Origin of the sequence: Actinoplanes sp. CA-051413 (genome assembly GCF_050955795.1) — a bacterium.
In the GTDB taxonomy this organism is placed as follows: domain Bacteria; phylum Actinomycetota; class Actinomycetes; order Mycobacteriales; family Micromonosporaceae; genus Actinoplanes.
Genome location: NZ_CP192100.1, coordinates 8643527 through 8753624 on the forward strand (window position 1 = coordinate 8643527; position 110098 = coordinate 8753624).

Below are 110098 nucleotides of genomic sequence, written 5' to 3' on the forward strand. Positions count from 1 at the left end.
GAACTACCTGATCTATCCGAACGTGATGCGCCGGTCGGTGAAGGTCAGCGACGTGGCCGCGGTGACGGCCGCCCTGCTGGGCGTGGGGCTCTTCGGGGTGATCGGCGCGCTGATCGCCATCCCGATGGTCGCCGCGATCCAGTTGATCGTCCGCGAGGTGGTCAATCCCAGCATGGAGGACAAGTAGGCAATCAGTCGGCCAGCGGCTTGGGGACGGGCACGTCGGCGAAGGCGGCCACCGTCCGGTCGGCGTACGCGTTCATGTCGCCCGACTCGATGGGCCCGTCCCAGGTCCGCGGCAGCGGCACCGGCACGTCCGGGGCGACCCGCCGCACGATCTCGTCCAGCACCTTCTCGGCGTCGCCGACCCACAGGTGCTTGGCGCCGGGCACCCCGACGACCTCGGCCTGCGGGATCGCCGCGAAGCGGGACTGGGCCTCGGCCGGCCGCAGGTAGTCGTCGAACTCGGGCACGAGTGCGGTCAAGGGCTTGCCACCGGCGGCCCAGGCGGCGAGGTGCTCCGGCTGGGAGAAACGCAGCGGCGGGGAGAGCAGGATCGCGCCCGTTATGGCCGGGTCCAGCCCGTGCATCAGGGTCAGGTCGGTGCCGAAGGACCAGCCGATCAGCCAGATGTTCGGCAGGTCGTGGAACTCCGCGTACTCGATCGCGGCGGCGACGTCGAAGCGCTCGTCGACGCCCGAGGAGAACTCGCCCTCGCTGGTGCCGCGGACGCTGGACGTGCCCCGGGTGTTGAACCGCAGCACCGCCACCCCGGCCAGCGCGGGCAACCGCCAGGCCGCCTTGCGGAAGACGTGGCTGTCCATCATCCCGCCGTGGGTGGGCAGCGGGTGCAGGCAGATCAGCGTGGCCACGGGCTCGCCGGACTCCGGCCGGGCCAGCTCGCCGACCAGGGTGAGGCCGTCGGCGGTGTGCAGGGTGATGTCCTCGCGCCGGGCGGGCAAGACGGAGTTGGCACGGATCTGATTGGTCACGACTTCATCCTCGTCCATAGCGGGGGGCGTTGCGCGAGCGCTCCACACCGGGGCTGCGCCGGTCCCGGGCCCGCCAGCAGCCGGTGTGCCAGTGCCGCCGGTCGCTCTCGTCGCCCCGCTCGTCGGCCGGCCAGGCCACGATGTGCGCGACGCCCGGGCGGATCTCCTGCATGCAGCCGGGGCAGCGGTACGTCTTGGTGGCCGCGCCGCCGAAGATCGACCGGACCAGCCACTCGCCGTCCTGGTACTGCTGGACGCCCTCGATGCCCTTGCGGGTGCGCTCGTCGCCCAGCGGGGTGGGCGCGGTGTCGCGTCGGGGGCGGTTACGGCGAGGACTCACGATAATCAAGCGTACGTGTGAGGTGCGGCACGCCGAATGCGACTTAGACTCACGTTCATGACGGCTACCCGTACTCCCGGCATGCCCGTGGTCGAGGACGGTTTCCTCGTCTCGACCAACCCTGCGACCGGCGCCGAGGCGGGCCGTGTCCCGATCTCGGACGACAAGGCGGTCGGGGCCGCCGTGGAGCGGGCCCGCACCGCCGGCTCCTGGTGGGCCGGCCTCAACTTCGACGGCCGCCGGACCCGGCTGCTGCGCTGGCGGGCCCTGCTCGCCGAGCGCATCGAGGAGCTGGCCGCGCTCACCCACGCTGAGACGGGCAAGCCGCTCGCCGACGCCATCGTCGAGGCCACCGCGGCGATCGAGCACATCGACTGGGCCGCCCGCAACGCCAAGCGCGTGCTGGGCCCCCGCCGGATGCGGACCCGGCTGCTGGTCGCCGAGCACTCCGGCCACCTGGAGTACCAGCCGTTCGGCGTGGTCGGCGTGATCGGACCGTGGAACTATCCGATCCTCACGCCGCTGGGCCCGATCAGCGGCGCGCTGGCCGCCGGGAACGCGGTCGTGCTCAAGCCCAGCGAGTACACGCCCGCGGTGGGCCAGTGGCTCGCCGACTCGTTCGCCGAGATCGTCCCCGAGGAGCCGGTGTTCCAGGTCGTGCACGGCCTCGGTGACGTCGGCGCCGCGCTGTGCCGGTCCGGGGTCGGCAAGATCGCCTTCACCGGTTCCACCGCCACCGCCAAGAAGGTCATGGCCACCTGCGCCGAGACGCTCACCCCGGTGGTGCTGGAGGCCGGCGGCAAGGACGCCCTGATCGTCGACGCCGACGCGGACGTGAACGCCGCGGCCGAGGCCGCCGTCTGGGGTTCGATGACCAACGCCGGGCAGACCTGCATCGGCATCGAGCGGGTCTACGCGGTCGCCCCGGTCTACGACGCCTTCGTCGCGGCCGTCGTCGAGAAGGCCGGCAAGCTGCGCCTCGGCGAGGAGATCGGGCCGATCACCATGCCGGGCCAGGTGGACGTCATCCGCCGGCACATCGACGACGCGCTGGCCGGTGGCGGCCGGGCGCTGCTCGGTGGCGCCGGTGCGGTGCAGCCGCCCAACGTCGCCCCGACCGTGCTGGTCGACGTGCCGGAGGACTCGGCCGCGATCCGCGAGGAGACCTTCGGTCCCACGGTGACGATCACCAAGGTGGCCGACACCGAGGAGGCGATCAGCCGGGCCAACGCGCTGCCGTACGGGCTGGGCGGGGCGGTCTTCGGCAAGGCGCACGGGATCCGGATCGCCCGGCGCCTGCACACCGGCATGGTCGCGGTGAACTCCACGCTGAGCTTCGTCGGGATGGCCACGTTGCCGTTCGGCGGGGTCGGCGACTCCGGCTTCGGGCGCATCCACGGCGAGGACGGGCTGCGCGAGTTCGGCCGGGCCAAGTCGATCACCGTACGGCGGGGACCGTCGCTCCTGCCCGCGATGACCTTCGAGCGCACTCCGGCCCAGGTCGCCCGAATCGTCAAGGCGGTCAAGCTCCTGTACGGCCGCCGCCCGTAACCCCATTTGCTAGCGTCACCCGGTGGATCATTCCGCGATCGAGGTCCGCGACCTGTCGGTGAGCTACGGCTCCACGCCCGTGCTGGTGGACGTCCAGCTCACCGTGCCGGTCGGCGCCGGTGTCTGCGTGATCGGTGAGAACGGCATCGGCAAGTCGACGCTGCTGCGCTGCGTGGCGAGCCTGCAACGCGCCGACGCGGGTGAGATCGAGATCTTCGGCGCCCCGCCCGGGTCCACACCGGAGTTCTGGCGGGCCGTGGTCACCACCGTGGAGCCGCCGACCTGGTATCCGGGCCTGACCGCGCGGGAGCACGCCGAACTGGTCTGCCGGGCGCACGGCCTGGACCCGGCGGCGGCCGGGATGGACGAGGCGCTGGACCGCTTCGGCATCGCCTCGCACGCCGACGCCATCCCGCCGTCGATGTCGTCGGGGCAGAAGCAGCGCCTCACGCTGGCGCTGGCGTTGCTGCGGCCGAGCCGGCTGCTGATCCTGGACGAGCCGGAGCAACGCCTCGACCCCGAGGGCCGGGCGCTGGTGGCGGGCCTGCTGCACGACTATCTCGCCGACGGCGGCACGGTGCTGATGGCCAGCCACGACGACGCGTTCGCGGCCGCGGCCGGCACCAGCACGGTGAGCATGGCGGACCTGCACTCCGCCGACGCCCGGTGACCGCCTCAGTGACCGCCCCGGTCAGCGTCCGGGGCCTGCGCCGCTGGGTGCGCCGCACGCAGTCCGCGCATCGGGAACGCGGCGAGACCCTGGGCAACTACTACTTCGCCGTACTGTTCGTGCTCATCGTCGGCGGCATCGTGCACAAGCAGATCGCCGCCGTGGTCTGGCCGGCCGAGCCGAACGCCTCCGAGCTGGCCGGCGACTCGCTGATGCTGGTCGTCGGCGGCGGCCTCTACCTGGCCCTGCGCCGCCTCGGCCCGCTCGCGCTGAGCCGCCCGGCCGCGTCCTGGCTGCTCACCGCCCCGGTCAGCCGACGTCGTCTGCTGCTGCCGTCGCTGTGGGTGGCGCTGATCGGCGCTGCCGCCGCGGGTGCCGTCGCCGGGCTGGCCGTGCTCGGCCACGTGGCGGCCCGTCCGGTGCCGGGAGCCGATGCGCTGCTGCCCCTGGTCGGGTCGCTGCTCGGCGGCGTGCTGCTGCTGGTCGCGCTGGCCGCGCAGGCCGACCGCTGGTGGTCGTCCTGGGCCGACCGCGCGGCGTACCTGGTGGTGGCGGGGGGCCTGGCCGGGCTGGTCGTCGACTCGGCCGTCGGGGCGCCGCGCGCGGGCCCGGGATGGCCCGCGGCGCCGGTCGTCACCGCGCTGGGCGGTGCGCTCGCGCTGGTCGTGGCCGTGCTCCTCGTGCTGGCGGTACGGCGGCTCGCCACGACCCCGAACGAGCGGATCCTGGAGGCGTCCAAGACGGCCGGCACGCTCTTCGACTCGGCGTACGGCATGGAACCGTCCTTCGTGACCGAGATGGTCGAGCGGCGCTACTGGGCCCACCGCATGCTCAAGTCCCGGCGGCTCTGGCCGCGGGTGCCCATCCTGGTCGCCCAGGACCTCCTGCTGCTGCGCCGCCGTCCCCGCCGGGTGCTGTGGGTGGCCGGTGCGGTCACGCTGCCCGCTCTGCTGACCCACCTGCCCGCCTGGATCCTCGGCGTCGCCGTGCTGGTCGGCGGCCTGATCGCCGGTGGCGTGACGGCCGGGACGATCCGCACCGACGCCGGCAACCCGGTCATGCTGCGCCTGCTGGGCCTCAGCTCGCGCCGGGCGATCGGCCAGCGGCTCTGGGTGCCCGGGGTGCTCTCCGGGCTCTGGTACGCCGCCGCGCTGAGTCTGCTGTGGGCGCTCGGCGACCTGCCGGCCGGACCGTGGTGGGCGCTGGGCCTGACGCTGGGCCCGGTCGGCGCGGCGGCGACGATGCGCAAGGCCCGGGTGGGCTTCGTCGACAACGGACTGATGCCGCTGGACACCCCGATGGGCTCGGTGTCGACCGGGCCTGTGCTCAACGCCGTCGCCGGGCTGGACGTGCTGCTGCTGGGCCTGCCCACGGTCGTGCAGATCGCCCAGGGCGGCCCGCTGAGCTGGACCGGCGTGGTCGTGCAGGCCGCGGTCGCAGTGATCGGCATGCGCGCCTACCTGAACGCGACGACCGAGAACGACCGGGTCGAGCTCAGCGGCCGTTAGAACAGAGTCAGCTCGTTGCGCTCCATGCCGCGCAGCTTGTCGTAGTCGACCACCACGCAGCGGATGCCGCGGTCGGTGGCGAGCACCCGGGCCTGCGGCTTGATCTCCTGCGCGGCGAAGACACCCTGGACCGGCGCGAGCAGCGGGTCGCGGTTCATCAGCTCGAGATAGCGGGTGAGCTGCTCCACGCCGTCGATCTCGCCGCGGCGCTTGATCTCCACGGCCACCGCGCCCCCGGCGGCGTCGCGGCAGAGCAGGTCGACCGGGCCGATCGCCGTCATGTACTCGCGGCGGACCAGGGTCCAGCCCTCACCGAAGGTCGCCGGATGGGCCGCGAGCAGCTCCTGCAGGTGCGCCTCGACGCCGTCCTTGACCAGGCCGGGATCAACGCCCAGTTCGTACGAGGTGTCCTGGAAGATCTCCTCGAGGGTGATCCGCAGCTCCTCGCCGGCCTTGTTGACGACCTTCCACACGCCCGGGGCCTCCTGCAGCTTGCAGGGCGGGCTCATCCAGTTGAGCGGCTTGTAGGCACGGTCGTCGGCGTGGATGGACACCGAGCCGTCGGCCTTGACCATCAGGAGCCGGGTCGCCAACGGCAGGTGGGCGGAGAGACGGCCGACATAGTCCACGGAGCATTTCGCAATGACCAGGCGCACCCGACGAGGGTAGCCTCCGTGCCCTGCCGGGCGAGCGCGGCGGTGCCATGCTGATGGTGTGCTCGAAGCGCTCACCGGTACCGGCCTGGCGGCATCCGCCGGGCTGAATGCGTACATCCCCCTGCTCACCATGGGTCTGCTGGCCCGCTACACCGACGCCATCAACCTGCCCAGCGGCTGGCAGTGGCTCTCCAACGGCTGGGTCGTCGCCATCCTCGCCCTGCTGCTGGCGGTCGAGGTGGTCGCCGACAAGATCCCGGTGGTGGACCACGTCAACGACATCGTGCAGACCGTGGTCCGGCCGACCGCCGGCGGGCTGGCGTTCGGCGCCGGGTCGTCGTCCGAGACGGTCACCGTGTCGGACCCGGGCGCGTTCTTCGGCTCCCACCAGTGGGTGCCGGTGGCCGCCGGCGTCGTGATCGCGCTCTGCGTGCACGGCGTGAAGGCCGCCTCCCGGCCGGTGGTGAACGCCACCACGGCCGGTGTCGGCGCGCCCGTGGCCAGCACCGCCGAGGATTTCGGCAGCGTTGTGCTGTCCCTGCTGGCGATCCTGCTGCCGGTGCTGGTCCTGCTCGGACTCGCGCTGCTGGTGCTCGGCGGCTGGTGGGTGATCAGGCGGCGCCGGCGGCGCAAGCGGGAACAGCGCCCGGTTGAGGGTGTCGGGACCGGGCGTCTGTTTGGTTGACTGCTGCGGTGGCCGCGATCGCCGTACCAGCCTTCGCTCTGACCTGGTGGCTCGGTTGCTATCTGGTGGGGCGTGATCCCACCCGCGCCGTGCTGTGGCGTGCGGCGGGGGCGCTGGTGGCGTACGCGGTCGCGGTGGCCGCCTGGACGGTGCAGCCGGGCTCCGGGCTCGCCCAGGTGCTGCTCTGCGTGCCGGCCCTGTGCTGGGCCGGGGTCGCGGTGGGGCTGCTGCCACCGAGCGCGCCCGAGCATCGGCAGGTCAACCGCGGCTGGCCGATCGCCGCGCTGGTGTTCCTGGTCCTGGCGGCCGCGCTGCCGGACGTGGGCAAGCTGGTCGCCCTGGCCCCGCTGGCCGGCGGCATCGTGCTGCTGCTGCGCTACCGCGAGCGGGTACGCCCGGCCTCGCTACCCACCGCGCTGACCGCCGCCGCGATCCTCTACAGCCTCGGGCTCATCGTGGTGCTGGGCCCGATCGAGGTGGGCCCGCCCGCACTGGTGATCGCCGCGATCGGGCTGGACCTGCTGGTGATGGGCTACCTGGTGGCGGTGGCCGACGCCGTGGAGGCGGGTGAGCGCCTCCTGCCCGACCTGCGCCGGTCCCTGCTGGCCGCGACGCTCGCCGTGCTGCTCTGCGGTGGTCCGGCGGCGCTGACCATGCTGGCCGCGCCGAGCCTCGACACAGTGGCCGTGCTGCAGTTCGTGCTGGTGGCGATGGTGCTGAGCGCGGTCGGGCTGGCCGGGGAGCTGCGCGCGGGGCTGGACCGGATCGCCTTCCTCACCGACGACCGGCTGCGGCTCACCCGCGGCCCGCTGTACCGGGCCGCCGAGGCGCTGCCCCGGCGCCGGGAGCGGCACCAGATGCTCGCCCTGGACGCCGACGAGTTCCGCCGGCTGACCCGCCGCGCGCTGGAGGACTTCGGCGATGTGGGCCGGCTGCTGCGCAACCCCCTGGTCGAGCTGCCCACGGTGGACCGCCGGCTGGCCGCGCGGGGGCCCGGGGTGGCCGATCAGCCGCTGGTCCGGGCGGCCGAGCTGCAGGCGGTGCTGAGTGAGCACGTGGCCCGGCTCAAGCCGGCCGGGGTGTTCGGCACGACCGAGGAGTGGCGGTTCTTCAACGCGCTGCACTACTGCACCGTCATGGGGCTGCGGCCGTACCAGCGGGGTCCGCAGCCGGAGGGCCTGGACCGGGACGCCCGGCGGGCCGTGGACTGGTTCCGCCGGTACGTGCCCCGGCGCTCGCTGCGCCGGTGGCAGGCCGAGGGGGCCGCCATGGTCTCCGCGCAGCTCTGGCGGGACCTGGTGAGCACTGATCCGCGCTGGTTGACCGGGGCGGGAGCGGGCGCGCGCCGGCAACCCGTGCGGTGACGGTTCGATGGCGACACGCGCCGCCTCAAGCAGACAAGCACCCCAAACTGGTTAAAATCCCCCATCTTGGAATCCGGGGGGTGCAGTGGGAAGCCACCGCAACGCACTGGTCGCCGTCGTCCGGCAGGAGCTGGCCGAAGCGCGCGGCACCGCCCGGGCCGTGCTGGCCGCCGCCGAGTCGGCCCGCAGTGAGGCGCTGCGCCGCAAACAGCTGATCCGGGACGCGTACTCCACCTGCCTGGCCCAGCTGGCCGAGGCGCGGGAGGCGGCCCGGGAGGACATCCTGCGCCGGACCCGCAGCGAGGCCGGCTCGCTGACCCGCAACGTCGAATCACTGGCCGCCCTGTACGCCTCCGGCGCGGCCGGCACAGCGTGGCGCTACTGGACGCCCACCGAGCCGGACCGGGTCACCCGCCCCGGGCTGCTGCGGATCGGCACCATCGGCTACGACCCGGGCGACGGTGAACGACGCCTGCCCGCCCTGGTGCCGCTGCTCGACCACGCCCACCTCAACCTGGCCGGCGACCGGGAGGCCGTGGACGGCGTCATCTCGGGCCTGCTGCTGCGCGCGCTCGGCACCACCCGGCCCGGCGACGTCCGGCTCACCGTCTACGACCCCGAGCAGCTCGGGGGGACGCTGGCCGCGTTCGCGCCGCTGGGCAACGCCGGCCTGCTGTCCTTCATCGGTCCCGGCGGGCTCGGCGCGGTGCTCGACGACCTGGTGGAACAGATCTGCCGGGTCAACGAGACCGTCCTGGCCGGCGAGTACGCCTCCCTGGCCGAGCTCATCGCTGCCACGACCGGCCCGCGCCCGGAACCGTGGCGGATCATCGTGCTGCTCGCGGACGCCGAGCTGAGCCCCGACCAGCGGGCCCAGCTGGACCGGATCGCCCGTACCGGGGTGGCCTGCGGCGTGCACCTGGTCGTCCGGGGCCTGGAGCTGGCGCCGCATCCCACGGTGGAACGCATCGAGGTGCACGGCGAGACCGCCACCTGCGACACCATCGGCGACCTCACCGTACGGCTCGACGCGGCGCCGCCCCCTGAGCGGATCGCCGGCTTCTGCCGGGCCACGGCCGAGAAGCTGCGCCAGGGCCCGCCACCCGCCCGCTTCGCCGACCTGGAACCGGAGAAGCTCTGGCTGGAGTCGTCCGCGCACGGCTTGAGCGCACCGATCGGGGACAGCACGGACGGCTCGCTGATCTCGGTGCCGCTCGGCGACGATCCGCCGCACGCGCTGATCGGTGGCCCGTCCGGCTCCGGCAAGACCAACCTGATCTACGCCTGGATCGGCTCGCTGGCCGCCCGGTACGGCCCCGAGGAACTCGCCTTCTACCTGCTCGATTTCAAGGAGGGCGTGTCGTTCGCCCGGTTCGCCCCGGGCCCGCGCGACCCCAGCTGGCTGCCCCAGGTGCGCCTGGCCGGCATCAACGTCAACGGCGACCGGGAGTTCGGCCTGGCCCTGCTGCGCCACCTCGGCGAGGAGCTGCGGGCCCGGGCCCAGGCGGCCAAGCGCCACGAGGCCTCGAAGCTGGCCGAGCTGCGCGCCGAGGACCCGGCCGGGCACTGGCCGCGGATCGTCGCCGTCATCGACGAGTTCCAGGTGCTGCTGGCCGGGCGCGACGCGGTCGCCGAGGAGGCCGTGACCCTGCTGGAGGACCTGGCCCGGCGTGGCCGCTCGCAGGGCATCCACCTCGTGCTGGCCAGCCAGGACGTCTCCGGCATCGAGGCGCTGTGGGGCCGCTCCGGCCTGATCGGACAGTTCACGCTGCGCATCGCGCTGCCCAAGGCCCGGCGGATCCTGGCGGACACCAACCTGGCCGCGGCCGTCATCCCCCGCTTCCACGCGGTCGTCAACGCCGACTCCGGTGCGGCCGGGGCCAACCACATCGTCCGGTTGCCCGACGCCGGCGACCGGCAGACGTGGCGCACGCTGCAGCGCAAGCTCTGGCACCGGCGGCCGGACAGCTGCGTGCCGCCCCGGCTCTTCGACGGGGACGCGGTGCCACGGTTGCCGCAGGCGTACCGGCCCACCGGGCGGGTGGTGCACTCCGGCGGCGACATCGGCTCGTCCCCGGGGGCTGTGCTGGGCGAGCGGATCGACGTGGCTGCCCGCCCCGCGCGGCTGCGGCTCGGCCGGATGCCCGGGCGCAACCTGGCTGTGCTCGGCACCCGTACCGATGAGGCCTGTGACGTGCTCGCCGCGGCCGCGCTCTCGCTGGCCGCGCAGGGGCCCGCCCGCTTCAGCGTCGTCTGCCTGGAACCCGGCGCGGAACGCCCGGCCGCCCGGCTCGTCGCCGAACTGCCCCAGGCCGACTGGTACGGCAGCGGCGACCTCGACCAGTTCTTCGACGTCCTGGCGCCGGACGGCATCCCGCACTACGTCCTCGGCTACGCCCTGGACGCCGCCGGAGCGTCCTACCGCGACCGCTGGCGGGCCCTGCTGACCGACGGGCCCGAGCAGCGCATCCACGTGCTGGGCTGGTGGCGGTCCGTGCCCCGGCTGCGCGACGACCTCGGCGGCCCCGGCGCCCGGCTGGACACCATCGGCGCGTGGGTGGCGCTCGACGTGCAGGGCCCCGAGCTCAGCCCGCTCTCACCCCAGCCCGGCGGCCCGGTCTGGTATCCGCGCGCCCGCCGGGCGCTGTTCTTCGACCGCTCGGTGCACCGCCATCCGGAAGTGATCATCCCGTACGAGGTGAACAGTGACCACACGTGACCGCGACTACCAGTTGATGATGAGCGCGCTCGCCGACGTCGCCCGGCGGCGGGACGCGGCTCTGGCGGACGCCGAGCAGGCGTACCAGACCAGTGCCGCGCAGGCCGCCGGGGAACTCGCCCGGGCCGAGGGCGACGCCATCTCGGCCGATCGCTGGGCGGGTGCCGCGGCGGCCCAGGTGCTCGACGTGGACCGGGAGGCGGCCCGGCTGTGGGAGCAGCTGCGGCGGGCGCCGGGCCTGCGGGTACGGGCGCTGGGTGAGGTGCCCGAGCCGGTGTCCATCGAGGCGCTGCCGCGTACCGCGCTGGAGAGCGGGCCGGACTCCGGTTCGACCCTGCCGGCGCCGCGGCAGTCGGCCCGGACGCTGCTCGCCCGGGCGGCCGAGCGGATCGACGTGACCGTGCGCCCGCCGCTGCGCCGGTCGCTGCCGCGCTGGTCGCTGCCGCTGCTGCCGCTGCTGGGCGCGCTGGTGGCCGGGATGTGCGGGCTGGTCGCGGCCGGGCTGGTGACCTTCGGGGGTACGGGGATCCCGGGCGGCGCCGTGCTGCGCGGGCTGGGCTGGCTGGCGTTCGTGGTCGCGCCGTCCGCGGGCGTACCGGTGGCCGCCGCACTCGCCCACCGCAAGCTGCGGGCCCGGCTCGACATCGGCGGGATCGGGTTGACGCTGATCGGCGGGATGCTCGCCGCGACTGTCCTCTCGGTGACCTTCGCGTCCTCCCGCTGACCTGCCACCGTATGGTCTCTGCCTATGGAAGAGACCACGATCGAGGTCAATGGCCTGCGCAAGCTCTACGGTGACACCGCCGCCGTGGACGGCCTCGATCTGACGGTCCGGCGCGGCGAGATCTTCGCGCTGCTCGGCCCGAACGGCGCGGGCAAGACGACCACGGTGGAGATCCTCGAGGGCTACCGCCGGCGCGACGGCGGACAGGTGAGTGTGCTCGGCGTGGACCCGGCCACGGTGCACGGCCGGGCCACCCGCACGGATCCGGCCGTCCGGCGCTGGCGGGAGCGGGTCGGCATCGTGCTGCAGGGCACCGGCGAGTTCGACGAACTGACCGTGGGCGAGGTCGTCACCCACTTCGCCCGCTTCTACCCCGCCCCGGACGACCCGGCCGCGGTGATCGACCGCGTCGGCCTGTCCACCAAGGCCCGGGCCCGCACGCACACCCTCTCCGGCGGGCAGAAGCGCCGCCTCGACGTGGCCCTGGGCATCATCGGCCGGCCCGAGCTGCTCTTCCTGGACGAGCCCACCACCGGCTTCGACCCGCAGGCCCGGCGGGAGTTCTGGGCGTTGATCCGGGATCTGGCCGGGGCCGGGACCACGATCGTGCTGACCACGCACTACCTGGAGGAGGCGGAGACCCTGGCCGACCGGGTCGGGGTCATCACGGCCGGCCGGCTCATCGCGGTGGACACGCCCCGCGAGCTCGGCAACCGGGCCTCCGCCCTGGCCACCGTCTCGTGGCGTACCCCCGAAGGGGTCTGGGAACGCGCGGAGAGTGCGACGCCGACGGCGCTGGTGGCCGACCTGGCCGCGCGCTTCGACGGCGAGGTGCCGGGCCTGACCGTGACCCGGCCGACCCTCGAGGACATCTATCTGACGATGATCGGAGCGAAGGCATGAACCTGGGCCTCAGGCAGGGTGTGCTGGAGATCCGGCAGTTCCTGCGCAGCCGCGAGCAGGTGATGTTTACGCTGGCCTTCCCGGCGATCCTCATCCTGGTCTTCGGCTCGATCTTCTCCGGCGACATCGGCAACGGCGTCAAGTTCACCCAGTACTTCGTCACCGGCATGATCGCCACCGGACTGATGACGGCCGGCTTCCAGGCGCTGGCCATCCAGATCCCGCAGGAACGCGACCGGGGCGTGCTCAAGCGGCTGCTCGGCACGCCGATGCCGCGCTGGGTCTACTTCGCCGGCAAGGTGCTGATGGTGGCGTTCATCGCGGTGCTGGAGACCGTCATCCTGCTGACCGTGGCGACGCTGCTGTTCGACCTGAACCTGCCGGACACCGGGGCCAAGTGGCTGACGTTCCTGTGGGTGTCGGCGCTGGGCATCACCGCGTGCACGCTCTGCGGGGTGGCGTTCTCGTCGCTGGCGCGGACCGGTCGCAGCGCGCCCGCCGTGGTCACCCCGGTCGCGCTGATCCTGCAGTTCATCTCCGGGGTGTTCTTCGTCTTCACCAGCCTGCCGGGCTGGATGCAGAACGTCGCGTCGATCTTCCCGCTGAAGTGGATGTGCCAGGGCCTGCGCTCGGTCTTCCTGCCGGAGTCGTTCGGCGCGCGCGAACCCGGCGGCTCCTACGACCTGCCGATGGTCGCCCTGGTGCTGGGAGTGTGGTGCCTGGTGGCCCTCGTCCTGTGTCTGACCACGTTCCGATGGACCACCAAGCGCGACGGCTAATAGGTGTAGAAACCCTTACCGGTCTTGCGACCGAGATCGCCGGCAGTGACCATTCGCTGCAGCAGTTCGGGCGGGAAGAACTTCTCGTCCGCGGTGTCGTGATAGATGTTCGACGTCGCGTTCAGCATGACGTCCAGGCCGGTCAGGTCGACGGTGGCCAGCGGACCCATGGCGTGCCCGAAGCCGAGCTTCATCACCGTGTCCAGGTCGGCCGCCGACACCACGCCGGTCTCGACCAGCTTGATCGCCTCGACCAGCAGCGCGGAGAAGAGCCGGTTGGAGACGAAGCCGGCCACGTCCCGCTTCACCTCGACGCAGGTCTTGCCGACCTCCTCGGCGAAGTTGCGCGCACTGGACATCGTCTCGTCCGAGGTCTGGTAGCCGCGGACCAGCTCGACCAGCTTCATCATCGGCACCGGCGAGAAGAAGTGGATGCCCACGACCGACTCCGGCCGCGAGGTGACCGCCGCGATCTGGGTGATCGGGATGGCCGAGGTGTTGGTGCCGAGCACCGCGCCGGGCTTGCAGATCTTGTCGAGCGCGCGGAAGACCTCGTGCTTGGCCTCCAGCTTCTCGAAGATCGCCTCGACCACCACGTCCGCGTCGGCCATCGCGTCGAGCTCGGTCGTGGTGGTGATCCGGGCGACCGCCGCCTCGGCGTCCTCCGCCGAGATCTTGCCCTTGGTCGCGAAACGGCCCAGGGACTCCCGGATCGCCGCCACGCCCCGGGCCAGCGAGGCCTCGTCCAGGTCCCGCAGGGTGACCTGCCAACCGGCCTGGGCCGCCACCTGGGCGATGCCCGAACCCATCAGACCGGAGCCGATGACCGCGAGTCGACCCGCCATGTGTGCTCTCCTTCTCCACGTTGAGGTAACGCCGACAGCCTAGCCGCCGTGCTTAACGAACGCTCAGGGCCTCGATCGGGGCAAATCCCGGGAAATCCCCCGTCGCCGGTGCCAGACTGTGCCCATGCCACCAAGCGACGGCTGGTACCTCCTCGGGCCGTTCATCGCCGTCGCCCTCGTCGGTTTCCTCGGCGCGATCTTCTGGCGGATGGGACTGCAGTGGACGCAGGCCCGCGAGGACCCGCTCCGCGAGCTGTACGCGGGCCTGGCCATCTTCGGCGAGGCCGAGGACTACGGGCTGCTCTGCCCGGCCGCGGCGACCGACGACCCGGACATCGCCGAGGAGATCCGCACCCTGCTGGCGGCCGCGGGCATCCGCTCGACCTCGGCGGTACGCCCGGACGGCCGGCTGCTGGTGCTGGTCTTCCCGGAAGAAGTGGACGAAGCCCGCCGGCTCGTCGGCGGCTCCCCGGCGCTCTGAGGGACCTGACGACATCCGCACCGAAGAGGTCATGGACCGAGCAGGCTCAGAGGGACGACAGCAACTCCGTCCGCGCGGCGATAAGCCTCAAGTCCGGTCGTGATGACGACCGCGTCGAGCAGATCATCGCCGAGCTGTCGGCGTAGCCAGCTCAAGTGCGCGACATCATCGTCACTCACGGACGGCGCCAGCTTGACCTCGAAGGCCACGACCCGCTGATCGGCGCGCTGAACGATGAGGTCGACCTCGTGTCGACTGTCCCAGGTCCGAAGGTGATGGATCGTCGCTTCAGCAGCCTGCGCGTACACCCGTACGCTGAGCGTGACCAGCGACTCGAACAAGGCGCCCAGCAATGGCCCGGGCCGCCGCGTCGTTGATCCCGGTGCCGAATCGTCCAGGAGAGCGGGCACGTCCACGCCCAGCAGCCGGGCGGCGAGCGCCGGGTCGGCCAGGTGATGTTTCGGGGCTGCACCCAGCCTGCTGAAGGCGCTGCGACTCGGCAACCAACCGGGGACGGGATCGAGCAGCCACAACTGCGACAGCACGTCGCGATAGGCGGTCGTCGTGGGGTTGGCGGGCTTGTTGCTCTCGCCCGGCGTGGCTGCGTCCAGGATGGCGTTGTATGAGGTGGTGGTCGCCGAGGCGGCAGCATACGCGGCCAGCCAGCCAGCCGCGCAGCGTATCGGGTCGACGTACCAGGTGACCCTGTTCGGGGAAGTCTCGTTCGACGATACGGGCAAGGTAGCCGTCGAGTTGCGCACGCCGGGCGCGCGGCGGCAGTTGACGGACGGCAGGAAACCCGGAACGGACTATCTCTTCGGCGTAGTCCACCACGCTGAGAGCAGAACTCCCGCCTATCTGCGGTCGCCGCCCGCTGAGCAGATCACCGAGCCCCACCGTCGGTGTGGCCAGGGCTCGCTCGGCGATGCTCATCGGCCGCATCCGGAGCTGAACGATACGTCCGGCTCCCGAGTGGGTCGGTGCCGACGTGGGCGTCGCACTGCCGGTCAGGAGGAACCGAGCCGGCGAGGGATTGCGGTCAACGCTGCGCCGTACGGCGTCCCAGACTGCCGGCTCCCGCTGCCACTCATCGACGAGTACCAGACCGGACGCGCGGTCGAGTCGCTGCGGATCCGCCCTGAAAAGTTCACGCTGAGCGGCGTCATCCAGAGCCAGGACAGTCGTGGCGCGCCGCTGCGCTGTGGCGGTCTTTCCTACGCCCTTCGGCCCCTCGAGGCTGATGGCAGGCAGGCCGACGAGCACTACCTCGCACTCGCTTCCTGCACTACCTCTCACACATAATTCGGCCTACCGTTCGCACAGTGAATCGGCGAGTCAGAAGTCGAACGTCGGCTCGGTGACCACCGCGCGCTCGACGTCCACGCCTAGATTGGCCAGGTCCGACACGAAGTCCGGGTAGCCGCGGTCGATGTGGTGCACCTCGCCGACCTCGGTGATGCCGTCCGCGCACAGGCCGGCGATGACCAGCCCCGCGCCCGCCCGGATGTCGGTGGCCCGGACCGGCGCGCCGGAGAGGCGCTCGCGGCCGTTGACCACCGCGTGGTGGCCGTCGGTGCGGATGTCGGCGCCCAGCCGGACCATCTCGTTCACGAACATGAACCGGCCGTCGAAGATGTTCTCGGTGATCAGCGAGGAACCCGCACTCACCGCGGCCAGCCCGATCGCCATCGGCAGCAGGTCCGTGGCGAAGCCCGGGTACGGCAGCGTCACGATGTCGACGGCCTTGGGGCGGTCGTCCATGCGTACCCGGAACTGGTTGTCGCCCGGCTCGACCACCGCGCCCGCCGAGACCAGCTTGTCCAGGGCGATCGCCAGGTATTCCGGCCGGACGCCGTGCACGGTGACGTCGCCGCGGGTCATGGCCGCGCCGAACGCCCAGGTGCCGCCGACGATCCGGTCGCCCACCGTGGTGTGCCGCACCGGCTTGAGCGCGTCGACGCCCTCGACGGTCAGGGTCGAGGTGCCGGCGCCGTCGATCTGCGCGCCCATCGCGGTCAGCATGTCGCAGATGTCGACGATCTCCGGCTCTCGGGCCGCGTTGTCGATCTCCGTGACGCCCTTGGCCAGGACCGCGGCCATCAGCAGGTTCTCGGTCGCGCCGACGCTGGGGAAGTCCAGCCAGATCTTGCCGCCGTGCAGGCCGCCCGGCGCCGAGGCGATCACGAAGCCGTGCTCGCCGGAGATCTCCGCGCCCATCCGGGCCAGGCCGGCGACGTGCATGTCCAGCCCGCGGGAGCCGATCGCGTCGCCGCCCGGGTGCGCGACCCGCACGTAGCCGCGGCGGGCCAGCAGCGGGCCCAGCACGCAGATGGACGCGCGCAGCCGGCGCACCAGGTCGTAGTCGGTCTCGCTGCCGGGCTCGGCGGGCACGTCGATGGTCGCCTCACCGTTGGCCAGCGACACGTCGCAGCCCAGCCGGCGCAGCACCTCGGCCATGATCGCCACGTCGGTGATGCGCGGGACGTTGGCCACCACACTGCGGCCCTCGGCGAGCAGGGCGACCGCCATGAGCTTGAGCGCGGAGTTCTTCGCGCCGCCGACTGTGACGTCGCCGGACAGACGGGCGCCACCCTTGACTCTGATCACATCCACGCGGGCCATCGTATGGGTCGCGCCCACCCGCCTCCGTAGGGTGGGGGGCATGGCCGTGCATCTCACCCGCATTTACACCCGCACCGGCGACGCCGGTTCGACCCGCCTGGGCAACAACGAGGTGGCCGCGAAGACCGATCCCCGGGTCGTCGCGTACGCGGACGCCGACGAGTGCAACGCCGCGATCGGGGTGGCGCTCGCGCTGGGCGCGCTCGCCCCGGACGTGAAGAGCGTGCTCACGGCGGTGCAGAACGATCTGTTCGATGTGGGCGCCGACCTGTGCAACCCGCTGGCGGAGGACCCGCCGTACCCGCCGCTGCGGATCACCGAGGCGTACGTAACCCGGCTCGAGGGCTGGTGCGACGAATACAACGAGCAGCTGCCGGAGCTCGACTCGTTCGTGCTGCCGGGCGGAACGCCGGGGGCGGCGCTGCTGCACGTGGCGCGCACGGTCGCCCGCCGCGCGGAACGCTCGGCTTGGGCGCTCTACGAGGCCGACAAGGAGCGCACGTCGCTGCTGCCGGCGAAATACCTGAACCGGCTCTCCGACCTGCTGTTCATCCTGGGCCGCACAGCCAACCCGGGCGGCGACGTGAAGTGGGTGCCGGGCGGGGTCTCCTGACCCTGCACCACGTCGAACTGTGGGAACCACCTGGCGTTCACGGTGGCCGGTGAGGCCGAGGTGGACCGGCTCACCGAGGTGGCACCGGCGCGCGGCTGGTCGCTGATGTTCGCCGACCGGCATCCGCACGCAGGCGGGATGTCTTGAATTCCGAGATTCACGGCTACGCGTCTCGGGGTGCCCAACCGCATCACCGGGGCTGACGTCCCCGCAGCTTTCAGGCCCGTGCCGGGTCAAGGCCGTGGGATCCGCTGCCGGGCGGTCCGGTCGTTCCGCCGAGGGGTCGGCGGGCCGACGTGCGACATGCCGGCGGGCCAGCGTGCAGCGGGCCAGCGTGCAGCGGGCCGACGTGCCAGCGCGCGACATGCCGGCGGGCCAGCGTGCGGCGGGCCGGCGTGCGGCAGGCTGGCAGGCCTCGGCCGCCGGCGGGCTTCAGCCCCGGGCAAGCCAGCTAGCCGGCCTGGCGAAACGACAGCAGCGCGCACGCCGCCGCCCGGCCGAAGCCGTCGCGCTTGCAGTTTCTCCTGTTCGCCGCCGGCAGCGCCGAGCTGCGCAGACGCGCGCGGACTGTCGGGGAGGGGCGAACCGCCCGGCGGCGGATCCCTCGGCTTGGACCGGCCGCGGCCTCAAACGCTGCGACACTCGAGTCGGTGTTTGCGGTTGGTCGCGGCGAGACGCGTACCGGAAAAGGGACCCGAAGTTGGTCAGGGCGTCAGCGTTCGGCGGGGCGGGGGGTGATTGTCGGGCGGGGGGCCACCGATCCGGGTTGGCCCGGGGGGCCCGCTTCCAGCCAGGAGAGGAAGCCGGTCACCGTGGACTCGGCCATGGCGATCTCGAGCTCGTTGCTGCCCGTTGTGCAGAGCAGGATGACCCAGTGGCCCGGCATGGTCAGGCGTTCCGGGCCGGCCGGTAGGCGGCGGCAGCCGACGGAGAGGGTGCGGCGGTTCAGCACGCGTTTCGGGCGGATGCCGAAGCTGAACATGCGGTGGAAGCGGAGTTCGTCATCGACGAACTGACCGATCCCCGAGGACCAGCCGCGGCCCGGCACCATCGTGCTGACCCGGACCTGGAGCCGGATGGTGCCGCCGCCGGCCATGAGCAGCCGGCGGCGGAGGAAGATCGCGAGCAGGACGACGAGCAGCGCGACGACGCAGATTCCGATGACCTCCAGAACCCGCATCGTCGGCGTCAGTGCGCGTCGGGAGTGGCGGGGGTGGCGCTCTCGGCGAGGACGGTCACGCCGTTCGCGTCGACGGAGAGGAAGCCGCCCGCTACGTCGTAGGTCAGCTGCTCGCCGCCGGCGAGCTTGACTCGCACCTGGGAGGGCTCCTTGAGCAGGCCCAGCAGCGGGGAGTGACCGGGCAGGACGCCGAGTTCGCCTTCGGTGGTGCGGGCGACGACCATCTCAGCGTCGCCGGACCAGACCTTCTCCTCGACGGCGACGACCTGAACGTGCAGCTGGTTGGCCACGCTGTCTCCTTCAAAAGCCGGCGGAACCGATTGAGGTGAAGTCTAAACGGCTGGGTGACCTGCCGGTGCCTGGGGTGGCGACCGCCACTGCGGACGGGCCCCCGGCCGGCGGGTCAGAGTTTCTGCAGGAAGTCCGGGTGGTCGATCAGGAACGTGGAGATCGTGTCGCTCTGCACCGAGGCGAAGAAGTCCTCGGCGCTGGAGTCGAGCGCCTCGCCCTGATATCTGCCGTTCGTGATCAGGCTGCGGCCGGGCAGCTTCACCAGCGTCATGTCGTCGGCGCGCAGGCTCTTGAGGGCGAGACCCCAGTCGACGACCGAGTGGCCGTTGCCGTCGAAGATCAGCGCGTCGCCGGCTGCCTTGAGCACCTTGTCGAGCTTGACCGGGTTGGTCACCACGTTCTTGCTCAGGGCCTGCGAGGCCATCGCCTTGATGAACTGCTGCTGGTGCCGCTGGCGGTCGTAGTCGCTGCGGGGCAGGCCGTAGCGCTGCCGGACGTAGTCCAGCGCCTCCCAGCCCTCCAGGTGGTACGTGCCCTTCTTGTACTGCTTCTGCGGGCCGATGTACGGGTGCTCGCAGTTGTTGCTGGCACACTCCGGACGGCGCGGCCGCGGCTTGCCGTTCGGCTGGAGGTGCTCCGACTTCACGTTCTGGTCGATGGTCATCGTGACGCCGTCCATCGCGTCGACGATGTCCTTGAAGCCGTTGAAGTTGATGATCGCGCCGGCGTCGAACTTCTTGATGCCGGTCAGCTTGCTCACCGTCTTGGCCAGCAGGTCGAAGCCCTGGGCCACGTCGTGCTTGCCGCCGCCGATCGAGCTGCCGTACGACATCGCGGCGTTGATCTTTGCCGTGCCGCCACCGAACTTGGTCTTGGCGAACGGCGGGATCTCGACGCGCAGGTCCCGCGGGATCGAGTAGAGGTACGCCGTCTTCAGCCCCTTGGGCACGTGCACGACGATGATCGAGTCGGACAGCGGCGCGGTGGTGTCGTTGCGTGGGTCGATGCCCACGAGCAGGATGTTGAGCGGGCCCTTGATGTCGCTGACCTGCTGCTTGGTCGCACCGGAGGCGGCGTTGCCGAACAGGTCCTTGGTCTGCACCGCGTTCGCGTAGCGGGCGACGAGCACCTGGCTCGTGACCAGCGCGCCGCCGCTGAGGACCATCAGGACACAGCCGAAGATGGCGCACAGCCGCGCCCACAGGGGGGCCCGCCGGCCGCTCTTCGGTTTCGCGCTCTTCGCCACTCGATCCCCAACCATGCCGGTCGATACCAGCCGCGATCAATGGGCTGATCACGGGGCCGCGCCACAAGCAGTGCCAAGAGTATCCGAACAACGGAAGAAAACTTCGCGTCCGCGTACCGTCGCACCCGAGGTCAAACGGACAAAACGGGCACTTGGAAACGGATGAGCCGCGCCGGCAAGTGCCGGCGCGGCCCGAGATGATCCGTCAGGATCAGCCCTTCATCAGCTCGTGTGCGTTCTTCTCGAGGTCCTCGAGGCCACCGCACATGAAGAAGGCCTGCTCAGGGTAGTTGTCGTACTCACCCTCGCTGATCTTCTTGAACGCCTCGATGGTCTCCTTGAGCGGGACCGTCGAGCCGGGAACGCCGGTGAACTGCTCGGCGGCGTACGTGTTCTGGGACAGGAAGCGCTCGATGCGGCGGGCCCGCTGCACCGTGACCTTGTCCTCCTCGGAGAGCTCGTCCATACCGAGGATGGCGATGATGTCCTGCAGGTCCTTGTACTTCTGCAGGATCCGCTGCACCTCACGGGCGACCGCGTAGTGCTCGGCCCCGACGAACTCGGGCGCCAGGATCCGCGAGCTGGAGGCCAGCGGGTCCACGGCGGGGTAGATGCCCTTGTCGGAGATCGACCGCTCGAGGTTGGTCGTCGCGTCCAGGTGGGCGAACGTGGTGGCCGGCGCCGGGTCGGTGTAGTCGTCGGCGGGCACGTAGATCGCCTGCAGCGAGGTGATCGCCTTGCCCCTGACCGAGGTGATCCGCTCCTGCAGCTCGCCCATCTCGTCGGCCAGCGTGGGCTGGTAACCCACGGCGGACGGCATCCGGCCGAGCAGCGTCGACACCTCGGAACCGGCCTGGGTGAACCGGAAGATGTTGTCGATGAAGAGCAGCACCTCCTGGTTCTGGACGTCCCGGAAGTACTCCGCCATGGTCAGCGCGGACAGGGCGACCCGCAGGCGGGTGCCCGGCGGCTCGTCCATCTGGCCGAAGACGAGCGCGGTCTTGTCGAGCACGCCGCCCTCTTCCATCTCCAGGATGAGGTCGTTGCCCTCGCGGGTGCGCTCGCCGACGCCGGCGAACACCGACGTACCACCGAAGTTACGGGCAACGCGGATGATCATCTCCTGGATGAGCACCGTCTTGCCCACGCCCGCGCCGCCGAACAGGCCGATCTTGCCACCGCGCACGTACGGCGCGAGCAGGTCGAGCACCTTGATGCCGGTCTCCAGCATCTCGGTCTTCGGCTCGAGGTCGGCGAACGCCGGCGGCTTGCGGTGGATGCTCCACCGCTCCTGGATGTCCAGGGTGGCCGGGTCGGCGTTGAGGACCTCGCCGAGGGCGTTGAACACGTGGCCCTTGGTCACGTCACCGACGGGCACCGAGATGCCCGAGCCGGTGTCCTTGACCTCGGAGCCGCGGACCAGGCCGTCGGTCGGCTGCATCGAGATCGCCCGGACGATGTTGTCGCCCAGGTGCTGCGCCACCTCGAGGGTCAGCGTCTTGGTGCCCCCGGACAGGGTCACGTCGACGTGCAGCGCGTTGTAGATGTCGGGCATGGCGTCGCGGGGGAACTCGGCGTCGACGACCGGGCCGATGACCCGGACTACGCGGCCGACACCGGCCTGCGTCTTGGTGGGCTCAGCTACAGCAGTCATCATCCATCACTTCCCGCCGCGGCCAGCGCGTTGGCGCCGCCGACGATCTCACTGATTTCCTGGGTGATCGCAGCCTGCCGCGCGGAGTTCATCTCGCGCGTGTACCGCTTGAGCAGGTCGTCCGCGTTGTCCGACGCGCTCTTCATCGCCCGCCGCCGGGACGCCGACTCGCTGGCCGCCGAGCTCAGCAACGCCGCGTAGATCCGCGTGTTGAGGTACTTCGGCAGCAGCGCGTTCAGCAGCTCCTCGGCCTCGGGCTCGAACTCGTAGGCCGGCCGCAGCCCGGGCTCGCGCTCGCGCTCCTCGACCTGCATCGGCGCCAGGAAGCGCGCCTCCGCCGTCTGGGTCATGAGCGACTTGAACTGCGTGCTCACGATGTGGAGCTCGTCGACGCCCTGGATGCCGTCCGGTCCGTAGTGCCCGTCCCCGTCGTCCGCACCCGCGACGAACCCCTCGAGCAGCGCGTCGCCGATGGTGCGGGCGTCGGAGAAGGAGGGCCGCTCCGAGAAGCCGGTCCAGCTCGCCTCGATCGGACGGTTCCGGAAGCGGTAGTACGCGACGCCCTTGCGGCCGACGATGTACAGCGCCACTTCCTTGCCGTCCGCCCGCAGGCGCGCCATCAGCTGCTCCGCGGTGCGGATCGCGTTGGCGTTGTAGGCGCCGGCCAGGCCCCGGTCACTGGTGACCAGCAGGACACCCGCACGCCGCACGCGCTCGCGCGCCTGCAACAGCGGGTTGTCGACCGACGCGTTGGACGCCAGCGCCGTCAGCACCTGGGTGATCGCCTCCGCGTACGGCTTGGAGGCGGTCACCCGCTCCTGAGCCTTGGCGATGCGGCTGGTCGCGACCAGTTCCTGCGCCTTGGCGATCTTCTTCGTGGACTTGACGGTGCGGATGCGCCGCCGAAGTACCTGAACCTGACCGGCCATGGCTTAGCTCTCGTCCGGCTGGGAACGGACCTCGCGGGTGACCGTCTCCCGGCTCTCGCTGCCCTCGGCGAGCGGCTCGGCCTGCGCCTCGTTGCCGACGTTGCTGCCGGTCTCGCCCTGCTTGAACAGCGTCTTGAACTCGTTGACGCCGGTCTGCAGGATCTCGACCTGCTCGTCGGTGAGCTGACCCGTCGACTCGATCGCCGTGAAGGTGTCGCTGCGGTTGCGCTTGACCCAGTCGAGCAGGTCCCGCTCGAAGCGCTGCACGTCGCCGACCGGGATGTCGTCGAGCTGGCCGGTGGTGCCGGCCCAGATGACGATGGTCTGCTCGGCGACCGAGTACGGCGAGTACTGCGGCTGCTTGAGCAGCTCGACCAGGCGGATGCCCTTCTCCAGCTGGGCCCGCGACGCCCGGTCCAGGTCGGAGGCGAAGGCCGAGAAGGCCTCCAGCTCACGGAACTGGGCCAGGTCGAGGCGGAGCCGGCCGGAGACCCGGCGCATGGCCTTGACCTGCGCGGAGCCGCCGACGCGGGACACCGAGGTGCCGACGTTGATGGCGGGGCGCACGCCCGAGGCGAACAGGTCGGCCTCGAGGAAGATCTGGCCGTCGGTGATCGAGATGACGTTGGTCGGGATGTAGGCCGAGATGTCGTTGGCCTTGGTCTCGATCAGCGGCAGACCGGTCATCGAGCCGCCACCGAGCTCGTCGGAGAGCTTGGCGCAGCGCTCGAGCAGACGGCTGTGCAGGTAGAAGACGTCACCCGGGTACGCCTCGCGGCCCGGCGGGCGGCGCAGCAGCAGCGACACGGCGCGGTACGCCTCGGCCTGCTTGGTCAGGTCGTCGAAGACGATCAGGACGTGCTTGCCGTTGTACATCCAGTGCTGCCCGATGGACGAGCCGGTGTACGGGGCGATGTACTTGAAGCCGGCCGGGTCGGAGGCCGGCGAGGCCACGATCGTCGTGTACTCCAGCGCGCCCTGGGCCTCGAGCGTGCCCCGGATGCTGGCGATCGTGGTGGCCTTCTGGCCGATGGCGACGTAGATGCAGCGAACCTGCTTGTCGGGGTCGCCGGACTGCCAGTTGGCCCGCTGGTTGATGATCGTGTCCAGCGCGACCGTGGTCTTGCCGGTCTTGCGGTCACCGATGATCAGCTGGCGCTGGCCGCGGCCGATCGGCGTCATGGCGTCGATCGCCTTGATGCCGGTCTGCAGCGGCTGCTTCACCGGCTGGCGGGACATGACGTTCGGGGCCTGCAGCTCGAGCTCGCGGAAGCCCTCGCTCTCGATCGGGCCACGGTCGTCGATCGGGTTTCCGAGCGCGTCCACGACGCGGCCCAGGTAGGCGTCGCCGACCGGGACCGAGAGGACGCGGCCGGTCCGCTTGACCCGCTGGCCCTCCTCGATGTGGGTGTAGTCACCCAGCACCACGGCGCCGATCTCGCGGACATCGAGGTTCAGGGCGACACCCAGCGTGCCGTCCTCGAATTCGAGCAGTTCGTTCGCCATCGCCGAGGGCAGGCCCTCGACGTGCGCGATGCCGTCGCCCGCATCGGAGACGATGCCGACCTCCTCGCGGGAGACCTCGGGCGAATAGGACGAGACGTAGCGCTCTAGCGCCCCCCGGATCTCGTCCGAGGAGATGGTCAGCTCGGCCATCCTCTGCCTTCTCTAGTCGGCTCGGGGCGTCGCCGCCGCCGAGGGCGTGCTCGGGACGTCGCCGCCACCGAGGGGAAAAACTATTTAGCGAACGCCTGCCGGGCTTCGTTGAGTCGCCGCAGGATCGTGCCGTCGTAGAGGTCGGAGCCGACACGGACGCTGACACCGCCGATGATGCTCGGATCCACATCGACCTTCAGCGACACCTGCCGACCGTAGATGTCGGACAACTTGGCGGCGAGCCGCTGCTCCTCGGCGTCGTCGAGGAGCTTGGCCACCGTCACGTACGCGACCTGACGGTCCCGCTTCGCGGCGGTCAGCTCGACCAGCCGGCTCAGCGAGGCCTCGAAGCTGCGGCCGCCGAAACCCTCGAGGGCCATCTCGATGAGCCGCCCCGTGCCCAGCCGGACCTTGCCTTTCAGCAGGTCCCGGACAAGCTTAACGCGGCGGTCGATCGATGCGCCGGGATCGCTCAGCGTCACGGCCAGCTCGGAGTCACCCGACACGACCTGCCCAAAGCGGAACAGCTCGTCCTCGACCTCGGCGAGTTCGCCCGCCTTCTCGGTGGCCGCCAGCACGGTGTCGACGCCCAGGCGCTCCACCGCGTCGAGCAGCTCGGCCGGCCGGCTGAAGCGGCCGTGGGCCAGGGTCGCCACCGCTTCCACGGCGGTCGTCCCCAGCTTGCCGGCGAGCAGCGAGCGAACCAGCTCGGCCCGGTCGGCCCCGCTGCGCGACGGATCGGTCAGCGCCCGGCGCAGCCGCGGCTGGCCGCGCAGCAGCCGCGCCACCGACAGGATCTCGTCGGCGGCCGTGGCCAGCTGCGCGGCGGTGGCCGTGCGGGTGTCCGTGGTCAGCTTCTCCACGGCCGCGGCGTACGACTCCCGGTTGACGGTCGCCATCAGCGCCGCCCGGTGCCCGTGCCGGCACCCAGCTCGGAGATGAACCGGTCGACCGTGCCCCGGCTGCGCGCCTCGTCGGCGAGCGACTCGCCGACGATCCGGCCGGCCAGGTCAACGGCGAGCGTGCCCACCTCGGAGCGCAGGTCGCGCACGATGCTCTCGCGCTGGGCGGCGAGCTGGTCGCGCCCGGACGCGATGATGCGGTCGGATTCCTCCCGGGCCTTGGCCAGGACGTCCTGACGGATGCCCTCGGCGTCGGCACGGGCCTCGTCACGGATGCGCGCGGCCTCCGTACGAGCCTCCGACAGCTGCGCGCGGTACTGCTCGAGCAGCTCGTTCGCCTCGGCCTGGGCGGCTTCGGCGCGCTTGAGGCCACCCTCGATCGCGTCGACCCGCGCCGCGAACGTCTTCTCCATCATCGGGAAGACGAACTTCATCAGCACGAAGCAGAGCAGGGCGAACGCGACCGTACCGACCACGATCTCTTCCCACGCGGGAATGATCGGGTTGTGTTCAGTTGTCTCGCCGCCCTCGGCGGCCAGGTACGCAAGCATGGGAGCTCCGTTCCGCAAGGGGAGAACTAGCCGACGTTCGGAGCCAGGTTCTGCCAGATGAAGCCGAACGCGATGCCCAGCAGGGCCAGCGCCTCGATGACGGCGAAGCCGATCCAGACGTAAGGCAGGGTCAGGCGCGACGACTCCGGCTGGCGGGCGGTCGACTGGATGTAGGCGGAGAAGACCAGACCGACACCGATGCCAGGACCGATGGCGGCGAGGCCGTAACCGATGGCGGCGGTGCTACCCACAACTTCGGCGAGAATCATTGCTCAGTTCCTCCTGGTATCTCGCGTGACTGTCACGCGGGACGACAACGGGGTGGTACTCGAACAGCTCAGTGCTCGTCGGCGAGCGCACCCTGCACGTAGCTCGCGGTCAGCACCGTGAAGACGTAGGCCTGCAGGATGATCACCAGGAACTCGAGGAAGGTCAGCGCGATCGTCATGATCCACGACACGATCGAGAACGGTGCGTACCACACGTTCTCGGCGAGCATCGCGAAGCCACCGAGCGTGAACACCAGCAGCAGCATGTGGCCGGCGAACATGTTGGCGAAGAGTCGGACCGCCAGCGAGAACGGGCGGACCATGAAGTTCGAGAAGAACTCGATCGGGATCAGCAGCGGCAGGATGAACCACGGCGCCGGCGGGATGAGCGCGGCCTTCATGTACTTGAAGAAGCCGCCGTGGTGCCGGATGCCGACGTAGATGAACATCACGTAGCTGATGACCGCGAGGATCGCCGGGAACGCGATGTGCGAGTTCGGCGAGATCTGGATCAGCGGCACGATGCTGAAGAGGTTGTTCAGCAGGATGAAGCAGAACAGCGTCGTGAGGTACGGCGCGAACGCGACACCCCGCGCCCCGATCATCTCGACGGCGATGTTGTTGCGCACGAATCCGTAGAGGCTCTCGGCGAGCCACTGCTTCTTCGTGGGCACCAGCTGCGGCTTCCGGTACGACACCAGGAAGAAGATGATGATCAGAGCAACGGCCACCCAGACCAACAACGTGATCTTGGTGAACCAGTACGACTCGTGAGCGCCCCACGGCAGGATGCTGGGCAGGTAGAAGTCCTCGACGCTGGGCGGGAACTCCGCTGCGAGGACCGTCGACTGACCGATCACCGTAGCCCTTTCCTGTCAGGCGCCGAGACGGCGCACGATGAGGTAGACACCGCCGGCGATACCAACGACGGCGCCGATTCCGGCGAAGATGCCCTTGGTGCCGACGTAGTGGTCGACCAACCAGCCGATCCCGCCCCAGACCAACATGCCCCCGAGGAGATAACTGACCGCCGTCATCCCCTGGCCCGTGTCGGGCGGGTTCTGACCGTCGTCATCGTGGGGTTTGCTGGGAGGTTCTTGACCGGTCATGACGGCCCGAACGATATCAGCAGGTAACACGAAGCTAAGCGGGACCCCCCGCACAACCGCAGTTGTCCAGGCGTCAGGGGTCTCGCAACTCGGCAACACGCTACTCCCCCTCCGCCAGAACCGGACAACTTTGTCGCGCGTCAGTCACCGGTTCGTGGACGGAGCCCTCCCAAAGCGGCAGTGACCAGCCGAAACGTCGGTGCTGAAGATCACTTGGAGAGGCTGGTCCGCGCCACCCACCAGATCTGCACAGCCGTCCAGCCGAGCACCCCCGCCACGATCCCCCAGCCCATCGCGAGCCGGCCCGGCCACTCCGAGGAGATCACAAACACCATGATCACGCCGAGCAACGCGTACTTGACCACGTACGTCAGCAGCCCCAGCGGCAGCACCAGGGCCGGGCGCACGGTGTCGGCCCAGGCGAACACCAGGGTCGTCATGGTGAAGCTGACGGTCACGACGCCGACGCCGGCCGCGGCGCCCACCGCGGCGTCGCCGCCACCGGCGAAGAAGCCGACCGACGCTGCGCAGATCATCAGCGCGACCGAGAAGGCGGTCAGGAAGGGCAGGTGCTCCACCCGCCAGCGCGGGTCCTCCGGCAGCGGCGGCAGATCCGGCAGCGGACGGTTGTCATCGTCGTAGTCGTTCTGGGCGGGCGTCGGCTGGGCCGGCGTCGGCTGGGCGGGGACCACGCGGTCGGCGGAGTCGTTCACGCCGGCACCCCTGCCCGGTCGTACGCCGGGAAGGCCCGGACCAGCTCGGCCACCTCGTCGGCGACCCCGCGCAGCTGCGTGGCCCCGCCGACCGAGGCCGGGTCCGCGCGCACAGCCACGGCGATCAGCCCGGCGATCTGGCGCATCTCCCCCTCGCGCATGCCCTGCGTGGTGACGCTGGGAGTGCCGACCCGGATGCCCGACGCCGTCATGGGCTGCTCCGGGTCGTACGGGATGGCGTTCTTGTTCAGGGTGATCCGGGCGCGGTCGCAGCGCGCCTCGGCGTCGCGGCCGTTGACGCCGACGTCGCGCAGGTCGACGAGGGCCAGGTGGGTGTCGGTGCCCCCGGAGACCGGGCGCATCCCCTCGGCGGCCAGCCCGGCGGCCAGCGCCTGGCTGTTCTTGACCACCTGGTGCGCGTACGACTGGAAGTCGGGCAGCGCCGCCTCCCGCAGGGCGACGGCCTTCGCGGCGACGGCGTGCATCAGCGGCCCGCCCTGGGTGAACGGGAAGACGGCCTTGTCGATGCGTGCGGCAAGCTCCTCACGACACAGGATCATGCCTCCCCGCGGTCCCCGCAGCACCTTGTGGGTGGTGCAGGTGACGACATCGGCATGCGCTACGGGCGACGGGACGGCCCGGCCGGCGACCAGCCCGATGAAGTGCGCGGCGTCGACCATCAGGTACGCACCCACCTCGTCGGCGATGTCCCGGAAGGCCTTGAAGTCGATCAGCCGGGGATACGCCGTCGCGCCGCAGACGATGAGCTTGGGCCGGTGCGCCTGGGCCAGGTCGCGGACCTCGTCGTAGTCGATCAGCTCGGTGTCGCGGCGCACGGTATAGCCGACCGGGTGGAACCACTTGCCGGAGAAGTTGACCCGGCTGCCGTGGGTGAGGTGGCCGCCGTGCGGCAGCCCCATGGCCAGCACGGTGTCGCCCGGCTGGATCAGCGCCGCGTACGCCGCCATGTTCGCCGACGAGCCCGAGTGCGGCTGGACGTTGGCGTGCTCGGCCCCGAACAGCTCCTTGGCCCGGTCGACCGCCAGCTCCTCGGCCCGGTCGACCTCGGCGCAGCCGCCGTAGTAGCGCCGCCCCGGATACCCCTCGGCGTACTTGTTGGTCAGCGTCGAGCCGAGCGCGGCGAGGACGGCCGGGGAGGTGAAGTTCTCACTGGCGATGAGCTGCAGCCCGCCGCGCTGGCGGGTCAGCTCGCCCAGGATCACCTCGGCGATCTCCGGGTCCTCGTGCTCGAGTGCGCCGAAGTCGGGACCCCAGAAAGTCTCCATGACGCGCTCCCTCACCGTCGGCGACGCTGCCGAGATCGAGCATATGGCTTATGGGGGCCTGCCTGCGGGCACAGTGGTGGTATGCGTTGCCTCGTCACGGGCGCCACCGGATACATCGGTGGCCGCCTGACGCCCCGTCTGCTCGATGCCGGCCACTCCGTCGTCTGCCTGTCCCGCAGTGCCGCCCGGCTCCGCGACGTGCCCTGGGCCGGCCGGGCCGAGGTGGTGGAGGGCGACCTGTCCGACCCCGGCACCCTGCCGGCCGCCTTCGAGGGCGTCGACGTCGCCTACTTCCTCATGCACTCGCTCGGGCAGCCGGACTTCGAGCGCATCGACCGCGAGGCGGCGCACAACTTCGCCACCGCGGCCAAGGCGGCCGGGGTCAGCCGGATCGTCTACCTCGGCGGTCCCGAGCCGCCGCCCGACGAGCACCCCTCGGCCCACCTGCGTTCCCGGGCCGAGGTGGCCAGGATCCTGCTGGACAGCGGGGTGCCGACGGCGGTGCTGCGGGCGCCGGTGATCATCGGCTCGGGCTCGGCGTCGTTCGAGATGCTGCGCTACCTGACCGAGCGGCTGCCGATCATGATCACTCCGCGCTGGGTGCGCAACCGGATCCAGCCGATCGCCGTCCGCGACGTGCTGCGGTACCTGATCGGCGTGGCCACCCTGCCGGCCGAGGTCAACCGGGGCTTCGACATCGGCGGGCGGGACGTGCTGACGTACCTGGAGATGATGCGCCGCTACGCCCGGGTCGCGGGTCTGCGCCGGCGGATCATCCTGCCGTTGCGGCCGCTGAGCCCGTGGCTGTCGGCGCACTGGGTGGGTGCGGTCACGCCCGTGCCCAATGCCATCGCCCGGCCGCTGGTCGGCAGCCTCATCCACGAGGCCTTCGCCCAGGAGCACGACATCGCCGAGTACGTCCCCGATGACGGCCTACTGGGCTTCGACGAGGCAGTGCAGCTGGCCCTGGGCAAGGTCCGCGACGCGAACGTGGAGACCCGCTGGTCGAACGCGGTGGGCCGGGACGCGGCGGCCGAGCCGCTGCCCAGCGATCCGGACTGGTCCGGCGGCAGCGTCTACGTCGACGAGCGCACCCGTACGGTGGCCGCGCCCACCCGGGCGCTGTGGCGGGTGATCGAGGGCGTCGGCGGGGAGAACGGCTGGTACTCGTTCCCACTGGCCTGGTCGGTGCGCGGCTGGATGGACCGGCTCGTCGGCGGCGTCGGCCTGCGCCGCGGCCGGCGCGACCGCAACCACCTGCTGGTCGGCGAGGCACTGGACTGGTGGCGGGTCGAGGAGATCAAGCCGGGCGAGCTGCTGCGGCTGCGCGCCGAGATGAAGGTGCCGGGGCGGGCGTGGCTGGAGATGTCGGCCGAGCCCGGACCGGACGGGACGAGCGTCTACCGGCAGCGGGCCATCTTCGTGCCGCGCGGGCTGGCCGGGCACGCGTACTGGGCGAGCGTGGTGCCGTTCCACGGGGTGATCTTCAGCGGCATGGCCCGCAACATCGCCAACCAGGCCACCCGCTGACCGGCGGCCGCCCGTTCACCGGGCGGCGCGGCTCAGACGGTCGCGGACGGCCAGCCAGTCCTCGGTTTCCGGAGGCCGCTGCACGATGATCGTGCCGACCCCGGCGTCGTCCAGGCGGTGCAGGGCCGCGTAGAGATCCGCCGCGTACTCGCGAGGGTCGGCGCTGAGCACCTCGGCCGCGTCGTAGTCGCCGGCCGTCTCGTAGCTCAGCACGGCGACCGGGGCGGCCAGGCCGCTGCGGTCCACCGTTTTCACGTCGTCGACGAGCAAAACCGTCGCCTTCGGCGCGTAGTGCCGCCGGCTCATGCCCGGCGAGGGCCGGGCCGTGCCGTCGTTGACCACCGCTTCGGGCAATGCGATCGCGCCGGTCACCTCGCGCAACGGGCGCAGCGCCAGGGCACCCGGGCGCAGCAGCGTGGGCGTCGGCGTGGTCAGGTCGAGCACCGTCGACTCGATGCCCCACGAGGCCGGGCCGCCGTCCAGCACCAGCGGCACGTCCGGCAGGCTGCGCAGCACGTGCTCGGCGGTGGTCGGCGAGATGCCCTCCGACCTGTTCGCGCTGGGCGCCGCCAGCGGCAGGTTCGAGGCCTCCAGCAGCTTCAGGGCCACCTCGTGCGCGGGCACCCGGATCGCGATCGTCGGCGTCGGGGCGCCCACCTGCGGCAGGTGCTTCGCCCGCTCGACGACCAGGGTCAGCGGGCCCGGCCAGAACTGCGCGGCCAGGTCGTTCGCGGTGTCGGGCCACTCGTGGGCCAGCGCGCGGGCCGCCGCCACGTTCGCCACGTGCACGATCAGCGGGTTCCAGGACGGACGGTTCTTCAGGCGGTAGACCTCGGCCACGGCCTTGGCCGAGAAGGCGTGGGCGCCCAGGCCGTACACGGTCTCGGTGGGGAACGCGACGACGGACTCGTCCCGCAGCAGCTCCACCGCGCGGCGCAGGCCGCCGGCGTCCGGTTCGACGATCGTCACGCGGGCCTCGGTGCTCCCGGCAGCAGGGCGTCCACGAGCGGGTACAGCGCCTCTTCGATGGTGTCGCCGATGCGCTGGAACGTCTGGTCGCCGCGGCCCCAGGGGTCGTCGAGGTCGTCGCCGGGCTGCGGCTCGGTCTCGGCGCGCAGCCGGGCAGCCGCCGCGACCACGGCGGCGGCCCGGGCGGTGAAGGTCTCCGGGTCGGTGCCGGCCGGCGGGAGCGACCCGGACTCCAGGTCGCGCAGCAGCCGGGCCAGATGCCCGAGGACGAACGTGCGGCCGTCCGCACCCGGCAGCAGGGCGTGCACGTAGTCGCTCTGGTCGGCCGTCGCGGTCAGGATCAGGTCGGCCTCGTCCAGCTGGGCGCTGGTCAGCTTGCGGGCCAGGAAACCGTCGGTGCTGCCTCCGCGCAGGGTGATCTGCCGGGCCGCGGGCGGGTTCATCTCCTCGCCCTCGTGCCAGCCGCCGGTGCCCGCGCTGACACTGCGCAGCAGGTCATCGAGCTCGGCGTCGGGATCGAGCTTGCCGAGGCGCTGGGCGGCGGTCAGGACCAGCAGCCGCTCGGCCATCGGCGACCGGCAGATGTTGCCCATGCACACGTGCAGCACTGTGAACGGCATCGTCAGGACTCCACGGCCAGGATGTCCGGCACGACGTCACGCAGCTTCTCGAACGGCACCGCGCCGTTGCGCAGCACCCGGGGCACGTCGCCGGTGACATCGACGATCGTGCTCGGCGCCGGGTCGGCGGCCACCCCGGCCTCCAGGTAGACGCGGACCGCGTACTCGAGCTGGTCGCGGGCCTCCTCGGCGGTGACCGGCGACGGCTGGCCGATCTTGTTGGCCGTGGTGACGGCCATCGGGCCCACCTCGCGCAGCACCTCCAGCGCGACCGGGTGCAGCGGCATCCGGACCGCGACCACACCGCCGGTGTCGCCCAGGTCCCACTGCAGGCTGGGCGAATGCTCGACCATGATGGTCAGCGCGCCCGGCCAGAACGCGTCGGCCAGCTCACGCGCCGCCCGGGGCAGCGAATAGACCAGGCCGTCCAGGGTGTGCCGGGAACCGACCAGCACCGGCGGGGGCACGCGCCGGTCCGCGCCGCGGGCGTTCTGCAGGGCATTGACGGCATGCGCGGTGAACGCGTCCGCACCCACGCCGTACACGGTGTCGGTGGGCAGCACGACGAGCTCACCGCTCTTGACCGCCTCGACAGCCGCGGCGATGCCGCGATCGCGCTCGGCCACGGCCCGACAGTCGTAGAGCATCACAAGTTGCAGTGTGCCATGGCGCGCACGAAGTGCCCTACACGCGGCGGGCCGTCGCATATCGTGGGCGGCCGGTCAGATCCTGATGGGCGGCGACCTCGGTGAAGCGCCCGTCGGCCCGCAGCAGCTCCGGCACCGCCGCCGCATGCACATCGTCGTGCTCGATTCCGAGCACACCGCCGGGCCGCAGCAGCGCCGCGGCCAGGGCGATCACCGGCCGGATCACGACCAGGCCGTCCGCGCCACCGAAGACGGCCTCCGCCGGGTCGTGGTCGGCCACTTCCGGGGGTACGGCGGTTCCGTCAGGTACGTACGGCGGGTTGCACAGCAGCACGTCCACCATGCCCCGGCAGTCGGCCAGCAGCCCCGGATCCGTCACGTCGCCCGGCACCACCCGCACCACGGGGAACGCCGCGGCATTACGGCGCAGATAGGCGAGCGCCGCCGCGGACCGTTCCACCGCGACGACCCGGCCCGGCGTGGCCTCGTCGGCGACCGAGCAGGCGATGGCGCCCGTACCGCTGCACAGGTCGACCACCGTGGCACCCGGCGCCGTGTGCTCGATCCCCCAGCCGGCCAGCAGCTCGGTCTCCGGCCGCGGCACGAACACCCCCTCGCCCACCGCCAGCTCCAGATGCCGGAAGGCCGCCGTGCCGAGCAGATGCTGCAACGGGATCCGCTGCGCCCGCTGCTCGACCAGTTCGGTGAACCGGCTCGCCTCGTCGCCGCGGACGGTGTCGATCAGCAGCAACCGGCCGCGCCCCACCCCGAGAACGTGCGCGGCGAGCAGTTCGGCATCGACGCGCGGCGACGAAACACCCGCCCCGGCAAGCAGTGCGGTGGCCTTGGCCAGCACCGGGGCCAAGCGCGTCCGTTCCGTTCCGGTCGAGGGGTGTTCGTGCGTCGGCGTCACGGCATAATCATGGAACGTCGTCTCTCGACGGTGACCGGCCGGGTCACTCGGCGATGAACGGCGTCGGCGGGAGGGGCCTGGATGGCCGTGGCGGCACCATGACGTGGCTCGATCAGCTCGGCGACAACGTTGACGACCTGCGTACGGCGGGCAAGCTCCAGCAGGGCGGCCGGTCCGCGGAGGCGTTGACGATCCTCGACAAGGTGCTCGCCCGTACGACCGACCCGCTGACCCGGGCGTATGCGCTCGTCCAGCGGTTCGGCGCCCTGATCAACCTGGGCCGGGTCGCCGAGTTCGCCACCGCGATGACGCTCGCCTCGAACGCGGTCCGGGAGACCTCCGACCCGTATCTGCGCGGTCAGATGCACGCCTTCGCGGCTCTGGGCGCCCATCTGCAGAGCGCCCTGGACCGCGGGGTCACCCACCTCGTGCAGGCGTCGCGGGCGCTGGCGGCGGTGCCGGACGGCGACAGCGAGACGGCGTGGGGCTGGCACGACCTCGCCATGGCGTACAGCTATCTCGGTTTTCACGGCCACGCGCTGACCGCGATCGAGCAGGCCCGGCAGGTCGGCGCCGCGGCCGGCATGGCCAGCGAGGTCTTCGCCGCGCCGGGCATCCGGCTGCGCAACGCGGTCTCGCTGGACCACCAGGGCGACACCGACGGCTGCCTGCGGGTGCTGCGCGACATCGACGCGGAGCTGACCCGGTATGTCGCCACCGGCGCCGACGTGCGGCTGCGCCCGAGCAGCCGGCCGGTCTACGGCTACGCGCTGGCCCGCCGGGCGGCCCTGGGTGAGTCCACCGAGACCGACGTGGCCGCCCTGCTGACCGGCGGCGGCGACAGCGTGCGCTCCCGCGACCTGCGGCACCTGGGCACCGTGTGCCTCGACATCGCCGCCGACAAGGCCGGGAACGCGTTGCGCAAGCTCGACGCCGTACCGGTCTCCCAGGAGATCCTCGGCCCGGCCGAACCGGCCCGGCTGCGCAGCATCTGCCACTCCTCGGCCGGCGATCACGAGGCCGCGCACGCCGCCGACCGGCACGCCTTCCGGCTGGCCGCCCAGCGCATCGACCGGCTCCGCGACGGTTACCTGGACGGGGTCGCGGCCCGCCTCGACGCCGAGGAGACCCACCGCGACATGGGCCGCTACGGCGACGAGAACCTCACCGACCCGCTCACCGGCCTGCCCAACCGCCGCCAGCTCGAACGCTACGTGGCGGCGATGCTGGCCCGCGGCGAACGCGCGGCGATCGGGGTCTGCGACCTGATCGGCTTCACCGCGGTCAACGCCCGGCACGGCCGGCACTGCGGCGATCTGGTGCTGCAGCGCATCGCCGGCGTGCTCAACCGGGTCATGCGCCGCGGCGACTTCGTGGCCCGCTTCGCCGGCGACGAGTTCGTGGTGGTGCTGCCGGGCGCCGGGCCCACCCAGGCGGCCGAGGTCTCCCGGCGGATCAGCGCGGCCGCCGCCGCGGAGAACTGGCAGGTCCTGGTCCCGGGCACGCCGATCGGCCTGGCCGCGGGCTGGTCCGAGGTCGGCACGAACGGCCGTACGCTCAGCGCCGCCCTGGCCGCGGCGGCTTCGCACCGTACCCCCGCGTAGGACGCCGAAGTCCTACGCTCGGGGAATGGCGGTGATCGAGCTCGGCCTCGTCAGTGAGGGGGGCGACGAGCAGGACGCCCGGCCGGACCGGCGCCCGCTCGGCCGGCGGGACCTGCGGTCGTTGCTCGTCGCCGTCGTCGCGGCCGCCAGCGTGCTCACGGTGACCGGGTCGGCCCGGCCCGACCCGAGCGGGCTGACCCAGCTCTGGAGCATTCCGTTCGAGCTGGGCAGCGGCGCCTACATGCTCACCCCCGACAGCGTCTACGTGCTGACCCAGCCCGGGGAGGACCGGCTCAGCGCCTACGACCTGCGGACCAGCGAGCTGCGCTGGTCTCATCCCGCGCCGGACGACAGCAGCTGGCTGAGCGGCATCCGCGCGGGCGCACTGCTGCTACCGGCCGGGCCGGAGACAGCGATGTACGAGGACGCCGACGGCTCCACCGTCACCCGCGAGTTCAACCGGGACACGGCCGCCGTCGACACCGTCACCGGCCGCCTGCTCTGGCGGCAGCCCGGCGAGCTGATCACCGCCGAAGGCGACCGGGCCCTGCTCACCGAGTGGAACAAGGCCGGCGACAAGGTCACCACCTTCCGAGCCGTACGGCTGCGCGACGGCAGCACGATCTGGTCCCGCCCGGCCGGGGACATCGGCTCCTGGACCACCGACACCGCACCCGGCACGACCGCCGAGCGCCTGGTGACCGTCACCGCGCAGGGCCGGGCCGAGGTGCTGAACCTGGACGACGGTTCCGTGGTGGCCACCGGCACGCTCCCCTGGCTGCCACCGACGGCGGCGGAGACCGACTACACGACGCTGATCGTGGACGGCACGCAGCTCTACCTGGAACGCAATGAGGGCGACACGTCCACAGTGACCGCCTACGACACCGACAACCTGCGGCAGCTCTGGCGCATCCAGCAGACGGCGCCGGGCGGCGTCTACGGCTGCGGCCCGGTCGTCTGTCTCAACGGGACGAACGCCACCACCGGCCACGACCGCGCGACCGGCGCGGTGCGCTGGCGGATCGCCGGCGCCGCCAACGGCTTCCCCCTGCTCAACGGTCTGCTGCTGGTCGGCGACGACGAGACCGGCGCACGACACCGCCTGGTCGACACCGCCACCGGACGGCAGCTCGTCGACCTGGGCACGGCGATGCCGGTCTGGGACTACCGGCTGAACGGCACCCGCTACGTGGTCGCCCGCGCCCAGAATTCCAACGACCTGACACTGATCAGCCAGGTGGACCCGGAAGCCGGCGAGGTGCTGCTCCGCGGCACAGTCTCGGCGGTGCTCGACTTCGGCTGCCAGAGCAGCAGCGACCTGATCGTCTGCGAGACCTCCGACAACCGGCTGATCGTCACGGACGTCGGCTGATCTCCGTCCCACCGGCCAGCCGGGCGGCCCGGTCGGCCTCCGCCAGCGCGTCGAGCACCGGATCCAGCTCCCCACCGAGAACCAGATCCAGGTTGTACGCGGTGTAGCCGATCCGGTGGTCGCTGATCCGGTTCTGCGGGAAGTTGTACGTCCGGATCCGCTCCGACCGGTCCACCGTGCGGACCTGCAGCTTGCGGGCGTCGGAGGCGGCCGCGTCGGCCTGCTCCTGGGCCATGGCGAGCAGCCGGGACCGCAGGATGCGCATCGCCGACTCCCGGTTCTGCAGCTGGCTCTTCTCGTTCTGGCAGCTCACCACGGTGCCGGTGGGCAGGTGGGTGATGCGTACGGCCGAGTCGGTGGTGTTGACGGACTGGCCACCGGGACCCGACGACCGGAACACGTCGACCCGGATGTCGCCCGGCTCGATGTGCACGTCGACATCCTCGGCCTCGGGCAGCACCAGCACGCCGGCGGCGCTGGTGTGGATCCGGCCCTGCGACTCGGTGACCGGCACCCGCTGCACGCGGTGCACGCCACCCTCCCACTTGAGCCGCGACCAGACGCCGTGGCCGCCCGCGGGCACACCCTTGGTCTTGACCGCGACCGAGACGTCCTTGACCCCGCCCAGATCCGAATCCTGCGCGTCGATGACCTCGACCACCCAGCCGTGCTTCTCCGCGTACCGGGTGTACATCCGCAGCAGGTCGCCGGCGAACAACGCCGACTCCTGACCACCCTCACCGGCCTTGATCTCGACGATCACGTCCTTGGCGTCGTGCGGGTCGCGCGGGATGAGCATCTCGCCGAGCTTCTCCTCCAGCGGCGCCAGCACGGCGGCGACCGCCTCGACCTCGGAGGCGAACGAGGGATCCTCGGCGGCGAGCTCCTTGGCGGCGGCCAGGTCGGCGCGGGCGGCCTCCAGCTCGGCGTTGGCGGCATTGAGCGGCGCGAGCTCGGCGAAGCGCCGCCCGACCCGCCGCACCAGGGCCTGGTCGGAGTGGATGGAGGGGTCCTCCATCTGCTTCTCGAGCTGCGCGTACTCCTCGAGCAGGGTCGACAACCGGTCTGTGCTCACGCCGCGCCTCCTTCGCTGGGGATCGAACACACGAACGGCGCCCGACCCCGGATTCCGGGGTGGGCGCCGTCGAGGTAGCTACTTCTTCTTGGTCGCGTTGACCTTCGCGTACTTGGCCTGGAACTTGGCGACCCGGCCCGCGGTGTCCAGCACGCGCTGCTTGCCCGTGTAGAACGGGTGGCAGGCGCTGCAGGTCTCGACGCGGATCTCGCTGCCCTTGGCGGTGCTGCGGGTCGTGAAGGTGCTGCCGCAGGAGCAGATGACCTCGGTCGAGGTGTACTCCGGGTGGATACCGCTCTTCATGGTTACTCGGTCCCTCTCGATGAAGTGGTCGCCGGGTCGCCGTCAGCACCGAACCGCCCCGCTAGGGCGGACGACTCGAGCGTGAACCGGAACCTTTACTGGCCGATGGACCAGTCTGCCATGTCACGTGCCCTGATCCGAAATCAGGAGGCATTCCTGCGTCCGTGATCGATAACGTGAGCCGCCCTCACCGCATTCCCGCGGCGGGGATCGCACGGGAGGAATTGGCATGACGCTGCTCGCGGACGTCCTGGACCCGGCCGAACTGGCTTCGGCGGTCGAAAACGGGCACGTACGGGTCCAGCGTCACCCGTCGCGGCCGTACGAGATCTACAACTACACCGAGGCCTGCCAGTACGCCGGCGCCTGGACTCCGGTCACGCTGGCCTGCCGCGGCCTGATCGTGACGGGCGACACAGTGCTGGCCCGGCCCCTGGCCAAGTTCTTCAATCACTCTGAGGGCCACGCGCCCCGGCTGCGGCCGGACGCGCCCGTCTCGGTGACCGACAAGGCCGACGGCAGCCTGGGCATCATCTTCCCCGACGAGGACGGCTGGGCGGTCGCGACGCGGGGCTCGTTCACCTCGGACCAGGCGCGGCACGCGACCGCGGTGCTGCGCACCCGCTACGCGGACTTCACGCCGCCCGCGGGGCTCACCGTGCTGGTCGAGATCGTCTACCCGGCCAACCGGATCGTCCTCGACTACGGCGGCCTGGACGACCTGATCCTGCTCGGCGCCGTCGACATCGCGACCGGCCGCACCTTCGGCCCGGCCGCCGTGCCGCTGTGGCCGGGCCCGGTCGTGGAGTCGTTCGCGTACGCGACGCTGGCCGAGGCGCTCGCCGCGCCGCCGCGGGACGGCCGGGAGGGGCTGGTCGTGCACCTCACCGACTCCGACGAGCGGGTGAAGATCAAGTACGCGGAGTACGTACGGCTGCACCGGCTCGTCACCGGGCTCTCCGCCCGTACCGTATGGGAGGTGCTGGTCTCCGGCGGTGACCTGGACGCGCTGACCGAACCGCTGCCCGACGAGTTCCACGCGTGGGTCAGCGCGGTGGCCGCCGAGCTGACCGGCGCCGTCGCGGCGCTGGCGCAGGCCGTCGAGGCCGAGTTCGCGGCGATCGTGGCCGAGCTGCCGGCGGGCTGGGGCCGGCGCGAGTTCGCGGCCCGGGCCGTGCGCAGCGAGCACCGTGGGGCACTCTTCCTGCGGCTCGACGACAAGGACTACCGTCCCGGCCTGTGGCAGCTCGTCCGGCCGGCCGGCGACGTCACCCCCGGCGGTTACCAGGTGAGTGAGGAATGACCAGACTGCTGATCACCCGGGGGCTGCCCGCCTCGGGCAAGACCACCTTCGCGCGCAAGCTGCAGCCGCAGGTCGTCCGGGTCAACCGCGACGACCTGCGGCGGATGCTGCACGGGCAGCGCCTGTTCACCCAGTGGGCCGAGGGCCAGGTGACGCACGCCCAGCGGGCCGCCGTGGAGGCACTGCTGCGCGCCCACGCCGACGTGATCGTCGATGACACCAATCTGCGGGCCAAGACGGTACGGGAGTGGGCCGAGCTCGCCGCGCGTTTCCACGCGAGTTTCGAGGTGCACGACTTCACCGATGTGCCGCTCGAGGAGTGCCTGCGCCGCGACGCCGGGCGGCCTGACGACGAGCGGGTCGGTGAGGCCGGGATCCGCCGGATGCACCAGCGGTATCTGGCCGGCAAGAACCTGCCGCTGCCGGTCCCGTACGTCGATCCGGGCGGGCCGGGTGTCAACTACGACCCGGATCCGGAGCTGCCGCCGGTGGTGCTGGTGGACATCGACGGCACGGTGGCGCTGATGAACGGCCGTAGCCCGTACGACTGGGGCCGGGTCGGTGAGGACGCGCCGAATCCGGCGGTCATCGCGGCCGTGCGGGCCATGCACGCGGCCGGGCACGCCATCGTCTTCTGCTCGGGGCGGGACGAGGTTTGCCGCGCCGAGACCGAGGCCTGGCTGGACCTCTACGTCGATGTGCCGTACGAAGGACTCTTCATGCGGCCCGAGGGGGACTCGCGCAAGGACGCCGTCGTCAAGCGGGAGATCTTCGATCGGGAGATCCGCGACCGCTGGCGGGTCATCGGGGTTTTCGACGACCGTCAGCAGGTGGTACGTATGTGGCGCGCCCTGGGCCTGACGGTGTTCCAGGTGGCGGAGGGGGACTTCTGATGGACGGGCGGGACGGGAAGTATCCGCGGACTTTCCACCTGCCCGACTCCCCCGGGGCCACCGCCGACGACAAGATCCAGCACGATCTGTCCTGGTTGGACGGTGAGCTGGTGGTGACGGAGAAACTCGACGGCGGCAACCTCACCTTCACCCGCGACGCCATGTACGCCCGTTCCGTCGACTCCGGCACCAACCCGTGGGACCGGCCGGCCAAGGCGTTGTGGGCGATGACGGCGTACCGGATCCCGGACGACTGGCGGGTCTGCGGCGAGTCCATGTGGGCCCGCCGCAGCATCGCCTACACGGACCTGCCGGGCGTCTTCATCGTCTTCGGCATCTGGGACGAGACGGACACCCTGCTCGGCTGGGACGACACCGTCGACTGGGCGCAGCGCCTGGAGCTGCCGGTGGTGCCGGTCCTGTACCGCGGCGGCAGTCTCAGCGAGGCCCGCGCGGCCTGGGGCAAGATCCGCGACCCGGAGACCTCGGAGGGTTTCGTGGTGCGCAGCGCCGGCCGCATCCCGGCGGCCGAGTTCCCGCACCGGCTCCTGAAGTGGGTCCGTGCGGACCATGTCCGCACGGACGCGGCCTGGCGCCACCGCGACGACTTCCCGCTGAACGAGTTCGCCTGAGCCGGGTTTGCCACGCACGGACATGTCATCGGCGGGAGTGCCCTGTGTCAACCAACCGGTTGTGGATCTTGTTGGAGGAGGGTTTGTAAGGCGCGATGTTGGGCGGGTTGGTAGGGGGTGTGGGTGGTCCAGCATTTGTAGATGATGCTCAGCCAGGCACGGGCCAGGATCCGGACGGCGTGGTTGTGGTTCTTCCCGCGGGCGCGGGCTTGTTGGTAGAGATGCGCGGCCCAGGGGTTGGCCAAGCGGCTGTCGCCGGCGAAGTCACAGACCGCGTCGCGCAGTTGTCTGTCGACGGCCCAACGGAACGCCACGATGCGGGTGTGACCCGACTGCCGCGTTGACGGGGTGACCCCGGCCAGCCCGGCCAGGGCGGCGGCGGTCGGGAACCGGGCCCGGCAGTCACCGATCTCGGCCAGCAGCCGGGCCGCGCGCACCGTCCCGGCCCGCGGCAGAGACGTGAAAATCGCCGCGTCGGGATGCGCGTGCAGGGCGGTCTCGATTTGCTGCTCGAGGGCCTCGATCTGGGCCATGACCGCGTCCAGGGCGGCCAGGTAGGCGCGGGTGATCCCGGCCAGGGCCTGCCCGGCCGGGCCGGTGACACCCGGGACCGCGGCCCGGAGCCGCTGCAGCAGCACGGCCGCGGGTTTGCGGGTGTAACGCCGCCCGCGCAACCACGCCGCGAGGTGGTCTTCGGTGAGGGCGTCCACAGCGTCCTGGGTGCCGAAGTCGGCCAGAAACGCCCGCGATACCGGCGCGTCCAGCTCGGCGAACAACCCGACCACGGCGGGCAGCACGGTCAGCAGATGCGCCCGCAGCTGATTGGCCACCGCGATCCGATGCCCGACCAGGTCCTTGCGGGCACGCACCAACGCCCGCACCGTGCTCGTGTCGGCCTGGTCGGGGATCAGGGGTGTGAGGCGGCGCCGGTCGGTGCGCACCACATCGGCCAGCACGAACGCATCAAACCGGTCGTCCTTGTTCCCGGCCGAGCCATACCGGCCGCGCAGGGCTTTGACCTGCGACGGTGCGATCACGAACACCGTCAGACCCGCCGTCAGCAGCGCTGACACCAGTGGCCCGTCGCCGCGTTCGATCCCGACCCCGCTGACCTGCGCACCGGTCAACACCGTGATCAGCGAGGCGATCCCGGCCTTGTCATGGCTGATCGTGACCCGCTCGATGACCACGCCGTCGGCGTCGATCAGACACCCGAGGTGATTGTTTTCCGCCCAGTCGACACCAGCGAACACCACTCGCGCCGCCGGACCAGGCTCAGGCACACTCATAGCTGCTTCTCCTGCTGCTCAAATCCAGTAGGAACAAGCATCTGGTGGTCCCGGGGACCGTCACTGCCGGACGCTCAATTGAGGGCGCTCAACGGCGCAGTAGCCCTGTCGCCAGTCAGGACGTCCCCGGACCGCCAGACCTCGCTGACACTCCCGCAAGCCCTCACACCGGGGGCAGCAACGGTGGGCGATGGCCTGACGAACCCAGATGCCGCCCGGCCCTGACGGGCCGGACGGCATCCATGGTCCAGCAATGAGCGACGGTCGGCGCCATGCAACCAGGCACGACCGGACATTGATCTTGATCTTGCTATCCCGCGAAGGGGCAGCGACTCCCGTCCTTGGCGAGCGATTGCGCCTCGGGGTCCAGGTAGAAGTTCGGGCGCAGGTCGAGCTCCTCGTAGTAGCGGTGGAAGACCGGCGTGATGCCGCCGGACATCGGCGGCACGATCCAGGTCCAGTCCGCCGGCACCCGGCGGCCGGCCTTCTCCTCGTTGCGCAGGTGGGTCAGGAAGCGGGCCGATTCGGTGTGGTGGTCGGTGATCTTCATACCGGCCTTCTCGTACGAGTGCAGCACCGCCCGGTTCAGCTCGACCAGCGCCCGGTCCCGCCACAGCGTCGACTCGCGGCTGGTGTCGAGTCCCATCCGGGCGGCGACGATCGGCAGCATGTTGTAGCGGTCGGCGTCGGCCAGGTTGCGAGCGCCGATCTCTGTGCCCATGTACCAGCCGTTGAACGGCGCCAGCGGGTACTGCACGCCGCCGATGGTGAGCCGCATGTTGGCGATCGCGGGGACGGCGTGCCAGCGCAGGCCGAGCTCCGCGAACCAGCCGAACTCGGGATGGGTCAGCGGCACTTCGAGGATGGCGCGTTCCGGGAGCTCGTAGAGGCGTACGCCTTCGGCCGGGGTCTCGATCGCCACCGGCAGCACGTCGAAGGCCTCGCCCTTGCCGCGCCAGCCGAAGCCCTGCATGGCGGCGGTGAACTGTTCGTTGCGCGGGTCCCCGACCGAACTGCCGTCCTCGGTGCGGTAGCCCGCGTAGCGGATCAGCTGCTCGTTCCAGACCCGCGCGTACGGCTGGCCGGGCAGTGCCGGCGCGAAGATGCTGATGACCGGCCGGATCGCGCCCGGGCGTTCATTGCCGCCGCCGGCGGTCTGCAGGTGGTGCACCAGCAGCGAGAAGATCTCGTCCGCGGTCCGGGCCCGGCGGCGGTCCAGCACGACCAGGCTGCGCCAGTAGAGCCGGCCGATGCAGCGGCTCGCGTTGCGCCAGGCCATCTTGGCGCCGTACGTCAGCTCCTCGGTGGTGTGCACGTAGCCGCCGGTCGCCGCGATCTGCGCGCGCACGATGGCCAGTCGCGGCTCGACCGGGCCGAGCCGGGGGTTCTCGACGTAGCACTGCCGCAGGAAGTCCTCGGCCTCGCCGGGATCGACCGGTGCGATCGGGTCCCATTTCTCGGTCGGTTGGTCCCGGTAGCCAGGGATCATCGAGCGTCCTCCCCACATTGAGCTGAGGTGTGAGGGGGAGGTTCGCATGATCCCGTAAGGGTCGAAACGCACACGTTGTGCGACAAAGGGGCAGCCACCTCGCGGTGACTGCCCCTTTATGCCGTTTTCGGGCGTTTACTCGCCAGGCGTGGACTTGGCGATCTGCATCAGGAACTCGATGTTCGTCCGGGACTGCTTGAGCCGGTCGAGCAGAAGATCCAGGGCCGCCGAGGACTCCAGCGAGCTCAGCACCTTGCGCAGCTTGTGGACGATCGCCAGCTCTTCCTTGCCGAGCAGGATCTCCTCCTTGCGCGTGCCGGACGGGTGGATGTCGATGGCCGGGAACGTACGCCGGTCAGCGATCTTCCGGTCGAGCTTGAGCTCGGCGTTACCCGTGCCCTTGAACTCCTCGAAGATGACGGTGTCCATCATCGAGCCGGTCTCCACCAGCGCCGTCGCGAGAATGGTGAGCGAGCCACCGTTCTCGATGTTGCGCGCCGCACCGAGGAACCGCTTCGGCGGGTACAGCGCGGTCGAGTCGATACCACCGGACATGATGCGGCCGGAGGCCGGCGCGGCCAGGTTGTACGACCGGCCGAGCCGGGTCACCGAGTCGAGCAGCACGACCACGTCGTGACCCAGCTCGACCAGGCGCTTGGCCCGCTCGATGGCCAGCTCGGCGACCGTGGTGTGGTCCTGCGGCGGCCGGTCGAACGTGGCCGCGATGACCTCGCCCTTGACCGAGCGCTGCATGTCGGTGACCTCTTCGGGCCGCTCGTCGACCAGCACGACCATCAGGTGGCACTCGGGGTTGTTGTGGGTGATCGCGTTGGCGATCGCCTGCAGCACCATCGTCTTACCGGCCTTCGGCGGCGAGACGATCAGGGCCCGCTGGCCCTTGCCGAGCGGCATGACCAGGTCGATGACCCGCGTGGTGAGGATGTGCGCCTCGGTCTCGAGACGCAGCCTCTCCTGCGGGTACAGCGGGGTCAGCTTGTAGAACTCGGGACGCCGGCGGGCCTCCTCGGGCTCCATGCCGTTGATGGTGTCCAGCCGGACCAGCGGGTTGTACTTGTCCCGGCGCTGGTCACCACTGCCGCTGTCGCGCGGTGCGGCCCGCACGGCACCGGTGACGGCGTCCCCGCGACGCAGCCCGTGCTTCTTGACCTGCGACATGGAGACGTAGACGTCGTTGGGGCCGGACAGGTAACCCGTGGTGCGGACGAACGCGTAGTTGTCCAGCACGTCGAGGATGCCGGCCACCGGCACCAGCACGTCGTCCTCGTTGACGTGCGGCTCGCGGCCACTGTCACGACCGCTGTCCCGGCCACCATCGCGACCTCCGTCGCGGCCACCGTCACGACCGCCGTCGCGGCCACCACCGGTGCCACCGCCCTCGCCGTCACGGTCCCGGCCACGCCGGCGGTCCCGGAACCGGCTGCGCCGGCTACGCCGACCGCCTTCGCCGTTGTCGCCGTCCTCGTCGTCCGGGCCGTCGTTGCGCGGACCGCGATCGTTGCGGTCGGTGCGCTCGTTACGGTCGTTGCTGCCGCGGTCGGGGCGGTCGTTGCGGTCGCCGCCCTCGGCCCGCTGCGGGTTGCGCTGGCGGTCCCGGTTGCGCGTCTCGCCACGCTCCGGCCGGTCCCCCCGGTCGGCGCGTTCGGTGTCGCCCTGGCCATCGGCCGGTGCGCTGTCGCGCCGGCTCTCGCCCTGGTCGCGGCCGTTCTGGCCGTTCTGGTCCCGACCGGCCTGGTCGCGGCCACCCTGCTCACGGCTGCCCTGCTCACGGCTGCCCTGCTCGCGGCTGTTCTGCTCCCGACCGGCCTGGTCGCGGCCGTTCTGGTCGCGGCCGTTCTGGTCGCGGCTGGACTGGTCGCGGCGGCTGCGGCGGGCCGGCTCGGCCTCGGTCGCGGGCTGCTCGGTTGCCGGAGCCGCGGACTGGGCGGCGGGCTGGGCAGCCGGGGCCTGCGTCTCGGGAGCCGGTGCCGCCGTCGCCTGGGCCGCCGGGGCCTCGACCACTGCGGCCTGGGCCACCGGGGCCTCGGCTACGGAAGCCTGGGTCGCCGAAGCCTTGGCCGCCGGAGCCTTGGCGGCGGGCTCGGCCGCCGCGGCAGCGGAACCGTTCGTCGTGCGCGGGCGCGGGGTGCTGGTGGCCTTGGTCGAGGCAGCCGGGGCCCCGCCGCTCTGGCGATCCGAGATGGCGGTGATGAGCTCGCCCTTGCGCATCCGCGCGGTGCCGGAGATGCCGAGGGAGGCGGCGAGACTCTGCAGCTCGGGCAGCAGCATCGCCGACAGCCCGGTGCCGCCGCGGCGACGCTTGGTGACAGCAGCGGTGGTGGCGCCGTCGTCAGCGACGTCAGAAACACCCGACGTCACGTCGGTGGTGTCGCTCAATGGATTCCTTCCGTCGAAAAAGCCAAGTCCACCCGGGTCTGCAGCCTGGTGGCCGGGTGCCCTCGGAACCCGCTTCGCAACTGCGGCGCGGGAGTTTGCAGCACGGCAGCTCGACGGTTTCCCGACCCGTCGGACAGTGACGGATAGGTCTCGGCGAGTGCAGCGATCTGGAGATCCGCTGCTCGGCGACGTGCCTTGATGAGAATTGAGACCGGCAGAATGCCATGAGTCTCGGGTGCGCGCCGAACCGCAGAGATCGCTTGCTTCGCGGCTGTGCTAGGTCTTGAGCGTAGTCAACTCGGACGACCTGCGGCAACAGGGCCCCGCTCGGCGTGTTCCACCATACTCCCTTTGACAAGGGCGCCGCCGCTATCCACGCCCAACGACTCGGCGCGCCATTCGGTTCCGGGCCGGAAATCGGCAGGTACCGGGCTCAGGGCCAGCACCGTCGGCCCCGCGCCGCTGACAACTGCCGCAACCCCGACAGAACGCAGCGCCGCCACGAGCGAAGCCGTGCCGGGCATCGCCTCGGCCCGATACCCCTGATGCAGCCGGTCCTCGGTGGCAGCGAAGAGAAGCTCGGGCTCCCGGGTGAGGGCATGAACCAGCAGCGCGGCCCGGCCGGTGTTGAACGCGGCGTCCGCATGGGGCACGGTGCTGGGCAGCGCGGCCCGCGCGGTGGCGGTCAGGCCGCGTTCCTGCGGAACAAAAAGCGTCGGTTGTACGCCGGGAGCGACGTCCAGCCGTACGGCCCGGGAACCGCTCGCCTCGGTCCAGGCGATGGTGAAGCCCCCGAGCAGGCAAGGGGCGACGTTGTCGGGGTGCCCCTCCAGCCGCGCGGCGATCCGCAGTGCGGCCTCGTCATCCAGCTGCTCCCGTACCAGCGCACGGGCAAGCTGCACCCCACCGACGATGGCCGCGGACGAAGACCCGAGCCCGCGCGCCTGCGGGATGCGGTTGACACACTCCACGGCCACCCCGGCCGGACGGCCACCGAGCTCGTCGAACGTGGCGAGCATGGCCCGCACCACCAGATGACTCTCATCGGTGGGCAGCTCACCGGCACCCTCACCGGTCACGGCAACGGTCCAGGAATCCCCGGTGACCCGGGCACTCAGGTCGTCGTAGAGCGTGAGCGCCAGACCCAGCGTGTCGAAGCCCGGACCAAGATTGGCGCTGGTCGCCGGGGTACGCACCCGCACCGGCTCGGAGACGAAGGTCAGGCCCATCGCCTCATGCTAGGCGTTGATCATCATCCGCGGGATGTCGCACCCGGCCGTTAAGGTCGCGGGCATGACGGTGGGATACCTGTTCTCGGGCCTGCTGGGCCACCTGCCCCTGCTGGCGGTGCTGATCGTGGGCTTCGTCCTGGTCGCCACCCGGCGAGACCGGCTGAGCCCACGCAGCACGCTGTTCGCCCGGCTGGGCCTGGGCGCGCTGATGCTCGGCAGCCTGCTCCAGTTCGCCTGGACGATGCTGATCCCGGTGCTGTACTCGTCACTGGACTACTCAGCGACCCGGTACGGCATCGTGTTCGGCCTGATCGGGCTGATCACGGCCTTGATCTCGGCGGCGGGGGTGGGTCTGCTCATCGCGGCCGTGGTGACGCGGGGGTCGGCGCCGGGCTTCGCGAGGCCGGTGCCAGGCGGTCAGCCGTTCGCCGGACCAGCTCCGCAGTACGGGCCGGGCTTCGAAGGCCCTGCTTCTCCGGGCGACCAGCCCTACGGGAATTCACCTCCTGGCGGCCAGCCCTATGGCAATTCGCCTCCCGGCGGCCAGGCCCAGGGAAACTCCCCTCCCGGCGGCCAGTCCCACGGGAATTCGCCTCCCGGCAGCCAGTCCCACGGGGGCTTCCATCCCGGCGGACAGCCCTTTGGGGCCGGGGACCGGCCTGCTGACTCACCGTTTGCCGGCTAGCTCCGCCACGGCTTACCCGCGCGGCTGTCCGGCGCGCGGCGGGCCGGCATGGCGCGGACCGGCATGGCGCGGACCGACCCGGCGCCAGCGGGCCCGCGGCTGTCCAGCGGACGCGGGCCGGCTGGCGCGGGCCAGCGAACGCGGCCAGCGGGCGCCGGCGCCCGCCAGCCGCTCCGACCACGGCCGGTCGCTACAGCTAGTGCTTCGGGGCGGAGGCAGAGGCGGGGTCTGCGTCTGGGTCGCCGGGGAGGCCTTCCGCGGCAGGGCCTTCGTAGGTCGGTCGAGCACCACCCGTGGGCGGCCCCTCAACCGGAACCACACCATCGGCCGGGACCGCACCTGCCGAGACCCCATCGTCGGCCGGGACCACACCGTTGCCCGAAACCGCACCGTTGCCAGAAACCGTGCCGTGGCCCGAGTCCCCACCGCCGGCCGCGACCACCCCGTGGCCCGAGTCCGCGCTGTCGGTCGAGGCCACGCCGTTGCCCGAGGCCGTGCCATCGGGATGGTTCGGTGCTGGGCTGGGCGGTTGTTCGCTGTCGTCGGCGGCAGTCGGGTCCGCGAGCGACAGATGACGCGTCGCGAAGCGCCAGCCGATCGCGTACAGCAGGGTGATCAGGCCGCAGGCGATCAGGATGACGCGTTCGTCCACGCGGTCCACGAACGCCGCCGCCCCGAGCTGACTCACTGAGATCGCGAGCGTCGCCAGCATCATGTCGGTGGCGAAGACCCGGCCGCGGAGCCGGTCCGGCACCTCGCCCTGCAACGCGTAGTTGGACAGCACCCAGTTCGTCCCGCCCGCGAAGTGGGCCACGAAGACCAGCGCCAGCACGAGGGGGAACCACGGCGCGAAGGCCACCCCGATGTATCCGAGGCCGTACAGGCCCATCGACAGGGCCAGGCCGGGCAGCAGCCAGGTGCGGTGGTTCAGGACCGGCCGCATCACCAGCGGTCCGACCAGGGCACCGGCGCCGCGTACCGCGAAGAGCAGGCCCGCGCCCAGGGCGCCGACGCCGTAGATGCCGGCCAGCAGCGGGAAGACCGTCAGTACGCCGTTGCCGAGGCCCACCGCTGACTTCACGGTGACCAGAGCCCGCAGTCTCGGCCGGGCCCCGATGTAGCGCAGCGCTTCGATCAGGGCGTGCCAGGCTCGCGGCGGCACATAGTTCGGGTCTCGTGGCGCCTGGAGCGGCCGGCGGATCATCGCGGTCAGCACGGCCGCCACGAACAGGCTGACCGAGGCGACCGCGAAGCTGACGTACGGGCCGAAGGCGCTGCTGACGATGCCGCCCAGTGAGGCGCCGACGATGGTCATCGTGCCCCAGGCTGAGCCGGCCACCGAGTTGGCTGCGGCGAGGTCCGCCGGGTCGACCACGTTCGGCAGGGCCGCGGACGCCGCCGGGGAGTAGAAGGCCTTGGCGATCGCGACGGCGCCGATGGCCACCAGGGCCAGCGGCGCGGTGGCCGCCGACCGGACGAAGAACAACAGCAGGATGGCCACGAGCGCGGCCACGTTGGCCGCGATGAGGATGGTGCGGCGGTCCAGGCGGTCGGCGACGGTTCCCGTGTACGGCAGCAGCAGCGCATTGATCCCGGTATCCGCGGCCAGCACCAGCGCGCCCCACACGCCGCTGCCGGTCAGCTCGGGCAGCAGCACCAGCAGCGGCACCATGACGAACCAGTCGGAGCCGAACACGACCAGCTCGGCCCCGAACAGCCGCCGGAAGTCACGGTTACGGGTAAGGACCGAGAAGGGAGTCGCCACGTACCGGAATCTACCGGTCGGGTCTTGATGCGGCGCGGCGGCCGACCCCGCAGGGCCGGCCGCCGCGTCATTGTCAGGCCGGCGGTGGTGTCGCCGGGCGGCGTGGCATCTTCAGAACCTCGAACTGGTCCGTGTAACCGCGCAGGGCCCCGCTCTGCGGCTCTGCCTCGGCCCGCGCCGGCTGCCCGGCCGGTGCGCCCTCCGGCGCCTCGTGCGCGCCACCGCTCGAGTCCGGGACCGGGTCGTCGGCCGGAACCGCGCCCCCGGGCTCGTCGGCCGCGTGCTTCGGCGTCTCCGCCACCTCGGTCGCGCCGCTGCGCTTCATCGCCTTGCGGGCCCGGCGCCGTTCGCGCCGGGTGCGGCCCTTCAGCTTGGTGTTCTCCACCATGGTGTAGAGCGCGGGCACCAGGACCAGGGTCAGCAGGGTCGAGCTCACCAGGCCGCCGATGACCACGATGGCCAGCGGCTGCGAGATGAAGCCGCCCTCGCCGGTGAGCCCGAGGGCCATCGGCAGCAACGCGAAGATCGTCGCGATGGCCGTCATCAGGATCGGGCGCAGCCGGTGCCGGCCACCCTCGACGACGGCTTCCTGCACGCCCAGCCCTGCCTGGCGGTAGTGGTTGATCAGGTCGAGCAGCACGATCGCGTTGGTGACCACGATGCCCACCAGCATCAGCACACCGATCAGGGCCGGGACACCGAGCGGGGTGCCCGTCGCCAGCAGCAGCGCGATCGCGCCGGTCGCCGCGAACGGGATGGAGATGAGCAGGATCAGCGGCTGGAGCAGGCTGCGGAAGGTGGCCACCATGATCACGAAGACGATCGCGATCGCGGCCAGCACGGCCAGGCCGAGGTCGGCGAACGCGTCCGCCTGGTCCTGGCTGACGCCACCGATCTCGTAGCTCGCACCGGCCGGCAGCTGCAACGCGTCGAGCCGCTTGGTCAGCTCCGTCGTGGTCTTGCCGACGTTCGAGCCGGTCGCCGTGCCCTCGACCGTGACGCTGCGGTTGCCGTCGATCCGGGTGACCTCCTCCGGACCGTCGACCTCGGCGATGTCGGCCACCGAGTCGAGGGTGACGAGCTGGCCGCCGGGCGTGGTCAGCGGCAGCTTGCGCAGGGCGTCGGCGCTGGCCGGCGGTGCGCCCAGCGCGAGGACGACGTCCTGGCCGACCCCGTTGACGGTGATCTGCCCGGCCGGCGCCGAGCGGAACGCCCCGGCCACCGACTGACCGATCGCGGCCTCGGTGAGCCCGCGGGCCGCGGCGGCGGCCCGGTCGACCTTGACGTCCAGGCGCGGAACGCTCGCCGCGAGCGTGCTGCTCACGTCGGTGACCTCCGGCGTGCCGGCCATCGCGTCCTGCACCTGCTTGGTGGCGGCGGTCAGCGCCGGCTGATCGCCCGCCTGCACCACGACGGCCAGCGCGCTGCCGTCGAAGCCGGTGCCGCTGTCGTTGCCGACGGTGACCTCGCCGACGTCCGTCATCCCCTTGAACTGCTCGCGCAGCTCGTCGGAGACCTTGGCCGCGTCGACGTCCTCCTTGAGCGCCACGTTGAAGCTGGCGCCGCTGGCCCCGCCGGAGCCGACGAACGGGTTGAACTCACCGTTGCCCACGGTGACCTGGTAGTTCTTGATGTCGTTGCGGGCGGCCAGCACGGTCTCGACCTTCTTGGCCGCCGCGTCGGTGGTCGCCAGGTCGGTGCCCACCGGCAGGTCCTGGGTGAGCGCGATGGTGTCCTGGCCGGACTCGTCGAGGAAGTTGGTCTCGAGCCGGCTGGCCAGGCCCAGCGTGCCGATCAGGATGACCATGCCGATCGCGATGGTGCTCCAGCGGGTGATCCGGCTGCGGGTCACCCAGCGGATGATCGGCAGGTACGCGCGCTGCAGCGGGCTGCGCAGCTCCTTCTCCTCGGCGGCCCGGCGGACCTCCTCGGACTCGGAGCCACCGGCGGCGGGCCGCAGGAACCAGTACGCGAGCACCGGCACCACGGTCAGCGACACGAACAGCGAGGCGACCAGCGCGACCGTGACCGTGATGGCGAACGGCGCGAAGAGCTGACCGACGAAGCCGCCGACCAGGGCGATCGGGGCGAACACGGCGACCGTGGTGAGCGTGGAGGCGGTGACCGCGCCGGCCACCTCCTTGACGCCGGTCGTGATCGCGTGGACCTTCGTCTCGCCGTACCCCAGATGCCGTTTGATGTTTTCCAGCACGACGATCGAGTCGTCGACCACCCGGCCGACCGCGATGGTCAGCGCCCCCAGGGTGAGCAGGTTGAGCGAATAGTCGCCGAGTTTGAGAGCGATGAGCGCGATCACCACGGACAGCGGGATGGACACCGCGGTGACCAGCGTCGAACGCACCGACAGCAGGAACACCAGGATGACGATCACGGCCATGATCAGGCCGAGCAGGCCCTCGGTGGTCAGGCTCTCGATCGACTTCTCCACGAACGGCGCCTGGTCGGTGATGACCGTGAGCTTGGCGTTCGAGGACTTCTCGAGCTCGGCGATCTTGTCGCGGACCTCGTGGGAGATGTTGACCGGGTTGCCGTCCGGCGACGCGGTGACCGCGATGCCGAGGCTCTCGACCCCATCCGTACGCGTGAACGACGTGGCCGTGGCCAGCTGCTGGTTGACCGACGCGACGGACCCCAGGGTGACCGGGCCCTCGCTGCCGCTCAGGTAGAGGCCCTTGAGCTCGTCGAGCGTCTGGATCGGCTGGCCGACCTGCACGCTCAGCGAGCGGCTGCCGTCGGTGACCGCACCGGCCGGGATCGAGACGCCGTTGCTCTGCAGCAGGGTGGCGATCGCGCGCGGGTCGACGCCCGCGGCCCCGAGCTTCGCGCGGTCGGGCGTGATCACGATCTGCTGGGCCCGGGTGCCCGTGACGGCCACCTCGCGGACGCCCTCGATGGCGTTGAGCTCGGGAACGACGCTCTGCTGGAGCCGGTTGGCCAGCGCCGCCTGGTCCTTGCCGCCGTCGGACGCGGCCAGGATGATCGCCGGGATGTCGTCGGTGCTGCCGGCGAAGATGGTCGGCTCGACGTCGTCGGGCAGCGTCGGCTGGATCCGGTTGACCGAGGTGGTCAGCTGGTTGACCGCGTTGTCGAGGTCGGTGCCGAACTCGAAGAGGACCTGGATGGTGGCCGAGCCCTCACGGGTGGTGGACGTGATGGTGTCCAGGCCGTCGGCGCCCTTGACGGCGTCCTCGATCGGCTTGGTCACCTGCGCTTCCATGATCTCCGGGCTGGCACCGGGCAGGACCACCCCGATGAACGCGCCCGGGAACTCGAGCGAAGGCAGCAGCTGCTGCTTGAGCGACGGCACCGTGTAGATGCCGAAACCGGTGATCACCACCGCGATGAGGGCGACGAGCCCCCGGTTGGCGAGACTGAGCCTGGTCAGAAATGACATGTGCTCCCCCGTGAAAGTTCGGCCAAGGCATATAGTTTGCCCGACGCGAACAAATGGTTTTCGCCGGGGTCCGCTGATAGCGTCCCGTCACAAGAAGGACGCGCTCCGGCCACCGGTGCGCAACACAGGAGGTGCGGTGGCCGAGAAAGAACGACTCATCGCCGACATTATGGGCGCGCAGCAGCGGCTCCAGCACCTGTTCGCCTATGACCGCTCGGACCCGCTCTTCGCCTCCCAGCTCACCATGCCGCAGCTCAAGATCCTGCTGCTGCTGCACCGCTTGGGCGACACGTCGGGCCGGGAGCTGGCCGGGCTGCTGGGCGTGAGCCTGGCGACGATGAGCGGCATGGTCGACCGGCTGGTGGCGCACGACCTGGTGACCCGGACGGAGGACCCGCACGACCGCCGGGTCCGCCGGATCACGCTGAGCAGCACCGGCGCCGGCATGATCGCCAACATCATCACGGCTGGGACGGAAAAGCAGACCCGGGTGCTGAAGCGCCTCACGGACGCGGAGCTGCGCACGGTCGCGGAAGCGATGACAGCGATGGTCCGCGCGGCCTCCGAGGAGGCCGAGTCAGCGGCGTGCGGCGTTCCCCAGGACCAGCCGGCCGTCAACGCGACCAAGTCCTGACCCACCCGCCGCAGCGAAACGACGAGCGCGACGGCCCGCCCGCGAGGGCCGGCGCGCGGCGCGCGACCCAGCCAAGAGCAGTCCGCGTCAGGCCAGATCGAGGGCCTGGGCGGCCGCCATCACGTCGTTCCTGATCGTGGTCGGCGAGGGCGCGGTGCTGATCGCCCACTCCGGGTCCTTGAGGCCGTGCCCGGTCACCGTGCAGACCACCGTGCTGCCGGCCGGGATCATCCCCGCCTCCGCCTGCTGCAACAGACCGGCCACACTCGCCGCGCTGCCCAGCTCGACGAAGACACCCACCTCACGGGCCAGCAGCCGATAGGCCGACAGGATCTCCCGGTCGGTCACCGCCGAGATGAGCCCGCCGGAGCTGTCCCGGGCGTCGAGGGCCTTGGTCCAGCTCGCCGGGTTGCCGATCCGGATGGCGGTGGCGATCGTCGACGGCTCGGGCACCACCTGGCCGTTGACGATCGGGGCCGCGCCCGAGGCCTGGAAGCCGTACATCTTGGGCACGACCTTGCTGTTGTCCGCCTCGTGGTCCTCCTGGTAGCCCATCCAGTAAGCGGAGATGTTGCCCGCGTTACCGACCGGCAGGCAGTGGATGTCGGGCGCGGTGCCGAGCGCCTCGACGATCTCGAAGGCGGCCGTCTTCTGCCCGTGCAGGCGGAAGATGTTGACCGAGTTGACCAGCGAGACCGGGAAGTCCTGGGACAGCTTCGAGGCGAGCGCGAGGCAGTCGTCGAAGTTGCCGTTGACCTGGAGCAGCTTGGCCCCGTGGACCAGCGCCTGGGCCAGCTTGCCGAGCGCGATCTTGCCCTGTGGCACCAGCACCGCGCAGGTCAGCCCGGCCCGCGCGGCGTACGCGGCCGCGGAGGCACTCGTGTTGCCGGTCGAGGCGCAGATGATCGCCTTCGACCCCTCCTCGACGGCCTTGGACACGGCCATCGTCATGCCGCGGTCCTTGAAGGAGCCGGTCGGGTTGGCCCCTTCGACCTTGAGGTACACGTCCGCGCCCGTGCGCCGGGACAGCACCGGCGCGGGCACGAGCGGCGTGTTGCCCTCATGCAGCGTGACCACCGGGGTGGTCGCGGAGACCGGCAAGCGATCCCGGTACGCCTCAATCAAGCCCCGCCACATGGCACTGCCCCTTCGTCGTCAACCCTGCAAGCATGCCGTACGTACCCGAATAGCGGGACTTGGCGTCCACGGATCGGGATCACGCGCCGCCCTCGACGCGCAGCACGCTGGCGATCGAGCGGACGATGTCGAGCGACCGGAGATCCTCGACGGTGGCCGCCAGGTTCGCGTCCGGCGCACCGTGGGTCACGATCACCAGCGTGGCGTCCTCGTCCCGGCCGGACTGCCGCACGGTCGCGATGGACACCTCGTGCTTGGCGAAGACGCCCGCCACGGTGGCCAGCACACCCTGGCGGTCGGCCACGTCGAGGCTGATGTGGTAGCGCGTAACGGACTCACCGATCGGACGGATCGGCAGGTGGGCGTACGAGCTCTCGCTCGGTGCGCGGGTGCCCGAGAGCCGGTTGCGCGCCGCCGCCACGATGTCGCCGAGCACGGCGCTGGCGGTGGGCGTACCCCCGGCTCCCCGGCCGTAGAACATCAGCTGCCCCGCGGCCTCGGCCTCGACGAAGACCGCGTTGAAGGCGTCGCCGACGCCGGCCAGCGGGTGGCTGCGCGGGATCATCGCCGGGTGCACCCGGACGCTGACCGAGTCGGTGCCCGCGGAGTCCGGGCCGCGCTGGGCGATGCACAGCAGCTTGATCGTGCAGCCCATCTCCTTGGCGCTGGCCATGTCGGCCGCCGTCACGCCGGTCATGCCCTCGCGGAACACGTCCGCGGCGGTGACCCGGGTGTGGAAGGCGAGCGAGGCGAGGATGGCGGCCTTGGCGGCGGCGTCGAAACCCTCCACGTCGGCGGTCGGGTCGGCCTCCGCGTACCCCAGCTCGGTGGCCTCGTCCAGGGCCTCGCCGAAACCGGCGCCGGTGGCGTCCATCGACGACAGGATGAAGTTGGTCGTGCCGTTCACAATGCCGGTGACCCGGGTGACGCGGTCGCCGTGCAGCGACTCACGCAGCGGGCGCAGCAGCGGGATCGCGCCGGCGACGGCGGCCTCGTAGTAGAGGTCGGCGCCGCCCTCGGCGGCGGCGTCGTGCAGGGTCGCACCGTCCTCGGCCAGCAGCGCCTTGTTGGCCGTGACCACGCTCTTGCCGGCCTTCAGCGACTCGGTGAGCCACGAGCGCGCGGGCTCGATGCCGCCGACCACCTCGATGACCACGTCCACGTCGTCGCGTTTGACCAGGCCGAGCGCGTCGGTGGTGAACAGCGCCGGGTCGATGTCGCTGCCGCGCTGCCGGCCCGGCCGGCGCACCGCGATGCCGACGAGCTCCAGCGGGGCGCCGATCCGGGCGGTCAGATCCTCGGACTGCTCGTGCAGCAGGCGCACGACCTCGCTGCCGACAGTGCCGCATCCGAGCAGGGCCAGGCGAACCGCGGGCTTCTCAGAACTCATCCCACATCCAATGCGAGCAGATCATCTTCGGTCTCCCGGCGGACGATCACGCGAGACGCGCCGTCGCGCACGGCGACCACCGGCGGCCGGGGCACGTGGTTGTAATTGCTGGCCATGCTCCGGCAGTACGCACCCGTACCGGGCACGGCGAGAAGATCTCCGGGCTGCACGTCGGCGGGCAGGAATTCATCCTTCACGACAATGTCCCCGGATTCACAATGCTTTCCCACGACGCGGGCGAGCAGCGGGGGCGCGTCGGACTCACGACCGGCCAGCGTGGCCGAGTACGAGGCGTCGTAGAGGGCGGTGCGGATGTTGTCGCTCATCCCGCCGTCCACGCTCACGTACGTCCGGATGCCGTCGACGTCCTTGACCGTGCCCACCTCGTACAGGGTGAACACAGCCGGTCCGACGATGGCCCGGCCGGGCTCGATCGAGAGCTTGGGGATTTTCAATGAAGAAGCGTCACACTCGCTGGCGACGATCTTGTTGATCCGCTTGGCCAGGTCGCCGGCCGGCGCCGGGTCGTCCTGGGTCGTGTAGGCGATGCCGAAGCCGCCGCCGAGGTCGAGCTCCTCGAGCTCGACGCCGCGCGCGTCGCGGATCTGCGCCTGCAGCTCCAGCACCCGCCGGGTGGCGACCTCGAAGCCGGACGTGTCGAAGATCTGCGAGCCGATGTGCGAGTGCAGCCCGTGCAGGTCCAGCACACCCTCGTCGAGGACCCGGATCGCCGCCTCGAACGCGGCCCCGCCGGCCAGCGAGAAGCCGAACTTCTGGTCCTCGTGCGCGGTGGCGATGAACTCGTGGGTGTGCGCCTCGACGCCGACGGTGACCCGGATCAGCACCTTCGGCCGCTTGCCGCTCTCCCGGGCCAGCGCGGTCAGCCGGTCGATCTCCTGGAACGAGTCCAGGATGATCCGGCCGACGCCCGCGTCCAGCGCCCGGGTCAGCTCGGAGATCGACTTGTTGTTGCCGTGGAAGCCCATCCGCTCGGCCGGGAAACCGGCCGCCAGCGCGACGGCCAGCTCGCCGCCGGAGCAGACGTCGAGGAAGAGGCCCTCCTCGTTGATGACCTTGACCACGGCCTTGCAGAGGAACGACTTGCCCGCGTAGTAGACATCCGCGCCGGCGAAGGCGGCCGCGAAATCGCGGCAGCGCGAGCGCAGGTCGTCCTCGTCCAGGAAGTACGCCGGAGTGCCGTGCTCGGCGGCCAGATCGAGCACGCTCACGCCGCCGATCTCCAGGGCGCCGGCCTTGGCGCGGCGCACGGTCCGCGGCCAGAGCTGCGGCACGAGCGCGTTCACGTTCTGCGGGGTACGCAGCCACGCCGGTCCCCGGTTGCCGATGTCGCCGTGCAGCGCCCCGGCCTCATGTGCCCGCATGACTACATCCTCTCGGGGGCGGAGACGCCCAGCAGTGCCAAACCGTTCGCGATCACCGTTCGGGTGGCGTCATTCAGCCACAGGCGGGAGCGTTGCAGGTCGGTGATCGGCTCGTCGCCCACGGGAAGCACCCGGCACTGGTCATAGAACCGGTGGTAATCGCCGGAGAGCCTCTCCAGGTAGTGGGCGATGCGGTGGGGCTGGCGCAGCTCGGCGGCGGTGGCCACCTCCTCGGGGTAGGACGCCAGCCGCTTGAGCAGGCTGTGCTCCTTCTCGTGGCTGAGCAGCTCCGGATGGAAGTCGTCCGGCTCGCCCCGGGTCAGGCCGACATCCGCGGCGTTGCGGGCGACCCCGGCCGTCCGTGCCGCGACATACCGGACGTAGTGCACCGGGTTGTCGTTGCTGGCGCGGGTCCACTGGGCGATGTCGATGTCGATCTGCGAGTCCGAGGAGAAGCGGGCCAGGGCGTACCGGGCCGCGTCCACGCCGAGCGCGTCGACGAAGTCCTCCAGCGTGATGACCGTGCCGGCCCGCTTGCTCATCCGCAGCGGCTCGCCGTCACGGACCAGGTTGACCAGCTGGCCGATGAGGATCTCGAGGTTGCTGTCCGGGTCGTCGCCGAAACACGCCGCCATGGCCCTCATCCGGCCGATGTAACCGTGGTGATCGGCGCCCAGCATGATCACGACGCGGTCGAAGCCACGCTTGCGCTTGTCCAGGTAGTAGGCACAGTCCGCGGCGAAGTACGTCCAGTCGCCGTCGGACTTGCGCAGCACCCGGTCCTTGTCGTCACCGAAGTCGGTGGTCCGCAGCCAGGTGGCGCCGTCGGCCTCGTAGATGTGTCCCTGCTCGCGCAGCCGGTCCAGGGCCTCCTGCAGCTCACCCCGGTCGTGCAGGTCCTTCTCGTTGAAGTACGTGTCGAAGTGCACGCCGAACTCGTCCAGCGACTGCCGGATCTCGGCGAACATCAGCTTGACGCCCTCGACCCGGAACACCTCCAGCGCCTCGTCCTCGCCGAGCTTCAGCGCGTCCGGCGCCTCGGCCAGCACCGCGGTGGCGATCTCCGCGATGTACGCGCCGCCGTAGCCGTCCTCGGGGGCCGGCTCACCCTTGGCTGCCGCGTACAGCGAACGGGCGAACCGGTCGATCTGCGAACCGGCGTCGTTGAAGTAGTACTCCGTGCCGACGTCGGCGCCGGCCGCCCGCAGCAGCCGGGACAGGGCGTCACCGACAGCCGCCCAGCGCACCCCGCCGATGTGCACGGGACCGGTGGGGTTGGCCGAGACGAACTCCAGGTTGATCCGCTGGCCGGCCAGGCGGTCGGTGCGGCCGTACTCCTGACCCGCCAGCACCACGTCGCGCGCCAGCACCCCGGCGGCGGCCGCGTCCAGGCGGATGTTGAGGAAGCCGGGCCCCGCGATCTCCACCGACTTGATGCCGGGACGGCTGCTGAGCTCGTCGGCGAGCGCCGCGGCCAGCTCACGCGGCGCGACACCGGCCTTCTTGGCGAGCTGCATGGCCATGGTCGACGCGTAGTCGCCGTGCTCGGGGTTTCGGGGTCGCTCCACCGTCGTGGTCTCCGGCAGCAGGGAGACATCCAGGCCGCGGGTGACGAATACGGCACGCGCAGCTGTGAGAACGGTGGAAGCGAGGTCAGCGGGAGTCACTGAGCCATGCTATCCGGGTAGACTTTGCCGCCCGGCGGCGTACCGGGGCCTGCTCGCGGGCCCGGCCCGACCTTTCCATCGGATTGACGAGGAACGATGAGCATGAGCACCCCGGGACCCGAGCGGGTCCCGTCCACCGTGAAGGTCGACAAGACGTCGGGCCAGGGCAAGCCGCCCGCGGCGAAGTCCGCCGGGGCCAAGTCCGGAACCCGCCCGGGCGCCCGCCCGCAGGGCAAGGGCGGCAAGGGCCGCAAGCCCACCGCGCCGGTGACGGTCAAGGGCAGCCGCAACTGGGGCCCGATCGCGGTGGCCGGTGTGGTCGTGCTGATCGCGGTCGGCATCATCGGGTACGGCGTGTTCGCCTCGATCAAGGGCACCGAGTCCTGGCAGGACAAGGCGGCCGGGATCGAGGGCGTGGTCAACTACCGCGCCCAGAACAACCCGGCGATCAACGCGCAGGACCACAAGGAGGGCCCGCTCACGTACGTGACGAACCCGCCGGTGGGTGGCGCACACAACTCCGTCTGGCAGAACTGCATGGGCGACGTGTACGCCCAGCCGATCGCCAACGAGCACGCCGTGCACAGCCTCGAGCACGGCGCCGTCTGGGTGACGTACAAGCAGGGTCTCGCCGCCGACCAGGTCGCCAAGCTGCAGGAGAAGGTCCAGGGCCGGGACTACATGTTGATGAGCCCGATCGCGAACCTGGACAAGAACATCTCCCTGCAGGCATGGGGCTACCAGCTCAAGGTCGACAACGCCGACGACAAGCGCATCGACCAGTTCATCCAGGCGCTGCGCCTGAACGCGTCACTGGAGCCGAACGCCGCCTGCTCGAGCGGTAACACGACGACCGGCCCGCTGCAGGCCGCAGCTCCTCCCGCGGGCAACTGATGGCAGTCTCGACCGAGTCGCCCGCCCCGGCCGAAGCCGACGCGAACGACACCACCACCCCGGCCGGCCGCCACCGGTTCGGGGCGGTGTGGCTCGCCGCCGTACTGGTCTTCGGCCTGCTCGTCGGGCTGGCCATCGGCCTGCTCGGCCCGCGCCTGACCACCCCCGGCGACGACTCGGCCGAGGCTGGCTTCCTGCGCGACATGAGCACCCACCACGCCCAAGCGGTGGAGATGTCGATGATCGCCCACGCCGGCTCGACCGACCCGGAGGTCATCTCCCTGAGCGCGGACATCGCCCTGACCCAGCACGGCCAGATCGGCTACATGCAAGCCTGGCTGCGCGACTGGCACCTGAGCCCGACGGCGTCGACACCCCCGATGACCTGGATGAAGGACTCGGCGGGCTCGGTGCAGAACGGCCTGATGCCGGGCATGGCCACCCCGGCCCAGCTGGCCGACCTCCGCAAGGCGACCGGCAAGACCCTCGACGTGCAGTACCTGACCCTCATGCGCCAGCACCACCTGGGCGGCATCCACATGGCCCAGGAGATTCTCGAGGAATCGGACAACACCGACGTCACGTGGCTGGCGGAGTCCCAGGTCCGCGGCCAGCAGGGCGAGATCAACCTGATCGACTTGATGCTGAAAAGGCTCCAGGCAACCTGACCGGCGGCGCGCCGCGGAACCGATTGGCGAGGGCTCCGCGGCGCCTGCTAGGCTCAGTTCCGCTGAGCCCCCGTAGCTCAGGGGATAGAGCGTCGCCCTCCGGAGGCGAAAGCGCAGGTTCGAATCCTGCCGGGGGCACAAGAGTCCACCAGCAGCATCGGGCCACTGACCAGCTCAAACCGGGTCGGTGGCCTTCTTCGTCTGTCCGGCCGAATCCGGCCGTCACTGGTCCTCGACGGCCAGTCCTGCCGAATACGTGCCGAAGCTCGCCGAGTACTCCCCCCGAGTGCGACGCGCAGTACGAGCAGCCTGGCCCGAGCCGGGACCTTCGGGCGCTTCAGTGGAGTTTTGCAGCGCCCGCATACCGGTCGGCGACAGATGGCGGCCAGGTCCGGGCGGACGCGGCGGGTTCCGTGCGGCACTTGCGACGTCGTCGTGGCTGTCGATCTCACGACAGCCACGACCGTCCAACTTCGTCATACCCCTCCGTTAGCGTTGTCAGTGCAGAAGAGGGGTGACTGGTGAACGACCAAGAACGTGAGGACTTGCTGGCCTCCTGGGTACAGCCTTCAAGCGCCACAGAAAAAGATCAACAAGAGCGAGCAGAACGCATGGTCAGCGACGCCATCAAGGCGTGGCCAGCGCTCAGGAACACAAGCATGCGAATCTACGCGAAGGGTTCGTATCCCAATAACACGAATGTTCGAGCTGATAGCGATGTCGACATCGTGGTTGAGTGCCACGAGTGTACATACTTTGATTATGAGCCCGGCGTAACGCCTGCGGGCTCAGGCTCTTCGTACACAGGAAAATGGGAGCCGGAACTTTGGCGGCAAGAAGTCGGGAACGCACTACGATCCCACTTCGGCGCGCAAGGAGTCGACCTAACCGGCCGAGTAGCACTCAACGTCAAAGCCGTCGAGGGGAGCCGGCCCAGCGCCGACGTTGTGCCGAGCTTCCATTACGTCCGCTATGTTGACCCCAATCGGACTAGAAAACACGACGGAAGCTGCGTCTTCGATACTGACCAGACGCAGATTGTGAACTGGCCGCAGCAGCAACTCGACAACGGTCGAGCAAAAAACACATCAACTGACTACCGATACAAAAAGTATGTTCGCGCCCTGAAGCGCTGTGAAAATAAACTCGTCGAAATCGGTGAGATCGAAGATCTGCCCTCGTATTTCATGGAATGCCTGATTTGGAATGTCGAGGACTCGACTCTGAAGTCAGGTGCAAACCTTCAAGCGGGGTTTCGCGCAACCCTCTTCGAATTGTGGGACGGTATTGAAAAAGGCGTGGCGCAGGAGAGCTGGGTTGAACCCAACGAGCTAAAGTGGTTATTCAAAGGCCACAACAAGTGGACGACGGCCGACGCCAAGAAACTTGTCCAGGCGACGTGGACGTTTCTGGACTACGGTTCATAAAGCATGCGCCGGCCCGTCAAGGCAGTTCGGATAACTGCATTCGGCGTCAGCTTTGGTTACTCGCTAGCGCTGCACCTCTCAGGACTGAGCCTGGAGCAAGATGCTAAGCGCGTCATCGCATACCTTCCTGCGGCGGCAGTGCTGCTATTAATTGCATGGGATCTTTGGATTTGGCGCTGGCCGCTCGTATGTAGACTCACGCCGAGGCCACGCATCGACGGCCTTTGGGAAACGCTCTTGATGCCCACGGAAGAGAGCCACATACCTGCCGGCGGCAACCGAGGACCAATAACCGCCTACGCGGTAATAACCCAGAGCTACTGGAGCATTGCGATTCGGCAATACACCACCGAAAGTAGCAGCATCAGCCGTTCGTTTTTCTGGGACAACTCCGATGGCACCGGGACCGAGTCGATCATCTTCACCTACGACAACACGCCGATGAGAAAGCACATCAAGAGGAGCCCGCGCCATCTAGGAACCTGCGTACTACGCCCTGGACATCGTCACCCAACCAAGCTCACAGGGTCATATTTCACCGACCGCTACACGCAGGGAGACATGGAACTGAAGCTGATTAGTCGCAATGTAGACGTTGGATCCTACGTGGAGGCCACCGACGCAGCCCAGAAGGCCGCTACACAACCTAAAAGCCGATCCTGGATTCCTTGGCCACGATCTTAGCGCTTTAAACGACCATATCATTCTGGGCTCAGTCTTCGTATGCCGTAGGCAGCCTCGACGCGACGCCTTAGCTCGAATTCTCCACCGTCCAAACACTTCGCATAGTTCCTCCAAAGGACTTCCGGTGACTGTCCTGCCCACTCTGCAACCTGAGTCGGCGAGATGCCCGCGTTGAGCCAAGTCGACACGGCCGCGTGCCGCAGATCGTATGGCGTCTCAACCAGCGGCGAGCCCGCAACCTCCGGCGTGAATACTGCCGCTCGGGCCTGTCGCCAAATGCGATTGATCGTCAAGATCGGCAGCTCGTCCTTGTTGCGCTCTCCCACGAATAGCCGGCCGCCCGACCCAAGCCCGAACTCGTTGATGTGGTTCCGCAGGATCGCCGTAAGCGGCGGCGGGCATGGCACCTCTCGCGTCTCCCCCACGGCGCGTTGCTTGAGTTGGCGGGAGTCGCGGTTCCGGCCGCTGTCCGTCCAGGGCCTGCCAGCGTGCGGCTCGGCCGTCTCCAGAACGAACTTGCCCCACTCGTGATCCTTGGCCGGCAGCACGAGGTTTCGGGGAACGATGATTCCCGCAGCCTCCTCCGGTCGGAGCGCCGCGTAGTAGAGACAGGCGTAGAACGCAACCACCCGTGGGCCGGTCCTCCCCTGCTCGTGCACGCCAGCGAGCAGGGTCCGCACCTGCATCGGGTTGGCGACCCTGCGGCGGTCAATGCCGCTGGAGGCCGTTCTTGGCGGCGTCCATTTCATGGTCGGCCATGGGTTGGCGGTCAGTGCGTTGATTTCCAGCCCGTGTTCAAGCATTGCCGTGAAGATCTTCCGGCGACGTGTGACGACCACAGCAGAGCCCGGTTTGCCGTCCAACCTCAGCGTCAACCCGTCCAGAGCCGTCCTCACTACCGCGGTGTTGGCAAGATCGGCGGCGGGACGCGTGTTGCGCTCGATCCAGGAAAGCGCAGCACGAACGCTGGCCGGCATGTCCTCGCGGTCACGCGACGGAGTGTTGAACGCCCACCGTCGTAGGGCGGTGCGAATCACGCGATCGTCCGGCTTCCCCCGCGCGCTCGTGAACAAGAACGGCAGCGCTGCCGTCAGCGCCTCGGCCGTCGTCTTGCGAGTCATGGCGGCCGACCGAGGCCACTTCAGGTCTACGTACCTGCACGCCAGCTCGTAGCACGAGATCTGTGCGCCAACTCGACTCATCGATACCGGCAGGCCCGTGGAGACATCGAACGCCTCGCCCTTGCGGGCCGCGCTGGTCAGCTCCGAGCGGAAGCTCTCCGCGAGCCGCTTCTCCTTGAACGGCTCCTTCTTGGCCGCGCCAGCGACACTCCACCGAACCCAGTGCGTCGTCGTGCGCGCGCCACGGTAGACGTCAGTCTTGTGAATCCGCACGTCGTATGTCGTCGGCATCTATGCCGCCCTCTCCTCGTGCTCGTCCAGCCAACGCTCGAATTCGGTCCGACGGATCCGCAGTTCGCCGTTCGGGAGCTTGATGCACCTGGGGGCCAGGCGTTTGGCTCGCCAGTCGTAGAAGGTGGATCGCGCGATATCCATCTCCGCGCAGAACTCGGCAACGGTCAGGTGAGCCCTGGGCGCCGCGTCAGCTCGTCCAGGACGACTCCGGCGCACCCGTTCCTGCGCCAGGTCGATGATCGGATCGTTCGTGGCCTGTTTGCTGGCCAAGGTCGGGCCTCCTTGAGTCGTGTACAGCGCCTCGCTCATGACCGGGACTGGCGGCGGACAGGAGGACCGCGCGGTGCATGTCTCGAAGCGCTCCGCAGAATCCGCGCAATCCGCGGATTGATGGCCGGCCGAGCACTTCGCGGATTCTGCGGATTCCGCGGAGGGCAACGCGCGGTCATGAGGCCCGTCCGGCACTGATCGGCTGGACGGTGCCCACAGGCCGCACGACCTCCGGGTGGACGAGCCATGCCGGCGACGGCGCACGTCCCGCACCACGGCGCTCGGGTGCTGGGGCAGCGGCGAGGTACCCGTGACCCACCAGAATGTTGAGGGCTGGGTCGAGATCCGCGGCCTTGCGAAACCTGCCTCGGGACAGAACGCTGAAAAGGTCGCGCTTGGTGAAGCGCTCGGTCTGGGTGCGCTCGATCCAGCTCAAGATGTGCCGGGCATCATCGACGACCGGATCAGCGCCCATGTCGTCGAAGGCAGCCAAGGCGTGATCGGCGAAGTAGGCGCCGATGGTTGCGGCCCGATTGAACGTCTCGGCGCTGATCGAGCCGTGCGGACCGTCCTCACCGAGGTGGATGAGGCCCGCTATCCGTGCGGTGGCACCCGCGTACTTGCTGGCCCAGTCGACGATGTGCGCCCAATTTCCCGAGGGCGCCAGGCGCGGCTCGACGTCGCGCTCTATGGCGAGCATTCGCTCGTTGGCATCGGGACCGAGGGGCAGAACGACGGGGTCACGCCGGTCGGCCAGGCCGAGCACGAGGGCGCTCAGCTTCTCGGTGTACGCGTCGCTGATCGCGCTCGGGACCGGGTCGGCGCCGATACGGCGGCGCCCGACGGTGTTCTCCGGAACAGCGAAGAGGATGCGTGCGAGTAGCCCCTTGCCGCGGAACCCGGGCATCTGCGCGATGTCGCGCAGCACCTCCGGTTGCACGGCCAGGCCGAGGGTCAGCGCAGGCCGATCAACATGCTCTGCAGGCCGGGACCGGCGGTCGACGCGGAGCATGTCGCCGGCATGGCCTTTGAGGAAGACTTCGAGGTTCGGGGCGCCGGAGTAGCGGCCGGCGAGGGTGGCGAAGATGCCGCCTTCGGGCGAGAGGACGGCGAGCCGGCCGTTCTGCTCGGCGAGTAAGGATGCGGCTTGCTCGCTGGTGACGTCGTCGGCCACCAGGCGCGGCAGCGGCGGCACGGTGATGGCCTCGGCGGTCATCGCGGCGGCGGTCGCGTCAGCGAGTAGTCGCTCACGGCGAGCGGGGTCGGCGGCGGCAGCAGCGTTCGCCGCTCGGTCAGCGGCCTTGGCGGCGACCCGGAGGGCAAGGTCGGCCTCGACGATCGCAGGTTTGGTCCGCTCGACCAGGGCAGCCTCGGCCGCGAGTAGCGGCCTGATCAGGGCGGCGAAGACGGCGGACTTGCGTGAGCCGGGCGGCAGGACCACGACGGTGAACAGGTTCGCCGGCTCGCTCCACGAGCCGCGGACTTCGACCTCCGCGCGGCCACCGGCGGCGGTCGACAGTGCGGCGAGCGCGATGCAGCCGGCGAGGTCCGGAGGCGTCTGGGTGAAGTCGGTGACTGCCGCCACCATGTCACCGACCCACGCGGGCAACGCGCCAACCGGGAACGGTCGGGGCGCGTGCCGGGCGGTCAGCGGGATCGGTGTGGGCCAGGCCGGCTCCGGCGCGGCGTTGAGCAGCACTCGACCGCCGCTGATGACGTCGGCGGTATCGGCGCCACTGGCGGCAAGCTGCGCCAACCTTGTGCCAAGGCTGGCGACATCACGTCGCCGGGCATGCCCGGCGACGATGCGGGCGTAGTGCGCGGCGTTCGCCGTGGTGGGTACGGCGGCAACGAGGGTGTGCAGGTACGGAGCGCCACCGAGGCGGCCGAGCTTGCCCGATTCGGCGAGGTGCGCCGTGACACTGATCGGGTCGCCGGGCGCTCCGGCAGTGTGCAGGTCGATGAGGGTGCGCCACAGTTCAGCGTGCGCGGGCCGGTGGAAGTCGGCGGGCGCCACGATCGCGGCCAGGTCGACGACGAGGCCCGGGGCAAGCAGCGCAGCGCCGATCACGGCCTGCTCTGCGGCCTCGTCGTGCGGTGGTGTGCGGGTCACGGTGGCGGTTTCCTCTGTGGACTCGGGATCAGCGGGTGCCGTCGCGGTGAATGCGGGTGGCCTGGTGGTAGAGGTGCCGGCCGAGCCGGATGCGGATGCCGGTGGCATCGCAGCGGCGGCACGGGCGGCTGCGTAGCCCTCGTGCGGCGCCGATGCGGCCAAGGCCGGCGCAGCGGCGGCAGGTGCCGAACGGCGAGACGGCGCATACGATCGCGTAGCCGAGAGTGACGAAGGCCAGGGCGGGGCAGAGCAGGCTAGCGGCGATGCGGATGAGGTCCACGGGTGTCCTCCGAAGGCGATTTCGGGTGTACTCGACTACGGGCGCTAGCGGGCTAGCATCCTGATGGCGGTGGGTTTTGAGGGCTAGCGGCGCCGCTAGACCTAGCGGGTGCGAGGGCTAGGTCTAGCGGTTTGCTAGCCCTATGCGGCTCGGCGTCGCTGGTTGCGTTCGGTAACCGCTACCGCGATGTCGTCGCGGTGGATGCCTTTGCGATTGGCCTTGTCGCCGGTGGTCGGGTCGGTGCCCCAGACCTGCCGGCCGACCGGGATGCCGAACGGCTTGAGGGCGGCGGCCACCTGCTCGGGCTTCCATCCGCCGTAGACGTCAGGCCGCAGCTCGGCAAGCCGCGCTGCGACGGTCTCGGACCACACCTTGGGTTCCGTTGGCGGGATGACGGTGAGGATGTCGTCGAGCAGCGTGCCGGCGACGTCGACGGTCTCGGCCTGGTCGCCGGCCGCGTAGCCGGTGATGGTGCCGGCGGCCTCGCGCAGGGCACGTGCTCGGGTGATGACGGCGTCGATCTCCGCGATGGGTGTGCGGTTGGTCCGCACGGTGACGGCTTCTTCGACGGCGCCGGAGTCGTCAGCGCCGAGCAGGATGCCGACTCCCTTGTGCGCCCGCTGGAACCGCGACGAGTCGTGGCCGGCGGTGTACGAGCCGGCGCCAAGCACAGCCTCGGATGACTGCCAGGTCATCGTCTTGAGCGCGAATCGCGTACCGATGTTGTCGCGCAGATCGGTGGGCACGGCCTTGCCGTCAGGCTTCTGCGTGGCCAGGGAGATCATGATCCCGACCGAGGGGCCGACCTTGCACAGTTCGGTCAGCAGGGCCACGATCTCGTCGCCGTGGACCGGGTGGCCGCTGTAGCGCTGGAACTCGTCGATCGAGACGAGGATCGGCCACAGCTTGAGCGAACGTCGCTCGGCAATCGCCCGGGTCACCTTCGATTCGGGGCAGATGTCGGCCGGCAGGGTCGAGATGGTGTCGTAGCGGCGGTTCATGTCGGCCACCAGCGCGCGCAGGTCCTCGACCAGCGCCAGGACCACCTCGTCCCTGACCCCGAAGCCGACCCGGTGCGCGATGCGTTCGAACGTCCGCCAGTCCTGTCCGCCCTTGCCGTCGTAGATGTGCAGCTCGACGAGGACGTCCAGCGCGCAGGCAAGCGCCGGAAGCCGCGCGGCGAACGTCTTGCCCATCCGCGGGATCGCGCCGATCAGCAGGGAGGTGAACATGAGCAGCAGCCGCACCGGACGGCCGCGCTGGTCCTCGCCGAACGGGAACGGCTCGAACACGTCCACGACGCCCTTGGCGATGAGCGGCCACAGACCGGAGGGCTTCGCGTACGGGTCCTCGTCGGCCACCCACAGCGCCAGGCGCCGCGCGGAGCCGGCGGTGCCGCGGACCCGTTCGGGCCAGACCTGCACCTCGTCCAGGTCGAGGCCGGCGGCGAGGTCGTTGCGCTTCTTGATGGCGGTGTCGGCCTTGGTCCCGAACGGCAGGTCGATGACGGCTCGCCAGCCGGGTCCTTCGCGCATGATCGGCGCCGGAAAGGCGATCGGGTCGTCGGCCTTGCACAGCCCGGCGGCCAGGAACGCGCGCATCAGCACGTCGGCGGTCAGCTTCCGGACCCGAGGTTTGACGGCGGCGACGTCGACCAGCGGCTTGTCCGCCGATGAGCCGATCACCCCCAGGACGCCGACGAGCGCGGCGAGGGTCGCGTACCAGGCCCACCTCGGGGTCGCGATGAGCAACGCCGTGACGGCGAACGCGCCGAGGGTCAGCGAGGCGAGCAGGATCAGCGTCCGGAGGCGTACCCGGCCGTCGCGTTGCCGCGACAGCTTCAGGTATTGCTCGGCGTCCTCGCGCCGGACGGCGGCGAGCCGCACGGGCATCCCCTCGGCGTCGGTCGCCCACCGGGCGGTGCCGGCGACGGAACGCAGCAGGCCGCGCGGTGCACGGACGGCGAGCCGGCCGGCGTAGAGCGGGAGGCGGGTCAGGTGGTAGACGCTGACGTGGGTGTAGTGCCCGACGATCCACCGCGTCAGAGCACGGGCCTCGGTGGCGGACCGCAGCCACGCGGGCAGGATCGGCCGCCGGGTCGCGGAGCCACCGGCCAGGGTGGACGTGGGCGAGTCGACGGGGAGCGGTACGTCGCCGAGGTCGTCGTGTTCGTCGTCGATGTCGGCGGACCAGTTCTCCGGCCGGCGCTGCCGGCGAACGGTGCCGAGGTCTACGACGTCGCCTATCTCGGCCTCGGCAGCGGTCCAGTCGAACTCGCCGTCAGGGTTCGGGGTTGCCATGATGGGGGTTCCTCCGGGAGGTCAGTTGGCCGATCGGGTGGGCCGGGGCGCGGCCGGTGGTTGTCGAGGCCGGAAGGCCGCGCCCCGGGCATAGCTACCGTTCGAGGTCGTCGATGACGTCGCCGTTGTCGTCGGTCGCGGTGACGATCAGCCGTGGGAAGGCACCGACGTCGAAGCCCACGACGAAGCCAGCCACGGCGGGAGGCAGATCAACCCGGACAGCTGTGCCATCGACGGTGTGGACGACTGCCTTGCTGGAGTCGACGGCCGCGTCGGCTGCGTCGGTCACGACAGTGCGCAAGTACAAGGCGACCGGGCACGAATGGTGGTCGCTGGGGTGGCCTCGCCATCCGCCGAATTGCAGCATGCGGGCGACGTCCTCGGCGTTGTCGCCGAGGGCGTTCAGGACCATGGCGAGCCGGTGTTGTGCGCTGTTGGACATGGCTGTTCTCCGTTGCTCAGGTCGTGGTTGCTCAGGTCGTGGTGGTGGACAGGTGCCGGCGGACGGTCCGGTCCGTGACGCCGAGCCGTCGGGCGATCTCCTGGGCGGGCAGGTCGGGGTGTCGTGCGCGGAGCCGTGCGACCGCCTTGCCGGTGTCCCGCTTCCGAGCCGGACGCTTCGGCGTTGCCCTCGCCGCGTCCGGTGTCGGTTCCGGGGTGATGTCCGGTTGGCTGTCCGCCTGCGTGTCCGTCGCCGTGTCCGGCCTGTCGGGCGAGGGCTGGAGTCGTCCGGCCAGCTCGACGAGGCAGACCGACGCGACCACGATCAGGCCGTCCACGGACAGCGGGATCAGGTACGGCGCGGCGCCGACCTCGCCGTACCTGGACGCGACGCCCGTCATGTGCCAGTAGGACACCCACGCCGCGATGGCCGCGATGGTGGCGGTTGCCGCGAGCCGTACTGCGGTCAGCGAACGGCGCTGCACCGGTATCCGTGAGATCAGCTCAACGGTCAGCAGCAGGGCCAGCGGCGGCCACGCCGCGATGGCCTGGCTGATCGGATTCGGCAGGGCGTGCAGGATGTTCGCCGCGACCGAGGTCGCGACGCCGAGGAGCAAGGCACCCCGCACGCCCCACCGAACACGAGTCAATTGAGTGGTGGTCACTTGCTGCCGCCCAGCGATTGACCGATGGAGGTCAGGCCAGAGCGAACGCCGTCGACCAGGGCTCGGGACGGCTCGACGAGTACGCCGTTGCTGCCGGCGATGACCAGGCCGAGCATCAGTGCGCAGATCGCGGCGAAGACGATGCGTCCGCGGGTCTTGCGGTCGATGCCGAGCATCACGAGGGCAGAGATCAGGATCAGGGAGAAGATTCCGAGGCTCATGGGAGTCTCCAGATCAGTCCGGGTTTGGCCGCGCTGGTGCCGGCCGCCGGGCGGATGTCGCGGGCTGTGTGGCGCTCCGGCATCAGGCCACCTCGTCGATGGAGCGGAGGTAGCGCTCGACCAGGGCGACCATCTCCCGTAGGACGCGGTTCTGGGCGCGGCGCAGCCGGCGCCAGTCGAGCTGGGTCGGGGCCGGCTCTGCGGTGAGGAATCGGATCTCGGCGTCGACCAGGGCGATCTCGGCTTCGAGGAGGCGCTGTTCGCGCTCGATCGCGGCGAGGTGGGCGGGAGTCGGTTCGTCAGGGATGTGGTTGCGGTACACGGGGTTCCTTCCGGGTCGTTGCCGACCGGATCCGGCAAGCTCCGAATACAACGTCGCGTTGTGTTCATGCGCGGACGCTACAACGTGGCGTTGTATTCGAGCAAGCTGTGACGTCCGGTCAGCGATGCATGATCAAGGGAGCGGGATGAGAGACAGCCAGGTCACGGCGAAGTCGGACACAAGGTCGGGACGCAAGGTCGGACACTAAGTCGGTACGCTCGCCCGTGATGGCCGAGACGAGCGGTGAGCTACCCCAGGACTGGTGGACGACCGAGGATGTGCTGGCGTTCCTGCGGTCAGTAGGAGCGCCGATCAGTCGTGTCACCTGGGCGGCCTACGTGTCGCGCGGCCAGGCTCCGGCCGCTGACCGGATGTTCGGGCGCTCGCCCGCCTGGCGGCCGGCGGCGGTCAGGGAGTGGCAAGCCTCCCGGCCGCGCCGTGGGTCACTGGAAGCCTGACCGGGCATCGGTTCCTCACCTCCTTCGTCTGCGCTGCTTTCTGGTGAGACCCAGTCAACCGGGAAAGCCCTGCGCTGCCGATGAGGCAACAACCATCCTCGATGCATCTCCGGTGCAGTTTCGGTGAAGAAGAAGCCCCGGACGCCGGTGGCGTCCGGGGCTCATCACTTGCGGCTCGGCCTATGTGCGGTCCAGCAGAACCACGGCGACGTTGAGCGCGTCCCGCAACGTTCGGGCTTCGTCTGCCGTCAGGTGCGCGACTGCCGGCCCGCTCCAACCGGTACCGGTCGCCAACTCGATCTGATCTGCCTCGTCGCGGCGGACGACGTTCACGACGACAGCGAAACTCTCGCTCAATACATCCACCTCGGCAATGAGGTGCGCATGCTCGGTTACCCCATGCTTGTGGTCGCTCGTGCAGTAGAGCGGACATTGCTTCCGAGGCGTTGTTGCCTGCTTAGCGGCCATACCTGGCTCCCCTGTTCGGAGTGGCCCCTGTGGCGGGAGAACGCCAGTGGGGCTGGCGCGACGGGCGTCCCCAAAAAGATACAGACGTCTAGACGCATACGCCACTAGCCGTGCACCTGACCGTACTTAAAGTAAGCATGTGATTACCCCGGATCGCGAAGGCGCTGCCTATCGGCAGCTTGCCGGCATCCTCCGGGATCGCATCAGTAGCGGAGAGCTACCGCCGGGACAGCGGATGCCGTCGGAGAAAGACCTCCACGACGAGTTCGGCCTGGCACGCGAAACCGTCCGCCGCGCCCTAGCCGTGCTGCGGGCCGAGGGTTTGATCGACGTTCGCCACGGCCACGGCACCTTCGTCGCCGAGGCCCCCGGGCGGATCGAACTCCGGCCCGGCGACAGCGCCACCTCGACGGCCGCCGTGACCGTCACCCGCGCTAACGGCGACACCGAGACCTACCCCGCCGGCACCACCCTCGCGGTGACCACCTGATCGATGGCGACCGATCCGCGCCGAACCGATTTCGCGCAGACCAGTCTGTCTCGATCGCCAGCCCGGGTGGTGATCCCGTGAGCCAACCGGCCCGGCACACAGTCATCGATCAGTGGACAGGCCGACACGCCACCGCCCTGCAAGCGGCACTGCGCATGTCGCAGGACGAGATGGCCGCACTCATCGGCGTCGCCAAACGCACGATCGCCTCCTGGAGCGAACGGTCGGACATCGTCATCCGACCCGAACTGCAGCGGGCTCTAGATACCGCCTACCAACGCGCCGACGAGCCGGCGAAGCTCCGCTTCGCCCGCCAGCTCAAGGCCGAGGACGACGCCGAGGCAGCAGCGGCCGGCGGCGCCGTCCCGCTCACCGTGGCCATCGCCGTGGTGGTGAACGACGCGGAGGTCCTGCTGGTCTGCCGACGTGACGCCGACCCGAGCGGCATCACCTGGCAGTTCCCCGCCGGCATCGTCAAACCCGGCGCGAACCCGGCCACCGTCGCCACCCGCGAAACGCTCGCCGAGACCGGCATCCACTGCACCGTGCGCACCGAGCTGGGCAGCCGCGTCCACCCGCTCTCCGGCGTCCACGCCAGCTACTTCCTCTGCGACTACCTCGCCGGCGAAGTCGAAAACCGAGACGTCATCGAGAACACCAGCGCCCTCTGGGCGCCCGCGGAAGACGTCACGCGATTCATCCCGAAACAGCGCATCTACGCGCCAGTCCTACACGCCCTGGAGGGCAACGAATGAGTGAGTCGACCGCCGAAGAGCGTCCGTCCATCGCGGCGGCCATCATCGTCAACGAGGGCCGGGTCTTGATGGTCCGTCGCCGGGTGAAAGAGGGCCAGTTGTCCTGGCAGTTCCCGGCCGGCGAGGTAGAGGCCGGCGAGTCGGCCGACGACGCCGCGGTCCGGGAGACACTGGAGGAAACCGGCCTGACCGTGCGGGCAACGGGCGACCTCGGTTCGCGCGTGCATCCGAACACCGGACGGACCATGTCGTACTTCGCCTGCGAGGTCATCAGCGGGACGGCGTACGTGGCGGACGCCGAGGAGCTGGCAGAGGTGGCGTGGTGCGACCGCGCCACCCTTACCGACTACGTCCCCTACCCGTTTTTCGGGCCGGTGCAAGAACACCTAGACGCCAACTTGCGCTGACGTCCGCGGCTCAGGCCGCGTTGAGCAGATCGGCAAGCCGAGCCCGGACCACACCGTCATGGAAGTGGTCCGGCAGCGCAACGCCACCAACAGACTGCCGGGTAGAAACCACATCGTCGAGCGTGCTCGACGGCAGCGCCTCGGTGAGGTGGACGCACTCAGCAGCAAAGCGCCGAGCCTCGTCGATCAGCCCGATCTCGCGCAGCCGGACGGCGAGCGCGAAGGCATACTCGGCCGCAGCCCGATCGTCCTGGTAGAAACGCTCTTCTTCGTACTGCTTGCGAACCTCGCTCAGCGAGGGACGCTGCGCGACGTCTTCCTCAACCATCAGAACAGGAACCGCTCAGCCGCGCTCGGGTACTCGAACAGCTCAGCGCCGTCGAACCACAGGTCGACCTCGTACTTGGCCTCTTCGACGTTGCCGGAGGCGTGGATGAGGTTGGCAGCGACCGTGTGCTTGGCCTCGGTGTACGCCTTCGAGGTGTGGGCGAAGTCCCCGCGGATCGTCCCAGGAGCAGACAGGTTCGGGAACGTAGACCCCACTAGCCGACGAACGTTGGCGACAGCCTCAACACCCTCCAAGACCAAGGCGATGACCGGACCAGACTGCATGAAGGTCGCAGTCACGTCGAACACTGACTTGCCGAACCGCTCTTCGAGGTCGAAGTAGTGCTTACGGGCCAAGTCGGCATCCATCCGCACCATCTTGGTACCCACGACCTTCAGGCCGGCCTCCTCAAACCGCTGAAGGATTCGGCCGGACAGCCCACGAGCAACCGCATCAGGCTTCAGCAGAACAAGAGTCCGCTCGACAGCACCCATAACCAACGCTCCACTTCAATCGTGAGGGGCCAGGATACCGCACAAGTAGAGTTGTGAATCTGGCGGTGTCGATCGCTAGCCATCGTCTAAATTCTTGGGAGTTTATCCCATTTGCCGAACGGCGGAGTTCCTCCTATCACGGTAGGCCAGTAGCTTGCTTCGCAACTCAATAAGACTACCGTTCAATCGAGCCCAGCTCGATCGCCAGCGCTCGTCAAACGACTCGCTTCGCTGCGCAAGATGCCTCGCCTCGTCAACCAGGGCGTTCAGCACTTCAACGATTGAACGGAGCTCCGGATCAGTCATCGAAGTGACTTCTAGACGCGTCGGACCTTTAGGTAACGGACAACCTGTATACACGCAGATCGAGCGGCTTACAGAGACAAGCATCCGCTGAAGCCTTGTACGAACCAAATACGCTGACTTAGGATCGGCCGACACTGCCATCACCTCATCTACCCTGGCGACGCATCCATCAAGCTGCAACACTCTTTACCTCCTGTACAAGTTGCCGCCCTCTGCCAAGCCACGTCGCAACGTAGGCGTAATCGGTGCCGTCCGGCCAAGCGTATCCGCGCGCAAGAGCAATCCGATGTTGGTACAGCGACGAAAACTCCATCGCAATTTGCATAGGCAGTTTTCGCGCACGACAGAAGTAAGCTGTCGGCTCATGGCGCCCAAACCGCGGCGTGTCCAACAAGTAACAACCAAGAATTGAAGCATGCCGAACAACAGTTGCGATCGACGCCGCTTCAAACTCCGCACTAGAATCCTTGAGTCGGATAGCCAGAGCAACGTCATCCAGCGCAGCTTCAAACGATTCTACGTCTCTTCTGGCATGTCTATACGGTGGCAGGCTGCTTAGAAGCGCTTCGTACGACGAAACACCAACATCGTCGCCACCCAGGATCTTGCCGTCTTGACGTAGGTGGGATAGGAACGGCGCCCCTCCTTCGCTCATTCGCCGAAACTCGTCCCAATGGTAGTTGCTCAGAGAGACCTTGCTTTGAGGCAGCGCGCTGCCGAGAATCCCAGCGTCTTCTAGCGCGTTGGGTGGCGCCTCTCCGACACTCAGGACGTCGACGTCGCTAACCCCGTCCGCTTGTTCCCGAGCATGTGACCCGTAAAGGACAATAACGAATCCACTCATCGCCAGCGCTCATAAATCGATCGAAACAACAGCGAGAATGTCAATCCAGCAAAGAGAAGCGCCGAGAGCACCTCCAGAAATGCCACCAACTGAGTGAATCCAGAGCGATACTCGATTGGCGAAATCTCTGACCCAGGAAGCATAGAAGCAACGCTGGCCAGCCAAATATCAGTCCAGTCTGCGGAGCGATTCTGTCTAGCCAAACCCTCGCGCCCGAGCAGGAAGAGAAAGGGAAAGACCAAGAAGGTCGCTGCTGCCCAATTTCTAAGCACAACGAGGTAGCTTCTCTTGTATCCCCAAAGCCATCCACGAACCCTGCTACCAACGTATTCGAAGAAGCAAGAAACTCGATCCGTTAAGTCAAATTTCTCTTTGTGGTACTCAGTTGAGCCGGCAAACGCTTGACGGAGGTGCTTCTCGTGAGCCGCAACCGCCTCTTGACGATACCATTCGGCATCCTTCAAAGCTCCCGAGGCTCTTGCCTCATCAGACATGTTCATACAGAGGTGGTAACGGAGATTAGGCTCGGCTGGCAAAAGGCTCTGTAACCCCCGGCGCGGGATCCAACACCCCTTGAAATTGTTGTACATCCTAAAATCCGACGTACGTATATCAATTTTAGTGAAATCGCACTCGATAAACTTCGAGGACGAAAATTTGGACGATTCTATCCTCGTGCCCCTGAAGTAGCAATCGACGAAGACGCAGTTGCTGAAGTCGACGGAATCCATGACGCAGTCTTTAAAACTAATGTTCGCGAAGGTGCAGTGTGCGAAACTTAGTCGACTTAGATTCTGGCCGTCGATCCGCTGGCCCGCGAAGATCAAATCACTTGTGGGTCCTTGCTCGGCGACAGCAGCGGCCAGATCGCCGTGTGCTCGCCCCAAAAGGTATGCGCCCGCTTGCATCGAAGCGTTGTACCACAGCACCGCTCCAGCCGTCGCCTGGCCAAGTCCGCGCCCCTCGCAAGAACCGGCTGCGGCCAGCCTGTTCATCCTGGACGCAACAGCGCTCCAGCCTGCACCGATGCGCTAAACCGAACGGCCGGCGCCGTTCCCGAGGCGGCGTTGCCATGAACGGTCCAAACTGTCTTAATGAGACCCAAGCGCTAGCCTAGCTTGAAGCACCAGCGCAGCGACGCTCCCTCGCACGGCCTACGCAGCCCCACCGATTGACGTACCGAGCCGACGGGATTGGTCGGGGATCACCGTAGTATTGTCGCTGGCCCCAGTCCTTCTGTTAGTTCGAGTGAGCCCAATTCCATACTCTCTGGTGAGTTCGGCGAGGCTCCCGTGGACGCGCTCTTCCGTTGCCTCATAGTTCAGGCGCTTCTGGAAGAAACGGAGCTTGCGCTCAGCCTCATCGAAAATTTGGCCCCAGCTCAGTACCCATACATCATAGTTTCGCTGTCTGACCGCGTGCCCAGGCTCACGGTCCGCCTGACGGATGTCGTCTTCGATGTCTGGATCGATGTCGTAGGTGGCAAGAACAAACTTCCACTTGCCTCTACCGTGAACATACTGTGGGTCTTTCACGATTGCGCGAGCATAAGACTTCACCTGTTCCAATTCTTCCGAGCCGACCTGCAAGCTCGGCCGCTTCAGCTCGACAATCAGGCGTTGTGTGTGGTGTTCGTCTCCGACATTCCGGAACATGACGATGTCAACACGTCCGCTGCGCCCATCCGCTCGCTTGACACTTTGAATTCGATTCTCCAGTTGTACCTCCGAGCCGAGAAGACTCAAGTGCTGCCCCAGTACCGAGGTCAGCCCTTGTTCCGTTTGAGAGAAGTTCCACTCCTCTCCAAACAGCCAGAGGTTGCTTGCAATCATAGGATGCAGTTGGTCGATTTCCCGCAGCGCGCTGCGCTTGTTGTTGTCCGCTAGGACGTTCCTCAACGCGGAAATAAAATTGAGGCGGTCAACAACAGTCTTGGCCGACGATATGACGTGGGCCAAGTGAGTCTCCTTAATGAGACTCGTTAGGTCTGCCCGTTCCTCATCCGACAAGGCGAGTACGTTGTCGAGAATTGCATGCAGGTCGGACGGGTCGTTCTCTAACGCAGTTCGGAGTAATTGGATCTGAAGTTTACGAGGCGTAGGCTTATTGGCCAGCGCAGACCTTGCAACGGTCACGACAAGATCGAACGTCTGCCGCTCGGCTTCCTTGGTCTCGCTCAGGTCTTTCCCGTCGTACGGATAGATGCCCTCCTCCTGGAGGAGATCCACCACGTTCCTTGAGATTTCACGTTGCCTCTGGGTGACGTGTCGCTGCACCGCCTCGGCGGCTGATTGGATCAATGCCGAATCGGCCATCGGAATATTATGGACTCGGCTCGAATCGAGGTCGTCAAATCTCGACGAGATGAGGTAGGGCGTGAAGGAAAGGACTGAATTGGCATATGCCTGACCGATGTTTATGAGGCCCTTGTTGTTGCTGTCACAGACGACGAGTTTTTGATCGGAGACTCGTTCCTTCCACTCGACAAACCTGATGATCGGGGCTCGCGAGTCCGCCATGTATTCGGGTGGGAGATCAAAGTTGAGTGTGACCTCTTGCTCTATAGCCTCGCTCGGGTCTAGCTCGTGTCCGTCATAGTTGATCACTACCCCCGGATACGCCAGTAGATAGAAGCTGAACCTTGCTAGAAGACGCGGGACTGCCACCTCTGGCTCAAGGCTGCGGAGGCGGCGTTCATCTGGGATACGCACGCTGAACTCTGTACCGACGCGATCATCAGCGGGCACGTCCATGGGGTCGATGTTCCACACGAGTGGGCGGCTTTGATTGCCTCTGACGCGCGCGCCGACTAGTCTTGAATCGGCTTCCGCCACGGACTCCCAGGTCGGATCTGGACCTAAAGAGAGCGCAAATAGCCTACCTTCGCCGTTTCGTCCGTGAAGGATTCGGCTCTGCTGTTTTGAGATACGTGTTTTCTTTTTCCACGTGTCGCCGTATTCCGGATAGAATTCTTTGGCTTCCTCGAAAGTGAATCCATGCCCGTCATCCGTTACCTTGAGGCCCGTCAGGGCACCGCCAAGATTCCGTTCCAGTTCGATCGTTACCGTCTGAGCATCCGCATCGAGGCTGTTCCAGATCAGTTCCTCGATCGTTTCCATCGGCTTCTTGTTAAGGAACTGCCTGATCTTGGATTCGCCGACTGTAAGGTGGACCTCAGGCATGACAAGCACCCTTCGTGTCGATGCAGTCACAAGGCGTTGATGAGCTTACCTTGAAGGAGCTTCGGCTCACAGAGGCAACAGCCGTCCCAGGTGATCCATCATGGCTGGAGCCCGAAACTTGTTGCGCAGGTGCAATCGATGAGGCTGGCGGCGATCGCCGCTAGCATCTGCCAGATAGGTGCCGAAACACCTCGGCGAGTTGCTGACCGTACCGCGTTCATGCAGGTCAAGACGAGTGCAGGACAGCGTATGCCGTCGCCCTCCGGAGGCGAAAGCGCAGGTTCGAATCCTGCCGGGGGCACAAAGTTTCACCAGGCATTATTGGGTCACTGACCAGCACAAACTGGTTCGGTGGCCTTTTTGGTCTGCCCAGCCAGCCGAGCGGGATGGCGCGGCACTCGGGTGCCGCGCCGTCCGCGTCGCGGTTCAGGCGGTGATCACCACCCAGTAGGCCTCGCCGTCGAGGAGCCGGCTCTGCTGGTACATGTTGCCGAGGCGGCCACCCGCCCTGGTGTTGTCATCCAGGTCGACATCCTCCACGCTCACCGTCGCCGGGTTGCCGCCCTGGTCGCTGGATGCGAACGGGTACTCGTCGCAGGAGCCCGTGGGCAGCGGAACGAACTTGCCGCACACCGCTCGGCGGTTGGCCTCCTGCTTCGTCTTGTCCGACTCGTAGGTGAGCGGAGAACCGTCGCCGACCCGGCCCGGGTGAGCCGCCAGGCGCTGCTGGGCGTCGAGGATGTGCGCGGCCGTCTCGTTCACCCCGCTGTCGCTCACCGACAGCCCGTACACGCCGCCGGCGTCACGGAAGACGCAGCCGGTGGTCTTGCTGCGCTCCCGTCGAGCAGACCAGGCTGGACGTGATCCCGCCGCCGACCAGCAGGTCACCGCTGCCCGACACCGGGGTGATCCACGTTTCGTAGGTGTAGTTGGCGCCGCCGTTGACGACGTGGCTATTGCGTCACTTCCGGACTGGTCTTCATCTTGACGCCGTGGCCGACGCGGTGCCCGAGACGGAGCAGGCCAGGATCAAGCCGGTGATCCCGGCGAAGATGGCGTTTCTTGTTCTGCGCATGGTGCCCTCCGATGGGTGGTCCTTCATGGACCGAGGGAGTTGACCAACCGCTACGCAGGCCCGCGTAGCGGTTATGGCCCCTCGGGCTGCCCGGTCGGACAGAACGCTGGCCGGTACCTGTCACCCACAATGGAGCGCTGTTCACGAGGTGATGACGACCGCTCGGCGCGGATAGGCGTTCTCGCCGAGCACGGTGAGCATGAAGTCCGCGAGGTCGGCGCGGGACACCTTGGCGGTGAAGGAAAGCCGGAGGTCGGTTCCGGTGCGGTAGCTGCCGGTGCGAGGTCCGTTCGTGAGGACGGGTGCGCGGATCACGGTCCATTGGGTGTCACTGTCTCGGACGAGAGCCTCCATCTGCTCCTTGTCCCGAAGGACGGCCCGTTCGAGCAGCCATGATGCGGTGACGTAGGCGGTGCGATTCCTGCTCTCGGCGACGCCGTAGTTGCTCAAGATGATGAGTCGGCGGGGGCCGTTGCCGGCTGCGGCGGACAGCACCGTACGGATGCCTTCGGTACACACGTCGGGGCCTCGTCGTCGCCTGCCCAGGGTGCTGATGATCGCGTCGGCACCTTTGAGTGTGAGAGCCACCGCCCCGGGGTCGCGCACGTCGCCGCCGACGACGCGAAGCTGGGCGTGCGGACCGATCCGGGACGGATTGCGGGTGAGCGCGCTTACCTCGTGGCCGTCCTGCAGAGCTTGTTCGACGACGACGCGACCGGCGCGACCGGTTCCGCCGAAGATGGCCAAGCGCAATTGAAGCTCCTCGACGTGGTGACGACAAATTTATCCGGCACACGTGTCCCGGTTAGCTGTTACAGTGCCGTCGGCAGCATCGGACGTCAACCCCTGGAGGCCAGTCATGCTGATCGTCGCCGGAGCCGGCTACGTCGACCCCGACCACCGCGATGCACTCCTGGAGAGCCTCACCCCGGCTCTCCGTCGAAATCGGACCACCGCTGGATGCCTGGACTACGTGGTCGCGGCCGACCCGATCGAGCCGGACCGGGTCAACATCTACGAGCGATGGGAATCCGAGGCCCACCTCAACGCACACCTGGCCGGCGTCGCGCTGACCGCGCCGCCGATGCCGGACGTGCGCAGCGTGGAGCTCGTCCGGTACGAGATCAGCGGGTCCGGACCACTCCAAGGCTGACCAGTCAGCACGGTTACCATCGCAGCGATGTCACCACCGGACCGAACCCCCGACCCCGCGAGCACCGACGCGGGCGAGAAGGCGGCCCGGCCCCAGCGCGCCGACGGCCGACGCAATCAGGCGCGGGTCCTGGAAGAGGCTTTCGCCGCCTTCGCAGCCCACGGTGCCGCAGTCTCCATCCGCGAGATCGCCCGCCGCGCCGGCGTGAGCACCGGCACCGTCACCCGGCATTTCCCCACCAAGGAGGCGCTCTTCCGGGCGGTTGCGCTGCACCGGATCGAACACCTTGTCCGCAGCGCGGAGGACATCGCCGCCCGGGAGGCCCCGGCAACCGCGTTCTTCACCTTCTTCGCGTTCCTGGTGCGGCAGGGCGCAGCCGATCACGCCGTCGGTGACGCCCTCACCGGTGCCGGCTTTGATCTCCAGGCCGCGGCGTCGACAGCCATCAGCGATTTCGGCGCGGCCATGACGGATCTGCTCAGCCGGGCGCAGCAGGCCGGAACGGTCCGCGCCGATGTCGACACCACAGACATCAAGGCCCTCATCGCCGGCTGCATCGCCCGCGACGACGACGGCGCCGCACAACAGCGCATGATCGAGATCGCCTGCGACGGACTCCGCCCCCGCCCGACCTGAACGCCGGCGAGGCCGATGGCCAGGCGGGAGCCGGTTGGCGGCCCTTCTCGTACGTCCGGGTTCTCGCCACTTCGATCCGGCCGACCCCGTTCGGCGGGTTTCGGACACCATCGGGGGACGGCGCTCCTGCCGCCGCGTTTCGCGGGCCATGCTGCCCCGATGAAGCGGATCCTCTCGACGCTGGCCCTGGTCGCCGCCACCCTGGCCGTGCCCGCCGCCCCGGCCCACGCCGCCGGCCCGGGCAAATGCGGCGATGTCCTCTTCGTGGGCGCCGCCGGGTCCGGTGAGACCGACAAAGGCTGGCCCGGATACGACAAGTCCGGGATGGGCGCCGAGGTCACCACGGTCTACAAAGCCGTCAAGGCGAAGGCCAAGGGCCGGACCGTCGCCTCGTACGCGCTTCCCTACCGGGCCGCGCCCGTGCTGCCGACGATGATCTATCCCGGGATCGGGAAGTTCATGGAGAGCCTGATCGCCGGCGAGGGCAAGCTCAACGAGTTCCTGTTCGACCGGATCCGGCAATGCCCCGGCGAGCGCCTCGTGCTGGCCGGCTTCTCCCAGGGCGCGATGGTCATCCACCGCAGCATGCAGATCCTCGGCAGCCGGGTCACCGACCGGATTGACGCGATCGTGCTGATCGGTGACGGCGACCGGCTGCCCCATGACGACGGGCAACTGCTCGGCAGCGCCGGCGCCAACGCCAAGGGTGTCGGCCTGTGGTATCCGAAGTTCTCGCTGGCCGGCGGGACCAAATTCGGCGCGATCGGCGGCCGGGTGTTCAGCCTCTGCAACTCGCTCGACATCGTCTGCGATCACCGCCCAGGGCTGCACAACGCCGCGACGCCGGCAGGCCGGGTCGCGATGAGCGTCGGCACCGCCGTCCACATGAGCTACCGGGTCGGGCCGCAGCTGAGTGAGCTCGGCGCGAAGGTGGCCGCCAAGCTACGCAAGGACGCAATGACGGTCTACCGGACGAGCGGACGCGCCGGCTTCGTCTCGTACGCCACCGGATTCACGTGCCCGGCGGTGAGCAGCGGCTACGTGCTGGTCGTGACGCGCGGTGCGGGTCAGGGGGTGCCCGGAGTCGAGTCGTACGACGAGTTCAGCAGCGGGGCGCTGATCGGCAGTTCCGAGACCGCCGCACCGGGCGCCTATCCGGCGAGTGTCGTCTGCGAGGCGTCCACCGATCCGAACGTGCGCACCGGCGGCCGGAGTCTGGCCACGTACAGCTTCACCCAGACCGTCACGACCACCCGGCCGGTCCTCGGAGTGAGCCCGGCGGCCGCCCGGCCGGGGCAGGTGCTGACGGTGACCGACGGCGGCGGCTGCGGCGCCTACCCGACGCCCGCGCAGGCCGTCGAGGTCTCGGTGTACGACGCGATCCGCGGCGGTAAGCCGGTTGTCGAGGGCACGGCCGCGGTGACCGCCACCGGGCGCTGGGATGCGGTGCGGCTGGTCCTGCCGGCCGGGTCCGGGGCGAGTGGCTGGCACGTGACCGCTACCTGCCGGGCCGCCAAGGACGACACGCCCGATCAGTCGTATCAGCCGTACCCGACCGCGACTGTCGCCGTGGGCTGACGGGGTAGCGGGTAGGCCACAGACTGTTCTCATGGCCGAAGACACGCAGCGGACGCTTGTGCGATGGCTGGGTCCCGCTGTGTGCGGGGTGGCGCTCAACCAGCTGGCCGACGTGGTGCCCTATGTGGTCGTGGCCGGGGCGCTCTTCCTGGTCGCGATCCTGTACGGGCTCAGCAAGCTGGACGCCACAGCGCCGCTGGTGCGGGGTCTGCCCAGGATGCTGCTGCGGGTCATCACGGCCGGGATCGTGGCGGCCCTGCTGCTGCCGGCGTCCTGGTCCCGGCCCGTCATCGGGACGCTGATCCTGCTGATCGTTCTGCTCGTCCTGCTGACCCCGCAGCGGGGCACCGTGCTGGCGTCCCTGATCGGGATCAGCGTCTTCACGTACGGCGTCAGCCTGGTGTTCCTCGCCCCGGCCCCGACCGCTCCCGGTCTGCTCGTGGCCGTCTTCGTCTCCTTCGGCGTCATGATCGCGCTGGCCGGCCTGGCCGTGCTGAGCCGCCCCGAACGGGTGGTCCGACCGGCCGGGCTGACCGTGGCAAGCCTGCAACGCCTTCGGCGGTTCGTCGCCGACGGTGCGGGATCCGGCCTGATCATCAGCCTCAGCGGCGTCATCGCGGTGCTCTGCGTCATCGCGCTTTCAACTGGGGAGCATGTGGCAGCCACCGTTCTGGCCTTGTTCTCCGCGCTCTGTCTGGCGGGCGTGGAAGTCGTCCTGTGGTTGCCGGAACGCCACAGCCCGTTCGTCGGGGTGCTGCTCGCCCTCGCCGGGATCTCACTCACCGCACTCGGTGCTCTGATCGGACTCACCGGTGACGGGCGGGAGCTCATCACGGTGCCACTCCTGGGCACCTTGGGGCTGGCCCTGGCCGTCGGTGGGCTCACGCTGCTCGACGCGACCGGCACACTCCCCCGCCTCCGCCGTCGGATGACCTACCTGATCACACCGCGCCGAGAGCAGTAAGGGGCCAGGATCGTGGCATGGACGCGTTGACCGATGCCCGGGATCTCGTGGCCGAGCGGTTCCCGGACGCCACCTGGGCGATGCTCACCGGCAGCGTGCTCGGTCCCGACCGGACGGCCGGCTCCGACCTGGACATCGTGGTGCTGCGGGGGGAGGAGCAGCCCGGCTATCGCGAGAGCTTGTACTTCCGCGGGTGGCCGGTCGAGCTGTTCGTGCACACTCCGGCCCGGCTGGCCGTCTCTCTGGAGCGGGAGCTGGCCCAGCGCAAACCGAGCACCCATCGGATGATCGCGCGCGGCGTTCCGTTGTTCGGCGAACCGGGCGACCTTCAAGTGCGGTGTGCGCAAGTTCTCGCGGCGGGACCACCGCCGCTGAGCGGCGCTGAGGGCGACCGTCTGCGGTACGGCCTGACTGATCTGCTCGATGACCACAAGCACGCCGTGGACATCGGCGAACGTGCAGTGATCGCCGCCGCGGTATGGACCGAGTCGGCCCGCGTGGCCCTGGCGTTCGCCGGGCGGTGGCTCAGCAGTGGCAAGTGGTTGCTGCGCGAGCTGCGGGCCCTCGACCCGGACTTCGCCGACCGGTGGCTGGCCGCCCGCGATGAACCGGCCGCTCTCGCTGCGGAGGTGCTCGCGAAAGCCGGCGGTCCTCTGTTCGAGGGCTATCGGGCTTGAAAAAGGGCCCCCGGCCGGAACGACCGGGGGCCCGCCTGTGACACAGAACCGGCTAGCTGCCGGCGATGGTGAACTGCGAGCCCGGCTGGATGACGACGTTGCCGTCCGCCGAGTTCGTGATGGTCACGTTCGACAGGGTCGCGTTGCCGCGGGCGCCGCTCATCGCCAGGATGCCCGCGCCGTTGTTCGACTTGTCGATACGGACGTTCGTGATGGCGACGTTGGGCATGTTGCCGCCGCCGTTCTTGAACTGGATGCCGTCGTAGGTCGAGTCGATGATGTCCGTGTCGCGGATCGTCACCCCGGTGATGTCCTTGGTGGACGGGAAGAGGGTGATCGCGCCGAACTCCTGGTCCTCGTTCCAGAACGCGCCGCCCGTGCGGTAGAGGCCGTTGTTGGCGATCACCGTCGTCCCGCCGAACGGCAGCGGGCTGTGGTCGGTGGCCAGCATGATGCCCGGGTAGTTCATCGTGTCGGAGACCAGGTTGTTCTCGATCGAGTTGTTCGAGCCGCCGTAGATGGCGATGCCGTTGGCCCGCCACGGCAGCTGCACCGTGTTGTTGAGGAAGTGGTTGTTCGACGCGATGTCGACCGCCTGGTCCTTCACGTACGGGTTGGCCCACACCGCCAGCGAGTCGTCGCCGGTGTAACGGAACGACGAGTTGAAGACCTTCGAGTTACGCGTACCGTTGGAGAAGTTGATCCCGTCCGCGAAGGTGTTGCGGATCCGCATGCCGGAGAATTCCAGGCCGTCGCCCGGGTTCCAGTAGGCCGGGGTGTCCGAGTAGTCGCGGCCGACCCAGGCGCCGACGTTGACGTGCTCGATCCACACGTTGCTGATCTTCGTGTTCTTGCCGAACCGGCCGTTGAGGCCGTGCCCGCGGTTGGCCCGGTTCGTCGTCATGCCGAAGATCGCCAGGTCGGAGATCTGGGTGTTGTCGTCGATGTCGAAGCCGACGTTGCCCTCGTGCGGATGGTTGATGTTGCCGGTGACGTTCTGCGGCTCGGTGGTCGTGTAGAGCTGCGAGTGCCACATGCCCGCGCCGCGGATCACGGCGTTGCGGATGCCGCGCTGGTTGTACTGGCCGCGGGCCGGGTCCGGCGAGAGGATCTTCTGCTCCTGGCGCCACTGCCCGGCCGGGATCCACACGCAGCTGATCACGCCGTTCTGGTCGTCGGTCACCGCCCGCTGGATCGCGGCGGAGTCGTCGACCCCGTCGTTGGGCACCGCGCCGTAGGTGGTGATCGAGGTGCAGTCGGCCGGCTTGCTCGCGGCCGGGGCCACCTGCTCCAGGTCGATCAGGTCGACGACGTAGAAGGCGGCGTTGTCACCGGAGTCCCGCTGCAACTTGAACTTCGTGCCGGCCGGGTAGGACTGGGCCAGCAGCGCGTGCGACTCGTCGAAGAGCCGGCGCGCGTCGGCCGACGGCGAGTTCGACAGCGACTCGGTGTCGTCGGTGGTGCCGTAGAGCCAGCTGTTGCGGGACGAGAGCGTCAGCTTCTGCACGAAGGTGTCGTTCGCGTACAGGCTCAGGGTTGCGGTCTGGCCGCCACCGCCCGGCGCGTCCGGGATGCTGTTGCGCACCACGATGGAGTTGGCCTGGTTGGTCGAGGTGAACTCGACGAACTGGCCGGTGCTGCTGAGCCGCACCGACTTGCGGCCCGAGGACTCGGTGGCGAAGTTGGTGTGCCCGAACGTGCGCAGCGGATCGGTCTCCAGCAACGTGTCCTGGTAGCGGGCCGCCTCCGCCTCGTACTCGGTGTACGGCACCGCGGCCCCGCGGCCGACGACGATCGACCGGGCCAGCGTGTTGTTGTTCTCGTTCGTCTCCGCGACGGCGTTGCTCACGTCGGCCGTGGCGGTGAGAGTGGCCCCGCCGTTGGTGGCGGTCCAGGTGCCGCCGATCGCCACGTTCGCCGTCGCCCCGGCCGCGATCGCCGGGGTCGCGCCGGTCAGCGTGGTGCCGCCGACGACCAGGCGGGTGCTGGACGCGCCGGCCGCGGAGGTGCCTCGGTTGTTGACCGCGACGGTGAACGAGACCGCGGCACCGGCGGCCGGGCTCGCCGGGTTGGAGGTGATGCCGGTGACCTGCAGGTCCGGCCCTGGGGCCTGGCCGACCACCAGCTGCGTCGCCGCGGTGAAGGTGTTGTTGTCGTTGTTCTGCTCGGCGACCGTGTTGGCCGGGTCGGCCACCGCCGCGACGCTGTAGCTGCCCATCGGCTGCGCCCCGACGTTCGCCGAGACCGTGGCCGAGGCACCGGCCGCAAGTGCGCCCACCGGCGCACTCCCCACGACGGTGCCGCCCAGCTTGAAGTCCACCTTGGTCGCCGCGGCGGCCGCGGTGCCCTGGTTCTTCACGGTGGCGGAAAGCGTGATCGGCGCAGCCTCGCTCGGCGACGCCGGGGTCCAGGTCGCCGCGGTGACGACCAGGTCCGGATTCGGCGCCGCGGTGCCGAGCACCTGCAGGTCGGCGACCTGCCCGCCGGGCGCGCCGGTGTTGCTGAAGACCTGCAGCTGCACATCCGCGACCCGGCCGGTGACCGGGATGGTGACCGCGTTCTGGTTCGTCGCCGGGTTGAACGTGTAGTCGGCCCGGGCCTTGAGGGAGGTGAAGCCGGTGGCGGTCTGCGCGCGGCCGAGGACCTGGATGCTCTGGGTACGCGTACCCCAGACCGGGTCGGGGTTGAGCTTGACCTGAACGCCCGTGACGTCGGCGTCGGCACCGAGCTTGACGGTCAGCGTGGCCGGGAAGCCGTTGGACTCCCAGTAACTGGTCGGGCTGCTGTCGTTGGCGTTACCGGCGACGAAGGTGAAGATCGACGACGACGCCTCGATCGGCTTGCCAGCGGCCAGGTTCGTCCCGGTCGGCGGGTCCGGATCGGGGTCGGGATCCGGGTCGGTGCCGGCGACGCCGTAGACCTCCAGTTCGGACAGTTGCGCGGCGGGCCAGCCGGTGTTGCCGGTGATGACCACCCGCACGTACCGGACGGTCGCCGCGGTGAAGTTGATCGTCACGGTGTTGCCCGAGGCCGGGTCGAAGACCCGTCCGGCCGAGCCGGACAGCACGCTGAAGCTGCTGCCGGTGGTGCTGCCCTGCAGGCTGAGCGTCTGGGTACGGGCGCCCCACGCAGTCGCGGGCGGCAGCTTCAGGACAGCCTGATCGATGGCGACGGCGCTGCCGAGGTCGATCTGCACCCACTGCGGGAACGCGTTGGACGGGCTCTCCCAGTAGGTCTGCGCGTTGCCGTCGTTGACGTTGGCCGCGCCGTACGGGCCGTTGGCGCCGCTGGCGGAGGCTGACTTGCCGGCGGCGAGGTTGGGGCCGCCGGCGGCGAGGGCCGGGGTGGGGACGAGCGCGGCGGCGGCGACGAGACCGGCCGCGAAGAGGCTGCTGACCAGCCGTCTCCTGAGCTGCATGGGTTTCATGGCGTCCTTGTTCTGTGAGAACGACAGGGGGGATGAACCCGCGAACCAGTGACGCGAATCTTTCGGCACTCGCCACGGAAATTACGCGGCTACTGTCGAGTTCTTGCGGGGCGGGGGATTCAATGTTGCAGATGCGTCACTGGTTCGTCAACGCCCGGAAACACATACGACATCGGCCCGCCCGGCAGAGCCGGACGGGCCGATGTGCACAGCGCGGGGATCAGGCGGTCTCCGCCACGGCCCGCCAGGCCTCCCAGGTGGCGAGCCGATCGCGGTACGCACGCTCGGCCACCGCGTACGGGAACGAGCCCAGGAACAGGCGCAACGGCGGCTCCGGCGCGTCAACCAGGGTCAGGATCGCCGCGGCGGTCGAAGCGGGATCGTTCGGCGCCCGGTTCGCCGCCCCCGCCCGGCGCGCCTCCCGGATCGGCTCGTACGCGGCGATCGGCTCGGTGTGCACGGCCGACGCGCCGGACCAGTCGGTGCCGTACGGGCCCGGCTCGACGATCGTGACCTTGACGCCCAGCGGTGCGACCTCCTGGGCCAGCGACTCACTCAGTCCCTCCAGCGCCCACTTCGACGCGTGGTAGAGGCCCAGCGTCGGGAACGCCGCGACGCCGCCGATGCTCGACACCTGCAGGATGTGGCCGGCCGCCTGGGCGCGCATGATCGGCAGCACCGCCTGGGTCACCCACAGCGCCCCGAACAGGTTGGTTTCCAACTGCGCGCGGGCCTGCTCCTCGGTGGTCTCCTCCACCATGCCGAACAGTCCGTAGCCGGCGTTGTTGACCGCGACGTCGAGGCGGCCGAAGTGCCGGGCCGCGTGCTCGACGGCTGCGAACGCCGCTGGGCGGTCGGTGACGTCGAGGGCGAGCGGGAGGACGCTGTCGCCGTACGCGTCGATCAGGGGTTTGAGATCTTGGGGGTGCCGGGCCGTGGCGGCGACGCGGTCGCCGCGGCTGAGGGCCGCGGCCGCCCAGACGTTGCCCAGGCCGCGGGCCGCACCGGTGATGAACCATGTCTTCATGCCTCCACGCTCGCTCCGGCGGGTGGCGATAGCCAGTACCGTGGCCGGGCTACCCTGCAGCGATGGTGGACGGCAACCCGCTCGGGGAGTTCCTGAAAGCGCGCCGGGCACTGCTGCTGCCACAGGACGTCGGGCTCATCCCGTACGGCCGCAGACGCGTCGCCGGGCTGCGACGCGACGAGCTCGCGCGGCTCGCCGGAGTGAGCACCCACTACCTGATGCGGCTCGAACAGGGCCGCGACCGGCACCCGTCGCCGCAGGTCCTCGACGCGCTGGCCCGGGCCCTGCGGCTGGACGCGGACACGACCGCCCACCTGCACGCGCTGGCGCAGCCGCCCGTTCGTGCGGAGCGGCGGCCGCTCGACCCCGCGGTGCAGCGGCTGCTCGACGACTGGGCCGGCACGCCCGCGTATGTCCGCGGTCCGCGCCTGGACGTGCTGGCTGGTAATCGGCTGGCCGCGGCGCTGTCGCCGATGTATTCAGCGGGGCGCAACCTCGCGCGCGACATGTTCCTGGAGCCGGGTGTGCGCAAGCTTTTCCCGGAGTGGGAGGTCATCGCGGCGCAGACTGTCGCGGCGTTGCGGGCCGGCGCTGAGCCTGGGGATCCGGAGCTGGTGGCACTGGTCGCTGAGCTGGATCGGGATGCTGATTTCCGGCGGTGGTGGGCGCGGCACGACGTGCGGCCGGCGCGGGACGAGACCAAGCATTTCCACCATCCGGTGGTCGGTCCGCTCACGTTGCGGCGACAGGCCCTGGTGGTGGCCGGCGCCGAGGACCAGGTGATCATCGCCTACCAGGCCGAGCCGGGCAGTTTGTCGGCGGCGGCACTCGCCCGGCTGGCGCCTACAACGGCAGGCTGACGACGGTGGGCGTGCCTGCCACACAGGTCACCGTCATGCGGATCCGGCTCTTGCCGTCCCGGAAGACGATCACCGCCGTGAGGGCCGGCCCCTCGTTGACCCGCTGCACCTCGTAGGGATCCGTCGGCGTCCAGGAGGTCAGCTCCGCCCGGCCTCGAGAGTCACAACGCGCCTCGATCGTCCCGCCGCGGGACGCGAACGTCCGGACATTCGCGATCGGCTGCGCCGTGGTCGGTTCGGCCGCCGGAGTCGACGATGTCACGGGCACGGACGGCTCGCCGGTTTCGGCGGGCGGCACGACGACGGCAGCCGACGCCGTCACGGACGGGGTGGGGCGGGGCTGACCGCCGGGCGTTGCCACCGTTCCCGGCCGGGGCGCGGTCGTACCGGGCCCGCCGGGGGCAGCGCCGGTGCCGAACCGGCCGGAGACCGTCGGCAGCGGAGACGCCGCGACCTCGGCGTCCCCCTCGGCTCCACCGGGCAGGACCAGCCACAACAGGCCGGCCACCACCGCAGCAGCGGCGACACCGCCGAGGATCAGGCGCTTGTTGGGCCGCCCGACGACAGGCGTTTCGGGAGCAGATGAAGGAGGCGGCGAAGGCGACGGCGGCGGCGTCAGGACAGCGGCCCGGGTCAGGACTGTGGCCACCTGCGCCGCGCTCGGCCGTTGTGCCGGTTCCTTGCGCAGGCACTGGTTCACCAGCTCGGTGACCTGCGGCGGAACCGCCGGCAGCGGCGGCAGCGGCGTCGGCTCGACGTAGACGTGCGCGGTCAGCATCTGCGTCGTGCTTTCGACGGTCCACGGGGACTCGCCGGCCAGCAACCTGTACATGAGCACGCCCAGGGCGTACACGTCCGAGGCCGGCTCCACCGGACCGCCGGTCAGCCGCTCCGGCGCCAGGTAGGCGGGCGTGCCGAACACCTCGTCGTCCGGATCGGCCGGTCCGGCCGCCGCGGCCAGGCCGAAGTCGACGACCTTGGCGCCCTCCTCGGTCACCATGACGTTGCCCGGCTTGATGTCGCGGTGCACCAGACCGTCGGCGTGGGCCGCGGCGAGCGCCGCCGCCACCTGGCCGCAGATCCGGAAGATCTGCCCGGGCGGCACCGGTCCGGCCTTCATCCGCTGGTGCAGCGTGCTGCCGTGGATCAACTCCATGACCACGTACGGGATGGGCACGCCGTGTTCGTCGCACTCGCCGAAGTCGTACACCTGGGCGATGTTGGGGTGCGACAGCGTGGCGGCAGCTCGGGCCTCGTCGCGGATCCGGGCCCGTAGCTGCGGGTTCCCGGCGTACCGGCCGGCGAGCACCTTGACCGCCACCGAGCGGCCGAGCACCTCGTCGCGGCCACGCCAGACGACCGCCATGCCGCCCCGGCCGAGCTCGTGCAGCAGCGTGTAGCGGCCACCGAGAATCTTCTGCTGCACCTCCATCCGAGGCAGTCTGCCTGCAGTGACGCGGATACGCACCGTACGGCGCCGGTGAAGGCGGCTCACCTTCACCCGGGACGGCGACCAGAGCACTCAAATCGGAAAGTGAGCGGCTCATTACGGGGAGATCTTGCAGATGAGGAGAAAACCCATCGGCGGTTGAGCCTCACTCCGCCGTCGGGTGCTTCATCCACCACTCGGTGAACTGCCGGGCCTGACCCTGATTGTCCAGCCGCAGCACCCACATGTTGCTGTAGGTCCGGGCCGGCTCCCGGTAGACCGTGGTGGCCTCGATGATCGCCAGGTCCTCGGTGACGATGAGCGGGTGCCACTCGAAGGTCGTGGTGCCGGGCTCGTCGCGGGCCCGCAGCCACTGCGCCACGATCTCGTCGCGGCCGAGCCAGGGCTTCGCGTACGGCTCCGTGAAATACGCCGCGTCGTCGGTGAACAGCCCGCCGATGTCCCCGGGATCGTTGGACTCCCAGGCCCGCCGGTAGTTACGCACCCAGGCAGTGACCGCGTCGAGGCTGGTCATCGTCTCCCCTTCCGTGGGAACACCGCAGGTCAGCCTACCGAGCCGGCCGGCCGGTGGCGCTCACGAATATGCCGCCTGCCGGAACTCGTCAAGGGCGCCGCTCCACAGGAAGTCGCTGACCTGGGTCATCGCGATGGCGGTCAGGTCCTCGTGCGGGTCGTTGAACCAGGTCGTGCCGTAGCCGCCGGACCAGCCGTACTGCCCCGGGCTGGTGGCCGGCGCCTGCGGCGTCACGATCACGGCCATGCCGAGGCCCCAGCCGCTGCCGGACAGGAGCATGCCGCCGGAGGCGATCTGCTCCGGCGTCAACCTGTTGGTGGTCATGAGCTCGACGGACTGCTCGGACAGCAGCCGGGTGCCGCCGTGCACGCCGCGGTGCCGCAGCATGCGGGCGAACGAGAGGAACTGGTCCACCGTGGACACCAGACCGCCGGAGCCGGACGGGAAGACCGGCGGGCTGCTCCACAGCTCGGGTGGGCTGCTCAGCTGCTCGGTGAGCTTGTCGGTCGCGGAATCGGTCATGTAGTGGGCCGGGAGCTCGGCAGCCCGCTCGGCCGGCAGCCAGAAGCCGGTCCCGGTCATGCCCAGCGGCTCGAACACGCGCTCGCGCAGCAGGTCACCGAGCGGCTGCCGGGCGGCCCGGGCGAGCAACACACCGAGGATCAGGGTGCCGACGTTGTATTGCCAACGCTCGCCGGGTTGATACATCAGAGGGAGGGTGCCGAAGCGCCGGATCCACTCGTCGGGGTTGTGCGGCGTCCGCGGAGTCGGTGGGCCCAGCTCGAGCTTCAGCTCGGCCGCGGCCCGGACGATCGGGAACGGCGGGTCGAAGGTGGGCTCGATGAGGGTGCCGAAGCCGTTGCGGAAGGCCAGCAGGTCCTCCACCGTCACCGGGCGGTGCGCCGGGACGGTCTCCTCCAGCGGGCCGTCGATCCGGGCCAGCACCCGTTGGCCGGCCAGCTCGGGCAGCAGCTTGTGGATCGGCTCCTCGAGGTCGATGACGTCGTCCTCGACCAGGATCATCGTGGCGGCGGCGAGCACCGGCTTGGTCATCGAGGCGATCCGGAACACGGTGTCGCGGCGCATCGGCACGCCACCGTCGAACGCCGTCGAGCCGATCGTCTCGACCCGGACGTCGTCGCCGCGCGCGACGAGCGTGACGATCCCGGGGAACTCGCCACGCTCGACGCGTGCCGTCATCGCCTGCCGCATCTTCGAGGTCTGCATGACGACCACCCTGCCATCCGGCACCGACAAAAATCAGAACCCGGCGAGGACCGTCTTGCCGATCGCGGAGCCGCGTTCCACGATCGCGTGGGCCCGCCGCAGGTGCTCGGCGGTGATGCCGTCGATCCGCTGGGTCAGAGTGGTGTGCAGCACACCCTTGTCGACCAACTCGGCGGTCTGCCGGAGGATGTCGTGCTGCGCGGTGCTCTCCGGGTCGAAGAGGGCCCGGGTGAACATCAGCTCCCAGTGCCAGGCGATGCTCTTCGACTTCAGCGGCCGCAGATCCAGCCCGGCCGGCTCGTCGATGGCCACCACCGCGCCGTACGGCCGCACGATCTGCGCGAACGTGTCGATCATGCCTTTGGAGTGCGGGGAGAAGACGTAGTCGACGCCGTCGGGCAGGGCGGCCGCGAGGTCCTCGTGGTGGTGACCACCCGGTGCGCGCCGCGGTCGAGGACGTACTGCTGCGACTCCGGGCGCGACGCCGTGCCGATGACCTCCAGGTCGGTCAGCCGGCGGGCGAGCTGGACCAGGATCGAGCCGACGCCGCCGGCCGCGCCCAGGACCAGCAGGGTGCCCGTGCTGCCGGCGGTCAGGCGGAGCCGGTCGAAGAGGGCCTCCCAGGCGGTCAGGGTGGTCAGCGGCAGGGCGGCGGCCTCGTGACCGCACTACCCACCGCGACCACGACGCCGCTCGCGTCGTACCCCAGGATCTTGGGCTCTCCGCCCGGGTCGCTGCTCGCCCGGACCTTGACGTCGACCGGGTGTCGCCGGGTCGGAGATCGGGAGATTCTTGCGGTAGCCCACCGCGCGCATGAGTTCAGCCATACCCGCGAAGCTATGCCGGTGGTCCTGGTTACCGTCAACGGTCACAACATCGACCGCTTCCCCGGCCCGGTTCTGTCGGACCCGACCGCTAGCGTCGGAGCGTGACCAACCAGTGGCGGCACCTGCCCGCACCCGCACGGCCGATCGCCGCGGCCACCGACGCCGCGGTCGTGGCCGCCCGAGACCACGACGCCGAGGCGCTGACCTCGGCAGTCAATGAGCTGGCCGCGCTGGATCAGGCCCAGACGGGCCTGATCCTGGGCACGACGGTGCGCCTGCTGCTGGAGCTGACCCACCCGGACGGCCTGGACGGCGACGACATCCGCGCCGTCCTGGAGCAGAGCGTCCGGGCGGCGGCGATCTGGCAGCCGGAGGTGGACCCGCACGTGATGCTGGTCCTGCTGGCGGGCGCGCTGGGCGTGCACGACGACGAGGATCCCGCGCCGAAGGCCGACGCGCTGGCCCGGCATTCGACGCTGCTGATCGCCCACCTGCTGGGGCCGCGGCCGCTGGCGGAGGTGATCACGCTGGCGCTGGGTGAGATCGAAAGAGCCCAGCTCAACGACTAGGAGAGAGCTTTCAGGCGGCCGAACGGAAGGCGTGGCGGTAGGCGTGCGGACTGGTGCCGACGATGCGCTTGAAGCGTTCCCGGAAGGCGGTGGGTGAGCCGAAACCGACCCGCGCGCCGATCCGGTCCACGCCCTCGGCGGTGGTCTCCAGCAGGTGCTGCGCCTGACGGACCCGGGCCCGGTGCAGCCACTGCAACGGCGTCGTCCCGTTCTGCTCGCGGAAACGGCGGTTGAGCGTGCGCGTGCTCATGTCGGCGTGCGCGGCGATCTCGGCCATGGTGAGATCCCGGCCGGCGTTCTCGTCGAGCCAGCGCAGCAGCGGTTCCATGGTGGAGCCCCGCGGCGCCGGCGGCCGCTCCGGCACGATGAACTGCGCCTGGCCACCGTCACGTTCCAGCGGCATGACGGAGAGCCGGGCCGCGTCGGCAGCGACCGCGGAGCCGTGGTCCCGCCGGATCATGTGCAGGCAGAGGTCGAGCCCGGCAGCCGCTCCGGCCGAGGTCAGCAGCTGGCCCTCGTCGACGTAGAGCACGTCCGGGTCGACATCAACCGCCGGAAAGCGTTCGGCGAGCTGGGCGGCGGCCAGCCAGTGGGTGGTCGCGCGCCGCCCGTCGAGCAGCCCGGTCGCGGCAAGGACAAGAGCGCCGGCACAGATGGAGGCGAGCCGGGCGCCGCGCGCCGCGGCCGCACGCAGCCGCGCCAAAACCTCTTCCGGTACGGCGGCAGCCAGCTCAACGAGCCCCGGCAGAATGATCGTGTCAGCCGTGTCCAGCGCCTCCAGCCCCCACGGTGCCCGCAACACAAAGGCCCCGGCGTCGACCTCGGGCTTGGGGGCACAGACCCGTACGTCGTACGCGGGCTCTCCCCCGGCGAGACGGGTGCGTGCGAAAACCTCCAGGGGCGTGGACAGGTCAAAGGCGACGACGCCGTCGAGCGCGAGCACGGCCACGATGTGCATGGCGGGGAGCCTAACCCAGCCGTGGCGAGAATCCGTTGGCATGTGGCGTTCCAGCCACTGTCGGCCGTTCGGCGGTCTGCATAGCGTGATCGACCGTGACAAAACTGCTTCTCTCGATCCACGTCCTGGTCGCGATCATCGCCATCGGGCCGGTGACTGTGGCGGCCAGCATGTTCCCGGCGGCAACCCGGCGCGCTTCGGCGGAGCCGACGGATCCGCGCGGGGTGGCGGTCCTGCACAACCTGCACCGGATCTGCCGGGTCTACGCGACGCTGGGCGTACTGGTTCCGGTGTTCGGGCTGGCTACGGCGAGCAGCCTGGGGGTACTGGGTGACGCCTGGCTGATCATCTCGATCATCCTGACCGCCGCTGCGGCAGCAATGTTGATCTTCTTCGTCCTGCCTGGTCAGGCTGCCGTGCTGCGGTCATTGCCGATCGCTCCGCCGGTGGTCGCGCACGCCTCCCCGCTGGTCTCGGCACCTGACTTCTCGCCAGCCGCGGCACCGCCTTCCCCGCCCACCTCCGCGCCTGTCCCCTCGCCGGCTTCCGCGCCGGCCGCGCCGTCGGCAAACGCGGTCGAGGCAGCCCCGCAAGCGGCCGGCGAAACGACCGGCCGGCGCCTCGCCGCCTGGCTCGGCATGGTCACCGGAATCTTCAACCTGCTGTGGGCGATGGTCGTCGTGCTGATGATCGTCCGGCCCGGTTCCACGACGGGAGTCTGACGTGGCGTACCGACTGTTGCGGATCGCGGCCCTGGTCGAGCTGGCCAGCCTGATCCTGCTGCTGACCAACCTCGCGACCGTGCACTGGGCGCCTGTCGCGTCGCTGCTCGGGCCGGTGCACGGCTGCGCCTATCTGTTCGTGATCGGGGCGACCGTTCAGGTGACCGGGGACCTGCGTACCCGTCTCCTGGCGGCCGTGCCGGGCATCGGCGGCCTGCTCGTGATCCGCCGGCTGCGGCGCGGTCCGGCGCCGGCGGCGGGAGTGGAGATGTATCGATGAGCGCGACGGGTCGTTGAACCTTTCGGCGGCCGGTACCTCGCCGGCGCCGAGAGTCCGCGCGACAGGAGCCCGCCATGGCCAAGCAACGACCGGTCCCGCCCGGCGGCAGGAAGCCGGCGAATCCCCGGGACCACCAGGCCACCCCGGCACGCCCACCGACCGTCCCCACGCCACCCGGCCCCCGGCGGCCACCCGCGGGCGACCCGTCCGACCCGCGGCCGATCGCTGCGCCTTTCATGCAGCATCCGGCGCCTTACGCCCCGGCTGATCAGCCGGATCCCACTCCCGCGGCTGGTTACCCGGAGCTCGGTCAGCCGTCTGCCCAGACCGGGAACCCGGGCGCCGACCAGCCCGGACGCGTGCTCCCACAACCGGCGGCCGGAACCGTCGGCACGGAGGAAGCGGGGGGAGCCGTCGGTCCGGCTGGCATGGCAGGAGCCGTCGGCGCGGCCGAAACGGCACGAGCGGCCGGCGCGGCCGGTCCGACCAGCGCGCTGAGGCCGGCCGGAACGGATCCTGCAGCCGGAACCGCCGAGGGTGACTCGTCTGCAAACAGCGGCACCCGATTCGTCCGGACGTCCGGTCGCCCGATGCCAAGCCCCAGGCGCACCCCGCCGACGGAAAACTCCGCCGTGCCGGCAGCGCATCCCTACCCCCAAGCCGCACGGCAGGACACACCCGCCGATCCACAACGCTCCGAGATCAGCGGCACGCACGAGCCCGAAATGGGCGACACCCCCAAGCCAGATCCGCGCCGGTCGGAGCCGCAGAACTCGTCACCCGCGGCCGCCCGGCCCAACCCGCTTCCCGCCGCCGCCAACCAGCGCTCCTTCGCCTCGCCCACCGGCCGCCGACCCGAGACCGTAGGCGTCGCCAAGGTCCGCCCCCTGCTCCCCGGACTTCAACTCCAGCCGATGGTCCACGTCGACGACATGCCCGCCGCAGTCGCCTTCTACGAGAAGCTCGGCGGCGAGATCAACCACGGCGACCGCGACGGCGAGTGGGTTCTCATGCAGGTCGGCACGTCCCAGATCGGCCTGGTCACCCGCCCCCCGGATGCCTCGCGCGGCGAGTCCACCGTTGAGCTCAACTTCACCGCCACGATGCCGCTCGACCGGCTTGAGCAGCTGCTTCGGGCGCAGGGTGTCACCGTTGTCGAGGTTGCCGTCGATCGGGATCTCGGGGTGCGGTTGCATGTCGAGACGCCCGACGGGATGCCGATCAAGATTCATCAGGTGGAGCCGGAGCTCATGGTCTGACGTTGCCGGCATGGCGTGCGACACGTCCGGGATGACGGCGGCGTCCTCGGGCATTGTGATCCTCGGAGAGACGGAGGATCAGCATGAAGATCGGGATCATCGGCGCCGGGCACATCGGTGGGAATCTGGCGCAGCTTCTTGTCCGGCACGGCCATCAGGTTGTCATCGCCAATTCGCGGGGGCCGCAGACCCTCGACGCAGTTGCTGCCCGGACCGGCGCCACCCCGGTCGACGTCCTCGACGCCCCGCGGGACGCCGAGGTCGTGATCGTCGCGGTGCCGCTCAAGGCCGTCGCTGACCTGCCCAAGGGGCTGCTCGACAGCGCCGCGCCGGGTGTCGTCGTGATCGACACGAACAACTACTACCCGCAGCGGGACGGGCAGATCCGTCCGATCGACGACGGGATGGTCTCCTCGCGGTGGGTCAGTGAGCAGCTCGGTCACCCGGTCGTGAAGGTCTTCAACAACATCGTCGCCCAGCAGCTGCTGGACCGGCCCACCCCGCCGGGCACCGAGGGCCGGCGGGCGCTGCCGGTGGCCGGCGACGACCAGCGGGCCAAGGTCGTCGTGCTCAACCTGGTCGACGAGCTCGGCTTCGACGCCGTCGACATCGGCGGGCTCGACGAGTCGTGGCGGCAGCAGCCCGGGACCCCGGCCTACGGTCCGGACGTGGACGCCGCCAAGCTGGTCGGACTGCTCAACGAGGCCTGAGACGCGGCCCAGCCGCAGATCGCGGCCAGCGGCTCCTCCAGCGTGCGGCCCAGCGGCGTGAGGGCGTACTCGACGTGCTGCGGCGGTTCCTCCCTCAGGACCCGCCGCTCCACCAGGCCGTCCGCGGCCATCGCCCGCAGCGTCTCGGTGAGCACCTTCTGGGTGATCCCCGGCAGTCTCCGGCGCAGCGCTGCCGGGCGTTGCGGGCCGGCCAGCAGTGCGTAGATCAGCAGCACCCGCCATTTCGCCGCGAGGCGTTCGAGCGCCTGCCGCGTCGCGCAGCTCTCCTCGAGCACGTCCGGGATCACCAGCGTCATCGTCCGTACCCCCGAGCCGGATGGGCACTGTGAAGTGCCTTCTGGGCAGCCGCCTGCGCTGAGCCTAGCGTCGGGGCGTGGACGACATCCGTACCGAAGAAATCACTTTTGCCAGCGACGGCCTCGCCCTGCGCGGCACTCTGCGCGTGCCCGCCGGCGCCGACGGCGGCGCGGTCGCGCTGACCGGGCCGTTCACCGGCGTGCGTGAGCAGGTCACCGGGCTCTACGCCGAGCGGCTGGCGCGGGCCGGCCTGGTCACGCTGGCTTTCGACCACCGCGGGTTCGGGGCCAGCGAAGGGCGTCGCGGCCACGAGGACACCCAGGGCAAGCTCGCCGACCTGCGGTCGGCGGTGAGCTTGCTGCAGGCGCGCTCCGAGGTGGACCCGGAACGGATCGGCCTGGTGGGCATCTGTCTGGGCGGCGGGTACGCGGTCAGCGCCGCCGCCACCGACCCCCGGGTACGCGCCGTGGCCGGAATCGCCGGCGCCTACAACAGCCCGGCCTGGTTCGCCCGTGACCCGGCCGCTTACCGCGCCGGCCTGCGGAGCTTCATCGACTCCTACGACGACCACCTGCCGGCCGTGGCACCGGGCGACGGCGAGGCCGCGATGGCCGGCGCCGAACCGTGGTCGTACTACGGCACTGCCCGTTCCGCGGCCGCCACCTGGGAGAACAGGGTGACGCGCGGGTCCCTGCACGCGTTGCTCACCTTCGACGCGCTGGGCCGGGCGGCGCTGCTGGCCGAGACGCCACTGCTGATCGTGCACGGCCGCAAGGACGACTACTGCAGCCCGGAACTCGCCGCCCGGATGTACGAGGAGACGCCCGGGGACAAGGAGATCGTCTGGCTGGACGCCGGGCAGCACGTCGACCTCTACGACCGGGAGCCGCACGTCAGCCGGGCGGTGACGGCGACGGCGGACTTCCTGCGCCGAACGCTGCGCGGTGCCGCCGCGACGGCACGGCCAGCCGCAGGATGAGCAGGCCGAGCAGCGCGCCGGCGGTGTTGGCGATCAGGTCGTTGACATCGACCGTGCGGCGGCTGCCCAGCGTCATCCCGAGCACGAACTGGATCAGCTCGATGGCCGAGCTGGCCGCGGCCGCGCACCCGGCGAGCCGGCGTACGGCATCCAGCGACGGCCGGAGCAGCGGCAGCAGCACGCCCAGCGGGATGAACATGATGACGTTGAGCACGAAGCTGGGCGCGTCCACGTCGCCGGGGATCCAGTGGACCATCGTCCACCATGGTTCGCCGGTCCAGTAGGCCGCGGACCGGACCCGGATCGGGAAGACGGTGATGGCGATGACGCCCACGGCGTACAGGAAGAAGACCGTGACTGTCAGCCGCCGCACCATGATCTGTCAACGGTAGGCGACCCCGGACAGCGCGGTCGAGCGGCTCACCTCCGCCCACTTGTCGAGATCTGCCCGGACCGCGTCGAGGTGCGCGCCGATGTGGTCGACCGCGTCGGCGCCGAGGGCGAGCCGCAGGGGCGGGTCGTCGCTGCCCAGCACGGTGACGACGGCCCAGGCCGCCTTGGCCGGGTCGCCGGGCTGGGTGCCGTCCATCTGCTCGACGGCCGCGCGGGTCGGCCCGGTCGACTCCCGGTACGCGTCGATCGGGGCCGACCGGTGCATCCGGGCCCCGCCGAATTCGGTACGGAAGGCCCCCGGCTCGACGATCAGCGTCGTGATGCCCAGTGGCCGCACCTCGGCGGCGAGGGCCTCGGACAGTCCTTCCAGCGCGAACTTGGCCGCGCAGTACGCGCCGAAGCCCGGCATGCTGACCTGCCCGCCCATCGAGCTCATCTGCACGATCGCGCCGCTCCCCCGGGCCCGCAGGTGGGGCAGGACGGCCTTGGTCACCTCGACCGCCCCGAAGAACATGACCTCCATGAGTGCGCGCAGGTCGGCCAGCTCGAGCTCCTCGACCGCGCCCACGGAGCCGTGCCCGGCGTTGTTGACCACCACGTCGATGCGCCCGAACGTGTCCAGGGCGGTGCCGACCGCCGCCGCGACCGATGCCGGATCGGTCACGTCCAGGGCGGTGGCGGCGATCCGGCCGCCGCCGGCGGCGACCAGGTCCGCGAGTTGTTCCGGGCGGCGGGCGGTCGCGAGCACCCGGTCGCCGGCCGCGTGGGCCGCCAGCACCAGTTCCCGGCCGAAGCCCGCGGAGCAGCCGGTGATCAGCCATACCTTGTCTGTCTCGACCATGGTTGCCAGCCTGCCGGGGCCGGGTCCGGCGCGGCCAACATCGACTTCCTGACGTCACTACAGTCGGAGACTGTGACCACTCCCGAGCTGCGGCAGCTGGGCTACTTCGTCGCGGTGGCCGAGCGGTTGAGCTTCACCCGCGCGGCGGCCGACCTGCACATCGCCCAGCAGTCGCTGTCGGCCCAGATCACCGTGCTCGAACGCATTCTCGGGGTGCGGCTGTTCGATCGGGACAGCCGCGGCACCCGGCTCACCGAGGTCGGCCGGCTGTTCCTGCCCGAGGCCTGCGCCGTGCTGGCTCGTGCGGAGGAAGCGGTGGCGACGGTCGGCCGGGCGGCCCGGGGTGAGATCGGCCGGCTGAGTGTGGCGTTCCTGTCCTCGGTGGCGAACTACATGCTGCCGCCGGTCGTGCGGGCGTTCCGGGCGCAGTATCCGGACGTCGAGCTGGTCACCGCCGACACCGGCATCGCCGAGCTGGTCGCCGGCCTGCGCGACGGCCGTTTCGACGCCGCCTTCACCCGGCCGCCGCTGGTCGACGACCTGGTCACCCGCACTCTGATCGTCGAGCCGGTCTGCGCCGTGCTGCCGGCCGGGCACCACCTCGCCGGCCGTGACGAGGTGGAGCTGGGCGAGCTGGCCGACGATCCGTGGGTGCTGACACCGCGCGAGTCGTGGCCGCCGTGGCACGCCAAGTACGACCGGGACTTCGCGATCGCCGGCTTCACGCCCCGGGTGGTGCAGCGGTCGGCCACCGTGCCGAGCCTGCTGGGACTGGTCGCGGCCGGCGTCGGAGTGACCCGGCTGGCCCGCTCGGCCCGGACGTTGCGGGACAGCGGAGTGGTCTTCGTGCCGCTGGCCGGGGACCGGGCCGAGACCGTCGTCGCCTGGCATCCGCGGGCCGACCGGCCGGTGCTGACCCACCTGCTGGAAGTGGCCACCGACCTGGCGGCCTCGACGGACCTGACCAGGGCCGGATGAGGCCGGGAAATGCTCGGGAGACCGGCGCGCGAATTCCCTCGATCGGGTGACGCGGGTCAGCTCGGGCGCAGGCCCACCGAGGTGCGCGGGGAGGGCGGCTCGGCGCAGCCCAGCAGGCCGACCAGGCCGGAGATCCAGAGCTGGCGGTAGACCGTCGGGCTCGGGTGGCTCACCACGAGCTTGACGCCGCTGGCGGCGGCCGCGTGGAAGCAGGCCACGAGAATGCCGATGCCGATGCTGTCGATCAACATCACCCGTTGGAGGTCGAGATCGATCTTCCCGGGCGTGGAGGTGGTGAGCACGTCGTTGACCGCGTCACGCATCACGTGCGCGTTGTCGAGATCGATCTCGCCGCTCGGCGCGATCTCGACGGTGCCATCGGCCAACTGACGAGTGGTGATCGGCAGATACACAGCTGCCCTCTTCCTGGGCGTCGTGCGGACGACGCCACCTCCGCGCGGGGGTCTCTGCGCTGACCAGCTGCGCAGCTCGGCGCCTCACCCAGGCGCCGACCGGATACCGCGTCCAACAACAGTCCGCTGGTCTGCAAGTTACGCCAGGTAGGCGCGGAACGCCAGAGTAGTTCATATGGCCAGAATGTGCTGGATCGGTCAGCGGGCGGCCCGCGCGTCGAGGACCGGCGTACCCGGACCGGGCTGGCGCCGGAGCGCGAATCGGGCCTGCTGAGGCCGGGCAGCCGGCCGCGTACGACATGATCCGACTCGGACCCGGGACGGTCGGCCGCTCAGGTTTCCGCCCCGGGATGACGCCGGTCGCGGGTCGCCGCTATTCGCCGGGGTCGTGGCGGCGGCGATGGCGGGGCAGCTCCTCTATCCGAGGTGCGCCGGCCTTCTCGCCGAGCAGGTTTCCCCTCGGCGGCACCCAGTCCCGCCAGGGGCCGAGCCGTGGTGGCACCGCAGCGGCCACCCCGTCACCGGAGCCCTGCAGAGCGTGGAGATACTCCAGCACACGCCCCGCGGAGAGCCTGCCCTCCAGCGCCATGTTCAGCATCACGCGGGTGTCCTCGTCGAGCGCGCGATCCCGGCCGCGCAGCAGAGCGGCCAGCCCTGCCAGCAACTGGACGACCTCGCTCGCGTCCCGCTCGGCATCCGGCAGGCTGCTCACCTCTGAACATCCCAGCGATCGATCATCTGTCACGTTCCCCTCGCGCCACGTGCCGCGAGTCGCCGCCGGCGGCCCACGCACTGAGTGGTCCCCGCCGGAACACTCATACACGTGCCAACGCAGAAATGTATTCGGCTCACTACACACCGTCCATCCGATGCGCGCGACCGTTGTCCGAATCACGCTCGCTTGGAGGTCGAAGGGCTTGATCGCCCGATTTATGCGCCCGCGGGCCGAGCTGACTGAGTGCTGGGCAAGCCGGGTAAGGCGGAGTAGGAAGAAGATCGAGGTATTGAGGCATCCACGTTGGAGGAGCCATGACCGACGAGAACCGCCCGCCGCTGGAGGAGACGCAGGAGGTCGCGGACGCCGTGGAGGACGACGTCGCCGTGAGCGCCTTCGTCACCGGTGGCGGCCCCGACTCCGACAACCCGGAGTTCCTGGCGCCGGGCGAGGAGCCGCCGGTGCGGACCGGGGCGGAGCAGGAATGGGAGCCGGTCGACCTGGCACAGGCCGAGGGCCGGGACCCGACGCCGGAGAACATCGAACGCGCCCGCCAGGAGCTGGAACGCGACGGCGCCGCGGCCATCGAGCGTACGGTCCCCTGACGGTCACTCCACCGTTGCGGTGACGGTGTGCCAGCCGGTCGCGCCGTCCGGGAACGGTGTCGCCCGCTGCTCGGTCTGCACAGCGCCGGTGCCGTCGACGGCCCGGACGGAGAGAGTGTGCAGACCGGCGGTGGCGGGCCACTCGTAGCGCCACTGGACCCAGGTGTCCGTGGACGGGACCGGCAGCAGTTCCGCCTTGGCCCACGGGCGGTCGTCGACGCGTACCTCGACCGTTCTGATGCCACGGCCCTGCGCCCAGGCGACGCCGGCCACGGTGAGCTTGCCCGCATTCAGCTTCGCGAACGGCGCCGGCTTGTCGATCCGCGACGCCGTCTTGACCGGGCCGCGGGCACCCCACTTCCGGCGTACCCAGTAGGCGTCGAAGTCGGCGAAGGTGGTCAGTTCGAGCTCGGTCATCCACTTGCAGGCGCCGGCGTAGCCGTACAGGCCGGGGGTCAGCATGCGGACCGGGAAGCCGTGCGCCAGGGGTAGGGGCTCGCCGTTCATCCCGACGCAGAGCATCGTGTCGCGGCCGTCGAAGACCGTCTCGACCGGCGTGCCGATGGTCATGCCCTCGACCGAGCGGGCCACCACCTGGTCGGCGCCCGGCTTGACCCCCAGCTCCCGCAGCAGCGGGGCGAGCGGGACACCGAGCCAGCGGGCAGTGCCGATGTACGGCCCACCCACCTCGTTGGACACGCAGTTCAGAGTGACGTCCCGCTCGATCAGCGGCCGCTTCAGCAGGTCGTCGAAGGACAGCTCGACCTCCCGCTCGACCATCCCGTGGATCCGCAGGCGCCAGGTCTCGACGTCGATGGAGGGCACGGTCAGGGCGGTGTCGACCCGGTAGAAGTCCGCGTTGGCGGTCACGAAGCCCGGGGCGGTGCCGGCGGGCAGCGGCTTCGCGGGGCTCGCGGCCGCCGGCAGCTCGATGGCCTCGCGGGATCTGGTGACGGCTCCGCCGCGGACCCGCTTGACGACTTCGGACGTACCACCCGCGACGACAGCGCCGCCGGCGATCACCGCGGCGGTGCGCAGAAACGCGCGACGATCGAAACCGGCCGGGCCGGGCTCCGCCGCGTCGGTCCGGTAGGAGCGGTGGAGCAGGAACAGCAGCGTGGCCCCGGCGACCGTAGCGCCCACAATGGACGGCACCACGTCGTAGGCGATCGCAGCGGGTCGTAGTGCTGCGGCGACCGCTCCGGCCAGACCGAACAGTGCGGCGCCGGCCACGGCAACCCTGCGGCGGCGGACACTGAGCACTCCGACCAGGGCTGTGAACAGGATCAGGGCCAGGGCGATCGTGCCGAGCAGGACGGGCTTGTCGTTCGTGCCGAGCGTGCGTACCGCGAACTCCTTGAGCGGCGTCGGCGCCGCGTCGATCACCGCGCCCCCGACGGCGACCAGCGGTCCGGCCTGGGGCCGGGTCGCGGCCGCGAGCACTTCCGCGAGGGCGACCCCGAATGCGGCCGAGAGCACACCGATGACGGCGGGCCAGGCGATACGGCGCACGACGATCTCCTTCCCTGCCGGGCGCCGGCCGTGGTCACCACCACGGCCGGCGCGTTCCCGAAGAAAGATCAGCCCTTCGGCATGAGGACGGAGTCGATGATGTAGACGGTCGCGTTGGCGGTCTGCACGTTGCCGCAGACGACCGACGCCTCGTTGACCTTGAAGTCGCTGCCGCTGCCCTCGACCGTGACCTCGTCACCCTGGATGGTCTTGTGGGTGCCGGCCAGCTGCGCCGGGGTGAGCTTTCCCTCGACCACGTGGTACGTGAGGATGCTGGTCAGCGTCTTCTTGTCGGCCAGCACGGCCTTGAGGTCGGCCGCCGGGATCTTGGCGAAAGCGTCGTTGGTCGGCGCGAAGACGGTCAGGGCGGGCGCGGTGTTCAGCGTGTCGACCAGCCCGGCCTGCTTGACCGCGGTGACCAGTGTGGACAGCAGCGGGTTGCCGGAGGCGGCGGTCGCGACCGGCACCTTGGCCATGGCGTCGAAGCTGCCCGGGTCGGACGCCTCGGTCGGCACGGCGGCACAGCCGGCACCGAAGGTCGCCATGGTGTCCGTGCCGGCCATGGAGGGAGCGGCCGACGCCGTGGTGGCGGCCGGAGCCGCCGCGGTGTCCTCGCCGCTCGCGTCGTCCCCGCCGCAGGCGGCCAGGGAGGCGGAGAAGACGAGGGCGGCGGCGATGGCAGTGATCTTGGTGGCGCGCATGGTGGGATCCCCTTCGGAAATGGATGTCACGGAATATTCGTGACGAACTGCTCGAACAGATGCGCGCGGGGGCGCCTTTTTACGGGGCGGTGCTTGATGATCAGCGGCGGCCGACGGCCGTCAGCGCTATACCGAGAACGAGACAGAGGGCGATATCGGCACCGTTCGGCGCGACCCGGGTGACACCGGCCAGGCCGGCGAGACCCAGGGCGAGCAACGTGAGACCGGCCCAGGTGGCGGTGACCCGCGCCGGACGCGGGCCGAGGATCGCGGTGGACACCAGGGCGGCGCCCAGCCCGAGGTGCAGGACGCTGAACGGCATCGTGACCTCGAACCGCCCGGGCAGTTCAGCCCGGCCGACGGCGAGAAAACCGGCGATACCGATGCCCACCAGCACCAATCCGAAGGCGAAGGTCACGGGGCCGCTGTTGTCGCGTACCCCCTGGACCGCCGCGCGCCGGATGTCGGTGACCATCAGTATCTCCGTTTCGTCGTTTTCTTTCCTCTACAGACGATTCGGAGCGGTATGGGGCCCGGATGGGTCTACGTCAGCGGAACTTGCGCGACGATCTGGTCCGCGGTGGGCTGGGCCGACCCGGTCGACGGCTCCACCGAGACGGCGAAGATGTCGTTGCCCGGCACGCCGTCCACGACCTGCGCCGCCGCAGCCTCTCCCGCTGGCAGCAGACCGGCGTCGACCGGCTTCTCGGTGCCACGGATCGTCCAGAGCTGGAAGGCCCGGTCCGTCGCCGGCGCCCGCTCGGCGCGCAACGACACCACACTGGCCGCCTGCTGAGCGGACGAGGCCACGGTGACCCGGCCTCCGCCGATCATCGGCGCGGTGCGGACCACCAGGTCGGGGGCGGCCAGGATGGCCTGGGTACGGGCCTCCCGCAGCTCCGCGGCAGCAACGGCGGTGTTCTTGGCGCGTACCCGCTGCTCCTGCACGGCCCACGTGGCCGCACCCGCCCCGGTGGCCAGGATGCACGCCGCGGCCGCGCCCGCCGTGTACCGGCGCCAGCGCGACACCGCCGCCCGCGCGTCCGGCTCGGGCCGGGCCGACTCGCCCGGCGGCAGCTGACGGGTCCGGCCGATCGCGGCGAGCACGTCCGTGCGCAGCTGCGGCGGCGGGACCGACCAGGTGCTGTCGGCCAGCCGCGACGCGGTCTCGCGCAGCTCGTCGACCTCGCCGCGGCACCCTTCGCAGGCCAGGATGTGCCGCTCGAAGGCGGCCCGCTCGAGGTCGTCCACCGCGTCCAGCGCGTAGGCACCGACCAGGGCGTGAATGTCCGTCGTGGTCATGCGGTCACCTCCACACCCAGGCAGTCGCGCAGGCGGATCAAGCCGTCACGCATCCGGGTCTTGACCGTGGGCAATGGGGTCTGCAAAAGCTCGGCCACCTCGCGGTACGAGTGGCCCTGGTAGTACGCGAGCGTCACCGCCTGGCGCTGGAGCTCGGTGAGATCGTCCAGGCAGTGCCGCACCTGCTGGCGTTCCAGCCGCCCGGCCACCTCGTCGACGACCTCGTCGTACGGGGTCTCCACCGACGCGATGCCGACCTTCATGGTGCGGTCGGACGAGGCCTGCTCGGAGCGCACCCGGTCCACCGCGCGGCGATGCGCGATGGTGAAGATCCAGGACGTCGCCGTGCCGCGGGCGGCGTCGAAGCGGGCCGCCGTGCGCCACACCTCGACCAGCACCTCCTGGGCCACCTCCTCGGCCTGGGCCGGATCGCGCAACACGCGCCTGATCAGGCCGTAGACCCGGGGCGAGACCAGATCGTAGAGGCGGGCGAACGCCGGCTCGTCGCCGCGGGCCACCGCGCGTACCAGGTCGCCGACGTCGGAGGTGGGGCCGGCCGGAGCATCGGGCACGGCCGACAGATGGTCAGGCCGGCGGGCGGCGCCGCGCTCAGTCATGAAGTCAGCCTCTCCATCGCTCATGCCGTATCAACTGCCATTCGGCACGGACGGCTACGCGGATGGGTCATCGCACCACAGAGCGGCCGCGACGGCATACAACCGATCGTCCGACGTCACCGTTTACTACAGGGACGACGGCGGGAGCAGGGATGACCAACGGATCGGACGCGGAGTACCTGGCGTACGTGCACGGGCGGACGACAGGTCTGCGGCGTACCGCGTACCTGCTCTGCGGCGACGAGCACCATGCCGACGATCTGGTGCAGGAGACCATCACCAAGCTGTATGTGCGGTGGTCGCGGATCAGCGGCGTGGAGAACATCGACGCGTACGTGCACACGATGCTGGTCCGCATCTTCCTCGACGAGAAGCGCCGGGGCTGGTGGAAGGTTCGCCTCGGCGTCCCACCCGACCGGCCCGCGCCGGCACACCACGGCCACGGCGTCGAGGAACGGGCCGTGCTGCGGGCCGCGCTGTCCCAGGTGCCACCGCGGCAGCAGGCCGTGCTGGTGCTGCGCTTTCTCTGCGATCAGTCGATTGCCGATGTCGCCCGGGTGCTGAGCTGCAGCGAGGGCACCGTGAAAAGTCAGACAGCCCACGGACTCACGGCCCTGCGCCGGATCCTCGGCGACCGCATCCACTCCCTCGGGGGCACACGATGAACCAGCATCCGGACAGCGCCGACCGCGACGCGGTGGCCCTGCTGAGCCCGCTCGCCGGCGATCCGGCCGGCCCGTCCCGCATCGACGTGGCCGGCGCGATGGCCGAGGGCCGGCGCCGCCGCCGCACCCGGTGGTGGACCAGCGGAATGGCGGTCGTGGCCGTCACCGCGACCACCGCGGCCGGGGGCACGCTGGCCTTCTCCGCCCTGGGCCGGCCCACGCCACCACCACCGCGCCCGGCTGTCACCCCGTCCCCGTCGATCGCGGTCGCCGCCCCGCCGGCCGGGCCCAAGGACTGCACGGTCAGCCGGCTGCCCACCGCCGGTATCGAGAAAGCGCTGGTCACCGGGGGTGACGCGAGCGGGCGCTGGCACGTCGGCCGGCTGTATCCGCCGGGCGGCGGGCAGGGTCGTCCGCTCGTGGTGTGGCGGGACGGCAAGATCGTCAGCCAGCTCCGGGTCGGCGGTTCCGACGACAGCTTCGTCGACATCAACTCGCGCGGCCAGGCGGTCGGTTCCGGTTTCGACCCGGAGATCCGGCCGTACGCGTACCGCGACGGCAAGGTCAAGCCGCTGGCCGGCGGCGAGGGCGCGGCGTCGGCGATCAACGACGCCGGGGTGGTGGTCGGTTCGCTCGGTCCGCTGTACGAGGGCGTCCCGGCGCGCTGGGCGTCCGTGACCGCGAAGCCGCAGCGGCTGCCGTTGCCGGACGGCACGGAGTCCGGCGAGGCCGGCGACATCGACGAGGCCGGCAACGTGCTCGGCACCATCACGCCGACGGGCAAGGAGGGCACGGGCTACCTGTGGCTGGCCGACGGCACCACCCGCCGTATGCCGTTGCCCGAGGTCGACGGCCGCAAGGCGACCATGTTCTGGCCCGCCGCGATCCGCGACGGCTGGGTGGTGGGCCGCGCCGTGATCGACACCGCAGACACCCGATCGTTCGCCTTCTTCCGCTACCGCATTGCCAGCAACAGCTACGAGCGGCTCGTGTCCGGCGCCGGGATGCCGGCGCGGGTGGCGGCCAACGGCTGGGTGGTGGGCGAGGCCGACCGGCCGGTGATCACCGTCGGCACCCGCAACACGAAGCTACCGGCGGACCTGAAGCTCAAGGGCGAGCAGCAGTACATCGTG

At 69.9% G+C, this 110098-nt stretch carries 113 protein-coding genes, 2 tRNA genes and 2 pseudogenes (2 of these 117 cut by a window edge); 48 read left to right on the forward strand and 69 right to left on the reverse strand.

Annotated features, from left to right (window positions below; translation table 11 throughout):
* On the forward strand, positions 1–187 hold the final stretch of the coding sequence (locus ACQP2Y_RS40700) for an AI-2E family transporter (RefSeq protein ID WP_433721671.1). The gene continues 968 nt to the left of window position 1, outside the view; only the last 187 of its 1155 coding nucleotides appear in the window; its start codon lies beyond the left edge, outside the window; it ends in the stop codon at positions 185–187.
* 4 nt (positions 188–191) lie between these two features.
* On the opposite strand, the gene ACQP2Y_RS40705 is transcribed toward ACQP2Y_RS40700, so the two are convergent.
* Complete coding sequence (locus ACQP2Y_RS40705; RefSeq protein WP_433721672.1) at positions 192–992, reverse strand: alpha/beta hydrolase; 801 nt, start codon at positions 990–992, stop codon at positions 192–194.
* A gap of 4 nt (positions 993–996) precedes the next feature.
* Entirely contained in the window at positions 997–1332 is a 336-nt protein-coding gene (locus tag ACQP2Y_RS40710) for a hypothetical protein (protein WP_360828856.1), read from the reverse strand.
* A gap of 57 nt (positions 1333–1389) precedes the next feature.
* Here ACQP2Y_RS40710 and ACQP2Y_RS40715 point away from each other — a divergent pair, with 57 nt between their 5' ends.
* From ACQP2Y_RS40715 to ACQP2Y_RS40725, 3 genes are read left to right on the forward strand one after another with little or no spacing between them, the layout of a single operon-like run.
* The gene (locus ACQP2Y_RS40715; RefSeq protein ID WP_433721674.1) at positions 1390–2883 is read left to right on the forward strand and encodes an aldehyde dehydrogenase family protein; all 1494 of its coding nucleotides are present in this window, start codon (positions 1390–1392) and stop codon (positions 2881–2883) included.
* 22 nt (positions 2884–2905) lie between these two features.
* A complete protein-coding gene (locus ACQP2Y_RS40720; RefSeq protein ID WP_433721676.1) occupies positions 2906–3553 on the forward strand; it encodes an ABC transporter ATP-binding protein in 648 nt (215 codons plus the stop codon).
* Positions 3550–5061: a DUF6297 family protein gene (locus ACQP2Y_RS40725; RefSeq protein ID WP_433721677.1), complete on the forward strand. Its 1512-nt coding sequence runs from the start codon at positions 3550–3552 to the stop codon at positions 5059–5061. Before ACQP2Y_RS40720 ends, ACQP2Y_RS40725 begins: the two co-directional genes overlap by 4 nt.
* On the opposite strand, the gene nucS is transcribed toward ACQP2Y_RS40725, so the two are convergent.
* A complete protein-coding gene (gene nucS, locus ACQP2Y_RS40730; RefSeq protein WP_360550238.1) occupies positions 5058–5717 on the reverse strand; it encodes an endonuclease NucS in 660 nt (219 codons plus the stop codon). The two genes, ACQP2Y_RS40725 and nucS, sit on opposite strands and share 4 nt — an antisense overlap.
* A 58-nt stretch (positions 5718–5775) precedes the next feature.
* On the opposite strand from nucS, the gene ACQP2Y_RS40735 reads away from it, so the two are divergent.
* From ACQP2Y_RS40735 to ACQP2Y_RS40760, 6 genes are all read left to right on the forward strand, one after another.
* The gene (locus ACQP2Y_RS40735; RefSeq protein WP_433721679.1) at positions 5776–6402 is read left to right on the forward strand and encodes a DUF4126 domain-containing protein; all 627 of its coding nucleotides are present in this window, start codon (positions 5776–5778) and stop codon (positions 6400–6402) included.
* Between the two features lie 8 nt (positions 6403–6410).
* Positions 6411–7766 carry a hypothetical protein gene (locus ACQP2Y_RS40740; RefSeq protein WP_433721680.1) on the forward strand — a complete coding sequence of 452 codons (1356 nt, stop codon included), beginning with the start codon at positions 6411–6413 and terminating at the stop codon, positions 7764–7766.
* A gap of 85 nt (positions 7767–7851) precedes the next feature.
* Positions 7852–10485, forward strand: a complete 2634-nt coding sequence (locus ACQP2Y_RS40745) for an FtsK/SpoIIIE domain-containing protein (RefSeq protein ID WP_433721681.1) — start codon at positions 7852–7854, stop codon at positions 10483–10485.
* Positions 10472–11209, forward strand: a complete 738-nt coding sequence (locus tag ACQP2Y_RS40750) for a hypothetical protein (RefSeq protein ID WP_433721682.1) — start codon at positions 10472–10474, stop codon at positions 11207–11209. The genes ACQP2Y_RS40745 and ACQP2Y_RS40750 overlap by 14 nt, the downstream gene beginning before the upstream one ends.
* Positions 11210–11233: 24 nt before the next feature.
* Entirely contained in the window at positions 11234–12112 is an 879-nt protein-coding gene (locus tag ACQP2Y_RS40755; RefSeq protein WP_433721683.1) for an ABC transporter ATP-binding protein, read from the forward strand.
* Positions 12109–12891 (forward strand): ABC transporter permease, encoded by a 783-nt coding sequence (locus tag ACQP2Y_RS40760; protein WP_433721684.1) that lies wholly within the window; start codon positions 12109–12111, stop codon positions 12889–12891. Before ACQP2Y_RS40755 ends, ACQP2Y_RS40760 begins: the two co-directional genes overlap by 4 nt.
* Here the strand turns inward: ACQP2Y_RS40760 and ACQP2Y_RS40765 are convergent.
* The gene (locus ACQP2Y_RS40765) at positions 12888–13736 is read right to left on the reverse strand and encodes a 3-hydroxyacyl-CoA dehydrogenase family protein (RefSeq protein WP_433721686.1); all 849 of its coding nucleotides are present in this window, start codon (positions 13734–13736) and stop codon (positions 12888–12890) included. The genes ACQP2Y_RS40760 and ACQP2Y_RS40765 overlap by 4 nt on opposite strands.
* Positions 13737–13860: 124 nt before the next feature.
* On the opposite strand from ACQP2Y_RS40765, the gene ACQP2Y_RS40770 reads away from it, so the two are divergent.
* Positions 13861–14217, forward strand: coding sequence for a hypothetical protein (locus ACQP2Y_RS40770; RefSeq protein ID WP_360550254.1), 357 nt, complete (start codon positions 13861–13863; stop codon positions 14215–14217).
* A gap of 29 nt (positions 14218–14246) precedes the next feature.
* Here ACQP2Y_RS40770 and ACQP2Y_RS40775 read toward each other — a convergent pair whose 3' ends face one another.
* The 3 genes and pseudogenes from ACQP2Y_RS40775 to murA form a co-directional block, all read right to left on the reverse strand.
* A complete protein-coding gene (locus tag ACQP2Y_RS40775; protein ID WP_433721688.1) occupies positions 14247–14978 on the reverse strand; it encodes an ATP-binding protein in 732 nt (243 codons plus the stop codon).
* Positions 14979–15195: 217 nt separating this feature from the next.
* Positions 15196–15513, reverse strand: a pseudogene (locus tag ACQP2Y_RS40780) (AAA family ATPase); the annotation flags it as partial.
* A 39-nt stretch (positions 15514–15552) separates the two neighbouring features.
* Positions 15553–16839: a UDP-N-acetylglucosamine 1-carboxyvinyltransferase gene (gene murA / locus ACQP2Y_RS40785; RefSeq protein ID WP_433732266.1), complete on the reverse strand. Its 1287-nt coding sequence runs from the start codon at positions 16837–16839 to the stop codon at positions 15553–15555.
* Between the two features lie 40 nt (positions 16840–16879).
* On the opposite strand from murA, the gene ACQP2Y_RS40790 reads away from it, so the two are divergent.
* Positions 16880–17452, forward strand: coding sequence for a cob(I)yrinic acid a,c-diamide adenosyltransferase (locus ACQP2Y_RS40790; RefSeq protein WP_433721689.1), 573 nt, complete (start codon positions 16880–16882; stop codon positions 17450–17452).
* A gap of 712 nt (positions 17453–18164) precedes the next feature.
* Here the strand turns inward: ACQP2Y_RS40790 and ACQP2Y_RS40795 are convergent.
* The 13 genes from ACQP2Y_RS40795 to glyA form a co-directional block, all read right to left on the reverse strand.
* A complete protein-coding gene (locus ACQP2Y_RS40795; RefSeq protein ID WP_433721691.1) occupies positions 18165–18632 on the reverse strand; it encodes a DUF2550 domain-containing protein in 468 nt (155 codons plus the stop codon).
* 8 nt (positions 18633–18640) lie between these two features.
* Positions 18641–18922: a F0F1 ATP synthase subunit epsilon gene (locus ACQP2Y_RS40800; RefSeq protein ID WP_212994031.1), complete on the reverse strand. Its 282-nt coding sequence runs from the start codon at positions 18920–18922 to the stop codon at positions 18641–18643.
* A 113-nt stretch (positions 18923–19035) separates the two neighbouring features.
* Positions 19036–20184: an LCP family protein gene (locus ACQP2Y_RS40805; RefSeq protein ID WP_433721693.1), complete on the reverse strand. Its 1149-nt coding sequence runs from the start codon at positions 20182–20184 to the stop codon at positions 19036–19038.
* Positions 20185–20380: 196 nt separating this feature from the next.
* Entirely contained in the window at positions 20381–21823 is a 1443-nt protein-coding gene (gene atpD, locus ACQP2Y_RS40810; RefSeq protein ID WP_433721695.1) for a F0F1 ATP synthase subunit beta, read from the reverse strand.
* Positions 21823–22752 carry a F0F1 ATP synthase subunit gamma gene (locus ACQP2Y_RS40815; protein ID WP_433721696.1) on the reverse strand — a complete coding sequence of 310 codons (930 nt, stop codon included), beginning with the start codon at positions 22750–22752 and terminating at the stop codon, positions 21823–21825. Before ACQP2Y_RS40815 ends, atpD begins: the two co-directional genes overlap by 1 nt.
* Positions 22753–22755: 3 nt before the next feature.
* A complete protein-coding gene (atpA, locus tag ACQP2Y_RS40820; RefSeq protein WP_433721697.1) occupies positions 22756–24408 on the reverse strand; it encodes a F0F1 ATP synthase subunit alpha in 1653 nt (550 codons plus the stop codon).
* 80 nt (positions 24409–24488) lie between these two features.
* On the reverse strand, positions 24489–25310 hold the full coding sequence (locus tag ACQP2Y_RS40825) for a F0F1 ATP synthase subunit delta (RefSeq protein ID WP_433732268.1): 822 nt from the start codon (positions 25308–25310) through the stop codon (positions 24489–24491).
* The gene (locus tag ACQP2Y_RS40830) at positions 25307–25861 is read right to left on the reverse strand and encodes a F0F1 ATP synthase subunit B (protein WP_360550270.1); all 555 of its coding nucleotides are present in this window, start codon (positions 25859–25861) and stop codon (positions 25307–25309) included. The genes ACQP2Y_RS40825 and ACQP2Y_RS40830 overlap by 4 nt, the downstream gene beginning before the upstream one ends.
* A 26-nt stretch (positions 25862–25887) precedes the next feature.
* Positions 25888–26130, reverse strand: coding sequence for an ATP synthase F0 subunit C (locus ACQP2Y_RS40835; protein ID WP_203775387.1), 243 nt, complete (start codon positions 26128–26130; stop codon positions 25888–25890).
* 68 nt (positions 26131–26198) lie between these two features.
* On the reverse strand, positions 26199–26990 hold the full coding sequence (gene atpB / locus ACQP2Y_RS40840) for a F0F1 ATP synthase subunit A (protein WP_360822061.1): 792 nt from the start codon (positions 26988–26990) through the stop codon (positions 26199–26201).
* A 15-nt stretch (positions 26991–27005) separates the two neighbouring features.
* Positions 27006–27239: an AtpZ/AtpI family protein gene (locus ACQP2Y_RS40845; RefSeq protein WP_360822063.1), complete on the reverse strand. Its 234-nt coding sequence runs from the start codon at positions 27237–27239 to the stop codon at positions 27006–27008.
* Positions 27240–27448: 209 nt separating this feature from the next.
* Positions 27449–27952 (reverse strand): hypothetical protein, encoded by a 504-nt coding sequence (locus ACQP2Y_RS40850; RefSeq protein WP_433721699.1) that lies wholly within the window; start codon positions 27950–27952, stop codon positions 27449–27451.
* Positions 27949–29238 (reverse strand): serine hydroxymethyltransferase, encoded by a 1290-nt coding sequence (gene glyA, locus ACQP2Y_RS40855; RefSeq protein WP_433721700.1) that lies wholly within the window; start codon positions 29236–29238, stop codon positions 27949–27951. Before glyA ends, ACQP2Y_RS40850 begins: the two co-directional genes overlap by 4 nt.
* Before the next feature lie 81 nt (positions 29239–29319).
* On the opposite strand from glyA, the gene ACQP2Y_RS40860 reads away from it, so the two are divergent.
* Complete coding sequence (locus ACQP2Y_RS40860) at positions 29320–30768, forward strand: SDR family oxidoreductase (protein ID WP_433721701.1); 1449 nt, start codon at positions 29320–29322, stop codon at positions 30766–30768.
* A 15-nt stretch (positions 30769–30783) separates the two neighbouring features.
* Here the strand turns inward: ACQP2Y_RS40860 and ACQP2Y_RS40865 are convergent, their stop codons facing one another.
* The 4 genes from ACQP2Y_RS40865 to prmC are packed head-to-tail and all read right to left on the reverse strand — an operon-like array spanning position 30784 to position 33917.
* The gene (locus ACQP2Y_RS40865; protein ID WP_433721702.1) at positions 30784–31737 is read right to left on the reverse strand and encodes an L-threonylcarbamoyladenylate synthase; all 954 of its coding nucleotides are present in this window, start codon (positions 31735–31737) and stop codon (positions 30784–30786) included.
* A complete protein-coding gene (locus ACQP2Y_RS40870) occupies positions 31734–32357 on the reverse strand; it encodes a phosphotyrosine protein phosphatase (RefSeq protein ID WP_433721703.1) in 624 nt (207 codons plus the stop codon). The genes ACQP2Y_RS40865 and ACQP2Y_RS40870 overlap by 4 nt, the downstream gene beginning before the upstream one ends.
* Positions 32358–32359: 2 nt before the next feature.
* A complete protein-coding gene (locus tag ACQP2Y_RS40875; RefSeq protein ID WP_433721704.1) occupies positions 32360–33004 on the reverse strand; it encodes an L-threonylcarbamoyladenylate synthase in 645 nt (214 codons plus the stop codon).
* Between the two features lie 37 nt (positions 33005–33041).
* A complete protein-coding gene (gene prmC / locus ACQP2Y_RS40880) occupies positions 33042–33917 on the reverse strand; it encodes a peptide chain release factor N(5)-glutamine methyltransferase (RefSeq protein ID WP_433721705.1) in 876 nt (291 codons plus the stop codon).
* A gap of 98 nt (positions 33918–34015) precedes the next feature.
* On the opposite strand from prmC, the gene ACQP2Y_RS40885 reads away from it, so the two are divergent.
* The gene (locus tag ACQP2Y_RS40885) at positions 34016–35521 is read left to right on the forward strand and encodes a diguanylate cyclase domain-containing protein (protein ID WP_433721706.1); all 1506 of its coding nucleotides are present in this window, start codon (positions 34016–34018) and stop codon (positions 35519–35521) included.
* Positions 35522–35546: 25 nt separating this feature from the next.
* Entirely contained in the window at positions 35547–36896 is a 1350-nt protein-coding gene (locus ACQP2Y_RS40890; RefSeq protein WP_433721707.1) for a hypothetical protein, read from the forward strand.
* On the opposite strand, the gene prfA is transcribed toward ACQP2Y_RS40890, so the two are convergent.
* Both prfA and rpmE read right to left on the reverse strand, forming a co-directional pair.
* Positions 36880–37971, reverse strand: a complete 1092-nt coding sequence (gene prfA, locus ACQP2Y_RS40895) for a peptide chain release factor 1 (protein ID WP_433721708.1) — start codon at positions 37969–37971, stop codon at positions 36880–36882. The genes ACQP2Y_RS40890 and prfA overlap by 17 nt on opposite strands.
* Before the next feature lie 78 nt (positions 37972–38049).
* Positions 38050–38274 carry a 50S ribosomal protein L31 gene (gene rpmE / locus ACQP2Y_RS40900; RefSeq protein ID WP_433721709.1) on the reverse strand — a complete coding sequence of 75 codons (225 nt, stop codon included), beginning with the start codon at positions 38272–38274 and terminating at the stop codon, positions 38050–38052.
* 229 nt (positions 38275–38503) lie between these two features.
* Between rpmE and ACQP2Y_RS40905 the strand changes: the two genes are divergently transcribed.
* From ACQP2Y_RS40905 to ACQP2Y_RS40915, 3 genes are read left to right on the forward strand one after another with little or no spacing between them, the layout of a single operon-like run.
* Positions 38504–39577: an RNA ligase gene (locus ACQP2Y_RS40905; RefSeq protein WP_433721710.1), complete on the forward strand. Its 1074-nt coding sequence runs from the start codon at positions 38504–38506 to the stop codon at positions 39575–39577.
* A complete protein-coding gene (locus ACQP2Y_RS40910) occupies positions 39574–40470 on the forward strand; it encodes an AAA family ATPase (protein WP_433721711.1) in 897 nt (298 codons plus the stop codon). The genes ACQP2Y_RS40905 and ACQP2Y_RS40910 overlap by 4 nt, the downstream gene beginning before the upstream one ends.
* Complete coding sequence (locus ACQP2Y_RS40915; RefSeq protein WP_433721712.1) at positions 40470–41102, forward strand: RNA ligase family protein; 633 nt, start codon at positions 40470–40472, stop codon at positions 41100–41102. Before ACQP2Y_RS40910 ends, ACQP2Y_RS40915 begins: the two co-directional genes overlap by 1 nt.
* A 47-nt stretch (positions 41103–41149) precedes the next feature.
* Here the strand turns inward: ACQP2Y_RS40915 and ACQP2Y_RS40920 are convergent, their stop codons facing one another.
* The 4 genes from ACQP2Y_RS40920 to thrB form a co-directional block, all read right to left on the reverse strand.
* Positions 41150–42391, reverse strand: a complete 1242-nt coding sequence (locus ACQP2Y_RS40920) for an IS110 family transposase (protein ID WP_433721713.1) — start codon at positions 42389–42391, stop codon at positions 41150–41152.
* A 310-nt stretch (positions 42392–42701) separates the two neighbouring features.
* The gene (locus ACQP2Y_RS40925) at positions 42702–43880 is read right to left on the reverse strand and encodes a nitric oxide synthase oxygenase (protein WP_433721714.1); all 1179 of its coding nucleotides are present in this window, start codon (positions 43878–43880) and stop codon (positions 42702–42704) included.
* Positions 43881–44015: 135 nt separating this feature from the next.
* Positions 44016–46274, reverse strand: a complete 2259-nt coding sequence (gene rho / locus ACQP2Y_RS40930; RefSeq protein ID WP_433721715.1) for a transcription termination factor Rho — start codon at positions 46272–46274, stop codon at positions 44016–44018.
* A gap of 293 nt (positions 46275–46567) precedes the next feature.
* A complete protein-coding gene (gene thrB, locus ACQP2Y_RS40935; RefSeq protein WP_433721716.1) occupies positions 46568–47503 on the reverse strand; it encodes a homoserine kinase in 936 nt (311 codons plus the stop codon).
* Positions 47504–47519: 16 nt separating this feature from the next.
* Here thrB and ACQP2Y_RS40940 point away from each other — a divergent pair, with 16 nt between their 5' ends.
* Entirely contained in the window at positions 47520–48191 is a 672-nt protein-coding gene (locus ACQP2Y_RS40940) for a hypothetical protein (RefSeq protein ID WP_433721717.1), read from the forward strand.
* A 535-nt stretch (positions 48192–48726) separates the two neighbouring features.
* Here the strand turns inward: ACQP2Y_RS40940 and ACQP2Y_RS40945 are convergent.
* Together ACQP2Y_RS40945 and ACQP2Y_RS40950 are read right to left on the reverse strand one after the other, a co-directional pair.
* Positions 48727–49956, reverse strand: a pseudogene (locus tag ACQP2Y_RS40945) (MFS transporter); the annotation flags it as partial.
* A gap of 73 nt (positions 49957–50029) precedes the next feature.
* Positions 50030–53371, reverse strand: coding sequence for an efflux RND transporter permease subunit (locus ACQP2Y_RS40950; RefSeq protein WP_433721718.1), 3342 nt, complete (start codon positions 53369–53371; stop codon positions 50030–50032).
* Positions 53372–53507: 136 nt separating this feature from the next.
* On the opposite strand from ACQP2Y_RS40950, the gene ACQP2Y_RS40955 reads away from it, so the two are divergent.
* Positions 53508–54005 carry a MarR family winged helix-turn-helix transcriptional regulator gene (locus tag ACQP2Y_RS40955; protein WP_433721719.1) on the forward strand — a complete coding sequence of 166 codons (498 nt, stop codon included), beginning with the start codon at positions 53508–53510 and terminating at the stop codon, positions 54003–54005.
* 87 nt (positions 54006–54092) lie between these two features.
* On the opposite strand, the gene thrC is transcribed toward ACQP2Y_RS40955, so the two are convergent.
* From thrC to argS, 4 genes are all read right to left on the reverse strand, one after another.
* Positions 54093–55142, reverse strand: a complete 1050-nt coding sequence (gene thrC, locus ACQP2Y_RS40960) for a threonine synthase (protein ID WP_433721720.1) — start codon at positions 55140–55142, stop codon at positions 54093–54095.
* Between the two features lie 79 nt (positions 55143–55221).
* Positions 55222–56532 carry a homoserine dehydrogenase gene (locus ACQP2Y_RS40965; protein WP_360550315.1) on the reverse strand — a complete coding sequence of 437 codons (1311 nt, stop codon included), beginning with the start codon at positions 56530–56532 and terminating at the stop codon, positions 55222–55224.
* Positions 56529–57914 carry a diaminopimelate decarboxylase gene (lysA, locus tag ACQP2Y_RS40970; RefSeq protein ID WP_433721721.1) on the reverse strand — a complete coding sequence of 462 codons (1386 nt, stop codon included), beginning with the start codon at positions 57912–57914 and terminating at the stop codon, positions 56529–56531. Before lysA ends, ACQP2Y_RS40965 begins: the two co-directional genes overlap by 4 nt.
* A gap of 2 nt (positions 57915–57916) precedes the next feature.
* Positions 57917–59581, reverse strand: a complete 1665-nt coding sequence (gene argS, locus ACQP2Y_RS40975; RefSeq protein WP_433721722.1) for an arginine--tRNA ligase — start codon at positions 59579–59581, stop codon at positions 57917–57919.
* A 96-nt stretch (positions 59582–59677) separates the two neighbouring features.
* On the opposite strand from argS, the gene ACQP2Y_RS40980 reads away from it, so the two are divergent.
* The 5 genes from ACQP2Y_RS40980 to ACQP2Y_RS41000 all read left to right on the forward strand — a co-directional run bounded on the left by ACQP2Y_RS40980 (position 59678) and on the right by ACQP2Y_RS41000 (position 63254).
* Positions 59678–60475, forward strand: coding sequence for a DUF3105 domain-containing protein (locus ACQP2Y_RS40980; protein WP_433721723.1), 798 nt, complete (start codon positions 59678–59680; stop codon positions 60473–60475).
* A complete protein-coding gene (locus ACQP2Y_RS40985; protein WP_433721724.1) occupies positions 60475–61143 on the forward strand; it encodes a DUF305 domain-containing protein in 669 nt (222 codons plus the stop codon). The genes ACQP2Y_RS40980 and ACQP2Y_RS40985 overlap by 1 nt, the downstream gene beginning before the upstream one ends.
* Before the next feature lie 66 nt (positions 61144–61209).
* Positions 61210–61281, forward strand: a tRNA-Arg gene (locus ACQP2Y_RS40990).
* Positions 61282–61664: 383 nt separating this feature from the next.
* Positions 61665–62570, forward strand: coding sequence for a nucleotidyltransferase domain-containing protein (locus ACQP2Y_RS40995; protein WP_433721725.1), 906 nt, complete (start codon positions 61665–61667; stop codon positions 62568–62570).
* Positions 62571–62810: 240 nt separating this feature from the next.
* Positions 62811–63254: a hypothetical protein gene (locus ACQP2Y_RS41000; protein ID WP_433732270.1), complete on the forward strand. Its 444-nt coding sequence runs from the start codon at positions 62811–62813 to the stop codon at positions 63252–63254.
* 17 nt (positions 63255–63271) lie between these two features.
* Here ACQP2Y_RS41000 and ACQP2Y_RS41005 read toward each other — a convergent pair whose 3' ends face one another.
* The 9 genes from ACQP2Y_RS41005 to ACQP2Y_RS41045 form a co-directional block, all read right to left on the reverse strand.
* Positions 63272–64666 carry a tyrosine-type recombinase/integrase gene (locus ACQP2Y_RS41005; RefSeq protein ID WP_433721726.1) on the reverse strand — a complete coding sequence of 465 codons (1395 nt, stop codon included), beginning with the start codon at positions 64664–64666 and terminating at the stop codon, positions 63272–63274.
* On the reverse strand, positions 64667–64978 hold the full coding sequence (locus ACQP2Y_RS41010; protein WP_433721727.1) for a helix-turn-helix transcriptional regulator: 312 nt from the start codon (positions 64976–64978) through the stop codon (positions 64667–64669). It lies immediately after the preceding gene.
* Between the two features lie 136 nt (positions 64979–65114).
* Positions 65115–67052: a DUF3987 domain-containing protein gene (locus tag ACQP2Y_RS41015; RefSeq protein ID WP_433721728.1), complete on the reverse strand. Its 1938-nt coding sequence runs from the start codon at positions 67050–67052 to the stop codon at positions 65115–65117.
* A gap of 28 nt (positions 67053–67080) precedes the next feature.
* A complete protein-coding gene (locus tag ACQP2Y_RS41020) occupies positions 67081–67332 on the reverse strand; it encodes a hypothetical protein (RefSeq protein ID WP_433721729.1) in 252 nt (83 codons plus the stop codon).
* Between the two features lie 140 nt (positions 67333–67472).
* Positions 67473–69632, reverse strand: coding sequence for a cell division protein FtsK (locus tag ACQP2Y_RS41025; RefSeq protein WP_433721730.1), 2160 nt, complete (start codon positions 69630–69632; stop codon positions 67473–67475).
* Positions 69633–69726: 94 nt separating this feature from the next.
* The gene (locus tag ACQP2Y_RS41030; protein WP_433721731.1) at positions 69727–70074 is read right to left on the reverse strand and encodes a hypothetical protein; all 348 of its coding nucleotides are present in this window, start codon (positions 70072–70074) and stop codon (positions 69727–69729) included.
* A gap of 31 nt (positions 70075–70105) precedes the next feature.
* A complete protein-coding gene (locus ACQP2Y_RS41035) occupies positions 70106–70702 on the reverse strand; it encodes a helix-turn-helix domain-containing protein (RefSeq protein WP_433721732.1) in 597 nt (198 codons plus the stop codon).
* 32 nt (positions 70703–70734) lie between these two features.
* Positions 70735–70959, reverse strand: coding sequence for a hypothetical protein (locus tag ACQP2Y_RS41040; RefSeq protein WP_433721733.1), 225 nt, complete (start codon positions 70957–70959; stop codon positions 70735–70737).
* A gap of 82 nt (positions 70960–71041) precedes the next feature.
* Positions 71042–71281, reverse strand: coding sequence for a DUF6284 family protein (locus tag ACQP2Y_RS41045; protein WP_433721734.1), 240 nt, complete (start codon positions 71279–71281; stop codon positions 71042–71044).
* A gap of 227 nt (positions 71282–71508) precedes the next feature.
* On the opposite strand from ACQP2Y_RS41045, the gene ACQP2Y_RS41050 reads away from it, so the two are divergent.
* Positions 71509–71739: a helix-turn-helix transcriptional regulator gene (locus ACQP2Y_RS41050; protein ID WP_433721735.1), complete on the forward strand. Its 231-nt coding sequence runs from the start codon at positions 71509–71511 to the stop codon at positions 71737–71739.
* A gap of 180 nt (positions 71740–71919) precedes the next feature.
* Here ACQP2Y_RS41050 and ACQP2Y_RS41055 read toward each other — a convergent pair whose 3' ends face one another.
* Positions 71920–72207 (reverse strand): hypothetical protein, encoded by a 288-nt coding sequence (locus tag ACQP2Y_RS41055; RefSeq protein ID WP_433721736.1) that lies wholly within the window; start codon positions 72205–72207, stop codon positions 71920–71922.
* A 139-nt stretch (positions 72208–72346) separates the two neighbouring features.
* Between ACQP2Y_RS41055 and ACQP2Y_RS41060 the strand changes: the two genes are divergently transcribed.
* From ACQP2Y_RS41060 to ACQP2Y_RS41070, 3 genes are all read left to right on the forward strand, one after another.
* Entirely contained in the window at positions 72347–72697 is a 351-nt protein-coding gene (locus tag ACQP2Y_RS41060; protein ID WP_433721737.1) for a winged helix-turn-helix domain-containing protein, read from the forward strand.
* 77 nt (positions 72698–72774) lie between these two features.
* A complete protein-coding gene (locus ACQP2Y_RS41065) occupies positions 72775–73452 on the forward strand; it encodes an NUDIX domain-containing protein (RefSeq protein WP_433721738.1) in 678 nt (225 codons plus the stop codon).
* Positions 73449–73859 (forward strand): NUDIX hydrolase, encoded by a 411-nt coding sequence (locus tag ACQP2Y_RS41070; protein WP_433721739.1) that lies wholly within the window; start codon positions 73449–73451, stop codon positions 73857–73859. The genes ACQP2Y_RS41065 and ACQP2Y_RS41070 overlap by 4 nt, the downstream gene beginning before the upstream one ends.
* 10 nt (positions 73860–73869) lie before the next feature.
* On the opposite strand, the gene ACQP2Y_RS41075 is transcribed toward ACQP2Y_RS41070, so the two are convergent.
* The 4 genes from ACQP2Y_RS41075 to ACQP2Y_RS41090 all read right to left on the reverse strand — a co-directional run bounded on the left by ACQP2Y_RS41075 (position 73870) and on the right by ACQP2Y_RS41090 (position 79013).
* A complete protein-coding gene (locus ACQP2Y_RS41075) occupies positions 73870–74187 on the reverse strand; it encodes a hypothetical protein (protein WP_433721740.1) in 318 nt (105 codons plus the stop codon).
* The gene (locus ACQP2Y_RS41080; protein WP_433721741.1) at positions 74187–74681 is read right to left on the reverse strand and encodes a nucleoside-diphosphate kinase; all 495 of its coding nucleotides are present in this window, start codon (positions 74679–74681) and stop codon (positions 74187–74189) included. The genes ACQP2Y_RS41075 and ACQP2Y_RS41080 overlap by 1 nt, the downstream gene beginning before the upstream one ends.
* Before the next feature lie 1146 nt (positions 74682–75827).
* Entirely contained in the window at positions 75828–76826 is a 999-nt protein-coding gene (locus ACQP2Y_RS41085; RefSeq protein ID WP_433721742.1) for a pentapeptide repeat-containing protein, read from the reverse strand.
* 159 nt (positions 76827–76985) lie between these two features.
* Positions 76986–79013, reverse strand: coding sequence for an ATP-binding protein (locus ACQP2Y_RS41090; protein ID WP_433721743.1), 2028 nt, complete (start codon positions 79011–79013; stop codon positions 76986–76988).
* A 192-nt stretch (positions 79014–79205) separates the two neighbouring features.
* Here ACQP2Y_RS41090 and ACQP2Y_RS41095 point away from each other — a divergent pair.
* Positions 79206–79311: transfer RNA gene (locus tag ACQP2Y_RS41095), tRNA-Arg, on the forward strand.
* A 128-nt stretch (positions 79312–79439) separates the two neighbouring features.
* On the opposite strand, the gene ACQP2Y_RS41100 is transcribed toward ACQP2Y_RS41095, so the two are convergent.
* Entirely contained in the window at positions 79440–79790 is a 351-nt protein-coding gene (locus ACQP2Y_RS41100) for a NucA/NucB deoxyribonuclease domain-containing protein (RefSeq protein ID WP_433721744.1), read from the reverse strand.
* A 215-nt stretch (positions 79791–80005) separates the two neighbouring features.
* On the opposite strand from ACQP2Y_RS41100, the gene ACQP2Y_RS41105 reads away from it, so the two are divergent.
* Positions 80006–80131: a hypothetical protein gene (locus tag ACQP2Y_RS41105; protein WP_433721745.1), complete on the forward strand. Its 126-nt coding sequence runs from the start codon at positions 80006–80008 to the stop codon at positions 80129–80131.
* A gap of 98 nt (positions 80132–80229) precedes the next feature.
* Here the strand turns inward: ACQP2Y_RS41105 and ACQP2Y_RS41110 are convergent, their stop codons facing one another.
* Positions 80230–80835: an NAD(P)-dependent oxidoreductase gene (locus tag ACQP2Y_RS41110; RefSeq protein ID WP_433721746.1), complete on the reverse strand. Its 606-nt coding sequence runs from the start codon at positions 80833–80835 to the stop codon at positions 80230–80232.
* A gap of 112 nt (positions 80836–80947) precedes the next feature.
* Between ACQP2Y_RS41110 and ACQP2Y_RS41115 the strand changes: the two genes are divergently transcribed.
* The 5 genes from ACQP2Y_RS41115 (at position 80948) to ACQP2Y_RS41135 (ending at position 85096) form a co-directional block, all read left to right on the forward strand.
* The gene (locus ACQP2Y_RS41115; protein WP_360813816.1) at positions 80948–81241 is read left to right on the forward strand and encodes a putative quinol monooxygenase; all 294 of its coding nucleotides are present in this window, start codon (positions 80948–80950) and stop codon (positions 81239–81241) included.
* 27 nt (positions 81242–81268) lie between these two features.
* A complete protein-coding gene (locus ACQP2Y_RS41120) occupies positions 81269–81877 on the forward strand; it encodes a TetR/AcrR family transcriptional regulator (RefSeq protein WP_433721747.1) in 609 nt (202 codons plus the stop codon).
* Positions 81878–82036: 159 nt separating this feature from the next.
* Positions 82037–83455 carry a cutinase family protein gene (locus ACQP2Y_RS41125; protein ID WP_433721748.1) on the forward strand — a complete coding sequence of 473 codons (1419 nt, stop codon included), beginning with the start codon at positions 82037–82039 and terminating at the stop codon, positions 83453–83455.
* Between the two features lie 31 nt (positions 83456–83486).
* A complete protein-coding gene (locus ACQP2Y_RS41130) occupies positions 83487–84419 on the forward strand; it encodes a hypothetical protein (RefSeq protein WP_433721749.1) in 933 nt (310 codons plus the stop codon).
* Positions 84420–84436: 17 nt separating this feature from the next.
* Positions 84437–85096 carry a nucleotidyltransferase domain-containing protein gene (locus tag ACQP2Y_RS41135; protein ID WP_433721750.1) on the forward strand — a complete coding sequence of 220 codons (660 nt, stop codon included), beginning with the start codon at positions 84437–84439 and terminating at the stop codon, positions 85094–85096.
* A 52-nt stretch (positions 85097–85148) separates the two neighbouring features.
* Here ACQP2Y_RS41135 and ACQP2Y_RS41140 read toward each other — a convergent pair whose 3' ends face one another.
* A complete protein-coding gene (locus ACQP2Y_RS41140; RefSeq protein ID WP_433721751.1) occupies positions 85149–88514 on the reverse strand; it encodes a CARDB domain-containing protein in 3366 nt (1121 codons plus the stop codon).
* Between the two features lie 229 nt (positions 88515–88743).
* Positions 88744–89550, reverse strand: a complete 807-nt coding sequence (locus tag ACQP2Y_RS41145; protein ID WP_433721752.1) for an SDR family NAD(P)-dependent oxidoreductase — start codon at positions 89548–89550, stop codon at positions 88744–88746.
* Between the two features lie 62 nt (positions 89551–89612).
* Here ACQP2Y_RS41145 and ACQP2Y_RS41150 point away from each other — a divergent pair, with 62 nt between their 5' ends.
* A complete protein-coding gene (locus tag ACQP2Y_RS41150) occupies positions 89613–90410 on the forward strand; it encodes a helix-turn-helix domain-containing protein (protein ID WP_433721753.1) in 798 nt (265 codons plus the stop codon).
* Here ACQP2Y_RS41150 and ACQP2Y_RS41155 read toward each other — a convergent pair.
* From ACQP2Y_RS41155 to ACQP2Y_RS41170, 4 genes are all read right to left on the reverse strand, one after another.
* Positions 90394–91842: a serine/threonine-protein kinase gene (locus ACQP2Y_RS41155; protein WP_433721754.1), complete on the reverse strand. Its 1449-nt coding sequence runs from the start codon at positions 91840–91842 to the stop codon at positions 90394–90396. The genes ACQP2Y_RS41150 and ACQP2Y_RS41155 overlap by 17 nt on opposite strands.
* Positions 91843–92005: 163 nt before the next feature.
* Positions 92006–92374 carry a nuclear transport factor 2 family protein gene (locus tag ACQP2Y_RS41160; RefSeq protein WP_433721755.1) on the reverse strand — a complete coding sequence of 123 codons (369 nt, stop codon included), beginning with the start codon at positions 92372–92374 and terminating at the stop codon, positions 92006–92008.
* A 60-nt stretch (positions 92375–92434) separates the two neighbouring features.
* Entirely contained in the window at positions 92435–93601 is a 1167-nt protein-coding gene (locus ACQP2Y_RS41165) for a serine hydrolase domain-containing protein (RefSeq protein ID WP_433721756.1), read from the reverse strand.
* 33 nt (positions 93602–93634) lie between these two features.
* Entirely contained in the window at positions 93635–94003 is a 369-nt protein-coding gene (locus ACQP2Y_RS41170; protein ID WP_433732272.1) for a zinc-binding dehydrogenase, read from the reverse strand.
* Positions 94004–94038: 35 nt separating this feature from the next.
* Here ACQP2Y_RS41170 and ACQP2Y_RS41175 point away from each other — a divergent pair, with 35 nt between their 5' ends.
* Both ACQP2Y_RS41175 and ACQP2Y_RS41180 read left to right on the forward strand, forming a co-directional pair.
* Positions 94039–94533 (forward strand): hypothetical protein, encoded by a 495-nt coding sequence (locus ACQP2Y_RS41175; RefSeq protein WP_433732433.1) that lies wholly within the window; start codon positions 94039–94041, stop codon positions 94531–94533.
* The gene (locus ACQP2Y_RS41180; RefSeq protein WP_433721757.1) at positions 94530–94997 is read left to right on the forward strand and encodes a hypothetical protein; all 468 of its coding nucleotides are present in this window, start codon (positions 94530–94532) and stop codon (positions 94995–94997) included. Before ACQP2Y_RS41175 ends, ACQP2Y_RS41180 begins: the two co-directional genes overlap by 4 nt.
* Before the next feature lie 10 nt (positions 94998–95007).
* Here ACQP2Y_RS41180 and ACQP2Y_RS41185 read toward each other — a convergent pair whose 3' ends face one another.
* Positions 95008–95955, reverse strand: a complete 948-nt coding sequence (locus ACQP2Y_RS41185) for a GlxA family transcriptional regulator (RefSeq protein WP_433721758.1) — start codon at positions 95953–95955, stop codon at positions 95008–95010.
* A gap of 95 nt (positions 95956–96050) precedes the next feature.
* On the opposite strand from ACQP2Y_RS41185, the gene ACQP2Y_RS41190 reads away from it, so the two are divergent.
* From ACQP2Y_RS41190 to ACQP2Y_RS41205, 4 genes are all read left to right on the forward strand, one after another.
* A complete protein-coding gene (locus ACQP2Y_RS41190; RefSeq protein WP_433721759.1) occupies positions 96051–96677 on the forward strand; it encodes a hypothetical protein in 627 nt (208 codons plus the stop codon).
* 1 nt (position 96678) lies between these two features.
* The gene (locus ACQP2Y_RS41195; protein ID WP_433721760.1) at positions 96679–96957 is read left to right on the forward strand and encodes a DUF3817 domain-containing protein; all 279 of its coding nucleotides are present in this window, start codon (positions 96679–96681) and stop codon (positions 96955–96957) included.
* A 632-nt stretch (positions 96958–97589) separates the two neighbouring features.
* Positions 97590–98216, forward strand: a complete 627-nt coding sequence (locus ACQP2Y_RS41200) for a VOC family protein (protein ID WP_433721761.1) — start codon at positions 97590–97592, stop codon at positions 98214–98216.
* 83 nt (positions 98217–98299) lie between these two features.
* Positions 98300–98926, forward strand: a complete 627-nt coding sequence (locus ACQP2Y_RS41205; RefSeq protein ID WP_433721762.1) for an NADPH-dependent F420 reductase — start codon at positions 98300–98302, stop codon at positions 98924–98926.
* Here the strand turns inward: ACQP2Y_RS41205 and ACQP2Y_RS41210 are convergent.
* The gene (locus ACQP2Y_RS41210) at positions 98872–99243 is read right to left on the reverse strand and encodes a winged helix-turn-helix transcriptional regulator (RefSeq protein WP_433721763.1); all 372 of its coding nucleotides are present in this window, start codon (positions 99241–99243) and stop codon (positions 98872–98874) included. The two genes, ACQP2Y_RS41205 and ACQP2Y_RS41210, sit on opposite strands and share 55 nt — an antisense overlap.
* Before the next feature lie 77 nt (positions 99244–99320).
* Between ACQP2Y_RS41210 and ACQP2Y_RS41215 the strand changes: the two genes are divergently transcribed.
* Complete coding sequence (locus ACQP2Y_RS41215; RefSeq protein WP_433721764.1) at positions 99321–100223, forward strand: alpha/beta hydrolase; 903 nt, start codon at positions 99321–99323, stop codon at positions 100221–100223.
* Here the strand turns inward: ACQP2Y_RS41215 and ACQP2Y_RS41220 are convergent.
* The gene (locus tag ACQP2Y_RS41220) at positions 100138–100599 is read right to left on the reverse strand and encodes a VanZ family protein (protein WP_433721765.1); all 462 of its coding nucleotides are present in this window, start codon (positions 100597–100599) and stop codon (positions 100138–100140) included. The genes ACQP2Y_RS41215 and ACQP2Y_RS41220 overlap by 86 nt on opposite strands.
* Positions 100600–100605: 6 nt before the next feature.
* Entirely contained in the window at positions 100606–101457 is an 852-nt protein-coding gene (locus tag ACQP2Y_RS41225; protein ID WP_433721766.1) for an oxidoreductase, read from the reverse strand.
* Between the two features lie 72 nt (positions 101458–101529).
* Here ACQP2Y_RS41225 and ACQP2Y_RS41230 point away from each other — a divergent pair, with 72 nt between their 5' ends.
* Positions 101530–102435, forward strand: coding sequence for a LysR family transcriptional regulator (locus ACQP2Y_RS41230; RefSeq protein WP_433721767.1), 906 nt, complete (start codon positions 101530–101532; stop codon positions 102433–102435).
* A gap of 56 nt (positions 102436–102491) precedes the next feature.
* Here the strand turns inward: ACQP2Y_RS41230 and ACQP2Y_RS41235 are convergent, their stop codons facing one another.
* Positions 102492–102848, reverse strand: coding sequence for an STAS domain-containing protein (locus ACQP2Y_RS41235; RefSeq protein ID WP_360813770.1), 357 nt, complete (start codon positions 102846–102848; stop codon positions 102492–102494).
* Between the two features lie 373 nt (positions 102849–103221).
* Complete coding sequence (locus tag ACQP2Y_RS41240; protein ID WP_360550372.1) at positions 103222–103593, reverse strand: hypothetical protein; 372 nt, start codon at positions 103591–103593, stop codon at positions 103222–103224.
* Positions 103594–103877: 284 nt separating this feature from the next.
* Here ACQP2Y_RS41240 and ACQP2Y_RS41245 point away from each other — a divergent pair, with 284 nt between their 5' ends.
* On the forward strand, positions 103878–104168 hold the full coding sequence (locus ACQP2Y_RS41245) for a hypothetical protein (RefSeq protein ID WP_433721768.1): 291 nt from the start codon (positions 103878–103880) through the stop codon (positions 104166–104168).
* Between the two features lie 3 nt (positions 104169–104171).
* Here ACQP2Y_RS41245 and ACQP2Y_RS41250 read toward each other — a convergent pair whose 3' ends face one another.
* From ACQP2Y_RS41250 to ACQP2Y_RS41270, 5 genes are all read right to left on the reverse strand, one after another.
* Positions 104172–105680 (reverse strand): molybdopterin-dependent oxidoreductase, encoded by a 1509-nt coding sequence (locus ACQP2Y_RS41250; protein WP_433721769.1) that lies wholly within the window; start codon positions 105678–105680, stop codon positions 104172–104174.
* A 68-nt stretch (positions 105681–105748) separates the two neighbouring features.
* On the reverse strand, positions 105749–106381 hold the full coding sequence (locus tag ACQP2Y_RS41255) for a fasciclin domain-containing protein (RefSeq protein WP_433721770.1): 633 nt from the start codon (positions 106379–106381) through the stop codon (positions 105749–105751).
* Positions 106382–106481: 100 nt separating this feature from the next.
* The gene (locus ACQP2Y_RS41260) at positions 106482–106856 is read right to left on the reverse strand and encodes a hypothetical protein (protein ID WP_433721771.1); all 375 of its coding nucleotides are present in this window, start codon (positions 106854–106856) and stop codon (positions 106482–106484) included.
* Between the two features lie 68 nt (positions 106857–106924).
* Positions 106925–107683 carry an anti-sigma factor gene (locus ACQP2Y_RS41265; protein ID WP_433721772.1) on the reverse strand — a complete coding sequence of 253 codons (759 nt, stop codon included), beginning with the start codon at positions 107681–107683 and terminating at the stop codon, positions 106925–106927.
* Positions 107680–108300, reverse strand: a complete 621-nt coding sequence (locus tag ACQP2Y_RS41270) for a sigma-70 family RNA polymerase sigma factor (protein WP_360829232.1) — start codon at positions 108298–108300, stop codon at positions 107680–107682. The genes ACQP2Y_RS41265 and ACQP2Y_RS41270 overlap by 4 nt, the downstream gene beginning before the upstream one ends.
* 152 nt (positions 108301–108452) lie before the next feature.
* On the opposite strand from ACQP2Y_RS41270, the gene ACQP2Y_RS41275 reads away from it, so the two are divergent.
* Positions 108453–108965, forward strand: a complete 513-nt coding sequence (locus ACQP2Y_RS41275) for a SigE family RNA polymerase sigma factor (protein WP_433721773.1) — start codon at positions 108453–108455, stop codon at positions 108963–108965.
* Positions 108962–110098, forward strand: partial view of a hypothetical protein gene (locus ACQP2Y_RS41280; protein ID WP_433721774.1) — the 5' portion only. Its footprint extends 90 nt past the window's final position; 1137 of the gene's 1227 nt are visible here — the first part of the coding sequence; the start codon lies at positions 108962–108964; its stop codon lies beyond the right edge, outside the window. The genes ACQP2Y_RS41275 and ACQP2Y_RS41280 overlap by 4 nt, the downstream gene beginning before the upstream one ends.

What these genes read in the sequence shown, in the direction of transcription:
- ACQP2Y_RS40715 (WP_433721674.1), top strand. Translation starts at nt 1,390, where the DNA reads ATGACGGCTACCCGTACTCCCGGCATGCCCGTGGTCGAGGACGGTTTC.
- ACQP2Y_RS40755 (WP_433721683.1), top strand. Translation starts at nt 11,234, where the DNA reads ATGGAAGAGACCACGATCGAGGTCAATGGCCTGCGCAAGCTCTACGGT.
- ACQP2Y_RS40760 (WP_433721684.1), top strand. Translation starts at nt 12,109, where the DNA reads ATGAACCTGGGCCTCAGGCAGGGTGTGCTGGAGATCCGGCAGTTCCTG.
- ACQP2Y_RS40765 (WP_433721686.1), bottom strand. Translation starts at nt 13,736, where the DNA reads ATGGCGGGTCGACTCGCGGTCATCGGCTCCGGTCTGATGGGTTCGGGC.
- ACQP2Y_RS40770 (WP_360550254.1), top strand. Translation starts at nt 13,861, where the DNA reads ATGCCACCAAGCGACGGCTGGTACCTCCTCGGGCCGTTCATCGCCGTC.
- murA (WP_433732266.1), bottom strand. Translation starts at nt 16,839, where the DNA reads ATGGCCCGCGTGGATGTGATCAGAGTCAAGGGTGGCGCCCGTCTGTCC.
- ACQP2Y_RS40790 (WP_433721689.1), top strand. Translation starts at nt 16,880, where the DNA reads ATGGCCGTGCATCTCACCCGCATTTACACCCGCACCGGCGACGCCGGT.
- ACQP2Y_RS40795 (WP_433721691.1), bottom strand. Translation starts at nt 18,632, where the DNA reads ATGCGGGTTCTGGAGGTCATCGGAATCTGCGTCGTCGCGCTGCTCGTC.
- ACQP2Y_RS40805 (WP_433721693.1), bottom strand. Translation starts at nt 20,184, where the DNA reads ATGGTTGGGGATCGAGTGGCGAAGAGCGCGAAACCGAAGAGCGGCCGG.
- atpD (WP_433721695.1), bottom strand. Translation starts at nt 21,823, where the DNA reads ATGACTGCTGTAGCTGAGCCCACCAAGACGCAGGCCGGTGTCGGCCGC.
- ACQP2Y_RS40815 (WP_433721696.1), bottom strand. Translation starts at nt 22,752, where the DNA reads ATGGCCGGTCAGGTTCAGGTACTTCGGCGGCGCATCCGCACCGTCAAG.
- atpA (WP_433721697.1), bottom strand. Translation starts at nt 24,408, where the DNA reads ATGGCCGAGCTGACCATCTCCTCGGACGAGATCCGGGGGGCGCTAGAG.
- ACQP2Y_RS40830 (WP_360550270.1), bottom strand. Translation starts at nt 25,861, where the DNA reads ATGCTTGCGTACCTGGCCGCCGAGGGCGGCGAGACAACTGAACACAAC.
- ACQP2Y_RS40835 (WP_203775387.1), bottom strand. Translation starts at nt 26,130, where the DNA reads ATGATTCTCGCCGAAGTTGTGGGTAGCACCGCCGCCATCGGTTACGGC.
- ACQP2Y_RS40845 (WP_360822063.1), bottom strand. Translation starts at nt 27,239, where the DNA reads ATGACCGGTCAAGAACCTCCCAGCAAACCCCACGATGACGACGGTCAG.
- glyA (WP_433721700.1), bottom strand. Translation starts at nt 29,238, where the DNA reads ATGGAGACTTTCTGGGGTCCCGACTTCGGCGCACTCGAGCACGAGGAC.
- ACQP2Y_RS40860 (WP_433721701.1), top strand. Translation starts at nt 29,320, where the DNA reads ATGCGTTGCCTCGTCACGGGCGCCACCGGATACATCGGTGGCCGCCTG.
- ACQP2Y_RS40870 (WP_433721703.1), bottom strand. Translation starts at nt 32,357, where the DNA reads ATGCCGTTCACAGTGCTGCACGTGTGCATGGGCAACATCTGCCGGTCG.
- ACQP2Y_RS40875 (WP_433721704.1), bottom strand. Translation starts at nt 33,004, where the DNA reads ATGCTCTACGACTGTCGGGCCGTGGCCGAGCGCGATCGCGGCATCGCC.
- ACQP2Y_RS40885 (WP_433721706.1), top strand. Translation starts at nt 34,016, where the DNA reads ATGACGTGGCTCGATCAGCTCGGCGACAACGTTGACGACCTGCGTACG.
- ACQP2Y_RS40890 (WP_433721707.1), top strand. Translation starts at nt 35,547, where the DNA reads ATGGCGGTGATCGAGCTCGGCCTCGTCAGTGAGGGGGGCGACGAGCAG.
- rpmE (WP_433721709.1), bottom strand. Translation starts at nt 38,274, where the DNA reads ATGAAGAGCGGTATCCACCCGGAGTACACCTCGACCGAGGTCATCTGC.
- ACQP2Y_RS40905 (WP_433721710.1), top strand. Translation starts at nt 38,504, where the DNA reads ATGACGCTGCTCGCGGACGTCCTGGACCCGGCCGAACTGGCTTCGGCG.
- ACQP2Y_RS40910 (WP_433721711.1), top strand. Translation starts at nt 39,574, where the DNA reads ATGACCAGACTGCTGATCACCCGGGGGCTGCCCGCCTCGGGCAAGACC.
- ACQP2Y_RS40915 (WP_433721712.1), top strand. Translation starts at nt 40,470, where the DNA reads ATGGACGGGCGGGACGGGAAGTATCCGCGGACTTTCCACCTGCCCGAC.
- ACQP2Y_RS40920 (WP_433721713.1), bottom strand. Translation starts at nt 42,391, where the DNA reads ATGAGTGTGCCTGAGCCTGGTCCGGCGGCGCGAGTGGTGTTCGCTGGT.
- ACQP2Y_RS40925 (WP_433721714.1), bottom strand. Translation starts at nt 43,880, where the DNA reads ATGATCCCTGGCTACCGGGACCAACCGACCGAGAAATGGGACCCGATC.
- thrB (WP_433721716.1), bottom strand. Translation starts at nt 47,503, where the DNA reads ATGGGCCTGACCTTCGTCTCCGAGCCGGTGCGGGTGCGTACCCCGGCG.
- ACQP2Y_RS40950 (WP_433721718.1), bottom strand. Translation starts at nt 53,371, where the DNA reads ATGTCATTTCTGACCAGGCTCAGTCTCGCCAACCGGGGGCTCGTCGCC.
- thrC (WP_433721720.1), bottom strand. Translation starts at nt 55,142, where the DNA reads ATGTGGCGGGGCTTGATTGAGGCGTACCGGGATCGCTTGCCGGTCTCC.
- ACQP2Y_RS40965 (WP_360550315.1), bottom strand. Translation starts at nt 56,532, where the DNA reads ATGAGTTCTGAGAAGCCCGCGGTTCGCCTGGCCCTGCTCGGATGCGGC.
- lysA (WP_433721721.1), bottom strand. Translation starts at nt 57,914, where the DNA reads ATGCGGGCACATGAGGCCGGGGCGCTGCACGGCGACATCGGCAACCGG.
- ACQP2Y_RS40980 (WP_433721723.1), top strand. Translation starts at nt 59,678, where the DNA reads ATGAGCATGAGCACCCCGGGACCCGAGCGGGTCCCGTCCACCGTGAAG.
- ACQP2Y_RS40985 (WP_433721724.1), top strand. Translation starts at nt 60,475, where the DNA reads ATGGCAGTCTCGACCGAGTCGCCCGCCCCGGCCGAAGCCGACGCGAAC.
- ACQP2Y_RS41000 (WP_433732270.1), top strand. Translation starts at nt 62,811, where the DNA reads ATGCCCACGGAAGAGAGCCACATACCTGCCGGCGGCAACCGAGGACCA.
- ACQP2Y_RS41005 (WP_433721726.1), bottom strand. Translation starts at nt 64,666, where the DNA reads ATGCCGACGACATACGACGTGCGGATTCACAAGACTGACGTCTACCGT.
- ACQP2Y_RS41010 (WP_433721727.1), bottom strand. Translation starts at nt 64,978, where the DNA reads ATGAGCGAGGCGCTGTACACGACTCAAGGAGGCCCGACCTTGGCCAGC.
- ACQP2Y_RS41025 (WP_433721730.1), bottom strand. Translation starts at nt 69,632, where the DNA reads ATGGCAACCCCGAACCCTGACGGCGAGTTCGACTGGACCGCTGCCGAG.
- ACQP2Y_RS41030 (WP_433721731.1), bottom strand. Translation starts at nt 70,074, where the DNA reads ATGTCCAACAGCGCACAACACCGGCTCGCCATGGTCCTGAACGCCCTC.
- ACQP2Y_RS41040 (WP_433721733.1), bottom strand. Translation starts at nt 70,959, where the DNA reads ATGAGCCTCGGAATCTTCTCCCTGATCCTGATCTCTGCCCTCGTGATG.
- ACQP2Y_RS41050 (WP_433721735.1), top strand. Translation starts at nt 71,509, where the DNA reads ATGGCCGAGACGAGCGGTGAGCTACCCCAGGACTGGTGGACGACCGAG.
- ACQP2Y_RS41055 (WP_433721736.1), bottom strand. Translation starts at nt 72,207, where the DNA reads ATGGCCGCTAAGCAGGCAACAACGCCTCGGAAGCAATGTCCGCTCTAC.
- ACQP2Y_RS41070 (WP_433721739.1), top strand. Translation starts at nt 73,449, where the DNA reads ATGAGTGAGTCGACCGCCGAAGAGCGTCCGTCCATCGCGGCGGCCATC.
- ACQP2Y_RS41075 (WP_433721740.1), bottom strand. Translation starts at nt 74,187, where the DNA reads ATGGTTGAGGAAGACGTCGCGCAGCGTCCCTCGCTGAGCGAGGTTCGC.
- ACQP2Y_RS41080 (WP_433721741.1), bottom strand. Translation starts at nt 74,681, where the DNA reads ATGGGTGCTGTCGAGCGGACTCTTGTTCTGCTGAAGCCTGATGCGGTT.
- ACQP2Y_RS41085 (WP_433721742.1), bottom strand. Translation starts at nt 76,826, where the DNA reads ATGAACAGGCTGGCCGCAGCCGGTTCTTGCGAGGGGCGCGGACTTGGC.
- ACQP2Y_RS41090 (WP_433721743.1), bottom strand. Translation starts at nt 79,013, where the DNA reads ATGCCTGAGGTCCACCTTACAGTCGGCGAATCCAAGATCAGGCAGTTC.
- ACQP2Y_RS41115 (WP_360813816.1), top strand. Translation starts at nt 80,948, where the DNA reads ATGCTGATCGTCGCCGGAGCCGGCTACGTCGACCCCGACCACCGCGAT.
- ACQP2Y_RS41120 (WP_433721747.1), top strand. Translation starts at nt 81,269, where the DNA reads ATGTCACCACCGGACCGAACCCCCGACCCCGCGAGCACCGACGCGGGC.
- ACQP2Y_RS41125 (WP_433721748.1), top strand. Translation starts at nt 82,037, where the DNA reads ATGAAGCGGATCCTCTCGACGCTGGCCCTGGTCGCCGCCACCCTGGCC.
- ACQP2Y_RS41130 (WP_433721749.1), top strand. Translation starts at nt 83,487, where the DNA reads ATGGCCGAAGACACGCAGCGGACGCTTGTGCGATGGCTGGGTCCCGCT.
- ACQP2Y_RS41135 (WP_433721750.1), top strand. Translation starts at nt 84,437, where the DNA reads ATGGACGCGTTGACCGATGCCCGGGATCTCGTGGCCGAGCGGTTCCCG.
- ACQP2Y_RS41140 (WP_433721751.1), bottom strand. Translation starts at nt 88,514, where the DNA reads ATGCAGCTCAGGAGACGGCTGGTCAGCAGCCTCTTCGCGGCCGGTCTC.
- ACQP2Y_RS41145 (WP_433721752.1), bottom strand. Translation starts at nt 89,550, where the DNA reads ATGAAGACATGGTTCATCACCGGTGCGGCCCGCGGCCTGGGCAACGTC.
- ACQP2Y_RS41150 (WP_433721753.1), top strand. Translation starts at nt 89,613, where the DNA reads ATGGTGGACGGCAACCCGCTCGGGGAGTTCCTGAAAGCGCGCCGGGCA.
- ACQP2Y_RS41155 (WP_433721754.1), bottom strand. Translation starts at nt 91,842, where the DNA reads ATGGAGGTGCAGCAGAAGATTCTCGGTGGCCGCTACACGCTGCTGCAC.
- ACQP2Y_RS41160 (WP_433721755.1), bottom strand. Translation starts at nt 92,374, where the DNA reads ATGACCAGCCTCGACGCGGTCACTGCCTGGGTGCGTAACTACCGGCGG.
- ACQP2Y_RS41165 (WP_433721756.1), bottom strand. Translation starts at nt 93,601, where the DNA reads ATGCAGACCTCGAAGATGCGGCAGGCGATGACGGCACGCGTCGAGCGT.
- ACQP2Y_RS41185 (WP_433721758.1), bottom strand. Translation starts at nt 95,955, where the DNA reads ATGCACATCGTGGCCGTGCTCGCGCTCGACGGCGTCGTCGCCTTTGAC.
- ACQP2Y_RS41205 (WP_433721762.1), top strand. Translation starts at nt 98,300, where the DNA reads ATGAAGATCGGGATCATCGGCGCCGGGCACATCGGTGGGAATCTGGCG.
- ACQP2Y_RS41210 (WP_433721763.1), bottom strand. Translation starts at nt 99,243, where the DNA reads ATGACGCTGGTGATCCCGGACGTGCTCGAGGAGAGCTGCGCGACGCGG.
- ACQP2Y_RS41220 (WP_433721765.1), bottom strand. Translation starts at nt 100,599, where the DNA reads ATGGTGCGGCGGCTGACAGTCACGGTCTTCTTCCTGTACGCCGTGGGC.
- ACQP2Y_RS41225 (WP_433721766.1), bottom strand. Translation starts at nt 101,457, where the DNA reads ATGGTCGAGACAGACAAGGTATGGCTGATCACCGGCTGCTCCGCGGGC.
- ACQP2Y_RS41245 (WP_433721768.1), top strand. Translation starts at nt 103,878, where the DNA reads ATGACCGACGAGAACCGCCCGCCGCTGGAGGAGACGCAGGAGGTCGCG.
- ACQP2Y_RS41255 (WP_433721770.1), bottom strand. Translation starts at nt 106,381, where the DNA reads ATGCGCGCCACCAAGATCACTGCCATCGCCGCCGCCCTCGTCTTCTCC.
- ACQP2Y_RS41260 (WP_433721771.1), bottom strand. Translation starts at nt 106,856, where the DNA reads ATGGTCACCGACATCCGGCGCGCGGCGGTCCAGGGGGTACGCGACAAC.
- ACQP2Y_RS41265 (WP_433721772.1), bottom strand. Translation starts at nt 107,683, where the DNA reads ATGACCACGACGGACATTCACGCCCTGGTCGGTGCCTACGCGCTGGAC.
- ACQP2Y_RS41270 (WP_360829232.1), bottom strand. Translation starts at nt 108,300, where the DNA reads ATGACTGAGCGCGGCGCCGCCCGCCGGCCTGACCATCTGTCGGCCGTG.
- ACQP2Y_RS41275 (WP_433721773.1), top strand. Translation starts at nt 108,453, where the DNA reads ATGACCAACGGATCGGACGCGGAGTACCTGGCGTACGTGCACGGGCGG.